89 protein-coding genes are annotated in these 87,005 nt (G+C 56.9%); 29 read left to right on the forward strand and 60 right to left on the reverse strand.

Annotation, left to right across the window (positions count from 1 at the left end; genetic code table 11):
- Positions 1-28: 28 nt before the first annotated feature.
- Together ACKWJN_RS14620 and ACKWJN_RS14625 are read left to right on the forward strand one after the other, a co-directional pair.
- Positions 29-883 carry a phytanoyl-CoA dioxygenase family protein gene (locus ACKWJN_RS14620; protein WP_408598094.1) on the forward strand — a complete coding sequence of 285 codons (855 nt, stop codon included), beginning with the start codon at positions 29-31 and terminating at the stop codon, positions 881-883.
- Positions 884-1,175: 292 nt separating this feature from the next.
- A complete protein-coding gene (locus ACKWJN_RS14625) occupies positions 1,176-2,081 on the forward strand; it encodes a BON domain-containing protein (RefSeq protein WP_408598096.1) in 906 nt (301 codons plus the stop codon).
- A 63-nt stretch (positions 2,082-2,144) separates the two neighbouring features.
- Here ACKWJN_RS14625 and ACKWJN_RS14630 read toward each other — a convergent pair whose 3' ends face one another.
- Positions 2,145-2,573, reverse strand: coding sequence for a hypothetical protein (locus ACKWJN_RS14630; protein WP_408598097.1), 429 nt, complete (start codon positions 2,571-2,573; stop codon positions 2,145-2,147).
- A gap of 118 nt (positions 2,574-2,691) precedes the next feature.
- Entirely contained in the window at positions 2,692-4,083 is a 1,392-nt protein-coding gene (gene glmU, locus ACKWJN_RS14635) for a bifunctional UDP-N-acetylglucosamine diphosphorylase/glucosamine-1-phosphate N-acetyltransferase GlmU (RefSeq protein WP_408598099.1), read from the reverse strand.
- Here glmU and ACKWJN_RS14640 point away from each other — a divergent pair.
- Positions 4,082-4,969, forward strand: a complete 888-nt coding sequence (locus tag ACKWJN_RS14640; RefSeq protein WP_408598101.1) for a DUF6279 family lipoprotein — start codon at positions 4,082-4,084, stop codon at positions 4,967-4,969. The genes glmU and ACKWJN_RS14640 overlap by 2 nt on opposite strands.
- A gap of 1 nt (position 4,970) precedes the next feature.
- Here ACKWJN_RS14640 and ACKWJN_RS14645 read toward each other — a convergent pair whose 3' ends face one another.
- The 3 genes from ACKWJN_RS14645 to ACKWJN_RS14655 form a co-directional block, all read right to left on the reverse strand.
- Positions 4,971-5,963 carry an MBL fold metallo-hydrolase gene (locus ACKWJN_RS14645; protein ID WP_408598103.1) on the reverse strand — a complete coding sequence of 331 codons (993 nt, stop codon included), beginning with the start codon at positions 5,961-5,963 and terminating at the stop codon, positions 4,971-4,973.
- 68 nt (positions 5,964-6,031) lie between these two features.
- On the reverse strand, positions 6,032-6,637 hold the full coding sequence (locus ACKWJN_RS14650; RefSeq protein WP_408598105.1) for a TetR/AcrR family transcriptional regulator: 606 nt from the start codon (positions 6,635-6,637) through the stop codon (positions 6,032-6,034).
- Between the two features lie 60 nt (positions 6,638-6,697).
- Positions 6,698-7,273, reverse strand: coding sequence for a 5-formyltetrahydrofolate cyclo-ligase (locus ACKWJN_RS14655; protein ID WP_408598107.1), 576 nt, complete (start codon positions 7,271-7,273; stop codon positions 6,698-6,700).
- Between the two features lie 13 nt (positions 7,274-7,286).
- Between ACKWJN_RS14655 and ACKWJN_RS14660 the strand changes: the two genes are divergently transcribed.
- Entirely contained in the window at positions 7,287-9,332 is a 2,046-nt protein-coding gene (locus ACKWJN_RS14660) for a transglycosylase SLT domain-containing protein (protein WP_408598109.1), read from the forward strand.
- A 49-nt stretch (positions 9,333-9,381) separates the two neighbouring features.
- Here ACKWJN_RS14660 and ACKWJN_RS14665 read toward each other — a convergent pair whose 3' ends face one another.
- From ACKWJN_RS14665 to ACKWJN_RS14710, 10 genes are all read right to left on the reverse strand, one after another.
- Positions 9,382-10,380 (reverse strand): Bug family tripartite tricarboxylate transporter substrate binding protein, encoded by a 999-nt coding sequence (locus ACKWJN_RS14665; RefSeq protein WP_408598111.1) that lies wholly within the window; start codon positions 10,378-10,380, stop codon positions 9,382-9,384.
- A gap of 35 nt (positions 10,381-10,415) precedes the next feature.
- On the reverse strand, positions 10,416-11,120 hold the full coding sequence (locus tag ACKWJN_RS14670; RefSeq protein ID WP_408598112.1) for an ABC transporter ATP-binding protein: 705 nt from the start codon (positions 11,118-11,120) through the stop codon (positions 10,416-10,418).
- Positions 11,113-11,826, reverse strand: a complete 714-nt coding sequence (locus tag ACKWJN_RS14675) for an ABC transporter ATP-binding protein (protein ID WP_408598114.1) — start codon at positions 11,824-11,826, stop codon at positions 11,113-11,115. Before ACKWJN_RS14675 ends, ACKWJN_RS14670 begins: the two co-directional genes overlap by 8 nt.
- Positions 11,823-12,800 (reverse strand): branched-chain amino acid ABC transporter permease, encoded by a 978-nt coding sequence (locus tag ACKWJN_RS14680; RefSeq protein ID WP_408598116.1) that lies wholly within the window; start codon positions 12,798-12,800, stop codon positions 11,823-11,825. Before ACKWJN_RS14680 ends, ACKWJN_RS14675 begins: the two co-directional genes overlap by 4 nt.
- Complete coding sequence (locus ACKWJN_RS14685; RefSeq protein WP_408598118.1) at positions 12,797-13,678, reverse strand: branched-chain amino acid ABC transporter permease; 882 nt, start codon at positions 13,676-13,678, stop codon at positions 12,797-12,799. The genes ACKWJN_RS14680 and ACKWJN_RS14685 overlap by 4 nt, the downstream gene beginning before the upstream one ends.
- Positions 13,679-13,747: 69 nt before the next feature.
- Positions 13,748-14,953, reverse strand: coding sequence for an ABC transporter substrate-binding protein (locus ACKWJN_RS14690; RefSeq protein ID WP_408598120.1), 1,206 nt, complete (start codon positions 14,951-14,953; stop codon positions 13,748-13,750).
- Positions 14,954-15,067: 114 nt separating this feature from the next.
- Positions 15,068-15,922: a fumarylacetoacetate hydrolase family protein gene (locus ACKWJN_RS14695; protein ID WP_408598122.1), complete on the reverse strand. Its 855-nt coding sequence runs from the start codon at positions 15,920-15,922 to the stop codon at positions 15,068-15,070.
- 45 nt (positions 15,923-15,967) lie between these two features.
- Positions 15,968-16,846, reverse strand: coding sequence for an IclR family transcriptional regulator (locus ACKWJN_RS14700; protein WP_408598124.1), 879 nt, complete (start codon positions 16,844-16,846; stop codon positions 15,968-15,970).
- Positions 16,846-18,786: a hydantoinase B/oxoprolinase family protein gene (locus tag ACKWJN_RS14705; RefSeq protein ID WP_408598125.1), complete on the reverse strand. Its 1,941-nt coding sequence runs from the start codon at positions 18,784-18,786 to the stop codon at positions 16,846-16,848. The genes ACKWJN_RS14700 and ACKWJN_RS14705 overlap by 1 nt, the downstream gene beginning before the upstream one ends.
- Entirely contained in the window at positions 18,773-20,851 is a 2,079-nt protein-coding gene (locus tag ACKWJN_RS14710; protein ID WP_408598126.1) for a hydantoinase/oxoprolinase family protein, read from the reverse strand. Before ACKWJN_RS14710 ends, ACKWJN_RS14705 begins: the two co-directional genes overlap by 14 nt.
- Positions 20,852-21,162: 311 nt before the next feature.
- Between ACKWJN_RS14710 and groES the strand changes: the two genes are divergently transcribed.
- The 4 genes from groES to hepT all read left to right on the forward strand — a co-directional run bounded on the left by groES (position 21,163) and on the right by hepT (position 24,140).
- Positions 21,163-21,450 (forward strand): co-chaperone GroES, encoded by a 288-nt coding sequence (gene groES, locus ACKWJN_RS14715; protein WP_100148011.1) that lies wholly within the window; start codon positions 21,163-21,165, stop codon positions 21,448-21,450.
- A gap of 22 nt (positions 21,451-21,472) precedes the next feature.
- Entirely contained in the window at positions 21,473-23,122 is a 1,650-nt protein-coding gene (groL, locus tag ACKWJN_RS14720; RefSeq protein ID WP_408598128.1) for a chaperonin GroEL, read from the forward strand.
- A 195-nt stretch (positions 23,123-23,317) separates the two neighbouring features.
- Positions 23,318-23,722, forward strand: a complete 405-nt coding sequence (mntA, locus tag ACKWJN_RS14725; protein ID WP_408598130.1) for a type VII toxin-antitoxin system MntA family adenylyltransferase antitoxin — start codon at positions 23,318-23,320, stop codon at positions 23,720-23,722.
- Positions 23,712-24,140, forward strand: a complete 429-nt coding sequence (gene hepT / locus ACKWJN_RS14730; RefSeq protein WP_408598132.1) for a type VII toxin-antitoxin system HepT family RNase toxin — start codon at positions 23,712-23,714, stop codon at positions 24,138-24,140. The genes mntA (ACKWJN_RS14725) and hepT overlap by 11 nt, the downstream gene beginning before the upstream one ends.
- On the opposite strand, the gene tal is transcribed toward hepT, so the two are convergent.
- Positions 24,131-25,078 (reverse strand): transaldolase, encoded by a 948-nt coding sequence (tal, locus tag ACKWJN_RS14735; RefSeq protein WP_408598134.1) that lies wholly within the window; start codon positions 25,076-25,078, stop codon positions 24,131-24,133. The genes hepT and tal overlap by 10 nt on opposite strands.
- Positions 25,079-25,152: 74 nt before the next feature.
- Here tal and ACKWJN_RS14740 point away from each other — a divergent pair, with 74 nt between their 5' ends.
- From ACKWJN_RS14740 to ACKWJN_RS14750, 3 genes are all read left to right on the forward strand, one after another.
- Positions 25,153-26,073: a complex I NDUFA9 subunit family protein gene (locus tag ACKWJN_RS14740; RefSeq protein ID WP_408598136.1), complete on the forward strand. Its 921-nt coding sequence runs from the start codon at positions 25,153-25,155 to the stop codon at positions 26,071-26,073.
- Positions 26,074-26,162: 89 nt separating this feature from the next.
- Positions 26,163-26,858, forward strand: coding sequence for a glutathione S-transferase family protein (locus ACKWJN_RS14745; protein ID WP_408598138.1), 696 nt, complete (start codon positions 26,163-26,165; stop codon positions 26,856-26,858).
- A gap of 37 nt (positions 26,859-26,895) precedes the next feature.
- Positions 26,896-28,119 carry a multifunctional CCA addition/repair protein gene (locus tag ACKWJN_RS14750; RefSeq protein WP_408598139.1) on the forward strand — a complete coding sequence of 408 codons (1,224 nt, stop codon included), beginning with the start codon at positions 26,896-26,898 and terminating at the stop codon, positions 28,117-28,119.
- 549 nt (positions 28,120-28,668) lie between these two features.
- Here the strand turns inward: ACKWJN_RS14750 and ACKWJN_RS14755 are convergent.
- Together ACKWJN_RS14755 and ACKWJN_RS14760 are read right to left on the reverse strand one after the other, a co-directional pair.
- A complete protein-coding gene (locus ACKWJN_RS14755; protein ID WP_408598141.1) occupies positions 28,669-28,863 on the reverse strand; it encodes a DUF2905 domain-containing protein in 195 nt (64 codons plus the stop codon).
- A gap of 9 nt (positions 28,864-28,872) precedes the next feature.
- The gene (locus ACKWJN_RS14760; RefSeq protein ID WP_408598142.1) at positions 28,873-30,009 is read right to left on the reverse strand and encodes a class I SAM-dependent methyltransferase; all 1,137 of its coding nucleotides are present in this window, start codon (positions 30,007-30,009) and stop codon (positions 28,873-28,875) included.
- 45 nt (positions 30,010-30,054) lie between these two features.
- On the opposite strand from ACKWJN_RS14760, the gene ACKWJN_RS14765 reads away from it, so the two are divergent.
- Genes ACKWJN_RS14765 through ttcA form a run of 4 tightly spaced genes read left to right on the forward strand, consistent with a single transcriptional unit; the run spans position 30,055 to position 32,645 of the window.
- Positions 30,055-30,933 (forward strand): SDR family oxidoreductase, encoded by an 879-nt coding sequence (locus ACKWJN_RS14765; protein ID WP_408598143.1) that lies wholly within the window; start codon positions 30,055-30,057, stop codon positions 30,931-30,933.
- Complete coding sequence (locus ACKWJN_RS14770; protein ID WP_408598145.1) at positions 30,930-31,319, forward strand: dihydroneopterin aldolase; 390 nt, start codon at positions 30,930-30,932, stop codon at positions 31,317-31,319. The genes ACKWJN_RS14765 and ACKWJN_RS14770 overlap by 4 nt, the downstream gene beginning before the upstream one ends.
- Positions 31,320-31,321: 2 nt before the next feature.
- Positions 31,322-31,696, forward strand: a complete 375-nt coding sequence (locus ACKWJN_RS14775; RefSeq protein WP_408598147.1) for a dihydroneopterin aldolase — start codon at positions 31,322-31,324, stop codon at positions 31,694-31,696.
- Positions 31,697-31,739: 43 nt separating this feature from the next.
- Entirely contained in the window at positions 31,740-32,645 is a 906-nt protein-coding gene (gene ttcA / locus ACKWJN_RS14780) for a tRNA 2-thiocytidine(32) synthetase TtcA (RefSeq protein WP_408598149.1), read from the forward strand.
- Positions 32,646-32,657: 12 nt separating this feature from the next.
- Here ttcA and ACKWJN_RS14785 read toward each other — a convergent pair whose 3' ends face one another.
- From ACKWJN_RS14785 to ACKWJN_RS14810, 6 genes are all read right to left on the reverse strand, one after another.
- A complete protein-coding gene (locus tag ACKWJN_RS14785; RefSeq protein ID WP_408598151.1) occupies positions 32,658-32,933 on the reverse strand; it encodes a HigA family addiction module antitoxin in 276 nt (91 codons plus the stop codon).
- Between the two features lie 8 nt (positions 32,934-32,941).
- Complete coding sequence (locus ACKWJN_RS14790; RefSeq protein WP_408598153.1) at positions 32,942-33,220, reverse strand: type II toxin-antitoxin system RelE/ParE family toxin; 279 nt, start codon at positions 33,218-33,220, stop codon at positions 32,942-32,944.
- Between the two features lie 208 nt (positions 33,221-33,428).
- The gene (locus ACKWJN_RS14795; RefSeq protein WP_408598154.1) at positions 33,429-34,292 is read right to left on the reverse strand and encodes a fumarylacetoacetate hydrolase family protein; all 864 of its coding nucleotides are present in this window, start codon (positions 34,290-34,292) and stop codon (positions 33,429-33,431) included.
- A gap of 134 nt (positions 34,293-34,426) precedes the next feature.
- The gene (gene slmA / locus ACKWJN_RS14800) at positions 34,427-35,074 is read right to left on the reverse strand and encodes a nucleoid occlusion factor SlmA (protein ID WP_408598155.1); all 648 of its coding nucleotides are present in this window, start codon (positions 35,072-35,074) and stop codon (positions 34,427-34,429) included.
- 16 nt (positions 35,075-35,090) lie between these two features.
- Entirely contained in the window at positions 35,091-35,963 is an 873-nt protein-coding gene (gene argB, locus ACKWJN_RS14805) for an acetylglutamate kinase (protein WP_408598156.1), read from the reverse strand.
- A gap of 16 nt (positions 35,964-35,979) precedes the next feature.
- Positions 35,980-36,849 carry a hypothetical protein gene (locus tag ACKWJN_RS14810; protein WP_408598158.1) on the reverse strand — a complete coding sequence of 290 codons (870 nt, stop codon included), beginning with the start codon at positions 36,847-36,849 and terminating at the stop codon, positions 35,980-35,982.
- A gap of 127 nt (positions 36,850-36,976) precedes the next feature.
- On the opposite strand from ACKWJN_RS14810, the gene galE reads away from it, so the two are divergent.
- The 6 genes from galE to ACKWJN_RS14840 all read left to right on the forward strand — a co-directional run bounded on the left by galE (position 36,977) and on the right by ACKWJN_RS14840 (position 45,018).
- On the forward strand, positions 36,977-38,008 hold the full coding sequence (gene galE / locus ACKWJN_RS14815; RefSeq protein ID WP_408598160.1) for a UDP-glucose 4-epimerase GalE: 1,032 nt from the start codon (positions 36,977-36,979) through the stop codon (positions 38,006-38,008).
- Entirely contained in the window at positions 38,005-40,803 is a 2,799-nt protein-coding gene (locus tag ACKWJN_RS14820; protein WP_408598161.1) for an exopolysaccharide biosynthesis polyprenyl glycosylphosphotransferase, read from the forward strand. The genes galE and ACKWJN_RS14820 overlap by 4 nt, the downstream gene beginning before the upstream one ends.
- 15 nt (positions 40,804-40,818) lie before the next feature.
- Positions 40,819-41,895, forward strand: a complete 1,077-nt coding sequence (locus ACKWJN_RS14825) for a glycosyltransferase (protein ID WP_408598163.1) — start codon at positions 40,819-40,821, stop codon at positions 41,893-41,895.
- Positions 41,889-42,803 carry a glycosyltransferase gene (locus tag ACKWJN_RS14830; protein ID WP_408598165.1) on the forward strand — a complete coding sequence of 305 codons (915 nt, stop codon included), beginning with the start codon at positions 41,889-41,891 and terminating at the stop codon, positions 42,801-42,803. Before ACKWJN_RS14825 ends, ACKWJN_RS14830 begins: the two co-directional genes overlap by 7 nt.
- Positions 42,804-42,884: 81 nt before the next feature.
- On the forward strand, positions 42,885-44,147 hold the full coding sequence (locus ACKWJN_RS14835) for a hypothetical protein (RefSeq protein WP_408598167.1): 1,263 nt from the start codon (positions 42,885-42,887) through the stop codon (positions 44,145-44,147).
- Positions 44,148-44,235: 88 nt separating this feature from the next.
- Positions 44,236-45,018: an FkbM family methyltransferase gene (locus tag ACKWJN_RS14840; protein WP_408598169.1), complete on the forward strand. Its 783-nt coding sequence runs from the start codon at positions 44,236-44,238 to the stop codon at positions 45,016-45,018.
- Positions 45,019-45,037: 19 nt separating this feature from the next.
- Here ACKWJN_RS14840 and rfbC read toward each other — a convergent pair whose 3' ends face one another.
- From rfbC to ACKWJN_RS14910, 14 genes are all read right to left on the reverse strand, one after another.
- Positions 45,038-45,589: a dTDP-4-dehydrorhamnose 3,5-epimerase gene (gene rfbC / locus ACKWJN_RS14845; protein ID WP_408598170.1), complete on the reverse strand. Its 552-nt coding sequence runs from the start codon at positions 45,587-45,589 to the stop codon at positions 45,038-45,040.
- A 16-nt stretch (positions 45,590-45,605) separates the two neighbouring features.
- Entirely contained in the window at positions 45,606-46,007 is a 402-nt protein-coding gene (gene mntA, locus ACKWJN_RS14850) for a type VII toxin-antitoxin system MntA family adenylyltransferase antitoxin (protein ID WP_408598172.1), read from the reverse strand.
- Positions 46,008-46,025: 18 nt separating this feature from the next.
- Positions 46,026-46,901, reverse strand: coding sequence for a glucose-1-phosphate thymidylyltransferase RfbA (rfbA, locus tag ACKWJN_RS14855; RefSeq protein WP_408598173.1), 876 nt, complete (start codon positions 46,899-46,901; stop codon positions 46,026-46,028).
- A 5-nt stretch (positions 46,902-46,906) separates the two neighbouring features.
- Positions 46,907-47,821 (reverse strand): dTDP-4-dehydrorhamnose reductase, encoded by a 915-nt coding sequence (gene rfbD, locus ACKWJN_RS14860; RefSeq protein ID WP_408598175.1) that lies wholly within the window; start codon positions 47,819-47,821, stop codon positions 46,907-46,909.
- A complete protein-coding gene (locus ACKWJN_RS14865) occupies positions 47,818-49,068 on the reverse strand; it encodes a type II toxin-antitoxin system HipA family toxin (RefSeq protein WP_408598177.1) in 1,251 nt (416 codons plus the stop codon). Before ACKWJN_RS14865 ends, rfbD begins: the two co-directional genes overlap by 4 nt.
- Before the next feature lie 13 nt (positions 49,069-49,081).
- Positions 49,082-49,432, reverse strand: a complete 351-nt coding sequence (locus ACKWJN_RS14870; protein ID WP_408598179.1) for an XRE family transcriptional regulator — start codon at positions 49,430-49,432, stop codon at positions 49,082-49,084.
- A 72-nt stretch (positions 49,433-49,504) separates the two neighbouring features.
- Entirely contained in the window at positions 49,505-50,563 is a 1,059-nt protein-coding gene (gene rfbB / locus ACKWJN_RS14875; protein WP_408598181.1) for a dTDP-glucose 4,6-dehydratase, read from the reverse strand.
- Positions 50,560-51,765, reverse strand: a complete 1,206-nt coding sequence (locus ACKWJN_RS14880) for a glycosyltransferase family 9 protein (RefSeq protein ID WP_408598182.1) — start codon at positions 51,763-51,765, stop codon at positions 50,560-50,562. Before ACKWJN_RS14880 ends, rfbB begins: the two co-directional genes overlap by 4 nt.
- Positions 51,758-52,420 carry a hypothetical protein gene (locus tag ACKWJN_RS14885; protein WP_408598184.1) on the reverse strand — a complete coding sequence of 221 codons (663 nt, stop codon included), beginning with the start codon at positions 52,418-52,420 and terminating at the stop codon, positions 51,758-51,760. Before ACKWJN_RS14885 ends, ACKWJN_RS14880 begins: the two co-directional genes overlap by 8 nt.
- Before the next feature lie 100 nt (positions 52,421-52,520).
- Entirely contained in the window at positions 52,521-53,345 is an 825-nt protein-coding gene (locus ACKWJN_RS14890) for a glycosyltransferase family 2 protein (RefSeq protein ID WP_408598185.1), read from the reverse strand.
- Between the two features lie 126 nt (positions 53,346-53,471).
- Positions 53,472-54,911: a mannose-1-phosphate guanylyltransferase/mannose-6-phosphate isomerase gene (locus ACKWJN_RS14895; RefSeq protein ID WP_408598187.1), complete on the reverse strand. Its 1,440-nt coding sequence runs from the start codon at positions 54,909-54,911 to the stop codon at positions 53,472-53,474.
- 6 nt (positions 54,912-54,917) lie between these two features.
- Positions 54,918-57,863, reverse strand: coding sequence for a YjbH domain-containing protein (locus ACKWJN_RS14900; protein WP_408598188.1), 2,946 nt, complete (start codon positions 57,861-57,863; stop codon positions 54,918-54,920).
- Positions 57,860-58,591, reverse strand: a complete 732-nt coding sequence (locus tag ACKWJN_RS14905) for a hypothetical protein (RefSeq protein WP_408598190.1) — start codon at positions 58,589-58,591, stop codon at positions 57,860-57,862. The genes ACKWJN_RS14900 and ACKWJN_RS14905 overlap by 4 nt, the downstream gene beginning before the upstream one ends.
- Before the next feature lie 10 nt (positions 58,592-58,601).
- Positions 58,602-58,949, reverse strand: a complete 348-nt coding sequence (locus ACKWJN_RS14910) for a hypothetical protein (protein ID WP_408598192.1) — start codon at positions 58,947-58,949, stop codon at positions 58,602-58,604.
- Positions 58,950-59,268: 319 nt separating this feature from the next.
- Here ACKWJN_RS14910 and ACKWJN_RS14915 point away from each other — a divergent pair, with 319 nt between their 5' ends.
- Entirely contained in the window at positions 59,269-61,743 is a 2,475-nt protein-coding gene (locus ACKWJN_RS14915; RefSeq protein WP_408598194.1) for a polysaccharide biosynthesis protein, read from the forward strand.
- Between the two features lie 18 nt (positions 61,744-61,761).
- Here the strand turns inward: ACKWJN_RS14915 and ACKWJN_RS14920 are convergent, their stop codons facing one another.
- The 19 genes from ACKWJN_RS14920 to ACKWJN_RS15010 form a co-directional block, all read right to left on the reverse strand.
- Entirely contained in the window at positions 61,762-62,322 is a 561-nt protein-coding gene (locus tag ACKWJN_RS14920) for a sugar transferase (protein ID WP_408598196.1), read from the reverse strand.
- Positions 62,319-63,272 (reverse strand): UDP-glucose 4-epimerase family protein, encoded by a 954-nt coding sequence (locus ACKWJN_RS14925; protein WP_408598198.1) that lies wholly within the window; start codon positions 63,270-63,272, stop codon positions 62,319-62,321. The genes ACKWJN_RS14920 and ACKWJN_RS14925 overlap by 4 nt, the downstream gene beginning before the upstream one ends.
- A gap of 93 nt (positions 63,273-63,365) precedes the next feature.
- Positions 63,366-64,373 carry a hypothetical protein gene (locus ACKWJN_RS14930; protein ID WP_408598200.1) on the reverse strand — a complete coding sequence of 336 codons (1,008 nt, stop codon included), beginning with the start codon at positions 64,371-64,373 and terminating at the stop codon, positions 63,366-63,368.
- Between the two features lie 372 nt (positions 64,374-64,745).
- Positions 64,746-66,074: a class I SAM-dependent methyltransferase gene (locus ACKWJN_RS14935; RefSeq protein ID WP_408598201.1), complete on the reverse strand. Its 1,329-nt coding sequence runs from the start codon at positions 66,072-66,074 to the stop codon at positions 64,746-64,748.
- Complete coding sequence (locus tag ACKWJN_RS14940) at positions 66,071-66,262, reverse strand: hypothetical protein (protein ID WP_408598203.1); 192 nt, start codon at positions 66,260-66,262, stop codon at positions 66,071-66,073. Before ACKWJN_RS14940 ends, ACKWJN_RS14935 begins: the two co-directional genes overlap by 4 nt.
- Positions 66,263-66,309: 47 nt before the next feature.
- The gene (locus ACKWJN_RS14945; RefSeq protein ID WP_408598204.1) at positions 66,310-67,239 is read right to left on the reverse strand and encodes a hypothetical protein; all 930 of its coding nucleotides are present in this window, start codon (positions 67,237-67,239) and stop codon (positions 66,310-66,312) included.
- A complete protein-coding gene (locus ACKWJN_RS14950) occupies positions 67,240-68,298 on the reverse strand; it encodes a DUF1972 domain-containing protein (protein WP_408598206.1) in 1,059 nt (352 codons plus the stop codon).
- Positions 68,291-68,899 (reverse strand): hypothetical protein, encoded by a 609-nt coding sequence (locus ACKWJN_RS14955; RefSeq protein ID WP_408598208.1) that lies wholly within the window; start codon positions 68,897-68,899, stop codon positions 68,291-68,293. The genes ACKWJN_RS14950 and ACKWJN_RS14955 overlap by 8 nt, the downstream gene beginning before the upstream one ends.
- Positions 68,900-68,906: 7 nt before the next feature.
- Entirely contained in the window at positions 68,907-69,779 is an 873-nt protein-coding gene (locus ACKWJN_RS14960; RefSeq protein WP_408598209.1) for a hypothetical protein, read from the reverse strand.
- Positions 69,780-69,936: 157 nt separating this feature from the next.
- Positions 69,937-70,767, reverse strand: a complete 831-nt coding sequence (locus ACKWJN_RS14965) for a class I SAM-dependent methyltransferase (protein WP_408598211.1) — start codon at positions 70,765-70,767, stop codon at positions 69,937-69,939.
- A gap of 125 nt (positions 70,768-70,892) precedes the next feature.
- Positions 70,893-72,104 carry a Wzz/FepE/Etk N-terminal domain-containing protein gene (locus ACKWJN_RS14970; RefSeq protein WP_408598212.1) on the reverse strand — a complete coding sequence of 404 codons (1,212 nt, stop codon included), beginning with the start codon at positions 72,102-72,104 and terminating at the stop codon, positions 70,893-70,895.
- Between the two features lie 9 nt (positions 72,105-72,113).
- Positions 72,114-74,621: an SLBB domain-containing protein gene (locus ACKWJN_RS14975; RefSeq protein WP_408598214.1), complete on the reverse strand. Its 2,508-nt coding sequence runs from the start codon at positions 74,619-74,621 to the stop codon at positions 72,114-72,116.
- 295 nt (positions 74,622-74,916) lie between these two features.
- The gene (locus ACKWJN_RS14980) at positions 74,917-75,276 is read right to left on the reverse strand and encodes a MarR family EPS-associated transcriptional regulator (RefSeq protein ID WP_408598215.1); all 360 of its coding nucleotides are present in this window, start codon (positions 75,274-75,276) and stop codon (positions 74,917-74,919) included.
- A 147-nt stretch (positions 75,277-75,423) separates the two neighbouring features.
- The gene (locus ACKWJN_RS14985) at positions 75,424-75,846 is read right to left on the reverse strand and encodes a type II toxin-antitoxin system VapC family toxin (protein WP_408598217.1); all 423 of its coding nucleotides are present in this window, start codon (positions 75,844-75,846) and stop codon (positions 75,424-75,426) included.
- Positions 75,843-76,091, reverse strand: a complete 249-nt coding sequence (locus ACKWJN_RS14990; RefSeq protein ID WP_408598219.1) for a FitA-like ribbon-helix-helix domain-containing protein — start codon at positions 76,089-76,091, stop codon at positions 75,843-75,845. Before ACKWJN_RS14990 ends, ACKWJN_RS14985 begins: the two co-directional genes overlap by 4 nt.
- 45 nt (positions 76,092-76,136) lie before the next feature.
- Positions 76,137-76,871 (reverse strand): isoprenyl transferase, encoded by a 735-nt coding sequence (locus ACKWJN_RS14995; RefSeq protein ID WP_408598241.1) that lies wholly within the window; start codon positions 76,869-76,871, stop codon positions 76,137-76,139.
- The gene (gene rfaH / locus ACKWJN_RS15000; RefSeq protein WP_408598220.1) at positions 76,871-77,377 is read right to left on the reverse strand and encodes a transcription/translation regulatory transformer protein RfaH; all 507 of its coding nucleotides are present in this window, start codon (positions 77,375-77,377) and stop codon (positions 76,871-76,873) included. The genes ACKWJN_RS14995 and rfaH overlap by 1 nt, the downstream gene beginning before the upstream one ends.
- Before the next feature lie 85 nt (positions 77,378-77,462).
- Positions 77,463-77,834, reverse strand: a complete 372-nt coding sequence (locus ACKWJN_RS15005) for a diacylglycerol kinase family protein (protein WP_408598222.1) — start codon at positions 77,832-77,834, stop codon at positions 77,463-77,465.
- A 19-nt stretch (positions 77,835-77,853) separates the two neighbouring features.
- Positions 77,854-78,417, reverse strand: coding sequence for a phosphatase PAP2 family protein (locus ACKWJN_RS15010; protein WP_408598223.1), 564 nt, complete (start codon positions 78,415-78,417; stop codon positions 77,854-77,856).
- Between the two features lie 181 nt (positions 78,418-78,598).
- On the opposite strand from ACKWJN_RS15010, the gene ACKWJN_RS15015 reads away from it, so the two are divergent.
- Genes ACKWJN_RS15015 through ACKWJN_RS15025 form a run of 3 tightly spaced genes read left to right on the forward strand, consistent with a single transcriptional unit; the run spans position 78,599 to position 80,055 of the window.
- On the forward strand, positions 78,599-79,084 hold the full coding sequence (locus ACKWJN_RS15015; RefSeq protein WP_408598225.1) for a phasin family protein: 486 nt from the start codon (positions 78,599-78,601) through the stop codon (positions 79,082-79,084).
- 58 nt (positions 79,085-79,142) lie between these two features.
- The gene (locus ACKWJN_RS15020) at positions 79,143-79,790 is read left to right on the forward strand and encodes a TetR/AcrR family transcriptional regulator (RefSeq protein ID WP_408598227.1); all 648 of its coding nucleotides are present in this window, start codon (positions 79,143-79,145) and stop codon (positions 79,788-79,790) included.
- 19 nt (positions 79,791-79,809) lie between these two features.
- Positions 79,810-80,055, forward strand: coding sequence for a type II toxin-antitoxin system CcdA family antitoxin (locus ACKWJN_RS15025; RefSeq protein WP_408598229.1), 246 nt, complete (start codon positions 79,810-79,812; stop codon positions 80,053-80,055).
- Between the two features lie 52 nt (positions 80,056-80,107).
- On the opposite strand, the gene ACKWJN_RS15030 is transcribed toward ACKWJN_RS15025, so the two are convergent.
- From ACKWJN_RS15030 to ACKWJN_RS15040, 3 genes are all read right to left on the reverse strand, one after another.
- The gene (locus tag ACKWJN_RS15030) at positions 80,108-81,301 is read right to left on the reverse strand and encodes a M20 aminoacylase family protein (protein WP_408598230.1); all 1,194 of its coding nucleotides are present in this window, start codon (positions 81,299-81,301) and stop codon (positions 80,108-80,110) included.
- A gap of 100 nt (positions 81,302-81,401) precedes the next feature.
- Complete coding sequence (locus ACKWJN_RS15035; RefSeq protein ID WP_408598232.1) at positions 81,402-82,184, reverse strand: type III pantothenate kinase; 783 nt, start codon at positions 82,182-82,184, stop codon at positions 81,402-81,404.
- Positions 82,185-82,199: 15 nt separating this feature from the next.
- Positions 82,200-82,631, reverse strand: coding sequence for a rhodanese-like domain-containing protein (locus ACKWJN_RS15040; RefSeq protein ID WP_408598234.1), 432 nt, complete (start codon positions 82,629-82,631; stop codon positions 82,200-82,202).
- A gap of 184 nt (positions 82,632-82,815) precedes the next feature.
- Here ACKWJN_RS15040 and ACKWJN_RS15045 point away from each other — a divergent pair, with 184 nt between their 5' ends.
- The 4 genes from ACKWJN_RS15045 to ACKWJN_RS15060 all read left to right on the forward strand — a co-directional run.
- Positions 82,816-83,928, forward strand: a complete 1,113-nt coding sequence (locus ACKWJN_RS15045; protein ID WP_408598236.1) for a TRAP transporter substrate-binding protein — start codon at positions 82,816-82,818, stop codon at positions 83,926-83,928.
- A 72-nt stretch (positions 83,929-84,000) separates the two neighbouring features.
- Positions 84,001-84,666, forward strand: a complete 666-nt coding sequence (locus tag ACKWJN_RS15050; RefSeq protein ID WP_408598238.1) for a TRAP transporter small permease subunit — start codon at positions 84,001-84,003, stop codon at positions 84,664-84,666.
- The gene (locus ACKWJN_RS15055) at positions 84,663-86,645 is read left to right on the forward strand and encodes a TRAP transporter large permease subunit (protein ID WP_408598239.1); all 1,983 of its coding nucleotides are present in this window, start codon (positions 84,663-84,665) and stop codon (positions 86,643-86,645) included. Before ACKWJN_RS15050 ends, ACKWJN_RS15055 begins: the two co-directional genes overlap by 4 nt.
- A 184-nt stretch (positions 86,646-86,829) precedes the next feature.
- Positions 86,830-87,005 (forward strand): cobalamin B12-binding domain-containing protein (locus ACKWJN_RS15060; RefSeq protein ID WP_408598242.1); only part of this gene is annotated, 176 nt, incomplete at its 3' end.

The raw sequence follows: 87,005 nt of genomic DNA on the forward strand, positions 1-87,005 counted from the left end.
AGCGTCAGATGTGTATAAGAGACAGGACATGACCCTGCCCACCGCCCTCGCCACCCGCTACGCCGAACAAGGCTTCCTCGTCATCCCCGGCTTCAAGCCGGCGGCCGACATCGCCGCGCTGCGCGCCCGGGCGCTGCAGATCGTGGACGACTTCAACCCCGGCGAGCAGCGCCCGGTGTTCACCACCGAGGAGCAGCAGCGCCACGTGGACGACTACTTCCTCGACAGCGGCGACCAGGTGCGCTGCTTCTTCGAGGAAGAGGCGTTCGACACCGAGGGCCGCCTGCGCGTGCCGAAGGAGCTGGCCATCAACAAGATCGGCCACGCCATGCACGACCTGGACCCGGTGTTCAGTGCCTTCTCCAAGGGTGACGCGCTGCGCAGCGTGGCCGCCAGCCTGGGTCTGACGAAGCCGCAGGTCTGGCAAAGCATGTTCATCTTCAAGCAGCCCGGTATCGGCGGCGAGGTGCGCTGGCACCAGGATGCGAGCTTCTTCGAGAGCGACCCCGTCACCGTCACCACCTTCTGGTTCGCGCTGGAAGACGCCACGCTGCAAAACGGCTGCCTCTGGGCCGAGCCCGGCGGCCACCGGGGCCCGCGCGGGGTGCTGCGCGAGCGCTTCGTGCGCGAAGGCCGCAAGGCCTGGATGGAGCAGGTGGACCCCACGCCCTGGCCCGCGGCCGACTCGAAAGAAGCCGTGCCGCTGGAGGTGGAGGCCGGCTCGCTGGTCGTCTTCCACGGCCTGCTGCCGCACTACTCGGCGGCCAACCGCTCCGAAAAGTCGCGCCACGCCTACACGCTGCACGTGACGGACGCGGGCAGTGCCTACTCGCCGCGCAACTGGCTGCAGCGGACGGCCGCGCTGCCCGTGCAAGGGTTTTGATGCGGGCTTGATCCAGTTCAAGCGCTCGCGGCGCAGCGGGCAGGCCGCCGTCTTGCGCACACGGGTGTTTCCCGGCCCGTCGCTGCTCGACGTAGAGCAAATGGCTGGCTTCAGTTGGCGCACTGCCGCCAACGCGCCGGCCTGATTCGCCCGCTCACCGCCGATACACCTCGACACGGCCATGGCCCGCTGTCCTACAGCGAGACGTTGCCTCGGCTGGCCTGGGCGGCGGCGCCGGATTTCAACAATGGGCTCACCACCAACCCGTCGATTCCGACGACAGGAGCCCGTGATGAAGTTTCCGAAATCCGTGCACGCCGAGGGCTGGGCCCACCACTTCGACGCTGATGCAACGCCACCTGCCACGCGCGCCGCAGCACCCCGGCGAGCGGGTGGCCCCAAGGCCGGCGCCAAGCCGGTGCGGGCGCACACGCTGCTGAATGGCGAGCCCGAGGGGGCATTCGCTCAACGCATCGCCGCTCTCACTCCGCCACCCGTAGAGGCTGCGGCGTCAGCCCACGGGGCCGGCACACCGGTGGTGACGCCCTGGGTGGTGGGCGCGGGCATCGGCGTGGCCATGATCGCCAGCGTGGTGCTGATGGCCCGCAGCATGCCGCCGATGGAGCACCCGGCGCCGGTCATCGTCGGGCAGGTGGCAGCGCCCGAGCCCGCAGGCCAGGCCATGCCCTTGCCGATGGAGCCGACCGGCGCAGGCCCGGTCCAGCCCCCGGCCGAAGCAGCGCCGGCCATCGCCGAGGCGACGCCTGCCGCCCAGCCCGTTCCTGCCGAGAGCCGCGTGGCCCCTGCAGTACCTGCTGTACGCAGCCTGCAGCCTGCCGAAATGCTGGCCCGGGCAGCAGCGCTGCCGTTGGTGCCCATGCCCGAACCGGCTCCGGCCCCGGAGGCGCCCGTGGCGGTGCCACAGGCGGCAGCCATGCAGGCCTCGCCCCCACTGGCGGCGCTGGCACCCGCAACCGAAGCGGGGGATGCAGGCATCACCGTGCAGGTCCGCCAGGCCCTGGCCAGCGATGCGGCGCTCGCCGCACTGCCCATTGCCGTGAGCACGGCTCATGGCGTGGTGCGGCTGGAGGGGCAGGCGCCCGACGCGCAGACCCGCGAACACGCCACGGTGGTGGCTTCGGCCGCCGAGGGCGTCAAGGGCGTGGACAACCGTCTGACGCTGCCGCCCACGGCCTGACGCCTAAGGCCGGGAATGAAAAAGGCGCCTCGGTGAGGCGCCTTTTGTGCGGTGTGGGCCTGCTCAGTGGCAGTGCTGGCTGCGGGCCGGCGCCAGCTCGGCGTCGATCAGCGCTTCTTCCGTCACCTCGCGGGCCGCTTCCAGTTGCAGGCAGAGCTCGGTGATGCCGTCCTCGCGGCCGCCGATCACGTCGGGCAGCGGGGCGGCGGCGATGTCGGTGGGCAGGTCGGCCAGTGCGCCGATCAGCTGGAACAGCAACTCCAGGCTGGCTTCGCCGTTCTGGGGCAGGTCGCGCGCGGCGCCCAGGCTGCGAGCCAGGTACCAACAGGCGTCGGCCGCGTTGTCGCAGGCCTGGGCCTTGAGTTCGAGTGCACGGTTGCGGGCCGCCTGTGCCTGGGTGTCGGCATGGGCCTGTGCGATCTCGAACGCGCCGAGGTCCGCCGGGATGGCGTCGTCGAGCGAGAGCGCGGCAAAGTCGAGTTCTTGGGCCATGGGTGCAACGGCTTTGGTGAGTCGATTGGATCGTAACGGCGGAGGGCGTGGGGCGTGGCCCCCCGATTCCCGGCGCCGCAACGCCATCGCCGGAACTAAGTCACAACGACCCGCTTATTCAACGCTTCTTGGCCGGGCGGGTCCAGCCGGAGAGCGCCACCTGTTTGCCGCGCGCCACGGCGAGGTCACCGGGGTTGACGTCTTTGGTGATGGTCGATCCACCGCCGATGGTGGCGCCCGCGCCCAGCGTGACCGGGGCCACCAGCACGCAGTTGGAGCCCACGTGCACGTCGGCGCCAATCGTTGTGCGGTGCTTGTTGGCGCCGTCGTAGTTGGCGGTGATGCTGCCCGCGCCAAAGTTGACGCGCTCGCCCACCGTGGCCTCGCCCAAATAGGCCAAGTGGTTGGCTTTGGCGCCACGTGCCATCGTTGAGTTTTTGACTTCTACAAAGTTGCCAATGTGCACCTCGGCGGCCAGTTGTGCGCCTGGGCGCAAGCGAGCGAAGGGGCCAATCAGGGCGCCCTCGCCCACGCTCACGCCGAGTTGTTCGCCGTCGATGTGGGTGAAGGGGTGAATCACCGCGCCAGCTGCGATGGTGCAGTTGGCGATGACGCAGTTCGCACCGATCTTCACGCCTTGGCCCAAAGACACCTGGCCTTGAAAGATGCAGTTCACATCAATCTCCACATCTTGCGCGCACTGCAAGCTGCCACGCACATCGAAGCGTGCGGGGTCGATGATGCGCACACCCTCGGTCATCAAGGCCTGGGCTTGGCGCAATTGAAACGCGCGTTCCAACTCGGCCAGTTGCGCGGGGCTGTTGACGCCAGCCACTTGGGCGGGGTCGGCAATTTGGTGACCCACCACCGACACACCATCGGCCACCGCGAACTTGACCACGTCGGTCAGGTAGTACTCTTGTTGCGCGTTGTGGTTGTCCAAGCGCGCCAGCCAGGGTTTGAGCAACTTGGCGGGCACGGCCATGATGCCGCTGTACACCTCGCGGATGGCGCGTTGTGCGTCGCTGGCGTCTTTGTGCTCCACGATGGCTTGCACTTGACCATCGGCGTTGCGCACGATGCGGCCGTAGCCCGTGGGGTCGTCAAACGCGATGGTCAACAAAGCCAGGTGCCGGCCTGCGCAGGCGTCGATCAAGGCTTGCAGGGTGTCGGCCTGGGTCAAGGGCACATCGCCCGAGAGCACCACCACCACCGCGTCGTCACCCAACAAAGGCACGGTTTGTTGCACCGCATGGCCCGTGCCGAGCTGGGGCATTTGACGGGCAAACTGCAAGCCGTCTCCTGGATTGGCCTGCTGCAACGCAGCCTCTACCTGTTCTGCACCATGCCCTGTGATGACGATGGTGTGGCGTGCCTGCAAGCTGCGTGCGGTGTCGATCACGTGCTGCACCAAGGCCTTACCGGCCAAGCGGTGCAAAACCTTAGGCATACTGCTCTTCATGCGTGTGCCCTTGCCGGCCGCCATGATCACCACATCCAACGCTGTCATGTCATTCATCCTTATCTTGCCAAGAATTATCCGCCAAGCCCTTTTGACACTCGGTGTGCTGACCTTGGCATGTTTGACCGGATGCAGCACGATCAAGCTGGTCTACAACCAAAGCGATGATGTGTTGTATTGGTGGGTCGACGCTTATGTGGATTTGGAAGCCGACCAAAAACCCGCCACGCGCGAAGCATTGAGCGCGCTACAACGCTGGCACCGCCAGCAACAATTGCCGGAGTATGTGGCGCTGCTGCAAAAAGCCCGCAGCATGGCCACACAAGACATCACCGCAGCCCAAGTGTGCGCAACGACCGAAGAGATGAAAACCAGCTTTTTGGGGCTGATACGCCACATCGAACCCGCTGCCGCACGGCTCGGCACCCAACTCAACGCGCAGCAGCTCCAACACATGCGCAAGCGCTACGACAAAACCAACAAAGAATGGCGCTCTGACTGGTTAGACGGCAGCGCAGACAAACGCCTGCGTTACCGCACCAAGCAGGCCTTGAACCGGTTGGAAGACTTCTATGGCCGACTCGATGACCCACAACGCGAGGTGTTGAACCAATGGCTGGCCAGTTCTGCCTTTGACGCGGCTGTCAACTATGCCGAACGTGAGCGCCGCCAAGCCGACAGCCTGCAAACCCTGCAACGCATGGCTGAGAGTGGCTCGGTCACCGCAGCACAGGGCCTGCTGCGCGCGTGGACTGACCGCGCCTTCCACTCACCCAACGAGAGTTACCGCAGCTACAACCAAGCCTTGTGGCAAGAAAACTGCGCGGGCTTTGCCAAGTTGCACAACAGCACCACGCCAGCGCAGCGCCAACGCTTGGCAGAGACCTTGCGTGGCTATGAAACCGATTTGAAAACTTTGCTCACGCAAAAATAAATCAGGCTTGCAGCGCGGCCCACATGTCTTTGTCGCGCTCAGCCGTCCAGATGCGTGGGTTTTTGATGCCTTGGGCCTCGTCGTAGGCTCGGCTCACGTCAAACGGCAAGCAGTGTTCGTAGATGAACACATGGCCAAAGATCGGGTCCATGCTTTGGCGCGTCAACGCCATGGACGCTTTGAGGTCCAAGCCCTGCTTGGCAGCCTCTTTGCCGCAACCAAACAAAGTTTCTACCCAGCGCTTGGTGTAATCCAAAGCCTTGTTGACGTTGGCGTGGCCCATCATGGCTTCGCCCCGGCCAGGCACGATGGCCTCGGCATTCAAGGCACGCAAGGCTTCGAGCGTGGCGGGCCATTCTTCAAGCTGGGCGTCACCGGTGTAAACACCGGCTTCGTACTCCACCAAGTCGCCACTGAACAGCACTTTCTCGGCCTCGACCCAAGCGATCGTGTCGCCCCGCGTATGGCCTGCACCGGGGTGCCAGATGTCCACGGTCACACCGCCCAGGTCAATGCTCAACGAGCCTTGACGACCCGGCTGACCATCGCCCACCACCAAGGTGGGCCAAGTCAAGCCAGGAATGCCTTCAACGCCACGGAACAAACGCGGAAAGCGCTCAATTTCGCTTTGCATGTCTTGTGCGCCACGCTCCACGATGAGTTCATACGTGCCACGGCTGGCGATGATTTCGGTCGCGCCCTCGGCCGCATAAGCGCTGGCACCCAGCACACGAACCGCGTGGTAGTGGGTCAACAACACATACTTGATGGGCTTGTCGCTGACGGTGCGGATTTTGGCAATCAAGTCGCGCGCCATGGCGGGCGTGGCGGTGGCGTCACTCACCAAGATGTACTTGTCCCCCACGATCACGCCCGAGTTGGGGTCACCCTCTGCGGTGTAGGCCCAGCAATGCGCACTGAGTTGCTGGAAGGTGATTTTTTTCTCGTCCAGGTCAGCTTGGCTGGCAAAGGCTTTGGTCGGGGGTGTGGACATCGAGTGAGTCTCCTGGTTGTAGGGCCATCAATTTTAACTAACCGAAACGCGTTACGAATTGGTAAATCTCAAGTCGCAGAAGAAAGACCGCGCTCCAGCATCGCAATCACCTCATCGGCAAACGCCGCATAACTGATCGGGCCGTCGGGACGCAGCCAGGTGAAGGTCCAGTTGATCATGCCAAACAGCATCATGGTGACGGCGGTTTGGTTGACCGGGTTCAAGCGCTCGGGGTAAGCCCGTTTCAAAAAGCGCGTGAAGGCGGCCACCACGTCGCGCTGGCGTGCCACGATCAACACACGTTGCTCTTCGCCCAAGAATTTGGTGTCGGCCAACAAGGCCACATGACGTGTGGCCGAGTTTTCGTACTCTTGCAAAAAGCGTCGAACCAACTCGTGCAGCGCAGCGCGGTCGTCTAAGTCGCGCCGCTGCGCCACGGCCTGCGATTCACCAATCAACGCCAGCAAGCGTTGGGTGTAACGGTCAAGCAAGTCAAACAGAATGGCCTCTTTGCTCTCGTAATAGTGGTACAGCCGCGCCTTGGACGTACCGCCCGCTGCGGCGATGGTGCTCATGCTGGTGGCGGGGTAGCTGCCGTCGGCAAAGCACTGCGCGGCAATGTCTAAGATTTCGTCGCGTTTGAGATCATGAGAGGCAGATTTAGGGCGGGCCATGGGTGCCAGTTATTTGTAACAGTGGTGTGTACCCGCCATGTAGCTAAGCCGCACAACCGTTCAGCCCATCGGCCAAACCACGCCGTTGTCATTCAACAAAGCGTCCAGCGGCATGTCGTGGGCTTCGGGCATCAAATCAGGAACGAAACCGTGGGTAAAACCCAAGCCCGCAGTGAATGGCTTGGGTTGCAAAGTGGCCAAGGTGCGGTCATAAAAACCGCCGCCGTACCCTAAGCGAAAGCCACCCGGGCCGTAACCCACGCAGGGCACAAACAGCAAGGTGGGCACGATCACCTCGGTGTCTTTGGGTTTGGGGATGCCGTAGGCGTCTTCTTCCATCGGACAACCTGGATACCAGACGTGGAAAGTGAGGGTTTTGTGGGCTTTGTCGACCACGGGCAAGCCGATGCGGCGGCGTTGGGGTTGGTCGAGCAACTCGCCGTCTTCTTTCCAACGGTGCAAAGCCGGCAGCGGGTCAAACTCACCTTTGATGGGCCAGTAAGCACCGATGACTGCGTCAGGACGGTCAAACAACCAGATGCGCAACACACGCTGCAACAGGTCGGCCCGCTCCAGCCTATCGGGCAAGTTCAAACGCTCTTCAATGAGCTGCTGGCGCAAAGTTTTTTTGTCCACAGATAATCAGTGCATGAAGTTGTCTGTCATTGTGTCATTGTTTGCTGGGACCGCCCTGGCGCTCCAATTGCTGAACCCGGCTGCCCAAGCAGCCACCCTCACCACCGACCCCAAAGCGGACGCCGTCATCACCGACATGGCGCAAGCCTTCAAACGCGGCGACCGCAAGCGCTTGACGGCCCTGCTCCCCCAAACCAAAGGCCACCCGCTTGAAGCCTGGGCCGCCTATTGGGAACTCAAAGCCCGCTTGGACGAAGCCAGCACCTCCGAGGTGCGCAGCTACCTGAGCCGATTCGCAGGCACCTACCAAGAAGACCGCCTGCGCAACGACTGGCTGCTGCTGTTGGGCAGTCGTCGCGACTGGACCACCTTGGCCGACGAACACCCGCACTACCGCATGCGCGACGACCGCGAACTGCGCTGCTACATCTTGACGGTCGAGCTTCTTGAAAAGGGCCCACGCGCTGCGCCCGAATTGGCCGACGAGGTGCGACGCCACTGGATGGGCATGCGTGAAGCCGACGACGGTTGCACCCTGGCTGCAGACCGTTTGTATTTCTACAAGCAATTCACGGCTTTGGACATTTGGCGCAAAGCGCGCTTGATGATGGAGCACAACCGTCCGCGCACCGCACGCAATGCGGTGTACATCGTGGCGCCCGAAGTGGCCAACGTGGTGACAGACGTGAACAACAATGCGGCCAAATTTTTGGCGCGCCACATTGCCGCTCCCCAAAAGGTGCGACAAGAACTGGTCGTCATGGCCTTGGTCAAGGTGGCCGCCAGCGACCCAGATGGCGCTGCCAAGCTGATGAAAAACAAATGGCAGCCCTACCTCACCACCGAAGAGCGCCACTGGGTGTGGGGGGTGATTGGCCGTCAATCGGCCATGCAATTGAACGACGACGCCCTGGACCACTTTGCCCGTGTCGCACAGGACAAAGACCTCAACGACGACATGCTGGCTTGGAAAGCCCGCGCCGCGCTGCGCGCCGGCAGCACGCCCAAGTGGCAGGTGGTGGAATCGGCGATTCAAGCCATGAGCGCCGACGCACGGCGCGACCCCACCTGGATTTACTGGCATGCCCGCGCCTTGCTGGCCCGCAAACGCGTCACGCCGCAAGTGCAACAAGAGGCCACCGCGGCGTTGGAAAGCATGGCCGGTGTGCGCGGCTTTTACGAGCAGTTGGCGCTTGAAGAGCTGGGCAGAAAAGTCAATGCACCCGCCCGCCCCGCGCCGCCCACAGCCGAAGAAATGGAGTTGGCACGCAACAACCCTTCGTTGCAGCGCGCCCTCTACGCCGTGGCGATGGGGCTGCGCTCTGAAGGCGTGCGCGAATGGAACTACGCCACCAACTTGGTCAACGCGCAAGGCCAAAGCGGTGTGATGACCGACCGAGAACTGCTGGCCGCCGCCCAACTGGCCTGCGACCACCAGGTGTGGGACCGTTGCATCAACACCAGCGAGCGCACCCGCCAAGTGGTGGACTTTGAACAGCGGTTTCCCATGCCCTTCAAAGACAGCGTGATTGCCCGTTCTCGCGACATCAACCTCGACCCAGCTTATGTGTATGGCTTGATCCGCCAAGAAAGCCGCTTCGTGATGGACGCCCGCTCTGGCGTGGGCGCCTCGGGCTTGATGCAAGTCATGCCCGCCACCGCCAAGTGGACAGCGCGCAAGATCGGCATGAACAGCTTCACCCCCGACCAAATCACCGACCGCGACACCAACATCGCCATCGGCACGGGCTATTTGAAACTGGTGCTCGACAGCTTTGAAGGCTCCATGCCCTTGGCCGCTGCCGCGTACAACGCGGGCCCGAGTCGCTCACGCCGCTGGCGCGCCCCCAACGACGGCTCCGGGCCGGTGCTAGAAGGCGCCATCTGGGCAGAGAACGTGCCCTTCCATGAAACACGTGACTATGTGAAAAAGGTGCTCTCCAACACCACCAACTACGCGGCGCTCATCACCGGACAACCCCAATCACTCAAAGCCCGTTTGGGATTCGTTGGGCCTCGCAACGCCAGCGCCTCGGCTGAAAACCTCGACCTGCCCTGAGCTTGACCCGCAACGCCCACCCGCCCCCCATCGTGGACAAGGGGAGGGCTCAGTCGGTGCTGATGTTGGATTCTTTGATCACGCGGCCCCACTTCTCGTATTCACTGGCCACGTATTTGTCGCTCTGAGCGGGCGAGCTTTTTTGCACCGTCAGGCCCTGCGCTTCCAAACGCTGAAGCAACTTTGGGCTCTCCAGGGCCTTGCCCACTTCGGCGTTGAGTCGCTCCACCACCGCGCGAGGCGTGTCGCGTGGAGCCACCACCACAAACCAAGTGGCCGCGTCAAACCCTGGCACCCCCGACTCTGACAGCGTGGGCACCTCTGGGGCCGCATGGGAGCGTTGCGCGCTTGAAATGGCCAGCGCTTGAAGCTTGCCACTTTTCACCAAAGGCATGGAGGCGGGCACGTTGGAGAACATCCACTGAATTTGGTTGCCCATCAGGTCGGTCAACGCGGGTTGTTCGCCTTTGTAAGCGATGTGCGTCATGCGGGTGTTGCTCATGATCTCCAGCAAAGCACCTGCCATGTGCGGGGTGGTTCCTACGCCGCCAGAGCCAAAATTGAGTTGCCCGGGCCGCTCTTTGGCACGCGCCAGCAAGTCTGGCAAGTTTTTGACATTCACACTGGGGTGGGCCACCAACAACATGGGCGAGCTGCCCACTTGGCTGACCCCTGCAAATGCAGCCAAGGGGTTGAATGCCGCACTTTTATTGAGCAGGGGCACCACAGCCAGGGTGGTCTGCGTGCCCATCAACAAGGTGTGGCCGTCGGGGGCTGCATTGGCCACGTACTTGGCGCCCACCAAGCCGCCTGCGCCCACCCGGTTTTCCACCACCACCGTGTGCTGCATGCCCTCGGCCATTTGTGCCGCCAAGCTACGGGCCACGCTGTCGACCCCGCCACCTGCGGCAAATGGCACCACCAAGGTGATGGGGCGGCTGGGCCAAGGATCTGCAGCCCATGCCGACAACGTCAGCACGCACGTCACCGCACCGATCACTATCTGCTGGGGCCAAAAGCCAAGTGCGTGCGTGTTACGTCGAGACATGGCGTCGCTTTGAAGGGGCATGTCACACTCCAATTTCAGGCACTCAGAAATTTTTCGAGAACTTCGGGGTTGGCTGCCAGCTTGGCCGGCGTGTCGTGGTACTCGATGCGCCCAGCGGAAAGCACGTAAATACGATCCGCTACCGTGCTCGCCAACTTGGCGTTTTGTTCAATCAACAAGACGGCAAGGTCTAGCTTGCGCATGGCTTGAAGCGTCTCTCCAATCTGCTGAATGACAATGGGAGCCAAACCCAGTGAAGGTTCGTCAAAGATGCAGAATTTAGGGTCTCCCATCAGCCCCACAGAGACCGCGAGCATTTGTTGCTGGCCACCAGACATGGTGCCTGCAATCTGATGACGCCGGTCCTTCAAAATGGGAAAGAGCTGGTAGCACCGGTCCATCAAGTCTCGCCGACGCTCTGGCAGCGCCAAAGAATAGGCGCCCATCAGCAAGTTCTCTTCGACCGACATCTGAGGAAACAAACCCCGACCCTCCGGCACGATAGACAAGCCCAATTGGATCAGCGCATGCGAGGGCACATCGGTGATGGTGCGGTCTAAAAATTTCACCTCTCCTTGGCTAGGCCTGACCAAGCCGCCGATGGCTCTGACGATGGAGCTTTTGCCGGCACCGTTGGGGCCAATCAAACCCACGATCTCGTTGGGCTTGACGTGCAAGCTCACATCGTCGACCGCCAAGAAGGGGCCGTATCGGATGACAAGGTTCTTGATGTCAAGCATGGTTGGTTCCCAGGTATTCCTGCACCACGCGCTCATTCTTCAAAATTTGCTCGGGTGGACCATCGGCGACCTTCTCGCCAGCGATCAGCACGAGCACGCGGTCGGCTAACTCACGAATGACCCGCATGGTGTGCTCGATCACAAAGATGGCGCAATGCGACTTGAGTTGTTGCAGCAGTTGAATCATCTCGCTCACCTCCGTGACCGCCAGTCCACCGACCGGCTCATCAAGCATGATCAGCTTGGGCTTGAGTGACAAGCGCATCAGCAACTCAAGGCGTCTTTGTTCAAACAGCGTGAGGTTGCCAGCCTGCTGCGCCAGACTGCGGTCGAGTTGCAACCACTCCGTGAGCTCGCGAAGTTGGGCTTCGTCTACGCCGCGGTGATTGAGCAAGAGTCGGGCGGTGGTGATGTTTTGAGCCACGCTGAGTGCCGAAAACACCCGCACCGCTTGGTAGGTGCGACACAATCCGGCCGCCGCCAAAGCATGCGGCGCCAACCCGGTGATGTCCGTGCCACACAGGTGCACGGCACCAGCATCTGCCTTGACATGACCAGACACAATGTTGACGAAGGTGGTCTTGCCTGAACCATTGGGTCCGATCATTCCAAGGGTTTCACCCTCCTTCGCATAGGCCTGCACGCTGGCGAGCGCCGCCACGCCACCGAAGCTCTTGCACAGGCCTTGGACTTCCAATAAATTCATACGCGCTGCTCCTGGGCTCGAACCTCTATCGTGCGAGCGTTACGACCGTGACGGCGGGCCAAGTAAGCCCCATACACCCCAGCAGGCATGAGAAGCGTGACGGCAATGATGAGGCTGCCGGAGAGTACATCTCGAAAGCCTTGAATCTCTTGCAATAGAAATGGGATAGGCGCGAGTACAAAGGCGCCAATGATGGGCCCCACAAGCGTGCCCCGTCCGCCAAAGGCCACAAACAACCAGATGTTCAGCGACACCAGCACGTCGAAGGCTCGCGGAGAAATAAAGCCCACATACACCGCATAAAAGCACCCGCCCACCCCCGCAAACAGCGACACGATGAAAAAGGCAATGATCTTGGTGCGCACCACGTCGATGCCCAACCCCTCGGCCAGTAAATCGTCCTCACGCACGGCCAGAAAGCGCTTGCCCAAATCGCTGCCAGTGACCCACACGGTCACAGCCAAACCCAACAAAGTCACCAAAGCAATCACCAACTCTAAGCCCAGGCCCGTCAATTGCGTACCCCCCATCCACTCGGGCGCGGCAATTTGGTTGATGCCGGTATCACCATTGGTGAGCGCTGGGAAAAAGATGAACGCCAGTGTCAGCGCTGATTGAATCACCAAGGAACACAGCGTGAAGTAAAAACCCTTGAGCCTGAGCGAGGGCAGCCCAAGGGCAACCCCAGCGACAGCACCCAGCAAAGTGGCGGCCGGCATCGCCAGCCAAAAGCTCCACTGCCATTCTCTGGTGAAGTACACCATCGCATAGGCGGCAATGCCTGCGATCCCCGCAAACATCAAAGGCATCAGGCCCAAGTACCCATACATCAAATTCATGCCTGTGGCCCACAGCAAGTTGATGAAGGTCATCGCCAAGACAAAGGCTAAAAAGCGATTGCCGTCAGCAGCAACGGTCAGGGCCAGGGCCAAAACGGCCAGGCCCAGCATAGGAAGAAAAGGTGGTGTTTTCATCGTTTGAAAAGGCCGTTGGGTCGAAACAGGAGCATCACAAGCATGGCCGCAAGGTAGGAAAAGGTGGCTGCTGTGGGGCTGGCAAAAATACTGACGATGGCTTGGGTAAATCCAAACACCATGCCCACCACCAAAGCGCCGAGCACCGATCCCGGCCCGCCGATGATCATGATCGCAAACGCCGTGATGGACATCGTCCAAGCCACCGTGAGGTCAAAGCTGTAGGCCAGTGCGAAGAGAAGCCCCCCTAAAAAAATGATGGATGAGCCCAGCACGAACGACAGCCGATAGATGGATTTGACATTGACCCCACGCAGCGCCGCAGCTTCACGGTTCTGAAACACCGCTCTGAGCGCACGTCCATAGGGATGAAAGCGCAACAATGCAAACAGTGTGGCGAGTACGGCCAGTGCGATGCCGATCACCGCCAAGCGGTTGTTGGACATGGGCATGGGGCCTACCATGGTGATGCCCTGAACGATGGGCGGCAATGAAAACTGGTCGCTCCACTTGGCATAGGTCATGGAAAACAAGCCCGACATGATCTGTGTCAGCCCGAGCGTGATGACGAAATAAGCCACATTGCGATTGGGCGTGTCATACAGCCGTCGGATCAGCAACCACTCCATCGCCAAGGACAACAACAAACCGAGTCCAAGCACAGCCAGGGCCGCGGCCCAACTGCTCCAACCCAGAGACGCAGTGAAGGTCCAAGCCACCAAAGCGGCCAGAAGAAAAAATTGACCATTGCTGGCGTTGGGTAACCAGACGCAGCCGTAAACAATGGTCACGCCGGCGGCCACAAGGGCAAAGATCGCCCCCATGAGCAAGCCCGTGGACAAGGTGGAAAGTAGGATCAACAGGTTCACATCGGTCATGTGCAGGCGTTCTTCTTGTTGGCATCAAAGTGTCAGGACGGTTTTGATTCGCCCTGACACACACAGGACTTACTTCACAAGGTCATAGACCGGAATAACTTCGGGGTCCCACTCGATGTAGAAGCGCTGCTTGGACTTGTAGGTCCGCTTGCCCTCCACGCCCTGGATCTCTAGGAAGTACATGTACTCTCTGCGCGCACCGTTTTTGTCAAAAGAGATCGGCACTCCGCTGGTGAGCTCTTTGGTGTTGAGCTTGGAGATGGCGTCACGCAGTTTTTCACGGTCGTCGGCCGTACCGGCCGCCTCAATGGCTTGCTTGAAAATATAAGGCGTGACGTAACAGTAGTTCTCTGCGTAAGAGGGAGGACGGGAGGCCGCCGCGTCAAAGCGGGCGATGAAGTCCTTACCCTCAGGGGTGAGGTTGTCCATGCCATGGTCAAAGAACGAGCCGTAGATTGAACCCACGCTGCGCTGGCCCCAGCCAAACACCTGGGTGGTGATGCCATAGGGATGAATGATCTGCTCAGGCTTGATGCCCAGGTCCAACAATTGGTTGGTCAGCACGTTGTCGAAGGCGCCCGCGCCATTGACAATGACAAAGTCTGGATTGGCGGCACGCACCTGCGCAGCCTGCACCGTGGCGTCGCTCGAGCCCTGGGGGAATAGGATGTCAGAGACGATGCTCAACTTGGAACGAGCGGCCTGGTAACGAAAACCGGCCATGATGGCGCGCATCAGCGCCGCGTCGGAATGCATCAACGCAACCTTGGCGCCGGGTTTGCGTTGCTCGATGTACTTGGCCATGGCATAGCCCCAACCGGCGGCATCAGGTTCAATTCGGAACGTGTAACGCGTCCCGGGCTTGGTGAGCTGAGGAAAGGCGGCCACTGGCACCACGAAGGGCACCTTGTTCTGCTCGGCATAACCGTACACGGCCAAGGCCACGTCAGAACTGGTAGGACCACTCAGCGCCAGCACCTTGTCATTGACAATCAAATTGCGGGCCGAAGCCAGAGCCTGGGATGGGTTGGTTTGGTTGTCTTGAATCACAAACTCAAGCGGACGCTTGAGCACACCCCCGGCCTTGTTGATTTCGTCTGTGGCCATCTTCAGGCCAGCGACACAACTGGTGCCAAAGAAGGTCCAAGCGCCTGTCAATTCCGTCACAAAACCAATCTTGATCGGATTGGCCTGCGAAATCGCGGGGAGTGTCCCCAAGCCCAAGCTGCCGATCAGGCCCAGCTTAAGAACGGTTTTCACGGTTGATCGTTTCATCTCATGTCTCCTTGTCGTTACGTTGTTAAGGGTGACCTGCGGTCACCGGTTTCACCTTCCGGCCCCCTGGCGTTGTTGTCCCGGATTCCTTGTGCCGCCGCTGAGCGCTCAAACTCACTCGGCGATGATGGGGTTGCTGAGCACGCCAATCTGGTCGATCTCAACTTCGCACACATCGCCGACTTTCATGTACAGAGGCGGCTTGCGTGCCATCCCCACCCCCGAGGGGGTACCCGCAATGATGATGTCTCCTGGCTGCAGAGCCATGGCTTCAGAGGCGGTCGCAATCAGCGTGGCGACGTCAAAGATCATGTGGGCGGTGTTGGAGTCCTGGACCACTTGGCCGTTGAGGCGGGCCTGGATCCGAAGGCCGCTTGCACCCAAAGGCAGCTCGTCAGCCGTCACCAATTCGGGGCCAAAACCTCCGCTGCGGTCAAAGTTTTTTCCCATCATCCACTGCGTGGTGCGCAACTGGTAATCCCGCAGTGAACCATCGTTGAAGAGGGTGTAGCCCGCCACATGCGAGAGTGCTAGGTCCTTGGTGATGTAGCGACCGGCCTTGCCAATGACCACCACCAACTCGGCCTCATAGTCAAAATCGCTGGAGATTCGCGGCAAAACAAGTGCTTCTCCATGTGCTACCCAAGAACTGGGATAGCGCTGGAACAAGACCGGGTACTTGGGTGGGTCCTTGTAAGGGCTTTCTGCCGCGTGGTCCACGTAGTTCAAACCCACAGCAATGGCCTTTGAAGGCTGGAGCACTGGGGGAAGCAGTTTGACAGACGACAGTGCCAAGGTCGTTCCCCGCACGCGCAAGAGCTCCTCGGCGCGGGCCATGCCCTCTGCACCTAGGGTCAGCAAGCCATCGACGCTGTCAGGCAACCCTGCAGCAGTCAAGTCCACCACTTCCTGACCCACGCGCGCGCCCAAGCGATGGGATCCGTTGTGTGAGAAATTGATGAGTCGCATTGAAAGTACTCCTTGTATTTGAGGATCTGGTTGCGCTTGAGACGTTCATTGCAAGCCGTTTGGCCGCAGCGCAAAGTCTCCGATCGGCCACATGTCACTCAGCTTGGCCACACCATTGAGCAGGGCCGGTGCCAAGCCCATGAGGTCTTGTTCGGACATGCGCGATGTGGGCGCAGCCACGCTCACGACGCCAACGCACACCATCTGCCCTGACGGCTGACGCACCTGGATGGGTGCAGCGATGGCGCCCACATGCAACTCGTTTTCTTCGTAGCTCATCGCAAAACCGCGCTCGCGCGACTGATCCAAGTCAGCCTGAATCTGCTGACGGGTGGTTTTGGAATAGGGCGTGCACTGCTCAATGCCCGCTTCTTGAAGAATGGTCCAAGCTGCTGAGGGCTCCAGCGTGTACAGCCAAGCCTTACCCGCGGCATGGGTGTTGAGTTGCACATCCAAGCGGTAGTTGGGATCAATGTGCAAAGTGCGGCGTGCCCCCACAAAGGCCAAGACCCAGGTGACACGTTTACCAAACTCGATCACGCCCAAGCGCACCAACTCTCCCGTTTCATTGGCCAGTTCGCGCAGCACCCCGCTGGACTGATCCAGGATGCGGGTCTGGGCCAATTTGCGCAGACCCAGGTTACTCAGCTTGTAGGTCAACACGTAGTTACCCGTCAGGTCATCGCGATACACAAAGCCAGTGGCACGCAATTCGTCAATCAAACGCAGCACGATGGCTTTGTTCACACCGAGGCTTCGGCTGATCTCGGCCAAGGACCAATAGGTCGCGCCCTCAGACATCAATTCCATCAGCTGCAAACTGCGCCGCAAAGACACCACGCCCCCGGTCACCGTGGGCGTGACTTTGCCCTCTCGGACCGGCGTGGCCGACTTAGCTAGGGGGGTGGCTTTGGCGCGCGGCATCAGCTGCAGCAACGGTCAACGAGCAGCCCTTGAGCGCGAGCCTCTTCATGCCACGCCTGAGCATCAGGGCCAATCTCACGGGTTGGCACCAGATTGATACGGCGCTTTGATTTGCCCGGATGCTGCAAAGCCTCCAGCAGTCGCGCCGGACTGGAGTAGGGCTGGTCCGCAGGCAGTCCTTGTTCGCGCATGTGCCCACGCAATTGGGCGCTGGCCAGGCGATCAGCTCGGCCCGTCCTCTTGTCGATGACCACCCCGTACTGCGTTCGTGCAGCTGAGGCAGACACATACCCATTGGCCACGTCGTTTTCAACGCGGTCTATGTCGCGCTCCGTGGGTATGCCATAACCACCACCGCCACCAGAACGCAGCGTCCAGGTGTCACCTGCCTTGAGCATTTGGGAAAAGACCTTGCCCGTGGTGTAGACCACTTCGTCCTGTCCGGCTCGTCGCAATGCCACTTCATTGCCCATGGCGGAAAGCCCGCCAAACAGGCCCCAAGGACGACATTCGACACGCTCCATTTGCGTGTTGAACATGATCTCGGACATCACACGGATGATTTGCTCGGTGCCTAGACCGCCGCGATAAGTGCCCGCGCCACCCGAATCGTCGCGCAAGGCGTAGCGCTCCACCAGCAGAGGGTATTTGGCCTCGACCTGCTCGGATGGGCCGTTGTGCGTGTCGCCGTCGTTGATGGCAATCGTTGCGCTCATGCCATCCTCGCCTTGTTTAGCCCCCCAACCTCCGCCAATGAGGCCGCCCAGATACAGAAATAATTTGTTGTCCCTGGGTTGGCGCCCGTGCACCGAGGCAATGCACAGGTCGGCATGGTGCGCGGCAATCACCTTGTCTGGCATGGCTGGCGCCAAGGCGCGAAACACGGTGTCCACCACGGTCATGGGAAATGTCATCCACCAGCGCATGGGCGCGGGCCGACGGGCATTGATCACCTTGCCCTCGGGCAAGATGACCGTGAGTGCTCGGAAACAACCGTCATTGATTGGCAACTCCAAAGGCGCCACCAAACACTTGAAAGCCACTTGAGCGCAGGCAATGCCTGCTGATTCGCCCGAGTTATAAAAGCCTTTGACCTGCTCACTGACCTCTGACAGATCGATGGTCATCTGGTCGCCCTGCACACGCACCTTCACGCGAATCGGGATCCGTTGGCCCATGCTCACACCGTCATCGTCGAGAAAGGACTCGGCAAAGTACTCGCCATCGGGCATAGCACTCAGAGCAGCACGTGAAGCGGCATCACTTTGGTTGAAGATCTGCTCGATCGCACCCAGCACCGTGGATCGCCCGTACTTGCTGAGCATCTGCAAAAACCGTTTCTCACCCGTCTTGACCGCAGCAATCTGTGCGCGCAGGTCGCCCAAGGCGCGCTCGGGAATGCGCACATTCATCTCGATGATGCGAAACACATCGTCATTGGGTATGCCAGCACGGTAGACCTTCACGATGGGCATTTGCAAGCCTTCGGAGTAGATATCAAACGTCATGCCGTCGAGCGTGCCGCCGATGTCTTGCCAGTGCGCCATGCAAGCGGAAAATCCAACCACAGCCCCTTCAAAAAAGATCGGTACGGCAAAGGTCATGTGGTTGAGGTGACTGCCCGTGATGTAGGCATCGTTGGTCAACAACACATCCCCCGGTTCAAGCCCGTCATACCCAAACTGTTGGATCATGCGCTTGACGGTGTTGCTCATTCCGCGAATGAACATGGGCAAGCCAATACCAATGGACACGGTATTGCCATCACGATCAAACAACCCAACCGTGAAGTCGAGTGCCTCGTAAATGATCATGTTGTAAGCCGTGCGCATGAGGTTGGACTTCATCTCCTCCGTGGCGGCAACCATGCCGTTGCGGATGATTTCGGTGATCACCACGTCCTGGCGTGACGTGTTGGCGGGTGCGTCAGTAGCTCTCATTGTTGACCTCGATGATCAGGTTGCCAAGGCGATCAACTGTCAGGCGATCACCAGGAAAAATAACAGTGGTCGAGGCGTATTCCTCGATCAGAGCCGGGCCCAGAATGACGTTGCCCGAAGACAACGTCGCACGCTGGTACACGGGGGTGTCTTGCCAGCCTTGGCTAGGCGAAAAATAAACTGGGCGCTGGCTCGGCGTCACCGCAGGTTGTGCATCGCCCTGTGGTAACTCAGCCAGGCTTGGGCGCGGCATCTCGCCAGAAACCGATGTGCGAATGCTGACGACCTCTGCCCGCTCGGTTTCGGAACAGTAGCCATAGCGCTGTTGGTGCATCGCGTCAAACAGTCGCTTGATGCCTGCAATGTCTTGCTGCTCAAAAATTTGGGTGGGAATATCCACGGAGACCGCATGCTCTTGGCCCACATAGCGCATATCCAATCCACGCTGAATGCTCAGATCGGCGACCTTGACCGCCGCAGCGCGGATCTGTGCCGCACCTTCGAGCTCCATGGCTTCAAACATGGCGTTGACGTCCTCAAAATCCATCGACTCCAGCGGCGTAAAGCGCGTGCGAACGTAGTCGCGCCGAAGGTCCGCCACCAGCATGCCAAAGGCTGAAAAGTGTCCCGGCGCGTTAGGAATGATCACTTGAGGCATCTGTAGCTCGCGCGCCACCAACACGGCGTGCAATGGACCCGCCCCGCCAAAGGCCACCATCGGAAATTCACGTGCATCCAAACCACGTTCGGTGGTTACACGCTGCACCACGTGGGACATGGTCACTGCCGCGATGCGAATCAGGCCTTCAGCAGCTTCTTCGACGGAGATGCCCAAAGGATCCGCCACTTGCAGTTGCAAGACTTGGCGAGCAGCTTCGGCATCGAGCTGCATGTCGCCTCCCAAGAAACGGTCTTTGGAAAGCCGTCCCAGAATCAAATTGGCATCGGTCACGGTGGGCTCAAGCCCGCCCAAGCCGTAACACACCGGCCCGGGAGCCGAGCCCGCGCTCTGTGGCCCCACACGCAAGGCTTTGCCCGTGGCCAAGCGCGCGATGCTGCCCCCGCCTGTGCCCACTTCTTGAATGTCGATCATGGGCATTTGGACTGGCAGCCCCTCGGTATATCCACCGATCATGGAGTTGGTCGTCATCAGCACATTGCCGTCCAAAATGACGCCAGATTTGGCAGTGGTGCCGCCCATGTCAAAGGCGATGGCGTTCTTGAGGCCAATGTCGCGACACAGCTCACGGGTGCCAATCACACCCGCCGCGGGGCCAGATTCCAGCATGCGGATGCATTCTTTTTGTGCCGTGTCTACATCGTAGAGACCCCCAGTCGACTGCACGATCAAAAAACCACCGTCAAACTTTTTTTCCTCTAAGTGCTCGACGATCTCTTTCAAATAGGTACTCACGCGCGGACCGATATAGGCATTGGCAGCCACAGTAGAGGTGCGCTCGTACTCACGGTATTCCTGAGACAGCGCATGCGAAGCCGTGATGTACATCTGTGGAAAGCGTTGCTCAAAGAACTGTTTGGCATGCACCTCATGCGCGGGGTTACGGTATGAGTGCATGAACATGATGGCCAGCGACTCAACCTGTTCGCGCTCGAGTTGCTGGGCAATCTGCTCTAACTCCGTATCCAACAGCGGGCGCAACACCTCACCTGAGCCATACATCCGCTCGCTCACCTCGAAACGCAACGCGCGATCTATCAGGGGCTTGTGCTTTTTAAAAAAAAGGTTGTAGGCCTCGGGCCGATTGATTCGACCAATTTCGTAAATGTCGCGAAAGCCCTGCGTCGTGACGAGCGCCGTGCGAGCGCCAGTTCGCTCAAGCAAGGTGTTGATGGCGGTGGTCGTGCCGTGCAAAAATAAATTCGCCTCGTCAAAACCAGAACCCGCTTTACGCACCCCATCGTTGATGCCGTCAATCAGATGCCCCGGTGTGGTCAAACATTTACCCAACTTGATGGCGCCGGTTTCCTCGTCAAAAATCGCGATATCAGTGAAGGTGCCCCCCACGTCCGCAGCGATTCTTGACTGCGCAGGTTTTGCTGTCACTGACTCTCTCCTTGAGTTGGTTGATCTTGCCGGTCTCAAAAATTGGTAACGCCGTTACTCAAATGCAGTGTGAAAGAGGCGGCCTTGCGCGTCAACACAAAATTCAACATTCGCGGGAAAACACCGAGGCAAAGCACACACACACACTCAAAGCCAGCTCAAAAACTTCATTTGAATTGACCTTGAAACTTAACTTGCCCTTGAAATGTCACAGACATGCCCTAAAATTAGCACTCAATGGGGTCGAGTGCTAACAATGCGTGGCCAGACACCAGGTTATTTCAATCCTTTAGTTCCAATTTGGAGATGCAATGAAACTTCGTCCTCTCGGCGATCGCGTGATCGTTAAACGTATCGAAAGCGAAACAAAAACCGCTTCTGGCATCGTGATCCCTGATTCCGCTGCTGAAAAGCCCGATCAAGGCGAAATCCTGGCCGTTGGCCCAGGTAAGAAAAACGACAAAGGCGAGTTGCTCGCCATGAACGTCAAAGTTGGCGAGCGCGTGTTGTTCGGCAAGTACAGCGGCCAAACCGTCAAAGTTGACGGTGAAGAACTGTTGGTCATGAAAGAAGAAGACCTCTTCGCCGTGGTCGCCTAATCAAATATCTGGAGAATTCAAAATGGCAGCAAAAGACGTAATTTTCGGCGGCGAAGCCCGCGCACGCATGGTTGAAGGCGTGAACATTTTGGCCAACGCGGTCAAAGTGACTTTGGGCCCTAAGGGTCGCAACGTGGTGCTCGAGCGCTCGTTCGGCGCCCCCACCGTGACCAAGGACGGTGTGTCCGTGGCCAAAGAAATCGAACTCAAAGACAAGTTGCAAAACATGGGCGCGCAGATGGTCAAGGAAGTTGCTTCCAAGACTTCTGACAACGCTGGCGACGGCACCACCACCGCCACCGTGCTGGCTCAAGCCATCGTGCGCGAAGGCATGAAGTACGTGGCCGCAGGCATGAACCCCATGGACCTCAAGCGCGGCATCGACAAAGCAGTGACGGCTTTGATCGAAGAACTCAAGAAGGCCACCAAGGCCACCACCACCAGCAAAGAAATCGCCCAAGTCGGTTCGATCTCTGCCAACAGCGACCACAGCATTGGTGAAATCATCGCCAACGCCATGGAAAAAGTGGGCAAAGAAGGCGTCATCACCGTGGAAGACGGCAAGTCGTTGAACAACGAACTCGACGTGGTGGAAGGCATGCAATTCGACCGCGGCTACCTGTCGCCCTACTTCATCAACAACCCTGAGAAGCAAGCTGCTTTGTTGGACAACCCCTTCGTGTTGTTGTTCGACAAGAAAATCAGCAACATCCGCGACTTGTTGCCCACCTTGGAAGCTGTGGCAAAAGCCGGCCGTCCTTTGTTGATCATTGCCGAAGAAGTCGAAGGCGAAGCCTTGGCAACTTTGGTGGTCAACACCATCCGTGGCATCTTGAAAGTTGTGGCTGTCAAGGCGCCTGGCTTTGGTGACCGTCGCAAAGCCATGTTGGAAGACATCGCCATCTTGACCGGCGGCAAAGTGATCGCTGAAGAAGTCGGCCTGACACTCGAAAAAGTGACCTTGGCAGATCTGGGCCAAGCCAAGCGCATCGAAGTGGGCAAAGAAAACACCATCATCATCGACGGTGCAGGTGCTGCTGCTGACATCGAAGCCCGCGTCAAACAAGTGCGCGTGCAAATCGAAGAAGCCACTTCTGACTACGACCGCGAAAAACTGCAAGAGCGCGTGGCCAAGTTGGCTGGCGGTGTTGCCGTGATCAAGGTTGGCGCTGCCACCGAAGTCGAAATGAAAGAGAAAAAAGCCCGCGTGGAAGACGCCCTGCACGCCACCCGCGCTGCTGTGGAAGAAGGCATCGTGGCTGGTGGTGGCGTGGCTCTGCTGCGTGCCCGTCAAGCTGCTGGCACCATCAAAGGTGACAACGCTGACCAAGACGCCGGCATCAAGCTGGTGTTGAAAGCCATCGAAGCGCCTCTGCGCGAGATCGTGTACAACGCCGGTGGCGAACCCTCCGTGGTCGTCAACGCGGTGTTGGCTGGCAAAGGCAACTACGGCTTCAACGCTGCCAACGACACCTATGGCGACATGATCGAAATGGGCATCTTGGACCCAACGAAAGTGACCCGCACTGCGCTGCAAAACGCAGCGTCTGTGGCCAGCTTGATGTTGACCACCGAGTGCATGGTGTCTGAAGCTCCGAAAGAAGAGTCTGGCGCTGGCGGCGGTATGCCTGACATGGGTGGGATGGGCGGCATGGGCGGCATGGGCATGTAATTGCTCCTTGCCTGAGGCGCCATACCGGCGTTGCAGGGGCTTGTCGTGGCGATGCCACTGCCTACGCCCCCGCGCCTTGGTCTGGCACCTCATGCTGCGTCGAAGTAGCTTCGGGTGCTTTGACACAACCCATCAAAAAACCTCGCAATTTTTGCGAGGTTTTTTTTCGCTTCTGCGTTGCGACACAATAGCCCGATGGACTCTCGGCACATCATTGCTCTGCTGCAACAGCGCCTACCTGCGCTGATGGCTGTGTACGCCTTTGGCAGTCGCATCAAAGACGAAGGGCGTCATGCCAACGCACAGAGCGATCTGGATTTGGCCGTCTTGGTGGAAGGCTATGCCGACCCTTTGCAACTCTTTGAATTGGCAGGTGCCGTGGCAGACCTGGCGCACTGCCATGTCGATCTTTTAGACATGCGCGCAAGCAGCACAGTCATGCAGCACCAAATTCTCACGCAGGGTGTGCGCTGGTGGGCCAAGGATGTACAGGCGGGACTTTTTGAAGCCGCGATGCTGAGTGAAAAAATTTACTTAGACCAAGCCCGACACGGACTGGTCCGTGACGTGGTGCAACGGGGCGCTGTCTATGGCCGATGACGTGTTGTTGAACAAAGCCGCCGCCATTGAGCGCTGCGTAGCACGTGCGCGCGAAGAATACGCAGCCGACCCTGACGGGTTTGCCAAAAACTTTACTCGGCAAGATGCCGCCATCCTGAACATCCAACGCGCCTGTGAGGCCGTGCTCGACATGGGGCAACACATCATTCGACGTGAATCGTTGGGTTTGCCGCAAAGCGCCAGAGATGTGTTCACGCTCTTGGCTCAGGCCAGTTGGGTGGATGAGGCCTTGGCCGAGTCGATGAAACGCATGGTTGGGTTTCGCAACGTCGCTGTGCACGAAGACCAAGCGCTGCAACTGCCGATCACGGTCAACATCATCACCCACCATCTGGATGAATTCACCGCCTTCACCCGACAGGTCCTGCTGAGAGATATCCCCAGCGATCAGCCTTGATGCATCAAGGCTTCGAGCTTGACGGCGTCGACACAAAACGCGCGAATGCCTTCGGCCAATTTTTCGGTGGCCATGGCGTCTTCGTTCAAGGCAAAGCGGAACGACGCTTCGCTGTGATGCACCTCAGGCAAGTCCATCTGCTGGGCGGCGTGAGGCTCTAGGGTGCGCACCAAGGGCTCGTTGGCGGCACTCAATTGCGTCAGCAACTCAGGCGCGATGGTGAGCAAGTCACACCCCGCCAAGGCGGTGATTTGGCCCACATTGCGAAAGCTCGCGCCCATCACCTCCGTGGCAATGCCATGGCGCTTGTAGTGGTTGTAAATCGCACGGACGGACTTCACGCCAGGATCATTGGCCGTGGCGTTGTCAGACTCGACCCAAGCCGCGCCAGCCGACTTTTTGTACCAGTCGTAAATGCGGCCCACAAAGGGAGAGATCAACTGCACCTTGGCGTCGCCACAGGCCACCGCTTGGTCAAACGAGAACAGCAAGGTCAGGTTGGTGCGAATGCCCTCGCGCTCCAACTCAGCTGCCGCCTGGATGCCTTCCCAAGTGGACGCAATCTTGATCAGCACACGTTCGCGCTTCACGCCTGCCGCCTCATACAAAGCCATGATGCGCCGGGCACGCGCGGTGGTGGCTGCGGTGTCAAAGCTCAGGCGGGCGTCCACCTCGGTCGACACGCGCCCGGGAATGGTGGCCAAGATTTCGCAACCAAAGCGCACCAGCAAGCGGTCAATCTGCACATCCATGGGCTCTTTGCCGTGCGCCGCCACGGTGTCTTTCAAGAGCGGCAGGTACTCGGGCTTTTGCACCGCCTTCAAAATCAGCGAAGGGTTGGTGGTGGCGTCTTGCGGCTGAAAAGCGCTCAACTGCTTGAAGTCGCCCGTGTCGGCCACCACGGTGGTGAATTGTTTGAGTGCGTTGAGTTGGTTCATGCCCAGAATTATCCATGCCGCACAACACAACCCTTGTATGCACCCAGGTCGCCATCACGGGCTACAGTGGCGCCATGAACACACACTCAACTCAGCAACGCGTTTTGGTTTTGGGCGGCTCCGGATTTGTGGGCCGCCATGTCTGCGAAGCACTCTCACGTTTGGGTTGGCGCATCACCGTGCCCACACGCCGCTTGCCGGCACGCAGCGTGCAAATGTTTCCTGGCGTGTCGGTGGTGCAAGCCAATGTGCATGAACCGCGCGAACTCAACGCCTTGGTGCGCGGCCACGACGCGGTGGTCAACCTGGTGGCCATCTTGCATGGCAACGAAGATACGTTTGAACGCGTGCATGTCACCCTGCCCACCCTGATCGCCAAAGCCTGCCAAGCGGCCAAGGTGGCGCGCTTGGTCCATATCAGCGCCTTGGGCGCCGATGTGCAAGGCCCCTCGATGTACTTGCGCAGCAAGGCCCGAGGCGAACTGGCCCTGATGTCGGCCGCCGAAAAATCAGGTTTGCAGTTGACGCTGCTGCGACCCAGCGTGATCTTTGGTGAGGACGACCAATTCATCAACCTGTTTGCCCGCTTGCAACACATCTTTCCTGTGATGCCCTTGGCTGGCAGCCATGCGCGTTTTCAACCCGTGTGGGTGCAAGACGTGGCGCGTGCCGTGGTGCATTGCCTGCAAGACGCACGCACCATCGGCCAGGGCTATGAGGCCTGCGGCCCTGAGGTCTTCACCCTGGCTGAGTTGGTGCAGTGTGCCGGCCGCTGGACGGGCCACCCGCGTCCCGTGCTCCCATTGCCCTACGCTGCGGGTTGGCTACAAGCCTTGCTGATGGAACTCGCGCCCGGACCCACCCTCATGAGCCGCGACAACTTGGCGTCCATGCAAGTCGACAACGTCGCCAGCGGTCGCCTGGATGGCCTAGAGGCTTTGGGCATCCCTCAGCCAAAGGCACTGGCCAGTGTGTTTCCTTCGGCGGCGCCATGAGACCCGCTTCAAGAAGATGTGTCCACGGCCCTGCTTTTGACACACCGCCTGTGACAACATCGTAGGCTCTTCACCACGGGGCGTTCTTCATGGCACTCACCCTCATCATTGGCAACAAAAACTACTCCTCATGGTCGATGCGACCTTGGGTGTTGATGACGCAAGCAGGCATTGCCTTCACCGAACAGCGTGTGCGCTTTGACAGCTTTGAACCTGACTCTGCGTTCAAGCACACCCTGCAAGCGGTCAGCCCCGTGGGCAAAGTCCCCGTGCTGGTGGACGACCAACTCACAGGCGGTCAACCCATTTGGGACACGCTGGCCATCTGCGAATACCTGGCCGAAACCTACCCAGCGCTGCACCTGTGGCCGGAAAACCGCATTGCACGCGCCCATGCGCGCAGCCTGTGTGCCGAAATGCACGCCGGTTTTGGCCACTTGCGCTCGCTGTGTCCCATGAACATCGAAGCCCATCTGCCCGACGTCGGCGCACGCTTGATGCACGAACATGTGGGGCTGCAACAAGACCTGCAACGCATCACAGACATGTGGCAAGACTTGCTACAAAGCGATGGAGGCCCCCTGCTGTTTGGCGAATTCAGCATCGCCGACGCCTACTTTGCGCCGGTCTGCATGCGCATCCGCACCTACGCGCTGCCTGTGCCCGCCGAGGTGCAGGCCTACATCGCACGCGTGGTGGCATTGCCCGGTGTGGCCGCGTGGATGCAGCAAGCCCTGGCCGAGCACGACTTTCGGGCCTTTGAAGAGCCCTACCGTCAAGCCTGAAGCGCAGCCCCGCCAGCGCGCGTTTTACACTCGCGCCATGAAAACATACTTGGTTGGCGGTGCCGTGCGCGATGCCCTGTTGGGGCACCCTGGGGCCGACCGCGACTGGGTGGTGGTGGGCAGCACACCCGAGGCTCTGGTGGCCCAGGGTTTCGAGCCAGTTGGGCGCGACTTTCCGGTCTTCTTGCACCCCACCACGCGCGAAGAACATGCCTTGGCACGCACCGAACGCAAAACCGCACGCGGCTACCGTGGCTTTGCCGTGCATGCCGCGCCCGAGGTGACGCTGGAAGAAGACCTGGCCCGCCGCGACCTCACCATCAACGCCATTGCCCAAGACCCCGACACAGGCGCGCTGACCGACCCGTTTGGTGGCCAACGCGATGTGCAAGCCAAGGTGCTGCGCCATGTGACCGATGCGTTTCGCGAAGACCCCGTGCGCATCTTGCGCTTGGCACGCTTTGCCGCGCGCTTTGCCGACTTTGCGGTGGCCCCCGAAACCTTGCAACTCATGCGTGAGATGGTGGACGAGGGCGAGGTAGACGCGCTGGTGAGCGAGCGCGTGTGGCAAGAACTCGCCCGTGGCCTGATGGCCGCGCGCCCCTCGCGCATGTTGCAGGTGCTGCGCCAGTGCGGGGCTTTGAAGCGCCTCTTGCCGGAGGTGGACCGCCTCTACGGCGTACCCCAACGCGCAGAACACCACCCCGAAATCGACACCGGCATTCACCTGGAAATGGTGCTCGACCAAAGCGCCTTGGCCCAAGCCCCACTCGACGTGCGCTTTGCCTGCTTGTGCCACGACTTGGGCAAAGGCACCACGCCAGCGGACGTCTTGCCACGCCACATCGGCCACGAGCAGCGCAGCGCCAAACTGCTGCTGGCCGTGTGCGAACGCTGGCGGGTGCCGGTGGAGTGCAAAGCCCTGGCCGAGGTGGTGGCGCGTGAGCACGGCAACATCCACCAAAGCCAGAGTTTGGGGGCGCAAGCGGTCTTGCGTTTGCTACAGCGCTGTGATGCGCTGCGTCGGCCCGAACGTTTTGCGCTGGCCTTGCAAGCGTGCGAGTGCGATGCCCGTGGGCGCTTGGGGCGCGAGCAGGACGACTACCCGCAGCGCGCACGTTTGACGGGTTTGCTGCAAGCGGCGTTGTCGGTGGACAGCGCGTCCGTCAGTGCACAGGCCTTGCAAGAGGGGCTGAGCGGCCCTGCTGTCGGTGCGCGTTTGGATGCTGCGCGTTTGAGCGCCATTTCGTTGGCGCTTTAGTTCTTTTCGTTCTTACTCTTGCTCTCTTGATCTCTTGCGATTGAAGTGAGACGCATCGAAGCGGCAAGAGCGGCAACCGCTCTGCTCCTACGCCGCTGCGCGGCTCAATGTCGCTGCCGCGGTCACCACCCTTGCCACTTCGGTGCTTGCCGCTCATGAAACAACGCCTCGCGTCAAACGTCGAGGGTTGTGCCTGCGTCAGCGACATCGAGCCGCGCCAAGCGGCGTAGCAGCAGAGCAGGTACAGCCCTCGGCGTTTGACACAGCAGAGAAGCCCGAATCAACACAGACCCACAGCAACAACACCCCGCGTCAAACGGTGAGGGTGTGCCTGCGTCAGCGACATTGAGCCGCGCCAAGCGGCGTAGGAGTAGAGCAGGTACAGCCCTCGGCGTTTGACACAGCAGAGAAGCCCGAATCAACACAGACCCACAGCAACAACACACCGCGTCAAACGGTGAGGGTGTGCCTGCGTCAGCGACATTGAGCCGCGCAGCGGCGTAGGAGCAGAGCAGGTACAGCCCTCGGCGTTTGACACCGAAGGGCAGTTCAAATCACCTTCGATATCAACGCACACACAACGCTGAGAATGATGGTCGACGTGAGCGGAATAAAAATCTCACGCCCAAAGAGGCGAAACCGAATGTCCCCCGGCAAGCGCCCAAAGCCGAGTTTTTGCAACCACGGCGTCACGCTGTTGATCAACAACAGCGCCAAAAACACCACCAACAGCCAACGGTACATACAAGGTCCTTAAAGCGTGTGGCTGCGGTCGCCCTGGGCAAAACCCATGGGCTCCCAAGGCTCGCCCGTGCCAAAAGCAATCACCTTGAACAGCTCGCCCATCTCGTGCTCGGTGATCAGCTTTTGCGCCATCGCCTTTTCAGACAAAGGCGCATCCACCAGCGGGGGCAACAAACCGCTGTTGATCAAAAAATGCGCTTGGCTGGTGTAGCCCAACACATGCAAGCCCGCGTCTTGCCCGGCCATGGCCACACCGGTGAAGTTCACGTGCGCCGTGATGTCTTTGGCCCCTACATCGTGCAGCGGGTCAGGGTCGGCCTTGTGCAACTGGTGGCACATCAAAGTGCCCATGTGACGTTGGGGGTGAAAGTACTCGTGCTCGGGAAACCCGTAGTCGATCAAAAACGCCGCACCGCCTTTGCCGCCTGCGGTCACGCTGGCGTTCATGCGGTCGGCCAGGGTGCGCACAAAGGCTTCGGCCTGGGTGTGAACCTCGGTCAGGTAATCGTGCGCGCCCTCTACCTCGCAAGGCGGGCACAGCTCGGTCACACGGTCTTGCCACTGCAAGGGCTGGGCCGCGTCACCCGTCCACACCACGCCGCGCTCGTGCCACACACCTTGGGTGCGCACCAGCAGCTGCACCGGCATGGCGTCGAGCACCTCGTTGCCCACCACCACGCCACTCAATTGCTCAGGCAAGGCGTCCGCCCAGTGCACCTTACCGGCATGCGCGTGCAGGCAAGCTTGCTGGCGGGCGCGCAGGCTGCCCGACAAATCGACGATGGTGTAGCGCTGCACAGCGTCGCCCAGAGTGTCGAGCAGTTGCAGCGCCAGCGCGCCGGAGCCCGCACCAAACTCCCACACTTCGTCGGTTCCCGTCACCGCCAGCGCCTCGCGCACCGCGTGGGACAGGGTGCGGCCAAACCAGGGCGACATTTCGGGGGCGGTCACAAAATCGCTGCCGCTCTTAGGCGTGGTGCCGAACTTGCGCAGGTCGTTGGCGTAGTAACCCAAGCCCGGCGCATACAGCGCCAGCGCCATGAAACGGTCAAAGCCCAGCCAACCGCCCGCCTTGGCAATGGCACGTTGAATCAGGGCATAGAGGGCGCGTTGCGCGGGGTCTTCAGAAAATTTGTGAGAATCCATGGTTCTACCGAATCTTGGCGCGCATCCTACCGCCTCACCACACACATGACCTCTTGGGCACTCATCACGGGCGGCAGCGTCCGTCTGGGCCGTGAAACCGGCTTGGCCTTCGCACGCGCGGGCTGGAACGTGGCGTGCCACTACAACCGCTCCGCCGACGCCGCTCAGGCCTTGTGTGACGAACTGCGGGCCATGGGCGTGCAAGCCCTGGCCGTGGCCGGAGAGCTGGAAGACGAAGCCAGCTGCCAACACATCTTTGACACCACCGTCGCCACCACCGGCACACAACTGCGCTGCATCGTCAACAACGCCTCTTTGTTTGTGCCCGACGAGGGCAGCGACTTTGACGAGGCCCAAGCCGTGGCCCAACTCAAAATCAACCTCATGGCACCCATGCGTTTTGGCAAGTGGTTGGCGGCTTTGCACGGCCATGGCGCAGCGCCAACCGGTGAGCCTCTGGCTCCCGCCAGCGCTTTGACGCCCAACACCGCAGATGCAAAGCCAAGCATTCAGCACAGCGCGCACCTTGCCTCACGCTTGGCCGCTCCGAGCGTGGTGCACGTGCTCGACCAAAAAGTGTTCAACCTCAACCCCGACTATTTTTCGTACACGCTGTCCAAGCTCGCGCTCGAGCGTGCAGTGAGTTTGCAAGCGCAGTCGCTGGCCCCCACCTTGCGCGTCAACGCGGTAGCACCTGGGTTGATGTACCTGAGCGGCCCCCAATCGCAAGACAACTTTGACCGCGCAGCCCAGGCCAACCTGCTGCGCCAACCCATTGCCCCAGCCGATGTCGCCCACACGGTGGTGTTTCTGGCCAACAACCCCAGCATCACCGGCACCACTGTGCGGGTGGACAACGGCCAACACTTGGTGCCGCTCGCGCGCGACATCATGTTTGTGGTCGAGGAACTTTTCAAACCATGAACGACACCTTACTGCTCACCTGCCGCCGCTTGTTTTTGCGCGGCCTGACCGTGCAAGCCCAGATTGGCGTGCACGACTTTGAACAACTCGCGCCGCAGCGCATCGTCATCGACGTGGACTTGTACGTGTCGTTCGAAGGCACCCGCCCCAAAGACGACCGCATCGACGAAGTGGTGGACTACGACTTTGTGCGTGCCGTGGTGCATGGCCGCATTGCCAAGGGCCACATCGGTTTGCAAGAAACCTTGTGCGACGACATCTTGAACCACCTGCTCGAACACACGGGCGTGTTGGCCGCCCGCGTGTCCACCCGCAAACCCGATGTCTACCCCGACTGCGAAGCCGTCGGCGTGGAGGCCTTTCGTGCCAAACCCGGAGTGCTGTGACCATGGCGCTCTCCAAAGGCACCCAAATCCTCACCCTCACCGGCTTGCGCTTTGATGCCAACCTAGGCATCTTGGAACACGAAAAAACCGATCCACAACCCATTCAGGTGGATGCCGAACTCAATCTCGGCACCCAACCCCTGATGCCACACGACGACGACATTGGCCACGTGCTCGACTACCGCAAGGTGCGCCAGATCATCATCACCGAATGCACCGCCGAACACGTCAACCTGCTGGAGAGCTTGATTGGCAAACTGGCCCACCGCCTGATGCAGTTGCCCGGCGTGCTGGGCGTGCGGGTGAAAATTGCCAAGCTCGAAATTTTTGACGACTGCGAAGTGGCGATCCGCATGGAAACAGGACAATGGAGCTAAGGGCGCCACACGCTTCCCGCCCTGCCCTCAACGCACGCACACCATGACCACCGCTACCAAAGACCCCCAACACATCAAGATCGAACACGAGACCCACAAGCTGGAAAAACGCTTGTGCCGTCAGGTGGGTCAAGCCATCGTCGACTACAACATGATCGAAGAGGGCGACAAGATCATGGTCTGCATGTCAGGCGGCAAAGACAGCTACGGCATGCTCGACATCTTGCTCAAGATGCAAGCGCGCGCGCCCATCCGCTTTGAGTTGATTGCCGTCAACCTGGACCAAAAGCAACCTGGTTTTCCGGCGGATGTGCTGCCCAAATACCTGACCGAAGTCGGCGTGCCGTTTCGCATTGAAACGCAAGACACCTACTCGATCGTGAAAGACAAAATTCCCGAAGGCAAAACCATGTGCAGCCTGTGCAGCCGTTTGCGCCGGGGCATTTTGTACCGCGTGGCGGGCGAGTTGGGCTGCAACAAAATTGCGCTGGGCCACCACCGCGATGACATTTTGCAAACCTTCTTTTTGAACATGTTCTTTGGCGGCAAGCTCAAAAGCATGCCGCCCAAACTGGTGAGCGACGGCGGCGACCACATGGTGATTCGCCCCATGGCCTATGTGAGCGAGAAAGACCTGGTGCGCTGGGCGGCACACCGCCAGTTCCCCATCATCCCTTGCACGCTGTGCGGCAGCCAAGACGGCTTGCAACGCCAGGTGGTGGGCGAGATGCTGCGCGAGTGGGAAAAGAAGTTTCCGGGTCGCATTGAAAACATGTTTGCCGCGCTGCAAAACGTGGTGCCCTCACACCTCCTAGACCACTCGAAGTTTGACTTCAAAGGCTTGGTGACCACGGGTGTAGCGTCGGATGACGGCGACAAGGCCTTTGACCATGAAGAGTTTGCAATGCCCAAATTGCCTGGATTGCAAGTGGTCACGCTGGCGGACTGACACGCCTTTGGGCTATGCGGCCAATCGATCGATTCGAGGACGCTTCAACTTGCCGGCTTGGTACAGGTCGTACTGCAATTGCATACCTGCCCACAACTCAGGACTGGTGCCGAAAGCTTCACCTAAACGATAGGCCATGTCTGCAGAAACACCCGACGAGCCTGTCACTAAGCGTGATAAGGTCACGCGATTGACGCCCAGCTTGACTGCGGCTTGTGTCACCGTGATATCGCCCAAATACTCCCGGAGAATTTCGCCAGGATGAGGCGGGTTGTGCATTCGAGTCATGTTGAACCTCAGTGGTAATCCCTGTAATCGACCAGCACGGCATCCACCCCGTCAAAATAGAACACCATGCGCCAGTTGCCGTTGACGGTAAGAGCCCAATGACCTTTCAGTTCACCCTTCAAAGGGTGCAGTGCCCAAGAAGGTGCCGAAAGATCTTCAGGTTTGACCGCTTGATCCAAAGCCGCAAGTTGCAAGCGCAACTTGGTCGCATGTGCGGCCTGTATTCCTGACTTGCTGCCAGTTTCAAAAAAGCGCTGCAGTCCTTTGTGACGAAAACTTTTGATCATTCGGATTTATTGTAGCGCGTGGCGCATCAAACGATAAAAAACTCTTGGGGATCCATTCACAGCGGCGAGACATTTTCAAATCGAGTTCAATCAAAAATAAGACTCACAAATGCGATGAGCCTCGCAGAAAAATTCTCTGCGAGGCTCATTTTTCAAACAGATTAAAGCGCTTGGCGCAATCCGTGCATGGTTTTTCTAACGAGAAAAATTACAGCTTGAACGCCACGACTTTTTGCGTTTGCACGCCCAGGCCTTCAATGCCCAGCGTCATCACGTCGCCGCGCTTCAAGAAGATAGGAGCGGGTTTGCCGTCTTTCTTTTGACCTAAGCCCACGCCAGCAGGTGTGCCGGTGGCAATCACGTCGCCGGGGTACAGGGTCATGAACTGGCTCACGTAGCTCACCAACTTGGCCGCACCAAAGACCATGGTCTTGGTGTTGCCCGACTGCATGCGTTGGCCGTTAACGTCCAACCAAATGTCGAGCTTCTGGGGGTTGGGCACGTCATCACGTGTCACCAACCAAGGACCGATGGGGCCGAAGGTGTCGCAACACTTGCCCTTGTCCCAAGTGCCGCCGCGCTCGAGTTGAAACTCGCGCTCGCTGACGTCGTTGATCAAGGTGTAGCCGGCCACGTGGTCGAGTGCGCTTTTTTGCGACACATAACGCGCGGTGGTACCGATCACGATGCCGAGTTCAACTTCCCAGTCAGACTTGACGGAACCCTTGGGCAACATCACGTCGTCGTTGGGACCTTGGATGCAGCTGGTGGGCTTTAGGAACACCACAGGCTCTTTGGGCAAGGCCATGCCGGCTTCTGCCGCATGGTCGGCGTAGTTCAAGCCAATGGCCACGAACTTGCCCACACCCGCCACGGGAGAACCCAGACGGGGCTTGCCTTTGACCAATGGCAGCGACGCGGTTTTGAGGCGGCGCAGCTTGGCCATGGTGGCGTCGCCGAGGTACTGGGGCAGCAAGTCGGGAATGACCGCGCTCAGGTCGCGCAGCTTGCCATCGGCGTCGATCAAACCGGGTTTTTCTTTGCCGGGGTTGCCATAACGAACCAATTTCATGGGTTGCCTTTCAGGTTAAAAATTCATTCAAAGCGCTCGTGCGCTGGTAGAGGGTGCGGGCGGATTATGGCGCCTAGCACGCCAGGCTTTTTACGCATGGGCGACAAAGCGCATGAGCGCGCATGCAAGGCAAGTTACACCAGCAAAGCAAGCGCGGGCTCGAGGTGCTCCAGCGGGGAGCGCTTGAAGCCCGAGCGGGTGAAGCGCTGCAATTGGCCCAAGGCCAGCGCCACCAAGGCCGATGCACGCACCTGCGCGTCAGCACTGGGCGTGGATGAGTGGCGCGCTTGGGCCGCGGCACGCAGCACTTGGCGCAAGGCCGACTCGATGCGGTCAAACAACTGGTTCATGCGCTGGTGCAAACGCTCATGCTCAAACACCAAGGCGTCACCCACCATGACACGGGCCATGCCGGGATTTTTTTCACCAAACTGCAACAGCACCATGACCATGCGTGCGGCTTTGTCGGCGCCGTCACCTTCACGCTCGGCAATTTGGTTGATCAGGGTGAACAAGCTGCTCTCGATGAAGTCAATCAACCCCTCAAACATCTGCGCCTTGCTGGCAAAGTGGCGGTACAACGCCGCCTCACTCACCTCGATCTTGGCCGCCAAGGATGCCGTGGTGATGCGCTCGGCGCCTGGCTGCTCCAACATGGCGGCCAGGGTCTGCAAAATCTGCGCGCGCCGCTCGCCGGGCTTCATGCGCTTGCGACCGGGGGTCAGCGTCGCGGCTGGATCGTCATCCGGTGAAACAGCGTCAGATGAATCGGCTTGAGACATGGGCAGCCTTCAAAAGTTAGTGCGACCTGATCATGGTGCCGAAGGCCTGCTCGGTCAAGATCTCCAGCAGCATGGCGTGCGGCACCCGACCGTCGATGATGTGCACCGCATTCACGCCGCTCTTGGCCGCGTCCAAGGCACCACTGATCTTGGGCAACATGCCCCCGCTGATGGTGCCGTCTGCCACCAACTCGTCGATGCGACGGGGTGTCAACTCTGGCAACAACTGGCCTTGCTTGTCGAGCACGCCCGGGATGTTGGTGAGCATCAACAACTTTTCGGCTTGCAGCACGGTGGCCAGTTTGGCGGCCACCACGTCGGCGTTGATGTTGTAACTCTCGTTGTTTTCGCCGTAGCCAATCGGGCTGATGACGGGGATGAAGGCGTCGTCTTGCAAGGCCTTGACCACGCTGGGGTCGATGCTGACGATGTCACCCACCTGCCCCACGTCGTATTCTTTGTTCGGATCTTGGCTGTCGTGCAGCACCAGTTTTTGCGCACGGATCATGGCGCCGTCGCGCCCGGTCAAGCCCACGGCCTTGCCCCCGGCTTGGTTGATCAGCCCCACGATGTCTTGTTGCACCTCGCCGCCCAAGACCCACTCCACCACTTCCATGGTTTCGGCGTCGGTCACGCGCATGCCTTGCACAAACTCGCCTGTTTTGCCCAAACGCTTCAAGGCGGTTTCAATTTGTGGGCCTCCCCCGTGCACCACCACCGGGTTCATGCCCACCAACTTGAGCAACACCACGTCTTCGGCAAACGCCTGCTGCAGCAAGGGGTCGGTCATGGCGTTGCCGCCGTACTTGATGACCAAGGTCTTGCCATGAAATTTGCGGATGTAGGGCAGGGCTTGGGCCAGGATGTCGGCGGGGTTCAAAGTGCTCATGTCAAAACTCCGAAGTTCAGTTCATGTGGTCACCGGGGGGCAACGTGTTGGCCGCTGCAGCCTGTGGGCCCAGCACCAGGTCACGCACCATCTCGCGCAACAGTTTTTTCTCTTGGAAGCTCAGAGCGCGCTCCAGCACCCGGCGCACACCCAAGAGCAACTGGCGGTCCACCTCTTGCGGAATGCCGCGTGTGTTTTGCAGTTCTTCGCGCAACTCTTCGCGCAAGTCTTCGGGCTCTTCGGTCCACCAAGTTTGAATCACTGTGTTGAGTTGCTCGCGCAGCTGCTCGGGGTCGGCCGCAGGGGCGGCGTGAACTGGCGCATTGCCATGGCGGGGTTGTGCGCCTTCGCGCACGCTTTGTGCGGCCAACACCACGCGGTGGTCTGCTTGCGAGAGCAAGCGCGCCCAACCCGAATCGTCACGTTGCAACTGCGCCATGTTGCGCGAGGCCTCATCGGCCAGCAGGTGCACCGCCACGCCGTGCAGTTGGGCTTCATCGATGAGGCTGATCAGTCTCTCGTCGTCGCTGCCCACCAGAATGTGCTGGCAGGCACCGCGCTCGGACAAGCGTTTGAGGTCAGCGCCCAGGGCGCGCAAGATGGACAAGCCACCGTCTTGGCTGTGGGGCAACACGGCACGGCTGATTTGGGCGTCTAGCACTTGCTCGTCGGAGCTGTCGCTGTACCAATAAATGCGGCGCAGGTTCAGCTCAAGCCCGTTGTGCGCCAAGGTGTGGCCCAACAGGGTGTGCAGGTGCTGGCGGGTGTTGTCTTGCGCGGCTTCGGTTTGGCCTTGCAACCATGCCAAAAAACGGGCATCGATCAATGCAATACAAGATTCGGCGCCGTGGTGCGCGCCCGATGGGGAAGAGTGTTGGCGTTTCATGGAATCACTAAAAAAGAAAAAACTAAAAATTAAACCGGCTTGAGCGGTGGACTAACCCTGTGCACCGCCCAAGCTGGCTCTATTCTAGGACGCCATCTGCCCCGGTGGGGCAGACGATAATTGCGCCATGCACCCCCCCATTTTGATCACAGGCGGCACCGGTTTCATTGGCTCGCACACCGCGCTGGTGCTGGCGCAGGCCGGTGTGCCCGTCGTCATCTTGGACAACCTGTGCAACAGCAGCCCCAAAGTGCTTGATCGACTGGCGCGCTTAGGCGTCACACCGCTCGAATTTGTGCAAGCCGACATCCGCGATGCCCAAGCCCTGGACGCCCTCTTTGCGCGCCACGCCTTTGAGGGGGTGGTGCACTTTGCTGGGCTCAAAGCCGTGGGCGAGTCGGTCGCGCAACCCCTGCGCTACCTCGACAACAACGTCAGTGGCACCTTGAGCTTGCTGCAAGCCATGGAACGCGCCCAGGTGCGGCGCATCGTTTTCAGCTCATCGGCCACGGTGTACGGCGACCCGGCCGTGGTGCCCATCGCTGAGAGCGCCCCACTGACCGCGACCAACCCCTATGGCCGCAGCAAACTGATGTGCGAAGACGCGCTGCGGGAGCTGCACAGTGCGGACCCGCGCTGGCGCATCGCCATCTTGCGTTACTTCAACCCAGTGGGCGCCCACGAGAGTGGCCTGTTGGGCGAAGCGCCCAACGGCATTCCCAACAACCTCATGCCCTACATCACCCAAGTGGCGCTGGGCCAGCGCGACGCGCTGCAAATTTTTGGCAACGACTACGCCACCCCCGACGGCACGGGTGTGCGCGACTACCTGCATGTGATGGACTTGGCCCAAGGCCACCTGGCCGCCTTGAAAGCCTTGGGAGCGTCGGACACCCCACAGCTGTTGACCGTAAACCTGGGCACGGGCCAAGGCGTGAGCGTGCAGCAGATGGTCGACACCTTTGCCCGCGTCAATGGTGTGCCCATTGCACACCGGGTGGTGGCACGCCGCCCCGGCGACGTGGCCCAGTGCTTGGCAGACCCGAGCTTGGCCAAAGCGCTGCTGAACTGGCAAACCGAGCTGAGCCTGGACCGCATGTGCGCCGACGCATGGCGCTGGCAGTCGATGAACCCGCAAGGCTTTGACACCCCCCTATGAGCACACGTGACGACGCCAACCTGTCTTTGTTTGGCGACGAGCTGCCTGCGCCTGCTCTAAAAACTCCCGCGCCCGAGGCGCCCAAGCCTCGCGTCAAACTCGCGCCAAAGTCGCCTGACACGCCTTCAGTTGCCACGCCCAATGCAGCCTTGGCTGCGGCCCCCACAGGCGCGCAACCCGAAGCACTGCCAGATCTTGCACCCGATCTTGTGCCAGCTCCTTTGCCCGTTCCTTTGTCCGCTCCTGCGCCCAGCTTCTCCCCAAGCTTGCCAAATGCACCTCGGCGCAACAGCCCATGGGCTAGATCGCTTCTGGCGGCAACGCAAGTGCAAGACACCCCTCCCCATCACCCACGCGCGCACAAACCCCACGTGATGTTGGTCATCACCAAAGGCGAAGCAGGCGGCGCGCAAAGCCATGTGCTGGCCCTGTGCGAAGCCTTGCATGCGCAAGTCAACTTCACGGTGGTGATTGGTGGCCCGCCCGAAGACTCGGTGCTGGGCCAACAGTTGCTGGCGTTGGGCGTGCGCGTGTGCCCCATGCCCGCGATGGTCGAGTCGATGCTCCCTTGGCGCTTGTGGCCTGCGGTGCAGCAATTGATCGCGCTGATTGAAGCGCGCCCGCCCGACTTGATCCATGCCCACAGCGCCATTGCCGGCCTGGCCGCGCGCCTGGCGTGCCAGCGCACCGCTCGCCCGGTGGTCTACACCGTGCATGGCTTTGGCTTCAAGCCCGAAATTCCGTGGTTGCGTCGCACCTTGGCAGCCTGGGCTGAACGCGCCTTGTCAGGCTGGACCACGCAAATGATTTGCGTCTCGGCCTTCGAGCGGGCCTTGGCCCACCAACTGCCGATTGCACAGCAGCGCGTGCATGTGATTGCCAACGGCATTGCGCGCTTGCCCGCAGCCACATCCCTAGCGCCCACGCCAGCCCATGACTTGCCGCGCCTGATCATGGTTGCGCGCATGAAGTCGCCCAAACGGCACGACCTGCTGCTGCGCGCCTTGGCCAAAGTGCGCGACTGGCTGGGGGCTGAACTGCCCGTGACCTTTGCCGGCGACGGCCCCCTGCTGGCCCAACACCAGGCCCTGGCCGCGCAGCTGGGTTTGCAGCAGGTCACTTGGGCCGGCGACGTGGCCCAAGTCGCCGAGTTGCTGCCCCAGCACGCCCTGTTTGTGCTGCTGTCGGACCATGAGGGCATGCCCATCACCGTGCTCGAAGCCATGCGCGCGGGCCTGCCGGTGCTGGCCAGCGACCTGCCTGGCCTGCGCGAGCAAATCATGCACGGCCATGAAGGCTTGCTGGTGGCCAACACCGAACAAGCCGTGGCGCACCAGCTGCTGCGGCTGGCGCAAGACCCCGCGCTGCGCCAACGTTTGGGGCAGGCCGCGCAACTGCGCTTTGAAGCCCAGTTCACCCGCGAAGACATGGCCGAGCGCGTGATGGCGGTGTACCGCCAGTGCCTGAGCGAAGACTTTGCCACCTCGCGCCCCAGCACCACGCTGGGCTCTGCCTTGGTTTCGGCCACCGTGCGCCGACGCGACGCCTTGCAAAACTGGACGCTGTGGGGCGCTTGGCTGTTGCTGCCGAGCTTGCTGCTGGCCCACGGGCTCGAGAGCTTCGGCGTTGTGACCTACCAGTTTGCCGACACCTTGTGGTGGTGCGCCCTGCCCTATGCGGTGGCAGCGCAGTTGCTCATGCGCGCCTCGCACCTGCCTTTGGCCGAGCGCAGCGGCGTGCTGTGGGTGTCCACCTCGGCGCCGTTTTTGTTCACACCGCTGGGCTTTGCCCTCTTGCAGCACCCGTATTCCCGGGCAGCGGTGGTCTGGGCCTATGCGGTGACCACACTGTGGCTGTGGTGGGGCTACCGCCGCCGGGTGGGGCAGCGCGCACTGCACCTGGTGCATGTGGACCCCAACGTGCCGGCCCAACTGGCGCAGTGCCTGTTGCCACAGGCGCTGGACCCACGCGCCATCACGCTGCAAGCGTGGGATGTGCGCGAGAGCGTGGCGCTGCCCGCTTGCGACGGCGTGGTGCTGGACCGCCACGTGCCCCAAACGCCTGAGCGCACCCGCTGGCTGAGCCAACTCAAGATGCAACACCTGCGCCTGTACAGCGTGCAAGCGGTGGCCGAGTTGGTGAGTGGGCGCAAGATGCTGCCCCACACCCAAGACAGCGAAGACAGCCTCTGGGAGATCGACAACGACCCCGGCTACGACCGCCTCAAGCGCTGGATGGACCTGAGCTTGGTGCTGGTGTTCGCGCCCCTGTGGCTGCCCCTGGCACTGGCAGTGGGCTTGGCGGTGCGCTGGGACTCGGCGGGTCCGGCGCTGTATTCGCAAACCCGCATCGGGCGCTATGGCCAAGCGTTTCGGTTGTGGAAGTTTCGCAGCATGGTGCATGCTGAGGCGGCGCCCACCCCTGTCTTTGCCCAAAGCGACGACCCACGCATCACCCGCATCGGCCACTTCATTCGCCGCACGCGGCTGGATGAATTGCCCCAACTGTGGAACGTGCTGTGGGGCCAGATGAGCTTGATTGGCCCGCGTCCCGAGCAAGCCCCTTTTGTGCGCGAGTTTGCAGCCCACATGCCCAGCTACCCCTACCGCCACTTGGTGCGCCCGGGCCTGACCGGTTGGGCCCAGGTGCAACAAGGCTACGCCGACAGCGCCGACAGCACGCGCGTCAAGCTGAGCTACGACTTGTATTACGTGGCCCACTACTCGCTCGCACTGGACTTGCTGATTGCGGTCAAAACCGTGCGCACCGTGCTCACCGGCTTTGGTGCCCGCTGAACCAGGACCCGGCCTTTGACTCAACCCGTGCGTCGCGTGCTGATCTTGCAAGAACCGGGCTGGGGCGGCGTGGCCACCATGACCCAGACCTTGCATCACGCTTTGGGCGAGGCCGGTGATTCGGATGGGGGCCATGGTGCCCAGGGCAACATCTACGCCAACGCCAACTTCCAAGTCACCACCTTGCCCTGGCGGCAAACCCCTTGGCGCACCTTGGTGCGCGCCGCCCAGCAGCACGACGTCATCGTGGCCAGCCACAACTTTGGCCCCACTTACTGCGGCGTCGCCCTCAAAGCCTTGAGCGGCACACCGCTGGTGAGTTGGGTCCATGGCCCCTTGCAAGACGTGCTCCAAGAAGCCCACGCCTCGGTGCTGAAAAAATTCTGGCTGCGGCAGGTGTACGCCCAGGTAGACCACTTTGTCTCGGTCTCGCGCACCAGCGAAAACTCGCTGCTGGGATTCCTCAAACAACTCAAACCCACCCAGCGTAGCCACGTCATTGCCAATGCCCTCGCGCCCCTGCCTGCTGGGCAAGCCATCCATGTGCACGCGGGCCACGGCGGCGACAGCGGCATCCCGCCACTCCTGGTTGGCTACGTGGGCCGCTTGTCTGCTGAAAAGCGCCCCGGCCTGCTGCTCGACACGCTGCGCTTTTTGCCCGACGAGGCGCAACTCGCTCTCGTGGGCGAGGGCCCGCTGCACCGCCACCTGTCGCACCAAGGCATGGACTTGCTGATGCAAGGGCGGCTGCACTTTTTAGGCAAACACCCTTGGGGAGCGAGCTTGTACAGGCCGTGGGAGATCACGCTCTTGACCTCACGCTACGAGGGCTGCCCCATGACGGCCTTGGAGTCGCTGGCCTGCGGCGTGCCCTGTGTGGCCCTGCCCATCCCCGCCATGCGCGAGTTGTTTGACCGCGACGCGCCCTACCTGCTCGCACGCGGCGACGCGCCCGTGGCACTGGCCGAGGCGGTGATGACGGTGCTCAGCCTGCCCCCCGAACAAGTTCAAGGCGACATGGCGCGCATCGTGGCGCGCCACAACCTGCCCGCTTTCAGACAAGCCTGGCAAGAGGTGCTCCTGGCATGCTGATTCACTTTGTGCGCAACGGCCCGGCGTACCTGCCCGAGCTCGACGCTTACGCCGCGTTTTTGCAAGCGCGTGGCCACCACGCGCTGATGCACGAAAGCGGCACAACCGTGCCCAACTCGGCCGAAGTGGTGTGGTGGATCTGCGGGCGTGTGCCCCACCGCGAGGCCTGGCGCCTGCGCCGTGCGTTTCAAGTGCACGAGTACACCTCCGCCTCGGTGCCCCCGCACGCGTGGCTCAAGGACCAGCTCAAGCGCTGGAGCCAACCCAAGCCCGATTTCAGGATTTACCAAAATGGCTGGGTGCGAGAGCGCATGGGTTTTGGCGCTGGCGTGCCCAGCACCTTGCGAGACATGGGTGTCGCGCCTCACTTCTTAGAGGCAGCTACGCGCCGTGACCTGCCTGCACCTGAATTCGATGTGGTGTATTTGGGTGAGATGGGACGACTGTTGCCGTTTGTGCCTTTGTTGCAGAGCATCCACGCGGCAGGACGGCGCTTGTTGCTGGTGGGCGAGGTGCCCGAGGCGCTGCACGTCTTGCTGCCCGAGTCGGTCACCTGCACGGGGCGCGTGGCGCATGCCGACGTGCCCATGCACTTGCGCCGGGCTCGCTTTGGCTTGAACCTGGTGGGCAATGTGGCGCCCTACAACCAACAGACCTCCACCAAGCTGCTGGAGTACTGCGCAGTGGGCTTGCCCGTGGTGAGCAACGACTACGCCTGGGTGCGCTACTTTGCAGCGCAACACCAAGGCAACTTCTTGCTGCTGCGCGACGAGCCCGACAGCTGGGAAACCAACTTTGGTGAAGCCTTGGAAGCGTTTCCCTACCAAGTGCCGGATGTGCAAGCCTTGGCCTGGCCGCAGGTGCTGGCTAAGTTACCGCTGTGGCAACACCTGCTGGGTGGGCACTGAGCGCTGAGCCCTTCACTCCAAGCCCCAAGCAACCTAGCCTCCACAGTCACACGCCCCACAGTCACACACCTCTGACACACCATGCGCTTGCTTCACCTTTTCAAGCTACCCGCCAACAGCCGCACCGTGGCTCTGGCCAGCTTGGTGGCGTTTGCCAGCCAGGTGGTATTTGCCCTGCTGATGCTGCGCTTGTTCACGCCGCAAGAGGTGGGCGAGTTCTCGCTGCTGAGTCAAATTGGCTTCTTCTGGATGACGCTGGCACTGGCCCAAGCACCCTTGAGCTTGCTGGCCAACGCGCATGTGCCACCACACGCCGCGCTGCGCAGCGCTTGGCGTGCCTGCCTGCTGCGCGGTTTGTGGCTCGTGCCTGTGGCGACGGTCGCCGTCCGATTGAGTGAGCTGAGCATCAGGCCCGCGCTCTTGTGGGTGTTGCTCTTGGCCCTGAGCCAAATGGGCTGGACCCTGGCGCAAAGCTTCATGTTGCGCGTGGGCACGCCCTGGCAACAAGCGGCGGTGCGCGTGCTACCGCCTGTGACGGCGGCCTCGGCTGCGCTGTGGGGTGCGTGGATGGGATGGAGTGGGCCCACGCTGGTGTTGTCTGCCGTGCTGGGTTATGGGCTGGGTGCTATGGGGTTGCTGCCCGCGTGGCAAAAAAAAGAGCGCGATCAAGCGAGCGATCAAACCAACGAACAGGCCAACACGCTTGCAGACACCCCCCCTCAACACCACACGCAATCGGACCCACGCAGCACTCGCCTGCGCTTTGCGCACACCCTGACCGATGCGCTGCTGGCCACCTTGGTGGTGGTGGTCTGGCAACGACTCTACGGCGCGCAAGACACCGGATGGATGACCGCCCTGTTGCGCGTGTTGGGCTTTGTGCCCGCCCTGGTGCACATGGCCTGGGCGCAGGTGGTGCTGGCCAATGGCCCATGGACACCGGGCACATGCCAGCCCCCTTCACAGTCACACACCACCGCTTGGGCTCTGGCGTTGGCTGCCATTGCAGGCGTGGCGGCGTTGAGCCTTGTGTGCGCCTTGGCGCTGGCGTGGGCGTGGCTGGACGCGCGTTGGACGGGCGTATGGGCGTACCTGTTGCCCGTGGCCTGTTGGCAGGCGGCAGCCTGCGCCTCAGCGGCCTTCAGCCATCGGCCGTTTCAGACCCAATCGGCCGCCCGCTACTCGTGGGCCTGCATGGCGTTGGCGGGCGTACAAGCCGGGGTGCTGGTGTGGCCCTTGCTCACCCATTCAACACTGGAGGCGTCTGAGCACATCGCCGCCTTTGCGGGGGTCAGTGCGGTGGGGCTATTGGGCTTGTCGGTGTGGATGGCGCGCTTGCGCTGAGCGCGCCAGCACGAAACCCTATATTTCTCGCTTTGACATCGTAAGATGCTTCAAGTTAATGCCCGCCCCAACTTGAAAGATTGAGTTCATGCAGACTTCTACTAACGACCGCCCATCCCACAAGTTGCCACCGCATATTCAAAGGGACGAAGCCGTTGAGAAACAGCTCATACGGGACTACTTCGGCAACAAGCGCGGCGGGGTTTTTGTCGAAGTTGGCGCAAACGATCCCACCTCACCCGAATCGCAGTCACACCATTTAGAAACCCAGCTTGGGTGGACGGGCCTGCTGATAGAACCTATTCCATACCTTGCAGCGCTTGCTCGTCTTGAACGTCCCCTGTCCGTGGTGTGCGAATGTGCGTGTACATCGCCCGACAAAGTTGGAACGCTGGATTTGTTGATTCCTAAATTTGGAAATGAACTGGTCACAGGTCACGCAAGTTTGGAAGCCAACCTGGATGAACACAACTACCAAGAGTTCGAAAAAGTCAGTATTTCAGCGAACACACTGGGCGATATTTGTGCGAAAGAAAACATTCAAGATATTGACCTCTTGTCGATCGATGTAGAAGGCGCCGAACTCGATGTGCTGCTTGGAGCAAATTTGCAGGTCACCAAGCCTAAATTGATCCTCTTAGAAGACAAGCACTTCTATCTCACCAAACACAGACTGCTTAAAAAATATGGCTATGTGCTGGCCATGCGACACAACAGAAACTGTTGGTACATCCGGCAAGGTGAGCCGATTCCACCCACCACCCTCGCCCAAGATTTCAAACTTTGGAAACGCATGTACGTGAGCATTTGGTTCAAAAAAATAGCCTATGCCATTCGTCACCGAACTCTTAAGTCAATCCTGACTTTATGACTCAAAAAAGTTCGGGATTTCAATCTAAATCAGACAACAAAGTGGCTTGTGAGTCTTTAGCCGCCAACAAAGGCGGCGCAGACAGCAGGTGCAAGGGCCAGTCAATGCCAATGGCTGGGTCATTCCACAACAAGCTGCGCTCATGCTCGGGGTGGTAGTAGTCGGTGGTTTTGTACAAAAACTCGGCGCTCTCGCTGGTCACCAAAAAACCATGCGCCAAACCCTCGGGCACCCACAGTTGGCGCTTGTTGTCTGCCGACAGCTCCAAGCCAAACCATTGGCCAAAGGTTTTCGAGTCGCGTCGGATATCCACAGCCACATCAAACACAGAACCCTGCGTGACACGCACCAACTTGCCCTGCGGATGCTGGACCTGAAAATGCAGGCCACGCAACACGCCCAGGCTTGACTTGCTGTGGTTGTCTTGCACAAAGGTGCGCTCTAAACCTGTGGCTTGTGCAAAGTCACGCGCATTGAAGCTCTCAAAAAAGAAGCCGCGTGCGTCTCCAAACACCTTGGGCTCTAAGATCAAAACGCCGTCAATGGGCGTGGTGGTGACTTGGTAGGGCATGGTTTATGTCTTCGCTTTAAGGTGCATGCGTTTTTCTCCAATGGAAGTCTTCGAGTTCAGCCCAAGTCAGGGTTAAAAAGTTCATCCATGGCAGAGTGTCTTGTCCTTTGAGAACCACGCCCTCTTGTGCGACCAAAGCACGCATCGCCAGTTTGGCTTGTGACATGTCGATGATGTCGACTTGATCGGGATGCACGCCAATGTCTTGCTGGATCGACTGCTTGAGCTTTTCACTCAACATCAGTTGATCCATCGCAGCGATGTCTTTGCGCCAACGCAAAGCCAAGTCCCAATCGCTTTGTGCCGTGGCCGTGCCATTGGCTTGACTGCCCACCAACACGGCAAACTCCAAGTCCGGCAGGGCTTGAAGCAGCAACTTCAAACGCTCAAGGATGGAGACGTGTGTGGACGAGTTCATCTTGAATGCAAGCAGGACTTATTTCAACAAACCCAGCAGGTACTGACCGTAGCCATTTTTGGCCAGCGGGGCCGCCAGCTTGTTGAGCTGGGTTGCGTCGATCCATTGTTGGGTGAAGACAATTTCTTCTGGGCACGCCACCATCAAACCTTGGCGCTTTTGCAAGGTGGCGATGAAGCTGGCTGCTTCCATCAAGCTCTCGTGGGTGCCGGTGTCTAGCCACGCATACCCACGCCCCATGATTTCAACGTGGAGTTGCGCCAACTCCAGGTAGCGTTTGTTGACGTCGGTGATTTCAAGCTCGCCACGGTGGGAGGGCTTCACGGCTGCGGCAATGTCGCACACCTGCTCGTCGTAAAAATACAAGCCGGTCACCGCGTAGTTAGATTTGGGACTCTTGGGTTTTTCTTCAATGCTCAGGGCACGAAACTCTGCATCGAACTCCACCACGCCATAGCGCTCTGGGTCGTGCACATGATAGGCAAACACCGAGGCGCCGCTGCTGCGCTGGTCGGCGCGGTGCAGTTGCTTGACCAAATCGTGGCCATAAAAAATGTTGTCGCCCAACACCAAAGCGCTGGGGTGGTCACCCACAAAGTGTTTGCCAATGATGAAGGCCTGGGCCAGCCCATCGGGGCTGGGTTGCACCGCATACTCGATGTGCATGCCCCACTGGCTGCCGTCGCCCAGCAGCTCCGCAAAACGCGGCGTGTCTTGCGGTGTAGAGATCACCAACACCTCGCGAATGCCGCTGAGCATGAGCGTGGTGAGGGGGTAATAAATCATCGGCTTGTCATACACCGGCATGAGCTGCTTGCTGACCGCTTGCGTGACCGGATACAGGCGGGTCCCAGAGCCGCCCGCCAAGATGATGCCTTTTCTGTTTTTTTGCATGGTGGTTACTTTGCGAATAATTGGTCAAGGATAACGTCTACACCTTGCTGCCAATCGGGCAACGCCAAGCCAAAGGTTTGCTGCACTTTGCGGGTGTCCAGGCGCGAGTTCAAAGGCCGAGGTGCGGGCAGCGGGTACTCTGCGGTGGTGATGGGGTGCACAGCCTCGGGCGTGGCCTTCAAGTTTGCGCCACGTGCAAGCGCGCCAGCCACCACATGTTGTGCATACCCATGCCACGTGGTCTCGCCCCCGGCGGCGACGTGGTAGGTGCCCCAGCGTGCATCGTGTGCGTCAACCCTTTGCAGGGCCTGGATGATGCGCACCGTCACCTGAGCCAACAAGGCCGTGCTGGTGGGCACACCCACTTGGTCGGCCACCACGCGCAGACTGTCACGCTCGGCGGCGAGGCGCAACATGGTTTTTAAAAAGTTACCTCCGTGCGCGCCCACCACCCAGCTGGTGCGCAGCACCACATGCCGGGCACAGGCCTGTGCCAAAGCACGCTCGCCGGCCCATTTGCTTTGCCCATAAACAGACATGGGGTGTGGCGCATCGATTTCTTGCCAAGGCCGATGGCCAGAACCGTCAAACACATAGTCGGTGGAGTAGTGCAGCACCATGGCGCCACACTGTTGAGCCACCTCGCCCAACACCGCCACCGAGGCGGCATTCACGGCGTGCGCCGTCTCTGGGTCTGACTCGGCCTTGTCGACCGCCGTGTAGGCCGCCGCATTGACGACCACAGTTGGCACAAAGCCTGGCACGAGGATCGCCAAAGACTGGCGCAAGGCATCGGGGTGCGACATGTCAGCCTCAGTGCGGGTCAGTGCTTTGACCTCACCCAAGGCTTGCAGCGCTGTGGTCAGTTCGTGGCCGAGTTGGCCGTTGGCGCCGAGGAGAAGGATTTTGTGAGCCGTCATGGTGTCTGTGCAGCATCACGCTGCGTTTTTAAAAAAGGTCGGTCAATGTGGTGTGCGAGTGTCTGGATGTCTGATGGCGTGACACCCTGAAGCACAAAGTGCGCTTGCCAGCCGCTGACCACTTGGGCCACTTCAGCCATCAGCTGTTGTGCCCGCTGCGCCGTGAGGCCAAAAGCCGTGTGCTCTGACAACGCATTGGCCAACGTCGACTCGGCGCCCATGCGCCCCACCCCCATGGATTGGTAGCCCAGTCCTTGGCCCGTGGGCACCACATCAAACGCAGGCGCCAAAACATAAGCCTGGTTGACAAAGACCAAGGCGTGGTTTTTTTCATGGTCGTCGGTGTTGTCCATCAAGATGTTGAACACCATGCGACGAAACACCTCCTCCCCCGAAGTTTGTAGGCGCCTAGAGTCTCCACAACGCCTGAGCCACAAAGCCAACTCGGCATAACTGTGTGCAACACCTGCCGCCCGCAATGCCACATGCGCCGACAGTGCGTGACAACGCCCATCACCCTCGCGATCAAAGCGTCGCACAGCCACCGCATGACGCGTCGTGCCCAACTGCTCGTAGGCCAAGGGACGTGTCTCACACACGTCAATTCCAGCCGTCTTGGCCAAACTCATGCAGGCGTGCTCCACCATGCCGCTGTCCCATGCCTCGCCGGTCTCAGAAAACTTCAAGACCCACGACGCACCCTCCATGTTCAACAACGCCTTGGGCTTGGCTCCACCCAAGGTGGCGCCTGGCGCCACAAAACGCAGCAGCTCGGCGGACACTGGCTCGCCTCGCTCGACTTGCCGAATCAAGTCATGCACCTGCTGCACATCGTGGAGTTGGGGTAACAGGCCATGGCGATAAGGCTGGTAAGTGTCATCTGACAATGAGACGCTCAGGGCACCAAACCGGTCATCACCCGCAAAGTACAAATAGTCCAAGGTGGACAGGCGCTCGGGCTTGATCACAAAGCGAATCACGCGCTCCCCCCATCGGTCTGGGCGCGCATCGTCAACTGCACCTACAGCTGCATCCGGTGCTGTGGGTAAAAACTCTTGGTCGCGCAGGGGGAGGTCTTCACTCAAAGCGAACCCATGCGTCAACCATTCAGGGCAATAGTGCAAGGCCACCCCTGCGTGCTGCATGGCGCTGCGCCTGACCCAACGCAAGCGGCCCACGCGCTGCGGCGCTTGAGGTTGACCCAACCACCACAAGAACAACACCTCAGGCAATGCTTGAACCGTCATATGCGGGTCCTCATCACTGAACCTTCATGGATGAAGCCTTGACGCTTGAAGCACGGCCTCGGTTCTTTGCAATTTGCAGCTCCAAGTCCAAAGCGCCCATGTCGTTCTCGGGCAGCGCCATGTTGGCCATCTCTTGGGAGCGGCCCATCATCCAAAGTGCCAAGGCATACACGCCCATGCCCACCCCTGGGTCGCCCTTCTCCATGCGCTGCACCGTGCGCACCGCCACCCCCATGCGCAGCGCCCAACTGCGCAAGGACTCTTTGCGGCGCAAACGTGCCAAGGCCAAGTTTTGCCCCAGCGCCGCAATGGCCTGGGCGGCTTGAGGTGGTAAGAAATCGTTGTGGGCGGACGACTTAGGCATGACTAAAGATAGCACAAAGAAGGATTTTTATGGCTTTTAATGTCGCCACCAAGAGTCTTAGGCTTTCACAACCTACCCGTATTGCTTGCCCACCCACTGTCGGTAGTTGCCACTGGTCACGCCTTCCACCCAGTCTTGGTGGCTCAAGTACCACTGCACGGTTTTTCGGATGCCGGTCTCGAACGTCTCTTGCGGCTTCCAGCCCAAGTCGCGCTCGATCTTGCGGGCATCGATGGCGTAGCGGCGGTCGTGGCCCGGACGGTCTTTGACGTAGGTGATTTGGCTGGCATAGGGCTGGCCATCGGCGCGGGGTTGCAACTCGTCGAGCACCGCGCACAAGGTGTGTACCACCTCCAAGTTGGGCTTTTCGTTCCAGCCGCCAATGTTGTAGGTCTCGCCCACGCGGCCGTCGGCCAGCACACGCGCAATCGCGCGGCAGTGGTCTTCCACGTACAACCAGTCGCGCACTTGCTGGCCATCGCCATAAATGGGCAGGGGCTTGCCCGCCAAGGCGTTGTGGATCACCAAGGGAATCAGCTTTTCTGGAAAGTGATAAGGCCCGTAGTTGTTGCTGCAGTTGGTGGTGAGCACCGGCAAGCCATAGGTGTGGTGCCAGGCGCGCACCAGGTGGTCGCTGGCCGCTTTGGACGCGCTGTAGGGGCTGTTGGGTTCGTAGTTTTTGGTCTCGGCAAACGGTGGGTCGTTGGCCTCTAAGGTGCCGTACACCTCGTCGGTGGACACGTGCAAAAACCTGAAAGCGGTTTGCTGCTCGGCAGGCAGTGCGCTCCAGTAACCCCGCACGGATTCAAGCAAGTTGAAGGTACCCACGATGTTGGTTTGCACAAAGTCGCCCGGCCCATGGATGGAGCGGTCCACATGGGACTCAGCCGCAAAGTTGAGCACCGCACGGGGCTTGTGCGTGGCCAAGAGTTGCGCCACCAATTCGCGGTCGCCAATGTCGCCTTGCACAAACACATGGCGCGCGTCGTCTTTGAGCGACGCGAGGTTGGCCAAATTGCCCGCGTAGGTGAGCTTGTCGAGGTTGACGAGGGTCTCGTCTGAACCTGCCAGCCAGGTGTGCACAAAATTGCTGCCGATGAAGCCGGCGCAGCCGGTGACGAGGAGAGTCATAGGTTTACTTTAAAAAAGTCCATCACTTGGTGCGTGACTTGTGTTGCATCAAAGGCCCGAACGCAAGCATTGTCACCACGCGAACAAAAATAGCCAGCCCGTGGAATCGGGTTATCAGACAAACAGCCGTAACAATCTAAGTGCGGTTTCAGCGGCAAAAAGCGCCCCGTGGATCGCAAGGGCATGCGAGCTTCGTGATGTGCGCATGTGTAAAAAACAGCGATGGGGACATCGGTTGCAGCCGCAACGTGAGAGGGTCCAGAGTCGCCGCCCAAGAAGCCTTGACTCTTTGCAATGAGCAAATTCAATTGCTGTATCGAGTAACGCTCTCGGTGATCCTCGAAGCTAGCATTTCGAGTCGGAGCATAGTCACGGTTAGAGCCTACAAAAATAACCTTCAAGTCACCACGACGCTCAAACCCATCGTAAATGCTGCTCCAAATGGCGGTGTCAATTTCTCGATTTCCCCATTCGTGACGAAGATGGTGCACCACCACATAGGGAGCATCAATTTCAGTGACAACTTTCTCGATGAAATGCGCATCTTCAGGGCTAGGACTCAGCACTAGTTTTTTATCAAACTCGCTGGTTCCAAGCACGACACGGGCATAAGCGTTCACGGGGTGCGCGTGAGGCGCACGTTCGTACACATCGTTGAGGTCAATGACAACATCATAGGTATAGATTCCCCGCCGCAAAGCTTTCGGATCGAGCACAGCACGCACGTATGGACTGTTGTCGAAGACCACTGGCGTTTTGGTGGCGATGTCAATGGCAATCTCCCCACCATGCCTGGCATGCAGCGCACGAACCACAGGCGTCAGCATGAGCACATCACCCATCGCACCATCGCGAATGATCAGGTACTTTGTCTGCTTTCGCTGATTCACCGCTTCGTCTGCGCACAAGACCTCATTGGCGCGAAAAAAATCATAAAACTTTCGAAAAATCGTGACCGAAGGTCTGCCAAGCCTGATCTTCGTTTTCAGTCGGTAATTGGCGGTCAGGCACCGAGCCATGACCCAAAGCATGAACACCTGCTGCGAACTGCCTCGATATTGGCGCCAAAGCTCCAGCAGCAAACTTTTGGCAGCTTTGGGACTTTTAATCCACTCTTGCCAAATGACTTTCACCAAGAGCAAATAAAAATAAATTCTTTTACTAAAACTCATCTCTTGGGTCTCAGAAACTGCATCAGCCATTCAATCGTTTTTTGAAATTACGTTTCAGCCTCTGCCATGCCCCGAGTGGCCGTAATTCGAACTCGACACCTTTGGGAAGAATAATCAAGTAGCCCTCATCACGGTAATCCTTAACCACCGTCCTGTCTCCAAACAGGCGGTAAACAAAGTCCGTATTTCTCATGTACTCGGGGATGCCACCAAAGCTGATGGGCAAATTACCGTTATCGAATGGACCTTGCTCGTACAAGCGCAAATCATCGATCACAATAATGTCATTGCTATCTGGCCGAGCATTTCGGAGCATTTCCAACTCTTCCTCCAAAGGCAAGGCCAACTTGTCCATCACCAAGTGGTCATACCCAGGAAAATCTGCAGCGAACTCACCTGGGAAGTGCGCATCTAAAAAGAAAAATCCTTTGTCTGAAGGTTTGAGTTTGGTGAAGATATCTTGTAGCGCTTCAGAGGATGTAGCGTTATAAATTTTCACCTTGTCCATGTGTGCAAACTTGGCTTGGACTTTTTTCGCACTTTCTTCATGGATCTCTACGCTATAAAGTTTTTCAAAGGGCCCGTTGTAGCAGGCATGCCCCAAAGTCCCCCCTGAACCTGTTCCCGTTTCAATGAAAACATTGCAAGGGGCGCGGCTCAAGTCGTATTTAGTCAAGGTACCCATTTAGTTTTTTAACTTTCTTCAAAGTGATTTCAATTTATGCAAGCGTACTTGTTGTCGATTGATCATAAGGACAACCGACTTTAAGTATTCCGAAACTTAATCAAATCCAACGGAACTCGCCAGCTTCACGCATGGCATGCACCGTCATCCCAAAAGCAGCCAACTCATTGGCGCGCGACTCGCGCTCGAACTTCTTGCGCTGATACCGCTGCACCTTGCGCGAAAGCCACGACTGGTTCATGAAAAACCGCATCAGGTGCACGTCGCCGAGGTGGCGTTTGTTGTCGAGTTGCTTTTCGAGCTTCATTGCCTTTTGCGTGGTCTGCCCGTAGTGGTGCAGCCACGACGCAGCGGTGATGCCCATGCGCACGTCGTGCAGCTGTGCCTGCCTGAAAAACAGCGCGTCCTCAAACCCCAACAACTTGGGGATGGGCAAGAAATAGCCAATGCGGTCCCACACGTCTTGGTGAATGGCCATGCACACCGCATGCGCCGCACCTTGGCGGCAGTGTCCTTGCAGGGTGTGTTGTGCATTGCGCGTGAAAGCCTCTAAGTCGTAGTTCAAAGCGCCTTCAACCATGCCGGGGCTGGCAATTTGCAACTTCTGTTGTTCGGCTGCGCCCAACAAATCGCGCAGCCAACCTTTGGCACACACCACATCGTTGTTCATCACCACCGTCCACTCCGACTGAATGGCCAAGGCGCCCTGGTTCCAAGCAGCACCACAACTCAAGTTGCGGTCGTTCAAGATGACTGCGCCAAAGCCTTGCTGTCCCAACCACTCGCGCGTGCCATCGGTCGAGCCGTTGTCCACCGCCACGATGCGCGAAAAGTCAACCTCCTCACGGTCCAAGCTGGCAATGAACTGCTGGGTGTAATCCAACTGGTTGTAGGTAGCGAAGGTGATGGTGTAGTTGTGGTTCATCCGGAGTATCGGGAAGAAGTCGGCATGCTCGACTTGTGGATAGGACGCAGGCTTTCAGCCGTGGTGGGACTCATGCGCCTATTCTATGAGGCGGGCCACCCTCAGCCTGCTGCTCTGGCACGGAGCTCACGCCCGGCCGTACAAGTCTTCCATGCGGACAATGTCGTCCTCTCCCAAGTAGGAGCCCGACTGCACCTCAATCAAATGCAGCGGCACTTTGCCGGGGTTCTCCAGCGAGTGCACGGTGCCCACCGGGATGTAGACCGACTCGTTTTCTGTGACCAACCGGTACTCGTCGCCCAAACGCACTTTGGCGGTCCCTGTCACCACCACCCAATGCTCCGCGCGGTGGTGGTGCATTTGCAGCGACAACTTGGCGCCTGGGTTGACCTTGATGCGCTTGACCTGAAAACGCCCGCCCTGATCGACCGAATCGTAAGAGCCCCAGGGGCGAAACACCTCTCGGTGCTGCTCTGCCTCAGCGCGGTGGCTGGCCTTGAGTTGGTCCACCACTTTTTTGACGTCTTGGGTTTTGTCTTTGTGCACCACCAACACCGCATCCGATGTCTCGACCACCACCAAGTCTTTCACGCCAATCAACGCCACCAAACGGCTGTCGGCGTGCACATAGCTGCCCGTGGTGCCTTCGAGCATCACGTCCCCGCGCTGAGCGTTGCCTTGTGCGTCTTGCGGCAACACTTGCCACACGGCAGACCAGGCGCCCACATCGTTCCAACCCGCGTCCAGTGGCACCACCACCGCGTGCTGGGTTTTCTCCATCACGGCGTAGTCCACCGAGTTGGCGGGTGAAGACGCAAACGCGGCTTTGTCTAACCGCACAAACTCCAGGTCTTTTTGCGCATGGGCCCAAGCCGCTTGGCAGGCCTGGTGCATGGCCGGGTCGGCCTGCGCCAACTCTTGCAAAAACACCGACGCCTTGAACATGAACATGCCACTGTTCCAGGTGTAACTGCCGTCATCCACATAGGCTTGCGCAGTTGGCAAATCTGGCTTCTCCACAAAGCGTGACACTGACACCGCTTGGTTTGCATTGAGCGGTTCACGCGCTTGCACATAGCCATAGCCCGTTTCTGCGTGCGTGGGGACAATGCCAAACGTCACCAGGGCACCTGCCTCTGCGGCTTTTAGGCCCACGCGCACGGCGTGATGAAACGCAGACACGTCGCTGAACACATGGTCTGAGGGCAACACCAACAGCACCGGGTCATCGCCCGCGTCCTCCGCCATGGCAAGCGCCGCAAACGCCGCAGCGGCAATGGCCGGCGCGGTGTTGCGGGCCACGGGCTCCAACAAAATGGCCAAGGGTGTCACACCCACTTCGCGGCACTGCTCGCCGGCCAAAAAGCGGTGGTCGTTGTTGGCCACCACGATGGGGCGCATGGCCACATCGTCGCCCTGAATGCCTTGCAAGCGCTGCAAGGTGAGCTGAAACAAAGTGGTCTCGTCGGTGATCGACAAAAACTGCTTGGGCCGCAATGCACGCGACAAAGGCCACAAACGAGAACCGCTGCCACCCGACAGCACCACAGGAATCAATGTAGACATGGTGTGTTACCTCATGCGTTGATCGTCTTCCACCCGGTCGTTCGGGGCCACGCGGTCATTGGGTGGCGGGGCCGGGCGGTAGGTTTTGGCTACGGGCGAGACCCAGGAGGTCTCTGCAAACAAGTTCACCGGGCGTGTCACGCGTGCGCCGCCGTCGCGCAACAAGGGCTTCCAGCTCCAGCCTGCGCTGTAGCGGCTGCTGCTGGTCAAGAAAGCGTCAAACGGAATGGTCCAGGCAATGCCTTTGTCAAATGAGCCCTCGCCAAACACCGCTGCGGGCACGTTGGTCTTGGTGGCATAAGCGCTCAAGCTCGATCCGTTGCGAAACACCTTAGACACCGACATCGTGGCCCCACGGTCACCCGCCAAGTACTGGCCCACGCTCAGTGCGGTGTGCACGCCCTCAAAGGGCGTCATCCAGTAGCCCGTCACATGCCCGGTGCTGATTTTGTAGTCTCTGAAACTGAAGTCTTGGGCAAAGCTTCGCTGCTGCACGCGGTTCACATCCACGCCCACCGCCCAAGGGCTGCCAGACTGGCGGTACAACACCTCACCCCCCACGCCCCCAAACATCATTTCAAAGTAGCCAGCATAGGCAGCGGCGTACCAGCTGGCGCCCAAGCGCTCGGACTTGCTGAGCGTCATGCTGTCGATGGTGAACTTTCCGCTGTTGAGGTACTCGGCAATGTGCGTGCGCACCTGCGGCATGTAAGACCAACCGGGGGTGAACTTTTCGTAGTTGTCGCTCACGCGGTAACGCAAGGTGCCATTGGCCTTCACGTTCCAAGGCATCTCCAAGCCCATCCACAAGGCACCACTCAGTTGGTACAAGTAGCCATCGGGGCCGCCCAAGGTTTGCACCAAGTCCAGCCCGGGCTCGACCCAGTAGTTCAAGGGCTTGTCGGGCAACAGTGCGGTGCGCTCCGGCGTGGGCGCCACCTTGTACACCGGCTGCACAGCTTGCACAGGCGCTTGCGTGCGCGCGGGTTGCGTTTGCTGGGTCACCCACTCGGTGCGGTTGACTTGCTCTACGGCCAACACACCGCCCACGTTGCGGTGGTGTATCTCAAAGCGCTCCACCTCTTGCGGCGCATCGCGGTTGAGCACCGCCACCGCTTTGTCCAAGCGCTCTTGGTTGTACACGTTGTAAGAGTTGCGCGCCTCCACCACCACGGCATCTGGCGTGCGGTACATCTGTTGCACATCCCACAAGGTGTGGGCCGACACGTCATTGGCAGTGTCTTGCCAATTGGGTTCTGCCTTGGGGCGCGCAAGTTGGGCCGCAGGGCGCGCGGGGTCGGTCACCTTGGGCATGTTCAGGCCCGCCATGTCCACATAAAACGTCAGCCCCATCGACCAGGTGTTGCCACGCTCCACGCCCATCGACACGTCCAAGCCCCGGGTGGGCTGCCACACCACGGCCCAGTTGAAGGGCGAGGTGACGGGCAAGTTGTTGTCTTTGGGCTCGCGCTGGTAGTTGTTGCCGTCGTACTCCAGCTTGAGGTTGAAGTTCCAGGGCGTTTGGTATTCCAGGCCACCAAACAAGGCTGCAGGCCCGTGGAACCAAGTGCTGGTAGAAAACTGTCCGCCTTGGCTGCCACCGTCTTGCACGCGGGTGTTGAAGCCTTGGCCCAACACACGGATAAGCGGGTTACTCACATTGCCGCGTCCCGCCAAATAGCCCCAGCCCATGCCGAGTGACCAGTCCACACGCCCGGTGCGTTTGCTGGCCACCACGTATTCGCTGCTGTAAAGGCCCGTGCCGCCCACGTCACGCATGCCCACGGCCACCTCGGGCAACCACAGCGACTCTTGCCAAGCACGGGCTTTGACGTCAAAGCTTTTGTCTTTGTAGGGCAAGTCGCCGCTGAAGTCTTGCCCGCCATACAAACGGTTGGAGGTGTCGGTGTACCTGAACCCCGCCTCCAACCACTCGGTGGGCTGAAAAAAGATGTTGTTGTTTTGGTAGGGCCACGTGCGGTGAAGGGTCCAGCCAAAGTAGCCCGGGTGTTGCATGCGCGCGGTGGGTGTTTGCAGCAAGCCCACATTGCCCCAGTTGCTGGCCGTGGGTTGCGGCTTGGCGTGGCGGCCTGGCAAGTCCAACACACCCTCGTCTGCGGCGACCGGATAGGCCTGGCGTGTAGGCGCGTGCATCACAGCCAGGGGCAAGCGGTTGGACACGCCTTGCGTGGCCAACCACTCGGCCCAGCGCTGGCTGAAGGCCTGCGGCAAGGCGCTGCCTCGGCGTGGCACCCACAGCCATGCACCGGGTGCAGGCTGGTCTTGTTGGGCCATGTTCCACAGGTCCAGCCCCACGCGCTGCACCCGTCCATCGGGTTGCACCACCCAGGCCCAAGAACCATAGGCATAGGTACCTGCATCAGCGCTTGCACTTTTGCCAAAACACGCTTGCACGTAGCTCAAGGCTTGCAAACCCTCGCGGTGCGGTATCTCGCACACCCGGCCGTCATCGGCCATCACACGCAAACTGTTGGGGCGTTGTGGCACGGCCACGCGGTCACCGGCTTGCAGCAGGGGGTCTTTGCGCGGGTAGGCCGCCAACCACTGGGGCTCGGCCGGTGCCACGGGCACACGCCCGGTGGGGGGCATGGCAGCCAAGTTTTTTTGCAGGCCGGCATAGGCAGCGGGGCTGATGGCACCGCGCTGGAGCAAATCGTTCATAGACGCAGCCAGCTCGGCATACACCGCCTCTTGTCTGGTTTTTTCTTCAGCCGTCAACCACATCGTGCCTAAGGGGTAGGCATCAGGGGCTGCTGGCTGGCTGGTCAGCCATTGGCTCAAGCGCTGTGGTTGCTGCACCTCGGCCTGCCAAGCCGCGGGGGCTTGCAAATTAGCTTGCAAATTGGCTTGGGAATGGGCGTGCAGGCTCAGCAAGGCCAACAGAGTGGCGCCCAACCACAAGGTGCAGTTCTTGAATGTTGTACCGTTCATTTGGCAGGCACCACCACACCCAAGGGGCGCAAGGCCAAGCACAAGGCCTTGGCAATGCATTGCTCGCTGTACACCACACGGCCATTCAGCACAGCAAACTTTTGCAGGTACCACCATTCCAAACCGTCGTCGCCTTTGCTGGCCACCAGGTCGGCCACCCATTGCGCTTGCGGGCTCACGCCCTCGGGCAAACGTTTGGGGGCTGCTGTTCTGTAGCTGGTGATGTTGTCTATCAGGTTGTAGCGGTAGCCGGGCATCACGTCTAAGCTGCGCCGCCAAGACACCTCGCGGCTGCTTTGCAACACACTGGCCCATGTTGGGGGCGTGCTGCTTTGGCCCCGCCATTCGTGTGTGAAACCTATGGCTTGCTGAATGCGCCCATCCACCACAAACAGCATTTCACCTTGGCCGGTGTACCAACGCTCATGCACTTGGCGGCTGTTGCCCGTGCTTTGCACTGTGCGTTCGCCCAGCGCCATCACACTGGCGCGGCCATCCACCGACACCCACAGGTACTCCATGCCTGCCTGCACTGCCGCATATTGCGCGCGCCAAGGAAACAAGGTGGTGAAGGTGTCGTACGTGGGGTTGCTGCGGCAGCCGCACAGCAAGGCAACCACACACACCAACACCAGTTTGAAACAACGCAATAGGGGCAATTGAAAACTCACAACAAGACCAAAACGCCAGAAAAACAAACGCCCCTTGCGGGGCGTTTGTTGTGGCATCAACCGCAGATCAGCAGTTGGCGATGCAAATTCGCGTTGTACCTGTGCCCGAGTTGGTAGTGGTGTACACGGGGTCGGCCTTGCTTGATGTCACTGATGCGGCCACTGCAACAGCAGCAGCAGCAGCAGCAGCCACACCTACGGTCACACCTGCTGCAGCGGCAGCGGCACCTGCGGCTGCTGCACCAGCACCTGCTGCACCCGCACCGGCGCCTGCAGCACCTGCTCCGGCGCCTGCACCACCTGCGCTCGCACCGGCAGCACCTCCCGAGCTAGCGCCTGCTGCTTGTTGCTGAGCAAATACTGCAGGCGAGGCAACCAGAACCAAAGACAAAAGAAGGGCGGTAAATTTTTTCATGACGCAGTCCAGTGCAGTAAAGAATAGGAGTTGGGATTTGGGGTCTTGAGTACACATGTCCAATGAGACTCTGTGATCAGTTTTGTTAATATAACCTATTCCAGTGAGCAACCGGCTTTAAATACATCCAACACCCTATTTTTTAATCCAAAAGCAGCAATCTCTTAGGTTTGTGGTACTTATGTCACACTGTCATCAAAGCATCACAACAAGGCATTGAGAAGTGTATTTTGAGACCTGATCAAGATGGTCTTGGGTTGGTGGATACCCATCACAAGCCAGCCATAATCAGTTTGCTAACAGTTGCCGTTTTACCCTCATGACCGCCACCCTCTTCAATGCCCCGACTCTGCGTCATTACAAGCTGTTGATGACTGGGGGCATGGCTGTGGTGTTTGCGGGTTTGGCCATGTTCAGCTCCTCAACATTTCACTACCCCGTGGTGCGCATGTCAGGCACAGACTTGAACACCACCATCGTGATGCGCCCTGCGGCCACGCCTGCTGAATGCCAAACCACCCTCAGCCACATCACATCCAGCATTCAAAGTGCCTGCCCCACTTGCAACACTTCAAACAGTCTGTGCACCAGCACTTTGGGCGGCTCTGAAGCGCAGTTGCTGACTGACTTACCCCTGCCAACCTACTCGGCCCTTTTGCCGCAAGGTGTGGCGCTGTATGAAGCCGCCAACCCAGCCATTGCCCAACAAGCCTGCTTGCAAAGCGAGCAACAGTCGAGCATCAAAGGTTTTGTGGTGCGGTGCTTTGCGCCACACACCGCGCGCAGTGCGCCCCAAACAGTTGGTAACAACACCCTGAATTTGAAAGACCTGTGGGCTGCCCTGAGCGCCGTCAGCCTGCTGGCCTTGGGCTTGCAACTGTTGCCCCTGGTCAGTGCGCGTTACGGTCAACAAGCCTTGGGGTTAGATCGTGGGGCCAAGCAAGGCTTGATGGTGCTGACTGATGTGTTGGCGCTCGAGCTCAGCCTTTACCTCGCCCTGGCCCTGCGGTTTGAAAGCCTGCAAGTGCCCACCACTTCGTTACCGCAGCTGATGCTGGCTGCACCTGTGTTGGCCCTGCCCATCTTTTTGCGCTTTGGTCTTTACCGCGCCGTCATGCGGTATGTGGGCTTGCAAGCCATTGTGGTCATTGCCAAGGCTGTGGCCTTGTACACCGTGCTTCTGACGGCCTTGGTGTTTGTGTTGGCCCTGCAAGATGTGCCACGGTCTGTGCCTTGGATCCATGGCTTGCTGACCTTGCTGTTCATCGGTGCTTCGCGCACCGTGGCACGGCAGTGGCTGTCGTTGGCTCAGCACAACCCTGTGGGCGACTCCCTGCGCAAACGCACCCTCATTTTTGGGGCAGGGTCTGCGGGGGTGCAATTGGCACTGGCTTTGTCACACAGCCGCGAAATGCAGCCCGTGGCATTTGTCGACGACGACGCCAAGTTGCACCGCAAACAAATTGCTGGGTTGACGGTCTACGGCCGTCAAGACCTGGCAGAGTTGGTGCATCGTGAGCGCGTCAGCGAAGTGCTGCTGGCCATTCCGTCTACCTCGCGGGCAGAACGCAACCGCATCATCCAAGAGCTAGAAAAACTGCCCGTTCAAGTGCGCACCTTGCCGGGCGTGGCCTATCTGGCTGAAGGCAAGGTCAAAACATCAGACTTGCGCGATGTTGAAATTGAAGACCTGCTGGGCCGTGACCCGGTGCCACCAGACACCACCTTGCTCAGGGCCAACATCACAGGCAAAGCGGTGTTGGTTACAGGAGCAGGCGGGTCAATTGGGTCTGAGTTGTGTCGCCAAATACTGGCGCTTCAACCACAGGTGCTGGTGCTCTATGAGCGCAATGAATTTGCGCTGTACAGCATTGAGCAAGAGCTGCTCAATTTACCCATACCCATCAGCAAACACATCGTGCCCATCTTGGGCTCGGTGACCGACCCCGACAAACTGGCCTTGGTGTTTGAACGGTTTGCCATACACACGGTGTTTCATGCCGCTGCCTACAAGCATGTACCCATGGTGGAAAAAAACCCCTGCGCTGGGGCGCGCAACAACATTTTGGGCACCTGGCACACGGCACGCACTGCGCGCGACAAACAGGTAGAAACCTTTGTGCTGGTGTCTACCGACAAAGCCGTGCGCCCCACCAACACCATGGGCACCACCAAGCGTGTGGCCGAATTGATATTGCAAGCCTTGGCGCAAGAAGCCTTTGGGCCCACGCGGTTTGTCATGGTGCGGTTTGGCAATGTGCTGGGCTCTTCAGGCTCGGTGGTACCGGTGTTCAGAGAGCAAATCAAACAGGGCGGCCCCATCACCGTGACCGACCCACGCATCATCCGTTACTTCATGACCATCCCTGAAGCCGCGCAACTGGTGATACAAGCCGGCGCCATGGGCCACGGTGGCGATGTGTTTGTGTTGGACATGGGCGAGCCCGTAAAAATACTTGACATGGCCCAACGCATGGTTCACCTGAGCGGGTTGACCGTGCGAGACGAGGTCAACCCCGCGGGCGACATAGAGATTGTTTTCAGCGGGCTGCGCCCCGGTGAAAAACTTTACGAAGAACTTTTGATTGGCGACAACGTCACGCCAACACGGCACCCGCGAATTCAGCGAGCGAATGAGCACATGTTGGGGCTAGAAATCATCACAACACTCGTGCGAGCAGTTGACACCGCATGCCAGAGCAACAACAGCGACCGGTTACGCAGTTTGCTAATGAGCGCTGTGAGCGAGTTTGAACCTCAGTGCGGGAATGAGGATTTACTCAACACAAACTGATGCAGTTTGGCTTGCGCATCAGTGCGACACCCCATCACGCTGGATGACCTTGAGGAAGGTCATCCAAAGAATTTGGATGTCAAACCAAAAACCTTGGCGCTGAAGGTATTCGGCGTCTAACTCCACTTTTTGGGGGATGGGCAGTTCGTCTCGGCCATTCACTTGCGCCCAACCAGTCAGCCCAGGTACCAGTGTGTGCACACCTTTTTGTGTACGAAGGGCGATCAGATCATGCTGATTGAACAACGCAGGACGTGGCCCAACAAAGCTCATGTCGCCGACCAGAATGCTCCATAACTGCGGCAACTCGTCCAAGCTGCTTTTGCGGAGGAAGGAGCCAATAGGTGTCAAATGTGATTGGGCATCTGCTAACAGATGCGTAGCAACCGCAGGGGTGCCAACCCGCATGCTGCGGAACTTCGGCATTTTGAAGATAACATTGTTTCGACCAACGCGATCAGACCAATAAAGCACTGATCCTGCTGAAGTTAACATAACCAATGCTGCCACCAGTAAAATTGGTAATATCAATAAAATTAATAGTGTCGTAGCGAGAAAAAAATCAAATAATCTTTTCACTTTTTCAAACCCTCAACAGCCTTTTGCAGTCCCTGATTTAAAGTAAATGGAGGATACCAATCCAAAATACGTCGAGTTTTTTCTATGTCAACTTGTAATGAACTCAAAATTCGTTTGCCAACATCACCCTTACCAAACAACTTGGCGCCCCAGAACAGAAAACTTCTAGGTACAGGAAGCAATACTGTATTTTTACCCATTGCGCGCCCTATGCGCAGCAACAAATCTGACGTAGATATATCCTCACCATCGGAAACCAAGAAGGTTTCTCCTGCCGCCTCCGGATGATGTAAACATGTTATTAATAAATCGACTAGGTTTTCAATACATACCATACTTCGTGCATTACGGACCAGTGCAAAAGGAAGGGGCACGCCACGCGAGACCCAATTCATCATTGAAGCAAAATTTGCTTTTACCCCAGGGCCATAGACTAGTGGAGGACGAACTATAACGAGTTCCATATCAAATAAATTTGATAGCTCGCTCAAACCTAATTCAGCCTCCATTTTAGAAATACCATAAGGATCTATTGGAGCAGGTGCATTGTCCGCAAAAAAAGGCTGTCCATTAAATGTTTCTTCACCATTTACTTTAATTGAGCTTAAAAAAATGAATCGCCTAATCCCAGCCTGTGCTGCCTGACGTGCCAAATTGAGTGTGCCCTTTACATTTACCTCACGATATGATTCTAATGGATCCTTTTCGTTTTCTTTCATCACATGAACACGAGCAGCACAATGAACTATCACCTCTACATCGTGTAAAGCATTACTCCAATCTGTTGTTGGCAATAGATCGCCCACCAATATCTGATTAATTCCTTTTGGAAATTTTTTATCAAAATTCCTAACTGAGGCGTTAACTATATTTCGGCCATCAACAGCCGCCAATCTTTGCGCCAAAGCACCACCAACAAAACCTGTTGCCCCTGTAATTAAAACTTTCAATACAGCCCCCTAGTAAGCTCCAAAAAATAAATATCAAATTAACGCTGACAGCATTTTTGCACAAAAAACTCAGCAGAATAAATCGTATATTAATCAATACCCATTCAGGCAACTGAAAAACTGCAAAAACATACCTGTAGTATCGTTCAGATTAACATTACCAATGCAGAAATCTTTCGGATAAACAGCCAACAAGGCAGACCGAGCATCAACACTCAAGAGATCCGGCATCTCTGAGGGTTCGTATCCATCGAATACAAATTTACTATTAGATCTAAGTGCATAGGATCCATGATCACCCATAAAAATAATAACGGGATTATTATCGTGCAACAAAATATGTGAAATAATTTTCGAAAAAACAACTTTCAATTGCTGCTGAGAGTCTAGATAATAATTTCTGAATTGATTAAAATCATCATAATTCGCCCCATTATAATCACCAATCGTATGCCCGGGGAACCATATATGATTAATAGTTACCCATTTTTCATTTGGTTTAATCTTAACATTATTAATATAAAAATTAATTTTATCTTCTAAAGTTATTAAATCAGAATTTTTCTCATCAAATAATTTCGGCAACCTGCAAGCATAATATCCCCAGCGATTATCTAAGTAATTACAAACACTGAACGTATAAGATGAAGGTAAAAAGCTCTCTAATTTTCCAGCATCAACTCCAAAATAATCTGAATCATTAAAAAACTGCCTGTTGTAGCCAGCTAATTTCATACGCTCATAAAATGGACTAGGAATTACGCCATTCATTAGTCCCCTCACCACTCTTGGATTAGTGTTTTCCCGCGATGAAAGTAAGTTTCCATAGGTGGTAAGTGTTTGATCTCCCGGCGAATTTATATCATAGAGCATAAAGCCATTTTCTTCCAAAAACTCGTATGCTTCACTAGAAGTCTTCGAGAAAATTGTTTTCATAGCCTTTTTGGAAACCATTCCATCAATCCCAATAACATAAATATTCCGCCTATAATTTTGAGGAACAATATATTCATTACTTATTACCGATACATTCTCACTCAAACCAATAAGGTTAACCTTGACTAGTTCATATGCAGGATATGAGATTTGTACAATGGACATGCAAATCGCTAACAAACGCCCACGACTCGAACAAGATATAAAATACAATACTAGCGTGCTTATTAAATAGTATATAAATTCAATCCTAGTCCACGAAGTAATTACAAAGATAAAAAAGAAAGAATTAAAACAAATTAAAGTTGAAAATAAACCGTATCCCAGCGACTTGGATTTAAAAATACCAAACAAAAAGCACACAAGACTGATCTGAGTTATCAATACAAAAGAATAATACACAAAAGCATAGAAAAAATCGGATACAGGGTACCCGCCCCATCCCATAAAGTATATTGATACAAACTGAATAATTTGAATCAAAAAGAAATTATAATAATTCAATTTTAAAATCTATTAGAATAAATATGATAAAAACTAATCCGCAATCACAATCTTCTCAAACAGTACCAAACTTCTAAATGAATCTGGTATTTTAACCTCTTCAACTAATTTAAATCCCATCTCTAGAAAGGCCTCTCGTTGTTTTGAAATACTAAAGTCATTCACACTTCTTTGATGTTGCGTACACAACCACACTAACTGAGAATCAACCACATCGAACAACTCTACGATCAACCATTTTTTTGTACAATGATTTGCTAAGTTCGCGATCTGCTTCAAAGGAATTGACGAAGTAATTCCTAAATGATGAATCAGCGCTAACATCATCACAACATCGGATAGTCCGCCGAGTCTTTTATACAGTCCTGCGTGCTCATTCCCTGCCCATCCACGGCCTGAATGTATATCGTCTAACGACGCCAACACTGGATGAATTGTTTCACTATCTGAAAATTTTTTGTATAGCATCTGTATAGCGTCGTGATCTCCATCTATTGCTATTACTTGAGACCCTTCATTTGCTGCTAATTCAGTAAATTCCCCACTATTGCAGCCTAAATCTAATGTCCATTTAGGTTGCGAAGATCTAAGCCAATGAGCAACTTTTTGACGCTTAAATTCAAGTGAATTTAATGTGTAATGTTGACGTATCTTGGTATAGCTCGCCCATCGTGTTTTACTAGATTTGTCCGGCGACACCCCATTAATCATCCATTTAAGTGATGATAAGAGTTGACCCCTGTATATATTAATATTAGTTTGTGAATCATTTTTGTATTCAAACGCCGCTGCTATAGACTCGGATGTGGATGATAAAAGTAACGGCCAACATCTTGATAAAAACCGTCGTAAACCTAAGGTACTTTTAACCAATTCAGGATCTGCACCATCTCGTGATATTTTAAATAAATCGTTTGAGTTTAACCCTGTTTCACTTGCCAACCAAAGTGGAGAGATAAAATGCCGAACAAATTGCCCCCCAGCCCACCATGTTTTATATTTCAACATCTGAAATGATGTGTGATCACAAAAATATGGCCTACACCCTTTATAGACTATATTCCAAGCACTTGCATCTTTCAAATCAGCGTTGTTGTTGTTAGCCAATGAAAGCATGTTTAATGTCAATACTGCTGCATCATATAATTGTGCATTAGACCATTCATCCGGATTAGTTATAAAACGCAATCTAGGAGACCTCAAGGTATCCGCATTTAACCACTCGAAGGGTAGCAAAAAATTATTTTGTACCCAGTTTTGCGCAACACCAGTGATAAGGACATGCTCGTTAGGCAGAGGATCATTCAAATGACGAAGTACAAAATCCGAATCAAACTCTAACCATGCTTGAGGATCCCTCATTTTTTTCGCATTCTGCTTATCCAATTCTTAACCGTTTTTATTGGATTTTTGAAAAAAACTATTAAAACACCAACTGCAGCCACAAGTCCTTGCCAAAATAATATCCCAGAACCTGGGTCAATATAAGCCCAAACTGTAGACGGGAAAAAAATCCAGAATACAGACATTCGAAACAATGCAACAGCCATACGTTTGACTCCTTTTAAATAAACATAATCATAGTACAGTAATTAATTTACTTGGGTTTGTTTTTCATGATTATAAATATTGGCATAATCACTATTATTGGAAAAATGTATCTAAAGTAAGTCGTAAAACCGGTAACAAGCAATCCAAAAATAGCCATCAACACGAATGGTATAAACAAATCTCGGAAATTTAACTTGGTATATTTCAAAGAATAAATCATTGTAAAAACACATCCTAGCGTCAAAGGTAAATATTGAATACTAGGGCTTAACAAAAAAAACATTCCAGTTATACTTATAATAGGCCATACAATAAAACGAAGAGCCGAACCAACAGCACCAAACTCTTGAAATGATGGGACTTTATCAAACTCTCTAAATTGCATGTCAGTTTCATTAATATCATTCATGTGGGTTATTAAACTCTCAGAAAATACTAATATAATTGAGGCGGAAATAATAAAGAAAATCTTTGAAAACCTCTTTGGTATTAACAATGGCAGATAAATGATTGAAGCCATTCTGTAAATCAACATTACCGCTATGCTTGACAATTTAAATCTCGAGCTCAATGCACACACAAGGCAAAATATTATAACAGTATCCTTGAGGATTGTTGTTGCCAAATGCAATCTATACGGATTAAACAAACACCCTACAACTATAAAATAATACAGTAAATTATCTTTTGTTTTGTCATCATTAAACCTCATGCTTTCATACAACAATGAATTTGTTTTTGCAAACATTAAGCAATTGAAGAATGTCAATAATTCAACATTCGACTGAAACAGTGAAACTAAAATATAGTGCCCATTATTTAATACTTTAATTGGGTCTATTAATATATTTAAGCTAACTGCTTCTGACATAGCTTGATAGGTTTGAGCATCTGGATGAAAATCCCAGGGTATGCCCAAAGCTCTCTCCAAAAGCCAAACAAGACAAACAACTATAAATGATACTGTAAAAACCATTTAATTCATTAATTCTAAGTATTTTCCAGCAATGTTATCCGCAAAGTAATCTTTATTTAAATAATTGAAATCGGAAATATTTGCATAATTAATATTGTCAATTAAACCCTTCAATCCTTCACAACTCGAAAAGTAATGAGCCCTTTCACCAGCTGTCGCTCTATTAAAATTGCAGTCATAACAAAATACCGCACAGTCATGAAATAACATTTCCACTAACGAGGGATTCGTACCTCCAACTGAATGCCCATGTAAATATACGCATGTTGATTGTCTGTAATTATTTACTATTTCAGCATCATAAATAGGGTTTAACATTTCAATTCTCGACTCGTTTTCATATTTTTTAAATAACGTTATTCCATAATTTGAGTTTTTAAAATTTCCAATAATCACATATTTCTCAAAACCAGACCGGAGAAAACCCTCGATCAACATCTCTATATTGTTTTCTGGCTCAACTCTGCATATTGTAAGTGCAGTTTTCATTCTTGGTTTAATATCTGAGCGCATAAACTTTAAAACATGATCACCAGAATATGGTATAAAAAACGACTTTTTAATGAAAAATTTCTTTATAAATACCATTAATTCAGCATTATCATAGATTATTTTGTTAGAGAAAATTTGAGCAAAATAGTCAAATACAAACAATATAAACTTGCCCAGTTCACTATATTTATTACGTCGCCACTCAACACCATCAATGTTAGTAATAATTACATTACCATGAATGTATGACAAAAAACGCATCAGGGCGAAAAATGGCCCCGCTGAGACACCTAGTACTATTATATATTTGGCCTTTTTAAAAACCTTTAAAAAGCTCAGCATATCATGTAGAGGCGATAATGGTCCGTTAGCTTTTAATTTTATAAAAATCCTTTTTATATTTTCATAATCCTCATAATGCTCGGTATAAGCACCCTGATAGCAAGTTACATATACAGTATTATTATTTTTGGCCATAATGGGCGCTACATTTTCAATAAAAGACTCAAATCCACCGTATCTGTTTGGTATACCAACCGAACCAATAAAGGCAATTGTTTTATGCATTTTGTCTCACCCATTGCCTTTTGTTATCGTCAAACATTTTTATTACCTTCGCAGGTACTCCAGCCACTATAGAGTTAGCTGGTATCTTACTATTTACTACTGAACCAGCTCCAACTATTGAGTTCCTACCAATTTCAGCACCGGGTAATATACAAACCTTTTCTCCTATCCATACATTTTCATTTATAACAATATCCTCTTGGGAAAGAATTCTATTATTAACTATACTATTTGGATCATCAGAGATTATCTCATTGTATTGTCCATGACTATGGTCTGAAATGTAAACATCGCTTGCAATTAGTACATTTTCTTTGATTGTCACACTCTTTAAGCACCCAATATGCAACCGACTACCTGCTTTAAAGTTATCACCAATCTTCAGGATCGAATTTCTTTCAATTATATCGATCACAAGACCTGGCCCCGTTCTGGCGCCCCTTCCAATTTCTAACTTACCCAGTTTTCGAATGTAGAATGGCCATCGAACTATGGCTCCTTTTTTTACGTATAAGGATGAAATAAGTATGTCTCTCGCTAAACGCAATATGCCAAGACTACCAAGATATTGAACTTTGCTTAAGTATCCGTAAATTTTCATTTTACTCCTATGCATAACGACGTATTAATACAACTATCAAAAGCCCGAACAAATATACTTGAAGTAATACTATTTCGAAACTGAAGAACATTGTAACCAAGGGGATAGTCATTGCCAATACTACTAGGAATTTGTACACACTCTTGTTATACTCACTACCTAATCTACTATTAAACTCATAGACTTTGAGAATCATCGCGATTCCTATTTGAGTTATTGAGTACCATATTTTCAAACTAACTGAGTCTTTCGCCAGTATTGTAATTAAATACAAGGGTAATGTGTAACTAATGTAACAAAATACAACAAACCTCCATCGCGCTTTAATTTGTAACCCACTAATTTTTCCTTTTGACGATACAAGATAAATAAAAGCAATCATAAAATATGCTATTCTCAACTCAACTGCATATAGAAAATCCATATCTTTTATAACAAATGGAATTAAAGTTAGCAGGCTCAATGTTCTGAATAACTTAGCCGCCAATACCCCTCTTTTTTGTGATGCGATATGATCCGAAATTAAATAGAAATATGGCAAAAATATGTAAGCAGCGACACCAGGATCGCCTTTTAGTAACATGTATACATAAATTATGGAAAATACTAAGAAACTTATTTTTATTTTCAATGGATCTGCATTTCCAGTAAACTGAATGTAAACAAACAAGCTAAAGAATGCACTCGAAATCACATAGAGATTTATGAAAGACTGCACTTCCTCTGAAGGCGCTAGCCATATTATTATTATATTCGAAGCGAAAGATAAAACATACAATCCTAATTGAAATGTGTATGCAATAGATTGCATAAATTTTTCTTGGTCAATCTTAAAATTTCTTATTTTAGTTATTATTTTAGACTCACCGAAAATATTCACCTTGAAACTCCTTCTTAAATATTTACTTTAAAATGCAAATTAATTCATCACGCATTGATTTTCTCCATACAAAAAATTCATTTATTAAATCTAGTATTCCCTGTACATACCATAAACCCTTCTAATATTATTATTACATGCATAGCTAAGAGCAATTCTATTTTTGCGCCTCAATATAAATAGAGATTTCGGGTGTAGTATTATCAAATAGTATTGGCGAACGCAATTCAACATTTGGGGACTTGCAAAATTCCGACTTACTTATATTACTAAAACCAGCAGTCTTTAACATATCTGAAATTTTTGCAAATGTAAACCAGTTGCAATGACCTTGGGGCATTATTTTATTTGCGTTTTCCGGCAAGAGACTCATGTATTTATTAAAAAAAACTTCTATACTCAATTTACTCATATCCTCAATGACTTGAGTCTCATCTAATTCAGTTTCGTTATGCACCAACAATGTAAAACAATGTTCCAACAACATTTCATAATTTTTTTTATACGCTGACCCCCATGGTCTTATGGCAGAGAGTATAGTCCCATTACCATTTTTAACATCTGATAATAAATACTCCATATCAGGACAGGTAAGTCTGAAAACTCCGTCTTTTTTCAAAGTTCTATACACCTCGTCAAACATTTTTTGAACACACTGATTATTTAAATGCTCGATTACATGAGAGCAATAGTAAACGTTTACACTTCGGTCGTCGAATGGAAAATCTTTCCTTAGCGAAAGATCATGCGTTATCATGTTTCCTTTTTGTACGGTTGCATAAAACTCATTTGAAAAATCCATATTTATCCACAATGGATGTTTAAAACTACCTGCGCCGATATTAATGAGCATCGGTGGAGTTTCGTATTTACTCAACACGTTACGTGTATAGGTTTTTATGAATTTATCCTTTAATAAAAGAATAGAGAAATCATGAAATAAATTAATTATTTTATTTTTAAAACTTGTTGTGTATATTTTTTTCATTAAAATTCTCTTTTATTGCAATTTAATCACTAACTATTACAACGCTATTATGCTTTATTGCGAGTGTACATAAATAAATAATCTCTTGCTATTATTTGCTCTTCTAATTTAAATTAATTCGGCGATTATCTAACACGTCTAAAGCTCCATGCCTGCTTAAGTAAGAATAATTCATGTTCGTATGACAGCCTTCCTTTTCGTACACCCCATCGAACAAAAGATATCAAAACAGCAAGTAAAACACCGATAAAAAACGCAATCATTACTATCGTCGCTCGCTTCGGTTTTGACTTTCTTTCTGGTGCGATAGCCACGTCAACTTGCTGCAAAAGTGGCCCTTCTTTCGCCTCATCCACCCGCGCCAACTCATACTGCCTAGTCAACACTTCAAGCATTGCTTCTCGAACTTTGATATCTCGATAATAAATTACCGCCTGTTGCTGATTAAGCGGGCGCGCATCAGCATCACCACCGCCAACTCCTCCTGCTTGGCCTTTTTCTAGCTTAATCAATTGACCGCGCATAGCAAACAACTCGCTATTGATACGTTGCATTTCTGGATTTTGGTCGGTTGCAAAACGGCTCATAGCTTGCAACTGAACCTCGCGTGACGCAATTTGTCCACGTAATTCAGCACTCGCTCGAACGCCGCTTTCGGCGAGAACAGCGGTAATCTGCATACCTGACTTTTCCTTAGCCAGCCTGAAACTTTGCTCAGCAGTTGCAAGCTCAGCCTGCACCTTGCTTATCTGCTCCTCGAAGAACACTCGACGCTGTTGCGCATCGGTCACGGCCAAGCGGCCAAGAAGATTACGCAGTTCTTCTACCTGTACGTTGGCTAAAAGGGCTGCGAATGAGGGGTCTTTGTCATCTGCTTCAATGCTGATTAGCCCTGTTTTTTTGTCTGAACTTATTCGCACATTGCTTTTTAGTAAACCACGCGTGTCAGTCAATGTTTTTGCTTCATAACGCTCTTGCAAGTTCAAACGCTTGATCACCGCGTTTTGGAGACTATCACTTTGCATAAATGCAACGTACATTTCATCAGGGCTTTTTAGGCCAACTGCAGCTCCCGCCAATCCCGCCAAACCGCCTAAACCAGCCAAAGCTGATGCAGCACCACTTTGCTGTTGCTGTGGCGGCATCATTACCGTTTTAGCAGTGAACATTGGGGTCATCAACAGGCTAAGCACCAAAGCCAACGACGTAGTGATCGCTGGGACTGCAAAGAGCGTTTTCTTTTCTTCGCCCATAGCAATGGCCAAGTCGATTAGATTGAATTCGTCGTCTTCCACCGCATGATCTGCGTAGTTGATATTTTGATTTGCTTCAGACATCAAGTCGCCTCAGTTGCGCAAGGTTTTGAGAGCCGCAGCGCCCAAACCAAGTTGGTAAAAGATTTGTGTGATGTCTTTGGTGTTGCGCATCACTACACTCCAGGTGGCCTCTCGGTCTAGCTTTTCGGGCAACACAATGGTGTCACCCGGCATGACCTTGGCACTGTTGATAGTGGCACCAAACCACGCGTCGCTTTTGCTCAATGCTGAGCCGTCGGCACGAATCAATATCACCGCGTCGCGGTCTGCGCCGCTGCTCACGCCAGCTTGTTTGAGGTAATCCTCTACAGACTGGCCAGCTTTGAACAGCAAGGCCGACTCAGTGTTGACTGAACCAAAGATGTAAATAAAGTCTGGACGGCTAGACACCACAAAACGGTCACCGTTTTGCACACGCAGGTCTGGCAACTTGTTGGTGTAATTGAACAACTCAGGCTCTAAACCCAGTGCAATGCGTCCTTCTGGCTTGATGCTACGCACACGTTCTAAGGCTTGGCGCTGGGCTTGCTGCGCTGCCAAAAAACGAGCCTGCGTGAGGTTGACGTCTGAACTGGCGCCGTTGCTTTGGCCAATCATCGCTAGGTTGGCGCTGGTTTCGGCCTCTAGTCTGCGAACGAGCTTTTCTAAGCTTTCAGCCTGGCTTTTGCGCACTTCTTCACGGTAAAGGGCTGACCCGTACAAATAGGCGTCGTGCGTCAAACCACCTGCACGCTCCAGCACCGAGGCCAAGGTTTCGCCGGGCTTGGCTTGGTAAATGCCTGGGTTGGCCACCTCGCCCTCCACCCGCACCATGATGCGACGTTTGGCCATGGGCACACGCACGTCGTTGACCGAAAAGACGGTGACCACATCGCCCGCTTGCAGCAGCACATTGTCTGGCGAATGGGCATCTGCCAAGGCTTTAGATAGGCTAAAGGGCAACAAGCTGACGCTCAAGTCTTTGCGGTTGACGCGCTCAACCACTGCGTAGTCCCAATTGATTTCGTCGTAGAAGTTGCCTATTGAGTTTGCCAACAGCGGTGCGGCTGTGTTGGCCGCAAAACTGCGTGTTTGACGCATGTCACGAAAAGACTCTAATGAATTTGCAGGTGTTGCAGGTGACTTTAAGGGTGATCTTGCGTCTCGTTGCTGCAAGGGGCCGTTGACGTCCGCGTCGGCAAGCAAGTCGTCTGGAATCATCTCGCGGTCACGCAGGGTGCGCTCGCGCTGGTTTGAATCAAAGAGCGCCTCGTTTTGACGGCGCACCGAGTCGCGGCTGATCAACGCTTCTTGGTTGGGTATGAGGTCGCGGATGCGCATGCCTTCTTTGAAGGCCAAGCGCGCCGGCTGTGCCACGTTGCCACGCAGGGTGACGGCATTGGCCAACTCGGGCGTGATGGCTTGCACGGTCAGCAGGTCGCCATTCTTCAGTGGTGTTTGCATGCCCAAGGTGTTCAAGGCAAAGTCTTGCACGCTACGGGGCTGGCTGTTGCCTGGGGTCAGGCGCTCTAGGGTCACGCGGCGGGGGTCTGCCACCACAGGTAGGCCACCGGCCACGGCCAGCAGTTGGTCAAGCGTCTCGCCCTCTTTTTTGAGCTCGTACACCGCCGGGTTGTTGACCTTGCCCACCAAGGCCACGTGGCCCAAGGCGGGGGGGATGACGATGACGTCGCCATCCGTCAGCTTGGTGTCGCCCGCGCTGTCGCCACGGGCCAAAAAGCTGTAAAGGTCAAACTCAGCCACCACTTGGCCCGCCCGTTTGAGCTCTACCCGGCGCATCGACCCGGTTGCATTGGGCCCGCCCGTGGCCAACAGGCCACTGGCCAACGTAGACATGCTGCTGAGCGAGTAGCTGCCAGGGCGGCGGGCTTGGCCCACCACGTACACGGTGATGGAGCGCAGCTGCCCCAAAGTGACGCTGAGCTGAAAGTCTTTGTAAATTTTGCCCACCGCGTTGCGCAGCACGCCCTCGGCCTGGGCGGCTTTGACGCCTGCCAAAGACACCGCCCCCACACGGGGCAGGCTGACCATGCCGTTGCGGTCAATCACGGCGCGCACATCGATATCTAGCGAGCCCCAACCCCGGATGAGCACTTGGTCGCCAGGGCCCAGCAGGTAGTCGTTGCTGACGGGCGCGTTGTCTACAGGCGCAAAGCCTGCGCCCAAAAGCGGGTTGGCTTGTTGGGCTTGGGCACTGCGCTGTTGCGAGAACTGCAGGTTGTCAAAAAACGCTTGGCCGTAAAGCGGGAGCTTGAAACCTGCGGTTTCAAGCACAAACTTTTGGAAGTCATTGGGCTTTAAGGGTTCTGGCTGCTGAGGCCCAGCTAAGTTGGCCACACCTTGCGGCAGGTTGAGTGGGTCTGCCGCGCGGATAGAAGGCACACCACCGGTGGTCATGCCGCCCATGGTGAACCCTGCAACGCCACCCATGCCGGTGGTGGCTGCACCGCCCGCAGCGGCTTGGGGCAACTGTTGTGCTGCAACTGTGCCTATGAAGCACGCTACCGACAGCCCAAGCAACTGTTTTGCTTTGGCCATGTGTGTCAATGGACGCATTGGATAGTCTTTCCTTTAAAACGAGTCACCGTTGCAGGGGCAACGGTGAAGATGTGTTTTATATTGATCAAAGTCATTGTAAAAGGTGGACTCTGGGGTTTACCCCAGAGCGGGCATAGCCGCAGACTCACTCGGTGCTCAGGCTCACCTCATAGCCATGGCTTTGCAGCAAGGCCATGCGCTCGGCTTCAGACAGGTCTGCTTTGAGCATTTGGAAACACATTGGTTGAACGGCAATTTAGGGGGCCGATTAGAGGTCGACCTTGGTGAACTTTGATCATGCTTTGGCATCCTCGCTGGATGACTGAAGTTCTGAACTCAGCGACTCTATCTCCGCCTTGAGCGCCTCATACTCGGTGCGCTTGCGCTTGAGAAAGTTGCTGGTGAGGGCCGCTTTTTCTGAAATGCCCTTGCGGGTGAGGATGTACACGTAGCCAAATTTGTTTTTAGACTGGCTGAAGTTTTGCATCTTGATCCAGCCCTTTTCGATCAGGGCTTTGAGGCAGTAGTTCAAGCTGCCTACGCTCACCCCAAGCTGCTCGGCCAGCTCGCGCTGGGTGAGGTCGGGGTTGTCTTTGAGGATGCGCATGACCCTGAAATAGGTGTCTTCTTGCGCTTGCGACTGTCTGTTGGGCATGGTGAGTCAAGCACGCTACCGCCCTTCCCTGCACCCAACGCACAAGAAATGGGGCCAGCAAACCATGCCGATCTGATAAAGATTTTAGACACAACGGCCCTGTTTGTTCAGGATTGAACGAAATAAAAGACAGTCAGCGCATGAGCATCACTTGGCGGCCCAAGGATTGATGACCGGGACAGACAAATCATCAAAGTGCTTCACATTTCGTGTGGCAATGGCGGCACGCTGCGCCAAGGCGATGCCGGCAATGAAGGTGTCACGCATGTCAACGGGGCGGCCTCGGGTTTTTCGGTCTGCGGCCAACTGGGCAGCCTGTTGTGCTGCGTTGATGTCAAAAAATAGCACGCGATGTTGCAAGTCATCGTGAACGATGGCTTCAAACCGTTGCGCCAGCGCATTTTTTCGTTGCCCATCTGGCAAAAGTGCCAACCCGCAACGGGCTTCAAAAAGAGTGATGCTGCTGAGCCATATGGAATCGGCAGGCTGGTCGTCCAACCACGCCACCACTTGCGCGTCGGGGGCTTGCTGCATCAAAGCAGACAACACGTTGGTGTCCAAGAGAATCATTCGCCCAACACCATGGGTTCAATGGTTTGCGCATGCAGCTCTGGCAATGGCTCAAGTAGCCCTGCCCCAGCAAAACGCCCAGAGATGCGCGAGCCAAGCTTGGTCCGTGCCGGTGGCGGCTGATTCACAGCCTCGCGCAGGATGTGTCGAACCTCTTCTTCCATGCTCCAACCATGCAAACTGGCGCGCGCTTTGAGCCCAGTTTTCACGCTGTCTTCGATATTGCGAACGATCATTTGTGCCATAGATCACCTTTTGAGCGAATGCACATGATATCGCGATATCAGTTTTCAAGTTGGTACCGTGCCAAACCGCCTCTCGCGGTTCGCAAACCAAGCCAAGGCCCGGGCGAGTTGCTGGGTGTCAAAGTCGGGCCACAAGACGTCGGTGAAGTACAACTCGGCGTAGGCCACCTGCCAAAGCAAGAAGTTGCTGATGCGCGACTCGCCGCCGGTGCGGATGAGCAGGTCCACCTCGGGCATGCCGGCGGTGCTGAGGTGTTGGGCCAAGTCTTGCTCGGTGAGGTGCTGGGCACTGGCGCCGGGGTTGGCCAGGGCCCAACGTTGCACGGCTTGGACGATGTCCCAGCGCCCGCCGTAGTTGGCCGCCACGTTGAGGGTGATGGTGTGGTTGTGCACGGTGGCGTTTTGCGCCACTTCGATGCGTTGCTGCAACTCGTGAGGGAAGGCGCTGATGTCACCCAAGACCTGCAGGCGCACGCCCTCGGCTTGCATGGCCTTCATTTCTTTTTCAAGGTACTGCACGAACAGGCCCATGAGGGTGGAGACCTCGTCGCTGGGGCGTTGCCAGTTTTCGGTGCTGAAGGCAAAGAGGGTGAGGTAGCCCACGCCTTGGTCGGCGCAGGCTTTGACCAAGTCACGCACGCCTGCCGCGCCCTTGGCGTGGCCCACGGTGCGCGGCATGTGGCGTTGTTTGGCCCAGCGGCCGTTGCCGTCCATGATGATGGCGACGTGGCGCGGGGTATTGACGGGGGACGGGATGTTGGCGCTGTTCACAGAGTGAATTATTGACTGACGGCCAGCGATTCGATGGCCAGTTTGAGCTTTTGGGGCTGACCCAACAGGTCCACCAGCACAAAGGCGCGGGTTTCGCCATCGTGGGCCTGGTACACACCCTCAAGGCCGGCCAGCGGGCCGTTGGCGATGCGCACGCTGTCGCCCACCTCAAACAAACGGGCCACGGCGGCGGGCGGGGCCTCGCGCAAGAAGTGGATGAACTCTGGCGGCACCTTGGCGGGCACGTGGCCAAAGCTGACCAGTTTGCTCACGCCCAAGGTGGAGCGGATGGGGGACCAGTTGTGGTTGACGTCGTTGAGGCGAATGAAGAGGTAGCGGCTGAACATGGGCTCGCTCACGCGGCTGACCTTTTGGCGGCGGACTTTTTCGACGTCCATCATGGGCAAGAAACACTCAAAGCCCTGGTTGGTCAGGTTCTCCAGGGCGCGGGCTTCTTGGCGGGGCTTGGTGTGGACGGCGTACCACGCGGCGGGGGACGGGTCTGTGTCGGTCATGTCTTTGAATGCTATTTTTCTACTTTTGAAGAAAGTTTAACCGCGCCGGTGCCCCATGCCAAAACTCACGCAGCTTTGAGAGGCCTCATCCCCAAACAGCCTGCATGAGCTTGGGCCCAAAGACGATGGCGCCCACCACCACCGCCGCCACGCTGGCGATCAAAACGGCTGCGGCGGCCACGTCTTTGGCCTGGGCGGCCTTGGGGTGCTGCTGTGGCGAAACCAAGTCGACCACGCACTCTAGCCCGCTGTTGAGGGACTCGGCCACCCACACCCAGGCCATGGCCGCCACCAACGCAAGCCACTCCAGGCGAGAGACTTGACAGTAAACACCAGCCAAGACCACGGCCACGGTGGCCAGCGCATGGATGCGCGCATTGGCCTGGGTGCCCAGCAAGAACTTGAGGCCTTGCCAAGCAAAGCCCACACTGCGCCAGCGTTGTGCCAAGTAGCCCACGGGTGCCTCTGTGGATGGGTCAGTTGAGCGGTTGCTGGTACTGCAACAGGGCCGAGCGGCCCGACCAGCTCAGGCCCAGCCTGCGGCCGGTGTTGGCGTCGGTGAAGTAGTACGTGGTCAAGGCGCCGGTGGCAGCACCTGCGGCCACGTCGCGCCAGCGGTGTTCACGCGCGTCTACGCGCGACCACGCCACGTAGCTGGCGGCCAAGTAGGCGGGCACGCCGTATTCCCAGCCGCCTTTCATTTGCATGTACTGCGCGGCCGAGAAGGCCACGGCCGAGTGCGCCGACGGAAAGCTTTTGTCGTCTTTGCCGTTGGGGCGCATCTCGTGGGTGGTGGACTTGAGCACCTCCACAATGCCGACCGTCACGGCCTCTGACTTGACGAGCTGCACCAGGCCCTCGGTGTCGTTGTTGAGCCAGCTCAAACCTGCGGCCACGGTGGGCAAACCCAAGGCGACCATGTTGGCGTTGCGGGTGGTGGCGTCAACCGCCTGCGCCTGCACCGAGAGCAGGCCTAAGCAGCAGGCCAAGATGAATTGCGGGATACGGTGCTGGATAAGTTGCGAGGAGGTACGGGGCATGGGGCATGTGGTTGAGCAGGTCATGGGCGGGGCCTTGGGTTGATTTCATTCTATCGACCGGGTGTCAAGCGCTGATGCGGGCCCCATGGATGGTTGTTTGTGCTGGGTCAATGCCCCAGGCTGACAAGCGCGATGCAACACGTTAAAGTGGCGCAACCGTTTTTTAAGAAGGCACCACACCATGTCCAAACACCCCCACCTCGACCCGGCCGCGATGGCAGACAACGTCAAAGAACAGGCGCAACAAATTTGGTTGGCGGGCTTGGGGGCGTTTTCTAAGGCACAAGAAGAAGGCAGCAAGGCGTTTGAAAAGCTGGTGAGCGACGGCATCACCATGCAGCGCAAAGCGCAGATCACCGCCGAAGAAAAATTGGCCGAAGCCACCCACAAGGTCACGCAGGTGGCCCATCAATTGAACGAGCGCGCCACTGGCCAGTGGGACAAACTGGAGAACATTTTTGAAGACCGCGTGGCCAAGGCCTTGACGCGTTTGGGCATCCCCTCGGCCAGCGAGTTGAGCGCCCTGCACGCGCGGGTTGAGCAGCTCGAAAAGCAATTGGGCGCCAAGCCCAAGGCTGCCGTCGCAACCAAAGCGGCCGCCAAGCGCGCTCCGGCAAAGAAGGTGGCGGCCAAGCGACCTGCTGCCAAGAAAAAAACGGCCAAATGATCTGACTCAATCATGGGTCTCAATCATTAGGTTCTGACCCCAATTAAACCCATTCCATATGGCTAAAAAAGCGCCGCGCCGCACGGCTGAGCGAATTTTGGAGGTGACGCTGGAGCTGTTCAACCGCTTTGGCGAGCCCAATGTGTCGACGACTTTGATTTCGTCTGAGCTCAACATCAGCCCCGGCAATTTGTACTACCACTACCCGGCCAAAGAGGAGCTGGTGAATGCGCTGTTCATGCGCTACGAGCAGGCGCTGCAAGACCTGTTGGGTGCAGCCCCCGGGGTGCACGACGTGGAGGATGCGTGGTTTTTCATGCACACGCTGTTTGAGTTGGTCTGGCAATACCGCTTTTTGTACCGCGACCTCAACGACTTGCTGAGCAAAAACCGTCGCCTGGAAACCCACATCAAAGACGCGCTGCTGCACAAAACCAGCGCGTTTCGTGCGGTGCTCGACGGGCTGGAACACGCCAAGGCGCTGACCATCACCCCCTCAGAGCGCGAGGTCACCGCCACCCACATGGTGGTCATGCTCACCTGGTGGCTGAGCTACGAATACGTGCGCGACCCGCGCCACGCGCTAGAGCCCCAAAGTGCCGAGAAGTCCCTGTTGCGCGGCGCCAAACATGTCTTGGGTCTGTTGTTGCCCTATGCCGCAGGCGCGCACAAAGAGCACCTGAGTGCGTTGCTTTTGGCGTATTGATCAGGTCGGCAACACCGCAATGAGCACCAAGCCTTTGTCGCAAAAATCCAAACGAGCAACCTCCCTGATGCTTTCTACACACGTGTTGGCTGAGGCAAAAGAGCTGGGAAGCAACATGTCGAAGGTTTGCGACACCCATTTGCATGAACTCGTGCAACAAGAAAAAGAGGCGCGTTGGAAGTCTGAGCACGCGCACTTCATTAACGCCTACAACCAAACAGTGGATCAAGAAGGATTACCGCTTGACGCTTGGAGAACTTTTTAAGGCAGGCATGCTTTGAGGCGGGGTTTACTCTTTTCCTGGCTCGGCAAAACAATTAGGTTCTGACCCCAATTAATTTTTCGACCAGTTGCACCCAGTAGGTGCCACCCAAGGGGATGAGTTCGTCGTTGAAGTCGTAGTTGGGGTTGTGCAGGGTGCACGGGCCTTCGCCGTGGCCGATCTCGCGGTGCACGCCGTCGCCGTTGCCGATGAAGCAATAGGCGCCGGGCAGGGCTTGCAGCATGTAGGAGAAGTCTTCGGCGCCCATGGTGGGCTCTTGCACCAGCACATTGGCCTCGCCCACGATACTGGCCATGACTTGGCGCGCCACTTCGCTTTGCGCGGCGTGGTTGATGGTGGGCGGGTAGTTGCGCTCGAACTCAAAGGTGCAGGTCGCGCCAAAGGCGGCGCAGGTGTGCTGGGCCACGTCGCGCATGCGCTGCTCGATGAGGTCAAGCACCTCGAGGCTGAAGGTGCGCACGGTGCCCTGCATTTCGCAGTGGTCGGGCACCACGTTGGTAGCCTCGCCGGTGTGGATCATGGTGACCGAAATCACGCCCGCATCCACGGGCTTTTTGTTGCGGCTGATGATGGTTTGAAACGCTTGCACCATCTGGCAAGCCACGGGCACCGGGTCCACCCCGTTGTGAGGCAGCGCGGCGTGGCTGCCCTTGCCATGGATGGTGATCTTGAACTCGTTGCTCGACGCCATGACGGGGCCTGCACTCACGGCAAACTGGCCCACGCCCAAGCCCGGCCAGTTGTGCATGCCAAACACCGCGTCCATGGGAAACAGCTGGAACAGGCCGTCTTTGATCATTTCACGCGCGCCGCCCCCACCCTCTTCGGCGGGTTGGAAAATGAAGTACACCGTGCCGTCGAAGTTTTTGTGTTGGGCCAGGTGCTGGGCCGCGGCCAAGAGCATGGCCACGTGGCCGTCGTGCCCGCAGGCGTGCATCTTGCCCGCGTGTTGGCTGGTGTGGGCGAACTGGTTGAACTCTTGCATGGGCAGCGCGTCCATGTCAGCGCGCAGGCCAATGGCGCGCGGGCTGCTGCCGTTTTTGAGGATGCCCACCACGCCCGTCTTGCCCAAGCCCCGGTGGATGGGAATGCCCCACTCGGTGAGTTTTTGGGCCACCAAGTCGGCGGTGCGCAACTCTTCAAAGCTGAGCTCGGGGTGGGCGTGGATGTCGCGGCGCACGGCGCTGATGCTGGCCGCGTGTGTGACCAAAGAATCAAGGACTTTCATGCTGACAGTCTAGCCGCACGCCATGGCTTTTGCCTGTTTGTACCCTGGTGACACAGGGCCTTTGCCGAACAAGGTCTTGTCGGGTCGCGCTAGGGCTGGTTCACAAGGTTTGCCCTAGGCGGTGACGGGCAATTTCGAGCAAGCCGTCAAAGATCAGGTTGTCGATCAATTCAAACTTCACCGACATGCTGGGCGCCATTTTCCAGCCCGCCCCGCCGGTCATGTAGCACACCGGTTCAGTCGCGCAGTGCTGGCGAACATGCTGCACCATGCGCTCGACCGCGCCGGCAATGGCAAAGGTGCCCCCGCTGGTCAGTGCGTCGCTGGTGTTGGTGGGGAACTCACACACCTCCCCCGTGGGCACCCGCAGGCCCGCAGTGCCCGACTCGAGCGCGCGCAGCATGATGCCGTGACCGGGCAGGATGATGCCGCCCAAGAATTTGCCTTGCGCGTCGATGGCTTCTACTGTGACGGCCGTGCCCACCATCACCACCACCAGGGGGCGAGGCTGCATGTTGGGGAATTGGCGCAGCATGCGCGCGCGCGCGCCGACCATGGCGACCCAGCGGTCGGCGCCTAGGCGTGTGGGGTGGTCGTAGCCGTTGATCAAGCCTGCTTCTGCGGCCGATGACACGGCCCAGTGGGGGGTGAAGTCCCACAGCTCCAACTGCTCCTCCACACGACGGCGGATGGCCTCGCCTGCCACGATACAGCCCAACATGTGGGTGGGCTCGGGCAGGTGCCGCCAGTCTTCGTCGCTCAAGCGGTCGATGTTTTCTAGAAAGACGGCGCCGTGGCCCAGCAACTGAGCGCCGGGCGTGGGCTTGTCGTACAGGGCCCACTTCAAGCGGGTGTTGCCAACATCGAGGGCAAGAAAGGTCATGGCGCTGCGGCTTGCTCAGTTTTGGCGCCAAGGCAGGTTGCGAAAACGCCATCCGCCCTTGAAGCCTCGGTGCGCGTGCAGGTTGGCGTCGCCCTCAAAACCCTCCAAGATGTTGTAAGCCTCCAGGCCCAGCTCGGTGGCGCGCTTGGCGGCGGCAATCGAGCGCACGCCGCTGCGACACAACAGCACCACTTTTTTGCCGTTGGCAGCGGCCTGCACTTCGTCGTCAAAGGCGGGGTTCATCGCCATGCCGGGCCACTGCTTCCAAGCCACCGACACCGCACCTGGAACAAAGCCCACCCACTCGCGTTCTGCGTCACTGCGAATGTCGACCAAGACAGCCTCGCCCGAGGCGACCCATTGGTGGGCCAGTTGCGGGGAGACGTCGCCGGCATAGCCCTCGGCAGGAACGGCGTGGACAAGCCCGGGTTGCTGAGTTTTGATCATGGTCAGTGTGAAACTTTGAAGTCTGACGAAGTATAGAGACCGCCAGCAAGACTCCAAGGCGACAAAAACACCGGGTTACTTCGGGGGGAGCTAGTGAAAACCCGGTCATGTCGCCTCGGCAAATGGTTCAAAAATGAAATGTGAATTCAACGTCGAAGAGTCACAACACCAGGAGACAACCCCCATGACCGAAAGCAAAAAAACCACCGCCCGCCGTAACGTACTGAAAGGCGCTGCCGTTGCCGCTGGCGCCTTGTCCGCACCCATGGTGTCACGCGCAGACACCGTCTCGCTGCGTTTTCAAAGCACCTGGCCAGCCAAAGACATCTTCCACGAGTACGCCAATGACTTTGCCAAAAAAGTCAACGACATGGCCAGTGGTCGCCTGAAGATTGAAGTGCTGCCATCGGGGGCCGTGGTGCCGGCGTTCCAGTTGCTCGACGCTGTGAACAAGGGCACGCTGGACGGCGGCCATGGTGTGCTGGCTTACCACTACGGCAAGAGCAACGCTTTGGCCTTGTGGGGCTCGGGCCCTGCCTTTGGCATGGACCCCAACATGGTGTTGGCTTGGCACCAGTACGGTGGCGGCAAACAACTGCTGGAAGAAATTTACAAGTCGCTCAACATCGACGTGGTGTCGTATGTGTACGGCCCCATGCCCACGCAGCCGCTGGGCTGGTTCAAAAAGCCCATCGCCAAAGTGGCTGACCTCAAAGGCCTGAAGTACCGCACCGTGGGCTTGGCGGTGGACATCTTCACCGAACTCGGCGCTGCGGTGAACCCACTGCCCGGCGGCGAAATTGTGCCCGCCTTGGACCGTGGCTTGATTGATGCGGCTGAGTTCAACAACGCCTCGTCTGACCGCGTGTTGGGTTTCCCAGATGTGGCCAAAAACTGCATGCTGCAAAGCTTCCACCAAAGCGGCGAGCAGTTCGAGATTTTGTTCAACAAAGGCAAACTCAATGCGCTGCCCGCCGAGCTCAAGTCGATCATCGATGTGGCCGTGTCGGCCTCCTCGGCCGAGATGAGCTGGAAAGCGATCGAGCGCAACTCCAAAGACTACGAAGAGATGAAAAAGCAAGGCATCAAGTTCTACAAGACGCCGGACGCCATCCTCAAAGCCCAACTGGACGCTTGGGACAAAGTGGTCGAGAAAAAGTCTGCCGAGAACCCCCAGTTCAAGAAGGTCATGGACTCACAACGTGCGTTCGCGGCACGTGCAGGTCAATGGCAAAACGACTACATGGTCGACTTCAAGATGGCCTACAACCGCTACTTCAACGCCAAAAAGGCTTAAAGCCCCGGCTGCGTTCCTGCACAACCCATTCGGCAACCCCGGATGGGTTTTCTTCTTTTCTGAACGGTTGATATGAACACTCTCAAACTGCTGCACACAGCAGACCACATCAGCACTTGGGTGGGCAAAGCCTTCTCCTGGCTGATCGTGGCCTTGATGCTTTTGGTGGTGACGGAGGTGTTCAAGCGCTACGCCTTGAACGCCCCCACCGCCTGGATTTTTGACGCCAGCAACATGATGTACGGCACGCTGTTCATGATGTGCGGCGCTTACACCTTGAGCCAAGACGGCCATGTGCGCGGCGACTTTTTTTACGGCAGCGCCAAGCCCCGCACCCAAGCGTCGCTCGACCTGGTGCTGTACATCTTGTTCTTCATTCCTGGGGTGATTGCCCTGACCTGGGCGGGTTGGACCTATGCGGCCGACTCGGTGGCGATTCGCGAGCACACCTTCAACGCCGACCCGCTGCCGCTGTACCCCTTCAAAGCGATCATCCCTTTGGCGGGCTTGACGGTGCTGATGCAAGGCGTGGCCGAGATCGTGCGTTGCGTGGTGTGTTTGCGCACCGGCGCATGGCCCGAGCGCCTGAAAGACGCCGACGAAATTGACGTGGTGGAACAACAACTGGCCAACAGCATTTACGTGGACGACGATGCCAAACGCGACGCGATTGCACGCGCCAAGAGCATTGACGAAGAAGCCCACCAACGCGGCCACAACGCAGGAGGTCAGCCATGAGCGATCCCGCACTCGGCCTGACCATGTTGGCCCTCATCGTGGTGGTGATCATGATGGGTTTCCCCACCGCCTTCACCCTGATGGGTTTGGGCATGGTGTTTGGCTTCACCGCTTTTTACGACCCCAGCCAACCCTGGATGGACAACAAGGTGTTCAACCTGATGGTGCAGCGCACCTTTGGCGCGATGACCAACGACACACTGCTGTCGATTCCGCTGTTTGTGCTGATGGGCTATGTGATGGAACGCGGCGCACTGGTGGACAAGATGTTCCACAGCGTGCAGTTGGCTTTCCGCCGCTTGCCCGGATCGCTGGCCGTGGCCACCTTGGTGATTTGCACCTTCTGGGGCATTGCCAGTGGCTTGGTGGGCGCCGTGGTGGTGCTGATGGGTGTGATTGCCATGCGCCCCATGCTCAACGCGGGCTATGACACGCGCTTGGCCGCAGGCGTGATCACCGCTGGCGGCACGCTGGGCATTTTGATTCCACCCTCGGTGATGATCATTGTGTACGCCGCAGTGGCGGGCCAATCGGTGGTCAAGCTGTATGCGGCGGCCATGTTTCCCGGCTTCTTTTTGGCCTTCTTGTATTTGGTTTATGTGATTGGCTGGGTTTTGATCGACCCCAAGATCGCACCCAAATTGCCCGAAGAGCAGTTGCACGCGCCGGTTTCACCCTGGATTCAAAAACTCACCGGGCTGTATTCAGACCGCATGTTGCCCACCTTGATCCAAGCCACGCTGGCACCCCGGCGTGCCTTGCAAATTCAAGTGGCTGAGTTGCGCGTGAGCTGGTCGCTGTTGTTCAAGAGCTTGATGATGAGCTTGGTGCCGGTCTTCATGGTGGTGATCAGCTTGGGCGCCGTGTGGTGGTACGTGGTGATTTACTCGCAAGCCGACAACAACGCGGCCGCACAAGCGAGCGTGGCCCAAGTTACCGCACCCACAGCCGCCGCCGCGCCTGCCACCACCGCCGAGCGTGTGGCCGCACCGAGCGGCGGCGTGTCTGAGCCACCGGGGGCCCAAGAGCCCAAGAGTTCGGGCGGTTTGTCTGAGCCACCGGGCAGTGAGTCTGTGGCGCAAAGCTCAGGTGACAACGGCGTACAAGCCCCTCCGGGCGCTGAAGCCGACACCCCCGCAGAGGCTGAAACCGACGCCCCACTGCAAGCCCTGGGCGATGGCGACACCTCAGACGCACCCAAAACCGAGCCCGTGCCTGACAGCTTTTACACGGGGTTCTGGATCGCCGCCGCACTGCTGGTGGCCTTGCTGGCGTGGTACTACAAGGGGTTCAATGGCGAACAGTTCGAGATCTTGAACATGCTGGTCAAGTCGGTCATGCCCTTGGGCGTGCTGACCTTGGTGGTCCTGGGGGTGATTTTGTTGGGCATCACCACCGCCACCGAGTCGGCTGCCGTGGGGGCCGCAGGCGCGTTCTTGATGGCGTGGGCTTCGGGTTCGTTGAACTTTGAGCGCATCAAAGAAGCGGTGTTCTTGACCGCCAAGACCACCTCGATGGTGTGCTGGTTGTTTGTGGGCTCGGCCTTGTTTTCTGCCGTGTTTGCCATCTTGGGTGGCCAACGCTTGGTGGAAGAGTGGGTCATGGCCATGAACCTCTCGCCCATCCAGTTCATGCTGCTGTCGCAAGCCATCATCTTTGTGTTGGGTTGGCCGCTGGAGTGGACCGAGATCATTGTGATCTTTGTGCCCATCTTCTTGCCTTTGCTTGCACACTTCCAGATCGACCCGATGTTGTGGGGCGTGCTGGTGTTTGTGAACTTGCAAGCGGCCTTCTTGTCGCCGCCGGTGGCCATGTCGGCGTTCTACCTCAAGGGCGTGTCACCCCCGCATGTGACGATCAACCAGATCTTCGCGGGCATGATGCCGTACATGCTGATCGTGATCTTGTGCATGGTCTTGATGTACATCTGGCCGGGGCTGACCTTGTGGTTGCCCAACTACCTGTACGGTGGCCGATAAGCCTTTGCCCTGGCCTTCACGCTGGCCCCTCCAAGCCGCAGCGCCTGCACTGACCCCAGTCATTTGGCCCTGCGGCTTTTTTGTGCCCGCGCCGACGGCGCAGACAGGACGCGCAGCAGCAAGCAGCTATGATTGACGTTTACGTAAACGTAAACCAACTTACCCCCGTATTTCGGAGTGCCCCATGACCGACTTGTCCGCAGAATTCAAAGCCCTGGCCCACTACAAACCCCAGCACAAGGTGCGCTTTGTCACGGCTGCCAGTTTGTTTGACGGGCATGACGCCGCCATCAACATCATGCGCCGCATCTTGCAGGGCATGGGCGCTGAGGTGATTCACCTGGGCCACAACCGCTCGGT

The organism is Limnohabitans sp. (assembly GCF_046052825.1).
In the GTDB taxonomy this organism is placed as follows: domain Bacteria; phylum Pseudomonadota; class Gammaproteobacteria; order Burkholderiales; family Burkholderiaceae_C; genus Limnohabitans.

Excerpts from the sequence above, each read along its gene's own strand:
- ACKWJN_RS14620 (WP_408598094.1), top strand. The coding sequence starts at position 29 with ATGACCCTGCCCACCGCCCTCGCCACCCGCTACGCCGAACAAGGCTTC.
- ACKWJN_RS14625 (WP_408598096.1), top strand. The coding sequence starts at position 1,176 with ATGAAGTTTCCGAAATCCGTGCACGCCGAGGGCTGGGCCCACCACTTC.
- ACKWJN_RS14630 (WP_408598097.1), bottom strand. The coding sequence starts at position 2,573 with ATGGCCCAAGAACTCGACTTTGCCGCGCTCTCGCTCGACGACGCCATC.
- ACKWJN_RS14640 (WP_408598101.1), top strand. The coding sequence starts at position 4,082 with ATGTCATTCATCCTTATCTTGCCAAGAATTATCCGCCAAGCCCTTTTG.
- glmU (WP_408598099.1), bottom strand. The coding sequence starts at position 4,083 with ATGACAGCGTTGGATGTGGTGATCATGGCGGCCGGCAAGGGCACACGC.
- ACKWJN_RS14645 (WP_408598103.1), bottom strand. The coding sequence starts at position 5,963 with ATGTCCACACCCCCGACCAAAGCCTTTGCCAGCCAAGCTGACCTGGAC.
- ACKWJN_RS14650 (WP_408598105.1), bottom strand. The coding sequence starts at position 6,637 with ATGGCCCGCCCTAAATCTGCCTCTCATGATCTCAAACGCGACGAAATC.
- ACKWJN_RS14660 (WP_408598109.1), top strand. The coding sequence starts at position 7,287 with ATGAAGTTGTCTGTCATTGTGTCATTGTTTGCTGGGACCGCCCTGGCG.
- ACKWJN_RS14665 (WP_408598111.1), bottom strand. The coding sequence starts at position 10,380 with ATGTCTCGACGTAACACGCACGCACTTGGCTTTTGGCCCCAGCAGATA.
- ACKWJN_RS14670 (WP_408598112.1), bottom strand. The coding sequence starts at position 11,120 with ATGCTTGACATCAAGAACCTTGTCATCCGATACGGCCCCTTCTTGGCG.
- ACKWJN_RS14675 (WP_408598114.1), bottom strand. The coding sequence starts at position 11,826 with ATGAATTTATTGGAAGTCCAAGGCCTGTGCAAGAGCTTCGGTGGCGTG.
- ACKWJN_RS14680 (WP_408598116.1), bottom strand. The coding sequence starts at position 12,800 with ATGAAAACACCACCTTTTCTTCCTATGCTGGGCCTGGCCGTTTTGGCC.
- ACKWJN_RS14685 (WP_408598118.1), bottom strand. The coding sequence starts at position 13,678 with ATGACCGATGTGAACCTGTTGATCCTACTTTCCACCTTGTCCACGGGC.
- ACKWJN_RS14690 (WP_408598120.1), bottom strand. The coding sequence starts at position 14,953 with ATGAAACGATCAACCGTGAAAACCGTTCTTAAGCTGGGCCTGATCGGC.
- ACKWJN_RS14695 (WP_408598122.1), bottom strand. The coding sequence starts at position 15,922 with ATGCGACTCATCAATTTCTCACACAACGGATCCCATCGCTTGGGCGCG.
- ACKWJN_RS14700 (WP_408598124.1), bottom strand. The coding sequence starts at position 16,846 with ATGCCGCGCGCCAAAGCCACCCCCCTAGCTAAGTCGGCCACGCCGGTC.
- ACKWJN_RS14705 (WP_408598125.1), bottom strand. The coding sequence starts at position 18,786 with ATGAGAGCTACTGACGCACCCGCCAACACGTCACGCCAGGACGTGGTG.
- groES (WP_100148011.1), top strand. The coding sequence starts at position 21,163 with ATGAAACTTCGTCCTCTCGGCGATCGCGTGATCGTTAAACGTATCGAA.
- groL (WP_408598128.1), top strand. The coding sequence starts at position 21,473 with ATGGCAGCAAAAGACGTAATTTTCGGCGGCGAAGCCCGCGCACGCATG.
- mntA (WP_408598130.1), top strand. The coding sequence starts at position 23,318 with ATGGACTCTCGGCACATCATTGCTCTGCTGCAACAGCGCCTACCTGCG.
- hepT (WP_408598132.1), top strand. The coding sequence starts at position 23,712 with ATGGCCGATGACGTGTTGTTGAACAAAGCCGCCGCCATTGAGCGCTGC.
- tal (WP_408598134.1), bottom strand. The coding sequence starts at position 25,078 with ATGAACCAACTCAACGCACTCAAACAATTCACCACCGTGGTGGCCGAC.
- ACKWJN_RS14740 (WP_408598136.1), top strand. The coding sequence starts at position 25,153 with ATGAACACACACTCAACTCAGCAACGCGTTTTGGTTTTGGGCGGCTCC.
- ACKWJN_RS14745 (WP_408598138.1), top strand. The coding sequence starts at position 26,163 with ATGGCACTCACCCTCATCATTGGCAACAAAAACTACTCCTCATGGTCG.
- ACKWJN_RS14750 (WP_408598139.1), top strand. The coding sequence starts at position 26,896 with ATGAAAACATACTTGGTTGGCGGTGCCGTGCGCGATGCCCTGTTGGGG.
- ACKWJN_RS14755 (WP_408598141.1), bottom strand. The coding sequence starts at position 28,863 with ATGTACCGTTGGCTGTTGGTGGTGTTTTTGGCGCTGTTGTTGATCAAC.
- ACKWJN_RS14760 (WP_408598142.1), bottom strand. The coding sequence starts at position 30,009 with ATGGATTCTCACAAATTTTCTGAAGACCCCGCGCAACGCGCCCTCTAT.
- ACKWJN_RS14765 (WP_408598143.1), top strand. The coding sequence starts at position 30,055 with ATGACCTCTTGGGCACTCATCACGGGCGGCAGCGTCCGTCTGGGCCGT.
- ACKWJN_RS14770 (WP_408598145.1), top strand. The coding sequence starts at position 30,930 with ATGAACGACACCTTACTGCTCACCTGCCGCCGCTTGTTTTTGCGCGGC.
- ACKWJN_RS14775 (WP_408598147.1), top strand. The coding sequence starts at position 31,322 with ATGGCGCTCTCCAAAGGCACCCAAATCCTCACCCTCACCGGCTTGCGC.
- ttcA (WP_408598149.1), top strand. The coding sequence starts at position 31,740 with ATGACCACCGCTACCAAAGACCCCCAACACATCAAGATCGAACACGAG.
- ACKWJN_RS14785 (WP_408598151.1), bottom strand. The coding sequence starts at position 32,933 with ATGACTCGAATGCACAACCCGCCTCATCCTGGCGAAATTCTCCGGGAG.
- ACKWJN_RS14790 (WP_408598153.1), bottom strand. The coding sequence starts at position 33,220 with ATGATCAAAAGTTTTCGTCACAAAGGACTGCAGCGCTTTTTTGAAACT.
- ACKWJN_RS14795 (WP_408598154.1), bottom strand. The coding sequence starts at position 34,292 with ATGAAATTGGTTCGTTATGGCAACCCCGGCAAAGAAAAACCCGGTTTG.
- slmA (WP_408598155.1), bottom strand. The coding sequence starts at position 35,074 with ATGTCTCAAGCCGATTCATCTGACGCTGTTTCACCGGATGACGATCCA.
- argB (WP_408598156.1), bottom strand. The coding sequence starts at position 35,963 with ATGAGCACTTTGAACCCCGCCGACATCCTGGCCCAAGCCCTGCCCTAC.
- ACKWJN_RS14810 (WP_408598158.1), bottom strand. The coding sequence starts at position 36,849 with ATGAAACGCCAACACTCTTCCCCATCGGGCGCGCACCACGGCGCCGAA.
- galE (WP_408598160.1), top strand. The coding sequence starts at position 36,977 with ATGCACCCCCCCATTTTGATCACAGGCGGCACCGGTTTCATTGGCTCG.
- ACKWJN_RS14820 (WP_408598161.1), top strand. The coding sequence starts at position 38,005 with ATGAGCACACGTGACGACGCCAACCTGTCTTTGTTTGGCGACGAGCTG.
- ACKWJN_RS14830 (WP_408598165.1), top strand. The coding sequence starts at position 41,889 with ATGCTGATTCACTTTGTGCGCAACGGCCCGGCGTACCTGCCCGAGCTC.
- ACKWJN_RS14835 (WP_408598167.1), top strand. The coding sequence starts at position 42,885 with ATGCGCTTGCTTCACCTTTTCAAGCTACCCGCCAACAGCCGCACCGTG.
- ACKWJN_RS14840 (WP_408598169.1), top strand. The coding sequence starts at position 44,236 with ATGCAGACTTCTACTAACGACCGCCCATCCCACAAGTTGCCACCGCAT.
- rfbC (WP_408598170.1), bottom strand. The coding sequence starts at position 45,589 with ATGCCCTACCAAGTCACCACCACGCCCATTGACGGCGTTTTGATCTTA.
- mntA (WP_408598172.1), bottom strand. The coding sequence starts at position 46,007 with ATGAACTCGTCCACACACGTCTCCATCCTTGAGCGTTTGAAGTTGCTG.
- rfbA (WP_408598173.1), bottom strand. The coding sequence starts at position 46,901 with ATGCAAAAAAACAGAAAAGGCATCATCTTGGCGGGCGGCTCTGGGACC.
- rfbD (WP_408598175.1), bottom strand. The coding sequence starts at position 47,821 with ATGACGGCTCACAAAATCCTTCTCCTCGGCGCCAACGGCCAACTCGGC.
- ACKWJN_RS14865 (WP_408598177.1), bottom strand. The coding sequence starts at position 49,068 with ATGACGGTTCAAGCATTGCCTGAGGTGTTGTTCTTGTGGTGGTTGGGT.
- ACKWJN_RS14870 (WP_408598179.1), bottom strand. The coding sequence starts at position 49,432 with ATGCCTAAGTCGTCCGCCCACAACGATTTCTTACCACCTCAAGCCGCC.
- rfbB (WP_408598181.1), bottom strand. The coding sequence starts at position 50,563 with ATGACTCTCCTCGTCACCGGCTGCGCCGGCTTCATCGGCAGCAATTTT.
- ACKWJN_RS14880 (WP_408598182.1), bottom strand. The coding sequence starts at position 51,765 with ATGGCTGATGCAGTTTCTGAGACCCAAGAGATGAGTTTTAGTAAAAGA.
- ACKWJN_RS14885 (WP_408598184.1), bottom strand. The coding sequence starts at position 52,420 with ATGGGTACCTTGACTAAATACGACTTGAGCCGCGCCCCTTGCAATGTT.
- ACKWJN_RS14890 (WP_408598185.1), bottom strand. The coding sequence starts at position 53,345 with ATGAACCACAACTACACCATCACCTTCGCTACCTACAACCAGTTGGAT.
- ACKWJN_RS14895 (WP_408598187.1), bottom strand. The coding sequence starts at position 54,911 with ATGTCTACATTGATTCCTGTGGTGCTGTCGGGTGGCAGCGGTTCTCGT.
- ACKWJN_RS14900 (WP_408598188.1), bottom strand. The coding sequence starts at position 57,863 with ATGAACGGTACAACATTCAAGAACTGCACCTTGTGGTTGGGCGCCACT.
- ACKWJN_RS14905 (WP_408598190.1), bottom strand. The coding sequence starts at position 58,591 with ATGCCACAACAAACGCCCCGCAAGGGGCGTTTGTTTTTCTGGCGTTTT.
- ACKWJN_RS14910 (WP_408598192.1), bottom strand. The coding sequence starts at position 58,949 with ATGAAAAAATTTACCGCCCTTCTTTTGTCTTTGGTTCTGGTTGCCTCG.
- ACKWJN_RS14915 (WP_408598194.1), top strand. The coding sequence starts at position 59,269 with ATGACCGCCACCCTCTTCAATGCCCCGACTCTGCGTCATTACAAGCTG.
- ACKWJN_RS14930 (WP_408598200.1), bottom strand. The coding sequence starts at position 64,373 with ATGTCCATTGTACAAATCTCATATCCTGCATATGAACTAGTCAAGGTT.
- ACKWJN_RS14935 (WP_408598201.1), bottom strand. The coding sequence starts at position 66,074 with ATGAGGGATCCTCAAGCATGGTTAGAGTTTGATTCGGATTTTGTACTT.
- ACKWJN_RS14940 (WP_408598203.1), bottom strand. The coding sequence starts at position 66,262 with ATGGCTGTTGCATTGTTTCGAATGTCTGTATTCTGGATTTTTTTCCCG.
- ACKWJN_RS14945 (WP_408598204.1), bottom strand. The coding sequence starts at position 67,239 with ATGGTTTTTACAGTATCATTTATAGTTGTTTGTCTTGTTTGGCTTTTG.
- ACKWJN_RS14950 (WP_408598206.1), bottom strand. The coding sequence starts at position 68,298 with ATGCATAAAACAATTGCCTTTATTGGTTCGGTTGGTATACCAAACAGA.
- ACKWJN_RS14955 (WP_408598208.1), bottom strand. The coding sequence starts at position 68,899 with ATGAAAATTTACGGATACTTAAGCAAAGTTCAATATCTTGGTAGTCTT.
- ACKWJN_RS14965 (WP_408598211.1), bottom strand. The coding sequence starts at position 70,767 with ATGAAAAAAATATACACAACAAGTTTTAAAAATAAAATAATTAATTTA.
- ACKWJN_RS14970 (WP_408598212.1), bottom strand. The coding sequence starts at position 72,104 with ATGTCTGAAGCAAATCAAAATATCAACTACGCAGATCATGCGGTGGAA.
- ACKWJN_RS14975 (WP_408598214.1), bottom strand. The coding sequence starts at position 74,621 with ATGGCCAAAGCAAAACAGTTGCTTGGGCTGTCGGTAGCGTGCTTCATA.
- ACKWJN_RS14980 (WP_408598215.1), bottom strand. The coding sequence starts at position 75,276 with ATGCCCAACAGACAGTCGCAAGCGCAAGAAGACACCTATTTCAGGGTC.
- ACKWJN_RS14985 (WP_408598217.1), bottom strand. The coding sequence starts at position 75,846 with ATGATTCTCTTGGACACCAACGTGTTGTCTGCTTTGATGCAGCAAGCC.
- ACKWJN_RS14990 (WP_408598219.1), bottom strand. The coding sequence starts at position 76,091 with ATGGCACAAATGATCGTTCGCAATATCGAAGACAGCGTGAAAACTGGG.
- rfaH (WP_408598220.1), bottom strand. The coding sequence starts at position 77,377 with ATGACCGACACAGACCCGTCCCCCGCCGCGTGGTACGCCGTCCACACC.
- ACKWJN_RS15010 (WP_408598223.1), bottom strand. The coding sequence starts at position 78,417 with ATGCCCCGTACCTCCTCGCAACTTATCCAGCACCGTATCCCGCAATTC.
- ACKWJN_RS15015 (WP_408598225.1), top strand. The coding sequence starts at position 78,599 with ATGTCCAAACACCCCCACCTCGACCCGGCCGCGATGGCAGACAACGTC.
- ACKWJN_RS15020 (WP_408598227.1), top strand. The coding sequence starts at position 79,143 with ATGGCTAAAAAAGCGCCGCGCCGCACGGCTGAGCGAATTTTGGAGGTG.
- ACKWJN_RS15025 (WP_408598229.1), top strand. The coding sequence starts at position 79,810 with ATGAGCACCAAGCCTTTGTCGCAAAAATCCAAACGAGCAACCTCCCTG.
- ACKWJN_RS15030 (WP_408598230.1), bottom strand. The coding sequence starts at position 81,301 with ATGAAAGTCCTTGATTCTTTGGTCACACACGCGGCCAGCATCAGCGCC.
- ACKWJN_RS15035 (WP_408598232.1), bottom strand. The coding sequence starts at position 82,184 with ATGACCTTTCTTGCCCTCGATGTTGGCAACACCCGCTTGAAGTGGGCC.
- ACKWJN_RS15040 (WP_408598234.1), bottom strand. The coding sequence starts at position 82,631 with ATGATCAAAACTCAGCAACCCGGGCTTGTCCACGCCGTTCCTGCCGAG.
- ACKWJN_RS15045 (WP_408598236.1), top strand. The coding sequence starts at position 82,816 with ATGACCGAAAGCAAAAAAACCACCGCCCGCCGTAACGTACTGAAAGGC.
- ACKWJN_RS15050 (WP_408598238.1), top strand. The coding sequence starts at position 84,001 with ATGAACACTCTCAAACTGCTGCACACAGCAGACCACATCAGCACTTGG.
- ACKWJN_RS15055 (WP_408598239.1), top strand. The coding sequence starts at position 84,663 with ATGAGCGATCCCGCACTCGGCCTGACCATGTTGGCCCTCATCGTGGTG.